Source organism: Pacificimonas flava, assembly GCF_000342165.1.
In the GTDB taxonomy this organism is placed as follows: domain Bacteria; phylum Pseudomonadota; class Alphaproteobacteria; order Sphingomonadales; family Sphingomonadaceae; genus Pacificimonas; species Pacificimonas flava.
Genome location: NZ_AMRV01000003.1, coordinates 168,379 through 282,144, shown reverse-complemented (window position 1 = coordinate 282,144; position 113,766 = coordinate 168,379). Strand labels below are relative to the sequence as shown.

Genomic DNA, 113,766 nt, shown 5'->3' with positions numbered 1-113,766 from the left:
GATACGCCTCGATCTTGCGCAGCTTCGCCGCGCCGTAGCAATTCTCACCGTCAAGACGGGCAAGAACGCAGCCGGGCGCACGCTGTGCCGCCGTCGCGACAATTTCGTCCACGCCCAGACGGGTCGCGAGCGGCCGGACATAGAAGTCGTAGCTCGCCGTCGCCCAGATTACCCGCCGGCCCTCTGCATGTTCGGCGGCGATTCTGCGGCGCGCGTCGGAATAGACCTGATCGGCGTCGAGAATTGCGGCGAACCGCTCCGCTTCTCGCTCCACATCCGCAGCACCCACGCGGCCGCCCATCAAAAGCCGATGGTTAAGCTGCTTTAGCCGTCCCCGGCCGTACAGGCCGACAAGAAAGCCCGCCCCCGTGACGGCGGTCAGCGGGACAAGCGCCGCCCGCGCCGGGGCGGCCGCCCGCATCCAGTGCCGCAGCCACTTCGCATAGGTGCCGCTCCGCGTGATGGTGCGGTCCATGTCGAAGATGCTCAGCCGGTGCGCCGGCCCTGTCCCGCCGCGCCTGTCGTCCGGGTTCACCTGCGTCAGACGGCCTTCAGCGCCTGCTCGAAGTCGGCGACGAGATCGTCCTCATGCTCGACGCCGATGGAGACGCGTACGAGATTGTCGCCGATCCCCAGCTCCGCCCGCCGCGCCTCCGGCACGCTGAGGTGCGTCATGGCGGCCGGGTGGCTGGCGAGCGACTCGGTGCCGCCCAGGCTGACCGCCAGCTTCACGGTCTTGAGGTTGTCGAGCAGGCGGAACGCTTCGGGCTCGCCGCCCTTAACGATGACGGAGAAGGTGGAGCCTGCGCCCGAACAATGCCGCTTGAAGATTTCGCCCTGGCTGGAGGAGGGGTCGAGGAAGCCGAGCCAGGACACGCGCTCCACCTTTGGATGATCCTTCAGGAAGGTGGCGACGGCGCGGGCGTTCGATTCCGCCTTCTCCATGCGCAGCTGTACCGTTTCCAGCGACCGCAGCAGCATCCAGGCGGTGTTCGGATCGGTGATGGTGCCGAGCGTGTTGCGCAGCGCCAGAATGGGCGCCAGCGCGTCGCGCGTACCCACCACCGCGCCGGCCACCAGATCGGAATGGCCGCCGACATATTTCGTCAGCGAATAAACCGACATGTCCGCGCCGTTCTGCGTCGGCGCCTGAAAACAGGGGCCGAGGAAGGTGTTGTCGCACATGATGACGGGGCGGTGCTCCGCATCCGCGAACATCCGGTCGCGGAGGGCCGACACAGCCTCGATATCGACAAGGTCGTTCGTGGGATTTGCCGGGCTTTCCAGATAGATCACCGAAACGCGGCCAAGACCCTTCGCCCGCTCGATGGTCTCCTCGATTTCTGCGGGGGAAGCATGCGCCGGAAAGTCGACCCACTTCACGCCGAACTTGCCGAACACGGCGTCGATCATCTTTTCCGTCGCGGCATAGAGTGGTGCGGAATGGACGATGACATCGCCCGGCTGAACGTGCGCCATCAGCGCCGTGCCAATGGCCGACATGCCGGAGGAGAAGCTCAGCGCCTCTTCCGCACGTTCCCATTGTGCCAGCCGGTCCTCCAGGATTTCCTGGTTCGGACCGTTGAAGCGGCCATAGACGAGGCCCTCGGACCCGCCCGGGCGCTTGCCGGTGATCCCCTCGAAGAACCGCTTGCCGTCCGCCGCGCTTTCGAAGGCGTAGGTGGAGGTCAGGAAGATCGGCGGCTTCAGCGCCCCCTCCGACAGGCGCGGCTCATAGCCATAGCCCATCATCAGGGTCGAAGGATGCATGACGTGGTCACCGATCTGGGTGACCTGCGGCGGAGTCGGCTGGCGGGAGGGGCGGCCCTCGTCCAGCTTGTCGTCTTTGATGTCTGTCATGACCGGTGCCTAGCAGAAGGCGCCGGCCGACAGAAGCGGGGGCGGGGATGCTCGTTCGCTCCCCAGCGTCATCCCGGCGAAAGCCGGGACCCACGCCATTGTTCTGCACCAAGCGACGAGGCGGGGCCTTATTGGAGTGGGTCCCGGCCTTCGCCGGGATGACGGCTTTCGGTGGAAAGCGTCAGCGTAGCTGAGCGTCCACCGCCTTCTCTGCGGCCGCCACCACCTTTTCGCCAAGCGCGGCGATCTCCTCGTCCGTAAAGCTTTTCTCCGCCGGCTGCATGGTGACGCGGACGGCGACGGATACCTTGCCCTCCGGCACGCCCTTGCCGCTGAAATAGTCGAACAGGCGCGCGCCGGTGATCGCCTTCTTGTCCGCCCCGGCGCAGGCGCGGACAAGGTTCGCCGTCACGGTATCCGGGTCCACCAGAAAGGCGAAATCGCGCGTCACGGCCTGAAGCGGCGGCGGTGTAAACGCCGGACGGCTGCGCTTCGCCTTGGACGGCGGCAGCGCATCCAGGAACAGTTCGCCTGCGCCCACGCGGCCGGAGAGGCCCAGCGCCGCCGCGACGCGGGGGTGCAGTTCCCCAAATTCGGCAAGGCAGGTTTTGGGGCCGAGCATGACGCGCGCCGACCGGCCGGGATGATACCATTCGGTTTCCGTGCGCTGCACCTGCACCTTGTCGATCGGCGCGCCTGCGGCGTCCAGCGCGGCCATGATTTCCGCCTTGGCATCGAACAGGTCAAAGCCACGCTCGCCGCCCCGGCGCCAATCCTTTTCCGAGGCGAGTCCGGCGAGGACAAAGCCCAGAACGGGCCGCTCGCCGTCCGCCAGATAGCGGCGCGCGATCTCGAACAGCCGGGCGGAGCCCGCGCCCCGGTCCAGATTGCGCTGCGCCGCCGACAGCAGGCTGGGCAGCGCCGACGGCTTCATCGCGACGAGGTCGCTGGAAATCGGATTGTCCAGCCTGTGCGCCGCCCCGCCGAAGGGCGCCGCCTCCGCATCGCTGATGAAGGCATAGGTGATGACCTCGTCGAGGCCGCGCGCGGCCATGGCGCGCCGCACGCGCCGTTCGGTCATCTGCGCCGGGGTGGCGGTCGGGCGGGCGACGCCCTCCGCGCGTGGCAGCGGGGTTGAGGGGATCTTGTCGAAGCCGTGGATGCGCACGACCTCCTCGACCAGATCGGGCGCGCCGTCCACGTCGCGGCGCCATGTCGGCACCGCCACCTGCCATGTCGCGGCTTCTTCAACCTCGAAGCCGAGGCGGGAGAGGATACGGGCCTGCTCCGCCGCCGGAATGTCGACGCCGGAGAGCGACGCGCAGAGGGCGGGATCGTAGGACACCAGGCGGCGGTCTTCCGGCGCGTGGCCGGCATGGACGACGCGGGATGCCTCGCCGCCGCAGATCTCGCCGATCATCTGCGTCGCGAGCGCCATGCCGCCATGCAGGAAGCCGGGATCGACGCCGCGCTCGAACCGGGCGCGGGCATCGGAGTTCAAATTGAGCGCGCGGCCGGTCTTCGCGATGGAGACGGGATCGAAATAGGCGCATTCGATCAGGATGTCGGTCGTCGTTTCCGTGACCGAGGAGTCCTCGCCGCCCATAATGCCGCCAATGTCGTGGACGCGCGCGTCGTCGGCGATCACGGTCATGAAGGGTTCCAGCGCGTAGGTCTTGCCGTTCAGCGCCTCGACGCTTTCGCCCGCCCGCGCCTTGCGTGCGGTCAGGCCGCCCTCAAGCTTTGCGAGGTCGTAGACGTGCAGCGGCCGGCCCCGGTCGAAGGTGATGTAGTTCGTGATGTCGACCAGCGCCGAAATCGGGCGCAGGCCGATGGCGCGCAGACGCCGCTGCATCCAGGCGGGCGAGGGGCCGTTGGTGACGCTGCGCATGACGCGGCCGAAAAAGGCCGGGCAGCCCTCCTCGTCCTCCGTGCGAATGTCGACCGGGCAGGGGAAGCTGCCGTCCTGCATCTCGACCGTGCCCGCCTTCAGCGTGCCGAGGCCGGCGGCGGCCAGGTCGCGCGCGATGCCGTGAACGCTAAGGCAGTCCTGCCGGTTCGGGGTAATGCCGACCTCGATGACGGGATCGTCGAGGCCCGCCCACGCGGCATAGGCCTCGCCGACCGGCGCGCCCGCGTCCAGGTCGATGATGCCGTCATGATCCTCCGACAGTTCCAGCTCGCGTTCCGACACCATCATGCCGTTGGAGGCGACGCCGCGGATCTTCGTCGGTTTCAGCGTGATGCCGGTGCCGGGAACATAGCTGCCCTCCGCCGCGAACACGCCCTTCATGCCGGCCCGCGCATTGGGCGCGCCGCAGACGACCTGCATGGGCGCGCCGCTGCCGGTGTCGACGCTGAGGACGCGCAGCTTGTCGGCGTCGGGGTGCGGCTCCGCCGTCAGCACCTCGGCAATGCGGAACGGGGCCAGCGTGTCGGCGGGGTTGTGGACGCCCTCGACCTCCAGGCCGATCGCGGTCAGCATCTCGACGATCCGGTCCAGCGGCGCATCGGTGTCGAGATGATCTTTCAGCCAGGACAGGGTGAATTTCATGCGCCGACTCCGCCGGACAGTGTTGGGACAGAGAAGGGCGAGAAGCCGTAATGCGCGCTCCACCGCCCATCGCCCTCAAAGAAGGGGCGCAGGTCGGTCATGCCGTATTTCAGCATGGCCAGGCGGTCGATGCCGGCGCCGAAGGCGAAGCCCTGCCACTCGTCCGCATCGAGGCCGCACATTTCGATGACGCGGCGATTGACCATGCCCGAGCCAAGAATTTCCAGCCAGTCGTCGCCGTCCGAACGGATGACGAGCTGTCCGTTCTCCCATGCGCAGCGCACATCCACCTCCGCTGAGGGTTCGGTGAAGGGGAAATAGCTGGGACGGAAGCGCAGCGCGACATCGTCCGTTTCGAAATAGGCCTTCACGAACGTCTCCAGCGTCCATTTCAGATGGCCCATGGTGATGCCCTTGTCGATCACCAGGCCCTCGACCTGGTGGAACATCGGTGTGTGCGTGGCGTCGGAATCGGAGCGGTAGACGCGGCCCGGCGCGATAATGCGGATGGGCGGCGCCTCCGTCGTCATGGTGCGGATCTGCACCGGGCTGGTGTGCGTGCGCAGCAGCTTCGGCGCGCCTGCGCCGGCCTCCGATCCGGGGTCTCCCTCCACCTTCGGGAAGTAGAAGGTGTCGTGCATGGCACGCGCCGGATGATGCGCGGGGATGTTGAGGGCGGTGAAATTGTGCCAGTCGTCTTCGATCTCCGGACCGGTCGCGACCTTGAAGCCGAGGTCCGCGAAGATTTCCGCCAGCTCGTCCATAGCCTGGCTGACGGGGTGGATCGTCCCGGTGCGGCCATGATCGACGGGCAGCGTCACGTCGACCGCCTCCGCCGCCAGCTTCGCATCGAGTTCCGCAGCCTCCAGCGCGCCCTTTCGCTCGCCAAGCGCGTCCTGAACTGTCTGGCGCATGCGATTGAGCGCGGCACCGGCGGTCTGCCGCTCTTCCGGGCTCATCTTGCCGAGTTGTTTCAATTGCTGCGTGATGGCGCCGGACTTGCCGAGCGCCTCGACGCGGATCGCCTCCACGCCCGCCGGCGTGGCGGCTTCGGCGATGCGGGCGAGCCAGCGTTCGGTTTCGCTGTCGATAGTGACGGTCATGGGGCGTGCTGTCCGGTCAAAGAAAAAGGCGCGGGGAGAGCCGGTCCCGAAGGACGGCCTCCCCGCGCCTCTTAAGAAAACTCAGCCTAGGGTCTAGACGGCTTGTCTAGGCGGCTTGTCTAGGCGGCTTTGTCGAGTGCGGCCTGGGCCTGCTTCACGATCGTCTTGAACGAGGCGGCCTCGTTCATGGCGAGATCGGCGAGCACCTTGCGGTCCAGCTCGACGCCGGCCAGCTTCAGGCCGTGCATGAAGCGGCCATAGGTGAGGCCCTCTTCGCGTACGGAGGCGTTGATGCGCTGGATCCACAGCGCGCGGAAATTGCGCTTGCGCTGCTTGCGGTCGCGGTAGGCGTACTGGCCGGCCTTGTCGACCGCCTGCATCGCCACGCGAATCGTGTTCTTGCGGCGACCCTGATAGCCTTTGGCCTGCTTCAGGACCTTCTTGTGACGTGCGTGCGTGGTTACGCCGCGTTTGATACGTGCCATGTGTCTATCTCCGCCTTAGAGCCCGTAGGGCGCCCATTTTTTTACCGTCTTGGTATCCGCGTCCGAAAGGACCTTGGTACCGCGGTTGGTGCGGATGTACTTGGCGTTGTGCGAGATCAGGCGGTGACGCTTGCCGACAACACCGTGCTTGATCTTGCCGGTGGCGGTAATCTTGAAGCGTTTTTTCACGCCGCTCTTCGTCTTGAGCTTGGGCATTTTCGTCTCCTGTATGTCTGTCGCATCGCAGATGCTCGGAACGATAAAAGACCGCCTCGGCAGCCCACACTGGCCGGACGGTCACGTCGAAGGCGCTGCATTTAGCGGCCACGCGCGGAAAAGCAAGCGGGCGCGGGGGCATCGACCCTCCCCCGACCCCTCCCTGTCCAGGGAGGGGAGAAAACGCGTTCCCCTCCCTGGGAAGGGAGGGGTTAGGGGAGGGTCGGCGAGGCGAGAAACGGCGCAGCTTAATGCTCGTGCCCGGGATGCCACTCATCCCCAAGCACCGCCAGAACATCCTCCAGCCGCGCCGGATCGCCCAGCGCCAGCACGTCGCCGCCGCTTTCCGCATGCAGCGGTTCGCCCGCCCAGTCGGTCATCATGCCGCCCGCGCCCTCGACGATCGGCACCAGTGCCGCGAAATCGTAAAGCTGCAGTCCGCTTTCGGCGACAAGGTCGAGATGCCCGCTCGCAAGCAGGCCGTAATTGTAGCAGTCGCCGCCATAGACCATACGCCGGTGTGCGGTCTGTCCGGCCAGGGCCATGAACTTGTGACCATCATCGTTAGAAAAATGATTGGGGCTGGTCGTGGCGAGCACGGCATCCTTCAGCTCTCGGCAGCGCCGGCTTTCCACCGGCTGGCCGTTGAAAATCGTCGGGCGGCCGGTGCGGCCCACCCAGCGTTCCCGCGCAATCGGCTGGTCGATAATACCGAGGACGGGCCAGCCATCCTCAAGCAGCGCGATCAGCGTGCCGAAAATGGGACGTCCCGCGGCGAAGCTGACGGTGCCGTCGATGGGATCGAGAACCCATTGCCGGCGCGCGCCCTCCCGCGCGGTGCCGAACTCCTCGCCGATGATGCCGTCCGCCGCCCGCTCGCGGTCGATGATTTCACGCATCGCCAGTTCGGCGGCGCGGTCGGCGGCCGTCACCGGACTTTCGTCGCCCTTGGCATCGATATCGAAGCTCTGACGGAAAAAGCGGCGGATTTCGGCGCCCGCCGCGTCGGCAAGCCTGCCGGCAAAGATCAGGTCGTCTTCGGTCACAGTCCAAGGTCCTTCAATATCTGTTCGCGGTGTTCGTCGAGGCGCGGTGCCTTTGGACGGCTGGCCGGGTCGTCGAAACCGCTGATCTTCACCGGATTGCCGGCGGCGGTCAGCGGCGTTCCGTCCTCGAACGCGGTTTCGATCGCCATGTTGCGTGCGCGGACCTGGGGGTGCCCCAGCGCTTCGCCCACATCGTGCAGCGGGCCGGCGGGAACGCCCGCGGCGTCCAGGCGCGCCAGCCAGTCGGCCGCATCGGCCTCGCCCAGGCGTGCGGACAGGATCTCCCCCAGCGCGTCCGCATGGTCGCTGCGCGTCTCGTTCGTCGCGAAACGGGGATCGTCCAGCAATTCGCGCAGGTCCATGGCCCGGCACAGGGCCGTGAACAGCGCATCATTGCCGGCGGCGATGACGACATGCGCGTCCCGGCAGGGGTAGGCGGCGAAAGGCGTGATCGACGGGTGACGCGCGCCGAGCGGACCGGGCGCCTTTCCCGTGACGGCATAGCGCGCGATGGCGTTTTCCAGAATGGCGATCTGGCCGTCCAGCATGGCGACGTCGACGAAGCGGCCCTCGCCCGTCTTCTGCCGGTCGTGCACGCCGGACAGGATGCCGATGACGGTGAACAGGCCGGCGGTGATGTCGCCGATGCTGGTTCCGACGCGCGTCGGCGGCCCGCCGGGATGGCCGGTGACGCTCATGATGCCGCCCATGGCCTGAACCACCATGTCATAGGAGGCCTTCTGCGAATCCGGGCCGGTATGACCGAAACCGCTCGCCGCCGCATAGATCAGCTGCGGGAAGCGTGCATGCAGGGCGGACCAGCCATAGCCCAGCTTCTTCATCGTGCCGGGCCGGAAATTTTCCACCAGTATGTCGGCACGCGCCAGCATCGCCTCGAAGATCTCTCGGTCCTCCGCGCGCTTCAGGTCCAGCGCGATCGACTGCTTGCCGCGATTAATGGAGGTGAAATAGGCGCTCTTGCCGTCCTTGAACGGACCGATGGCGCGGCTGTCGTCGCCTGTGCCGGGGCGCTCCACCTTGATGACCCGCGCGCCGAGGTCGGACAGCACCATCGTTGCGTAGGGGCCGGCAAGGACGCGCGACAGATCGACGACGACGAGGTCCGACAGTGGACCGGCGGATGAGCCTTCGGTAGTGGCGCCGAAACTGTTGAGGGAATCATCCATGAAGCTCTTCATGTCCTACACCTCGCCCTATTCGCGCAAGGTTCGTGTCCTTTTGCGCGAACTGGACCTGGAGGACAGTGTGGACGAAGTGCCCGTGGACCCGCTCAGCGACCCCGACGAGCTGATCTCCGTCAACCCGGCCTCGAAAATCCCGGCGCTGGAGACGGACGATGGCTTGAGCGTTCACGACAGCCGCGTCATTCTGGGCTATCTTGCCTCCCTGACGGATGCCGGCGACCTCTATCCTGCGCCGAACGATCCGAAACGATGGGCCGCGATGACGCTCGCCTCTCATATCGATGCGATCCTGGACGCCGCGCTCGCCTGGCGCATGGAAATGGTGCGCCAACCGGGGGAGCGATCGATCTTTTGGCAGAACCGCTGGAAGACGCAGATCGAGCGTGCTCTCGACGCCCTTCCCGACATGCTGAACGCTGCGCCCGCCTACCGCGCCTATGCGGAGATGCTGTCGGTCGTGGCGCTGGAATATCTCGATTTCCGGCATCAGGCTCTCGACTGGCGCCGCGGCCGCCCTGCGCTCAAGGACCTGCACGACAGATGGGCCGCGCGCAGCTCCATGGTCGAAACCCAGTTTCCGGCGGGCTAGCCCCCTCATGGCAGACCGTCGGCCCTTGCGCGTGCTTCTCGACCTGCGGCCTGCGCTCGAAGGGTTTTCAGGGATCCCGCAGGAGACGCGCCTTCTCTTCAAGCATCTGCACCGGCCCGGCCGTGTCGAAACCGACGGGCTGATACAGGCGCCGCATCTCGTTCTGGGGCGGGGCCTGCCTCTGGAGGAGGCCCGCCGCGCGCGCGTGGCCCCGCACAGGCAGGGGCGCCGGCTCGCACGGATCGTCATCGCTCTGACCGCGCGCGCGGAAACGCGCAGGGCGGTGCGTCAGCGGCGGCGGCGATATGTCTGGTCGGTGGCGAAAACGCGTTTGTCCGCGCTTTTCGGCAGGCCCGTGCGTCTGACTGCCTTTGCCGCGGAAAATTTCGCAGATTTCATCTGGCGCGGCCTGTTCTCGAAATCCCTCGTGTCGTCGGACCGGGCAGAGATGACCGCGCGCCGCTACCGCATCGCGTCCGCGCCTTGGCATGCGCTTTATTACGGGGCGGTGCGCTGGTTCGGGCTCAGAAGGCCGCGCTATCCGCTGCTGGACACTGGCGGGTACGACGTTTTCATCGCGCAAAAGCCCTATGCGGCCACCGTGCCGCGGGGGTGCCGCATGATCGTTCGCTATCACGACGCGGTGCCCGTGTTCATGGCGCACGTCATACCCGAAAAGTCGCTGCATCTTGCCACGCATATCGATCCGCTGACCGCCAATGTGCGCGCCGGCGCCTGGTTCGCCTGCGTGTCGGAGGCGACGCGGCAGGATCTGCTGCGCCTGTTTCCGGAGGTGGAGGCGCGGTCGGCGACGGTGCACAATATGGTGTCGCACGCCTATCACGACGCCCCGGCACCCGCGGCGCGGGTTCGCGGCATCGTCGAGAACCGCCTGTACGAAAGCTCCGGTTGGCTGCCGCCCTTTTCCGGGCCGAAGGCGCGGCGGCAATTCTACCGCGAGGCCCTTGGAAGTCCGAAAGATGGCGCGAGGGCAGAGGCGCCCCCCCTGCGCTATCTGCTGATGGTGTCCACCGTGGAGCCGCGCAAGAACCACCAGCGCCTCGTGGCGGCGTGGGAGGCGCTGCGCGCTGAGGGAAACGAGGATTTGAAGCTGATCGTGGTCGGTACGCTGGGATGGGACAACGCCGCCATCCAGGGGACATTTCGGCCGTGGCTGGACAAGGGCCAATTGTTCATGCTTTCGGCCGTGCCGGCGGGGGAACTGCGTATCCTCTATCAGCACGCGGCGGCGACCGTCTGCCCCAGCCTGGCTGAGGGGTTCGACTATTCCGGCGTGGAGGCGATGCGTTCCGGCGGACTCGTCGCGGCCAGCGACCTGCCTGTCCACCGGGAGGTCTATGACGGCGGCGCGGTCTATTTCGATCCCTACTCGACCGCCGCCACAGCGCGTGCCCTTGAATCCCTGCTCGCTCAGGATGCAGCGGCGGATCAGCGCCGTGCGGCGTTGCGGCAGGAGGGGCGTACGGTCGCCGCGCGCTATACGGCGGATGCGCTGCGTCCGCAGTGGGATGCGTTTCTGCAGAGGGTGACCGCGGCCTCGCCGGCAACACGCTGAAGACGGCGTCCGAACCGGCGGCGGCGCGCGCCAGATCGTTCGCTCAGCCCATCTGGCGCTTGATGGTCTTCCTCAGCTTGTCGCCATAGGGCGGCATCAGACCGGCCAGCTTCGCCACGTCGAGCTTCGGCTGCGTGTAAATGGACTTGGCGTGGCTGAACGTGCGGAAGCCGTCGCGGCCGTGATAATGGCCCATCCCGCTCGGACCGATGCCGCCGAAGGGCAGGTCCTCGACCGACACGTGCATGACAACGTCATTCACCGTCACGCCGCCGGAGATCGTCGTCGCCAGTACGCGCTCTTCCTCCTCGCTGTCGGTGCCGAAATAATAAAGGCCCAGCGGGCGGTCGCGGGCGTTCACATAGGCTGCGGCGTCCTCCACCCGGTCATAGGTCCGGATGGGAAGGACGGGGCCGAAGATCTCCTCCTGCATCACGGCCATGTCGTCGGTCGGTGAGCGTACGATGGTCAGAGGCATCTTGTTCGAATTCGCGCCGGTGAAATCCTCTCCTGCCGGGTTCACCTCGACGATGTCCGCGCCCTTCTCCCGCGCGTCGTCGACCAGCGCCTGCAGCCGCTCCCGGTGATGCCCGTTCACGATGGAGGTGTAGTCGTCGTTGGACAGGAGGGCGGGGTACATCTCGGCCGCCGCGCGCCGCAGCCCGTCCACGACGGCGGCCTCTTTCGCGCGCGGGACGAGCATATAGTCCGGCGCCAGGCAGATCTGGCCCGCGTTCAGCATCTTGCCCATGGCGACCCGCCTCGTGGTCAGTTCGACATCGGCGCTGCTTCCCATGATGACCGGCGACTTGCCGCCCAGTTCCAGCGTGACCGGGACCAGATTTTCGGCGGCCGCCCGCAGGATATGCTTCGCGATACCGGTCGCGCCGGTGAAGATCAGATGATCGAAGGGCAGGGCGGCGAAGGCCTTGCCCACGTCCGGACCGCCATTCACGAAGCTGAGTTCCGTCGGGTCGAAATACTTCGCCGCCAGACGGGCCATCAGGTCGGAGGTTTCCGGCGTGAATTCCGACGGCTTCACCATGGCGCGGTTGCCGGCGGCAAAGATCTGCGCCAGCGGCCCGAAGGTCAGGTTCACCGGAAAATTCCACGGGCTGATGACGCCCACCACGCCCTTTGGCTGGAATTCGACGCGCGCCTTCGCGCCCATCAGGTTCAGCGGGAAATCGACTGAGCGCTTCTCCGGCTTCATCCAGTCATCGACATGTTTCAGGGCATGGGAAAGCGGTCCGACCGATCCCGCAATGTCGGTAAACTGGCTTTGCATTTCGCTGCGATGGCCGAAATCCTCCGACAGAGCCGCCGTCAGCGATGCGGAATTGTCCTTCAAAAGCGCGATGGCCCGCTTTAGCCGGTCTTTTCGAATGGCCGCGCCGACGGGAAGTTCGCCCATGAAGGCGGCCCGCTGCCGCGCCAGAATATCGGTCATGGCGGAGGCTTCGGGATTCTCCGTCGGTGCAATCTGAGTTGCCATCGCTGCTTTTCCTCCCACGCCTGCATTTGGCAGGATTTGAGCGTCACTCTACATGCGAACGCGCTGAGCGGAAACGTCGAATCGGATAGGGTCTGGATCGAAGGCTTGCCCGTCGCCGGTGCCGCTGCCAATCATCCGGCATGCGGGAAAAGGAGCTTCGCCTTGCCCTGGTCTGCTATGGCGGCATCAGCCTGGCGGTCTACATGCACGGCATCACGCGGGAAATCTGGAAGCTGCTGCGTGCCTCGCGCCGGCTGGCGGCGGGGGAGCCGCGTCCAGCGGGCGATACGGAGGCGGTCTATCATGACATGCTGTCGCGCGTGCACGAGCATGTCCGGCTGCGCGTCCTTGCCGATATCGTTGCAGGAGCGTCAGCCGGCGGCATCAACGGCATCTTTCTGGCAGAGGCGATCTCAACGGGCGCCAGCCTGGACCCCTTGGTCGATCTGTGGCTGGAGCGGGCGGACGTCGACGAACTTCTCGATCCCGACGCCGCGCCCTCCTCGCGCTTCTCGAAAATCTATGCGGAGCCGTTCCTCTATTTCCTGCGGCAGACGCGCAGCGTCGATTTCACCGAGGAGGTCGTCGAAGGCGGCGCAAGGGACGAACTGAACGACAAGCTGTCGCGCTTCGTTCGCTCGCGCTGGTTCAAGCCGCCCTTTTCCGGCGTCCAGTTTTCGAACTTCCTGCTGGATGCGCTGTCGGCGATGCACGAAACCGCACCGGCGGACGCTGCGCCCTTACTGCCGGAGGGGCAGCCGCTCGACCTGTTCGTGACCGTGACGGATTTTTACGGCCACGAACAGCGATTGCGGCTGAACAGCCCGCCCTATGTAGAGGAAACCGAGCATCGCAAGATCATCGCTTTCCGGGACGAGGGGCGGCGAGGCACGCGGCGGCGGCTGGCCGATCCGGCAAGCCTGGCCTTCGCCGCGCGCGCGACGGCGAGCTTTCCCGGGGCCTTCCCGCCTTTTCAGGCGCGGGAGATGGATGCCGTCGTGAAGGCTCGCGGCGATGCCTGGCCGCAGCGTTCCGACTTCCTCGCCGCCGTTTTCCCCCTGCGCAAGGACGAGGATGCGCAGAGCGGTGCCGCGCTCCTCGACGGATCCATTCTCAACAACGCGCCCTTTCGGCCCGCGCTCGGCGCGCTGCGCAACCGCCCGGCCCAGCGGGAGATCGACCGGCGTTTCGTCTATATCGATCCGAAGCCCGGCATTCGTTCCATCGGCGGCAAGCGCGTGGGGCCGGGCGAACCGCCGGGCTTCTTTACCACCATTATCCAGTCGCTTTCGGATATTCCCCGCGAGCAGCCGATCCGGGACGATCTGGAGGCGCTGGAGGGCTTTTCCCGGCGGGTGAAGCGCACGCGGCACGTGCTGAGCGGCATTGCCGCATCGACCGATGCTGAGATCGAGGACGCGATCGGCGCACGTACGCTGGTCTCGCGCCCCTCCCTGGCAAAGCTGCAGAGCCTGCGCGCAGAGGCGAATGCGGCCGCCGTGGCGCGCGCGGGCTATGCCTATCCCGGCTATGCCCATCTGAAACTTGCCGACATCGTCGAATCCATGGCGCGTCTGTTTTCCGCGATTGGCGGCCATGACGACGTGGCCGCCGTCGACGATGTCCGGCGCAGTCTCTGGGCGTGGGTGGGCGCGGAGAATTTCGACGAGATCACACGCACGATAAAGCCCAAGCTGGCCGCGCAGGACAATTTCGTGGGATTCCTGCAACGCTACGATCTCGGCTTTCGCATCCGGCGCCTGCGCTACGTCGTGCGGCAACTCAACACACTTATCGACGAGAGCGGCGATGCGGAGGTGCGGGCCGCCGGCGAGCGAACGAAGGCCGCGATGTTCGAAGTGCTGGCACCCTTCATCGCGCGTCGCAGCGACAGCCATTTCGATGAGCGCCTTCACAGGGCGGCCGCGGCGCTGCCCAGCGAACCCGCCAAGGCGGCGGACCTTTACGGAGAGGCGCTGGATCTTTCGGCGCTGGATGAGGAGACGGAGCGGCGCCTCTCCGTCATCCTCAGGTCGTCATCGTCGCCGGAGGCCGTGCGGCGAACGCTGCTGGGTGCCTATCTGGGCTTCGCCTTTTACGACATCGCCACGTTTCCCATGCTGCAGGGGGAGGGGCTGGATGAATATGACGAGGTGAAGATTGACCGTATCTCGCCCGACGACGCCACATTCGTGCGCGACGGTGGGACCATGGCGACGCTGAAGGGCATACGGTTCAACAGTTTCGGCGCGTTCTTCAGCCGGGCGTACCGGGAGAACGACTATTTGTGGGGGCGGCTGCACGGCGCGGAACGGCTGATCGACATCGTGCTGTCGACCCTGCCCGCCGACGCCGCGCTGCCGGCGGAAGAGGTCGCGGGACTGAAGCGAGCCGCCTGCCGCGCCGTTCTGGATGCGGAGGAAGAGAGGCTGACTGCGATTCCCGACCTCCTCGCACAATTGCGGCAGGAGGTCGGCTGAGGAGGCGCGCAGCCCTTCAAACCCGGCGCCGCCGTCCCGATATCATGCCACTAGGATCAGGATGCGCACCCGCGCGCCCCGCGCTATGGGGCGTCGAAACCCGCCAGCGCCGCTACGCCCGATTCGCGCCAGCGCCGCCAGAAAGGAACCGTCATGACAGGCCCCAAGTCCGACCCGAAGATCGTGTCGATCCAGTCCGAGCTGAAGCCCGCCGTGCAGGCTGCGAAGGGACCGGCGCATCCCGCGCTCTCCTCCGTCGAGGAAATCATCGAGGAGGCGCGCAACGGGCGCATGTTCATCCTGGTCGACGATGAGGACCGCGAGAATGAGGGCGACCTCGTCATCCCCGCCCAGATGGCGACCCCCGACAAGATCGCCTTCATGGCCAAGAACGGACGCGGCCTCGTTTGCCTGTCGCTGACGCGCCAGCGCGTGAACGAGCTTGGCCTGCGCGCCATGACACCGCGCAACGAGACACCGCTCGAAACGGCCTTCACCGTCTCCATCGAGGCGAAGGAGGGCATCACGACCGGCATCAGCGCGCACGACCGCGCACGGACCATCTCCGTCGCCATCGATCCGCGCAACGGGCCGGAGGCCATCGGCTCGCCCGGCCACGTCTTCCCGCTCGCCGCGCGCGATGGCGGCGTGCTCGTCCGCGCCGGTCACACGGAGGCGGCGATCGACATTGCCCGCCTCGCCGGTCTCATTCCCGCCGGCGTGATCTGCGAAATCATGAAGGACGACGGCACCATGGCGCGCCTGGACGACCTCGTGTCCTTCGCGCAGCTCCACGGCATGAAAATCGGCACGATCCGCGACCTGATCGCCTATCGCCGCAAGCATGACAGCTTCGTCCGCCAGGTTGCCGAGGAACCGTTCGAGAGCGAGTGGGGCGGCCACTGGCGCGCCATTCGGTTCCAGGACACCATCGGCGGGTCGGAGAAACTGGCGCTGGTGAAGGGCGACCCTGGAGAGGACGGCGCCGTGCCGCTGATCCGGATGCATCATCTCAACCTCTTTGACGACGCCTTCGCCCACAAGTCCGAGCGGACGGGCACGCTGGAGCGGTCCATGAAGATGATCGCGGAGGCGGGCACCGGCGCCGTCGTTCTTATCAACCGTCCGGGCCAGAGCCCCATCGAGACGAGCATGGCGTCGCTGCAGCCGCGCCGCGCAGCGCCGGCGCCGGGCGGCGAGGAAACGGAAATCCGCGATTACGGCATCGGTGCGCAGATTCTCGCACTTCTTGGCGTGCACGACATGGTTTTGCTGACCAATTCGAAACAAAGCCTCGTCGGCCTCAGCGCCTATGGCCTCAACATCACTGAGCAGCGGCCTATCGACTGATGCGCCCTGCGCCCGGACCGCCCTTGCGGTTATCCTATGTAAATGTCTGGTCTTCGGCACCGGCCAACCCGACATGAAGGGATGGCCATGGCTCACAAATGGGAAACCTACACCGACAAGGCGGGCGAGACACGTATCCGGTTCAAGTAAATAGCCAAATCATCGTCTCCACGAAGGGGTATTCCTCCAAATCCGGCGCCCACCGGCTATCGAGTCCATCAGGAAATACGTTGCTGATGCGCCGACCGAAGACCTCGACTGACCGGATGCCCGGTCCCCCGCCCCCTCCCGGCCTCGCTAGCTTGTGAGGGCGGCGGCGTACTCCTAAGTTCTGCTCAAACCTTGGGAGGGTTTGAGCCAATGGAAACTTTCGACGTTCTGATCGTCGGCGCGGGCCTCAGTGGCATCGGCGCGGCGGTGCATCTTCGCAAGGACTGTCCGGACCTCAGCTTCGCCATTGTCGAGGCGCGCAGCGCCATTGGCGGGACATGGGACCTGTTCCGCTATCCCGGCATCCGCTCCGACAGCGACATGCACACGCTCGGCTACGTCTTCAAACCCTGGACGAAGGCAAAGGCCATCGCCGACGGCCCCTCGATCCGCGACTATGTGAACGAAACGGCGGACGAGCACGATCTGCGCCGCCACATCCGCTTCGACCGAAGGGTGGTGCGCAGCGAATGGTCGAGCACGGACGCGCTGTGGACGGTCACCATCGACCATGGGGGGCAGGAGGAGCGGCTGCGCTGCCGCTTCCTGTACATGAACTCTGGCTATTACGATTACGATCGGGGCTACCGGCCCGAATTTCCCGGTGAGGAAGAATTTGCCGGGCAGTTCGTGCATCCGCAGCACTGGCCGGAAGACCTCGATTATGCAGGGAAGCGGGTCGTCATCATCGGCTCCGGCGCGACGGCGGTGACGCTGGTGCCGGAACTCGCCAAAGAGGCTGCGCACGTCACCATGCTGCAGCGTTCGCCCACATGGATGGTCTCGCGCCCGGCGGAGGACCGGATCGCCAATCTCCTGCGCCGGTGGTTGCCGGAGATGCTCGCTTACCGCCTGACCCGCTTCAAGAATGTCCGGCTCGGCAGTTTCTTCTTCAAGCGCGCGCGGTCGCAGCCGAAGAAAGTGGGCGACCGGCTGCTGTCGATGGCCCGGGAACATCTGGGACCGGAGTTCGACATCGATACGCACCTGACGCCGCGCTACAATCCCTGGGAGCAGCGCCTTTGCCTGATCCCTGATGCCGACATGTTCCAGGCGCTGAAGCGCGGCGACGCGGAGATCGTCACCGACCATATCGAGCGTTTCACAGCCGGCGGTATCCTTCTGAAATCGGGCCGCGAACTGCCGGCGGACATCGTCGTCACCGCGACCGGGCTCAACCTGAAGATGCTGGGCGGCATGGAGATGGTGGTCGACGGGCGCACGATCGGGCCAAAGGACACCTATCCCTATAAGGGCGTCATGTACGCCGGTGTCCCGAACCTTGCGGCGACCTTTGGCTATACGAACGCCAGCTGGACGCTGAAGGCGGACATCACCGCCACCTATGTCTGCCGCCTCCTCAACCTGATGAAGGCGCGGGGGGTCGCGGTCGCAACGCCGCAAATGCCGCAGGGCGACTTCGAGGAGGCGCCCTTTTCCAACCTGTCTTCGGGTTATTTCGAACGCGCCGAGCATCTGGTCCCGAAATCGACGACGAAGGCGCCCTGGCAGCAGCCGCACGATTATCTGAACGACCGCAAGGACCTGATGAAGGGCGTGGTCGACGACGGTACGCTGTTGTTTTCCAATGCGGACGAGACGACGGGGGCGGACACCGCGGCGAAGGGTGCGGATTTCGCCGTCGCGGCGGAATAGCCGCGCCTGGAGCAAGTGCTTGGCGCACCCGGGGCGCCGGCGATAGGGTCGGCCGATGACCCAGACCGCCACGCTTCGCACCCCCTATCCGCCCATTGAACCCTATGAGACCGGCATGCTGGATGTCGGCGACGGACACCAGGTCTATTGGGAACGCTGCGGCACGCGCGGCGCGAAGCCGGCCATATTCGTGCATGGCGGTCCCGGCGGCGGCTGCTCGCCGGACCACCGCCGCCTGTTCGATCCCGCCCGCTACGACGTCATGCTGTTCGACCAGCGCGGCTGTGGCCGGTCGACGCCGCATGCGGAGCTGGAGGCGAACACGACTTGGCACCTCGTTGCGGACATGGAGCGCCTGCGCGCAATGATGGGCGCGGAGCGGTGGCAGGTGTTCGGCGGATCATGGGGCTCCACGCTCGGCCTCACCTATGCAGAAACGCATCCGGCGCGGGTCAGTGAACTGATCCTGCGCGGCATCTATCTCCTGACGAAGCGGGAGATGGACTGGTATTACCAGTTCGGCGTATCGGAGATGTTCCCGGAGAAGTGGCAGCGTTTCCTGGCACCCATTCCGCCGGGGGAGCGCGGCGACATGCTGGCGGCCTATCATCGCCGCCTGACATCGGATGACCGGTCGGTGCGGGAGGAGGCGGCAAAGGCCTGGGCGATCTGGGAGGGGGAGACGATCACCCTGCTGCCCGACCCGGCAACGAGCGCGCCCTTCGAGGACGGTCATTTCGCGCTCGCCTTCGCGCGCATCGAGAATCATTTCTTCATCAATGGCGGCTGGCTGGAGGAGGGACAGCTGCTGCGCGATGCACACAGGCTGGCTGGCATTCCGGGCCTGATCGTCCATGGCCGCTATGACATGCCGTGCCCGGCCCGCAGCGCCTTTGCCCTGGCTGAGGCGTGGCCGGATGCGGATTTCCACCTCATCGAGGGGGCGGGGCACGCCTATAACGAGCCCGGCATTCTCGATTGCCTGATCCGCACCACCGACCGGTTCGCCGGCGCTTAGCCCGCCGCGGGCCACGCTTCAGCAGCGTTCCATTGCGGCCTTGGCGAGCGCAGGGAAGTCGGAAAACAGCCCGTTGATGCCGATCTTGATCTGCGCGCAGATCTCCCCCGCCATGTCACCATGAGCAGCATCGCCCCCCTCCGTCCGGTACGCCGGCGCGAGGAAGGCGTTCTCCGCGCGAAACGTCCAGCTATGGACGGTCAGGCCCGCGCGTTGCGCGGCCTCGACGATGCCGGTTGGGGCGCCATTCTCGTCGATCACCATCTGTTTCGGCGGCCCCAGACCTGTCGCATAGGCTGCGACGGTGGCGAGACCCTCGGTCGTCAGCAGATCCGCGTAATGAAGACCGTCCCCGCCCGGAACAGCCTGGTCCGGCGCGCCGACGAGCTGGACGAGGCGCAGGTCCGTCATGCTCGAAAGCCGCTTCAGATTTTCCGTTTCGAAGGATTGAATGAAGACCGGATCGTCCACCGCGGTCCAGTTTGCCGCATTCAGTGCCGCGACGAGCGGCTCCTCGAGCGAGAGGCCGATATCTCGAAAATAGGCGGAGTGCTTCGTTTCCGGATAGAGACCGACACCGCGCCGCTTTGCGAGCGCGATGATGTCCTTGAGCGTGGGAATGCCGAAACGCCCGTCATACTCCGTCCCCCGCAATTCCGGCAGGCGCTTCCTGGCCTTCAGGGTTTGCAGTTCCGCGAGCGTGAAATCCTCGGTGAACCAGCCCCGGACCTGTTTGCCGTCGATGCTCTTCACCGTTCTGCGATTCGAGAATTCCGGGTGGTCCGCCACGTCGGTGGTGCCCGAAATCTCGTTCTCGTGCCGCGCGACGAGAACGCCGTCCTTCGTGGAGACGAGGTCGGGCTCGATGAAATCCGCGCCCTGGTCGATGGCGAGTTCATAGGCGGCCAGCGTGTGTTCGGGCCGTTCCCCGCTGGCACCCCGATGCGCGATCAGGATCGGCGCGTCCGTGGCGGCTGCGGCCGCCAGGGGCGCGATGGCGGCGAGGAGGAAAAGAGCGGCGGGGACAATCCGGTACATCATGCGTTCCTACAGCTTGAACGGGCACGCGCCCGCCACGACATCCGGTATCAAACGCTTTTCGATGAAGGGATTATGTCATGTCCACGGAAACCGCGATTCTTGCCGGCGGCTGCTTCTGGTGTCTGGAGGCGGTGTTCGACGATCTGAAGGGCGTCAGCCATGTGGAATCGGGCTATATCGGCGGTGACGTCGAAAATCCCACCTACGAGCAGGTTTGCGGCAAGGAGACCGGCCATGCGGAAGCGGTGAAGGTGGAGTTCGACCCCGCCGAACTGACGTACGAGGACCTGCTCGATATCTTCTTCCACATTCACGATCCGACGACCAAGGATCGGCAGGGGAACGATGTCGGCCCGCAATATCGCAGCGCCATCTTCCCCCTGTCCGACGGTCAGCGCGCCGAGGCGCAGGCTGCGATCGAGCGCGCCAATCTCTTGTGGGACGATCCGGTGGTCACGACCATCGAGGAGGGGAAATGGTGGCCCGGCGAGCGCGAGCATCAGGATTATTACGCCCGCACCGGCGATACGACACCCTATTGCAACTTCGTCGTCGGTCCGAAGGTGCGGAAATTCCGGGAAGAGTATCGTGAGAAATTGAAACCCGGCGTGGCGGACTAACTCTGTTTCGAGGCGTCAGAGTTCGCGGGCCATCACCACGTCGTCATAATGATTCTCGCCGACTTGAAACTGGCGGGTGCCGATGATCGTCATGCCGTTTTTCTGATAGAAACGGATGGCGCGGCCGTTGCGTCCATAGACGCCGAGCAATAGCCGGCGGCCGTTCATCTGTTTCGCCCGTTCGACCGCTGCCGCCATCAGCGCCCGCGCGACGCCGGTGCCGTGGAAGCGGGAGAGGACGTAGATTCGCTTGAGTTCGACATCGCCCTCTGCGGCTTCCACCGTCGGCAGGTCCGGGGGCGACAGCGCCGCGTAGCCGATGGGTGCGCCCTTCCGCAGCTCCGCCAGCCAAAGCGCATGGCCCTGACTGGCGAGCCGCTGACGATAGTCCGCCTCGGCATGCTGCCGCCGGCAGTGGAGAACGATGTCCTCTCCGGGCAGGATGTCCGCGAAGCTTTCGAGGAACGTCGCCTGACCGATGAGAGACAGGCGCTCTGCATCCTGCGGACCTGCCGTGCGCAAGGAAAAATCGAGGTCGTCCATGGCCTGTGCGGATGCCTGAGTGGCCTCTGCTTGGCAAGCATCGGAACGGGGCGCTGCGGCGCTACGTTGGCAGGGCAGTGACCAATGGAGGACAAGCCATGACAGACGAGAACCGCCGCACCGAAACGGCAAGGCGCCACGACGACAAGCCGCTGACCGAAGGCCCGGCCACCCCTGACGAGCAGGGCCGCGCCGGCGGCGATCTGCAGACCGATGTGGCAACGCAGGCCAGCGAGGAGCGCGTGCGCGACCCCGAAGCGCAGGAGGGTGTCACCAAGGAGGACAAGCAGCAATTCGAAGATCGGAAGGGCAGTGCGCGCGACGGTCAGGCCGACCGTTCATGAGCCTGACGCTGTACTACTCACCCGGCGCCTGCAGCCTTGCCGATCATATCGCGCTGAAGGAAGCGGGACTGCCGCATGAGCTTGTGCATGTCGACCTGAAGGCAAAGACCACCGAGGACGGCCGCGACTACCGCGAGATCAATCCGAAAGGAGCGGTCCCGGCGCTTGAGGAGAACGGACAGGTCTTCACCGAAAATGCGGCGCTTCTGATCATGATCGCCGAAAGGGCCGGGCAGTTGCTGCCGAAGGAGTGCGCGGCACGCTACCGCGTCCTGGAGGCCGTCGCTTTCATCACGACGGAGGTGCACAAGGGCTTCGCGCCGCTGTTCAAGGGCGCGTCCGACGCCGACAAGGAGAAGGCGAAGGAGACGCTTTCGGACAAGTTCAGTCACCTGTCGCAGATGCTGGGCGAGGATGAATATGTTGCCGGACCGAGCTTCTCCATCGCCGACTGCTACGCGATCGTGATGCTGCTCTGGGCCGACAAGATGGGCATTGCCGTGTCGGACCGCCTAGGCTTCTATCGCGGGCGTATCCTGTCGCGTCCCGCCGTCGAGCAGGCCATGGAAGCGGAGGGGTTGGCCTGATCCGCGGCAGATACCGAAGCCGATTCGCGAAGTGAGGGCGCGGCCGCCGAAGCGGACGTGCTCTCACTCCGATCCGTCGCCCAGATAAGCTGCCATTAACCGGTCCGCGCCGAGCGTCCTTAGAGATTCCTTCTGGCTGTCCGTCAGGGCGGTGATCGTGCGCCCCGTCGCCTGGCGGCATTTCTCCGTGAAGCCGCGTGTTCGCATATGCTTGCCAGCCCAGGTGGCTCCGGTCTCATTGGCAGCGAGCGCGCGAGCGTTGGCGGCAAGGAAATCGGCGAAATCGTCACCCGCGATCCGCACCAACGCCGCCAGCGTGGGCGGTGCGGTGTCCGCCGTATCGAAAACGCCCTCTCCCGCTTCTACGCCCTCGACGCGGCGCTTGAAGGCGCGCAGGGCAGGCCACCGCGGTTCTACATATGCGCGCGCCGCCGGTTCCCAGAGCAAACCGGCCTCCAGCATGCCGTAAAGTGCGAAGTCGGGAAGCGAAATCCGCGTTCCGAGTAGGAAGGGCCGCATCTCGAAATGCGCACTCAGCGCGTCGGCGGCGCGCGTCAGAAGGTCGAGAACCTCATTCTCATAGTCGGCGCCGACCCGGTTGACGGCCCCCGCGCCGGCGAAGAACGTCATCGCATAGCCGACGCCCGGATGGTCGTAGGCGGGGCCGGAATCCTCGCCCGGGTCCGGTTCGCCGTTCATGCCGGCGACCGCATGCCGTGCAGTCCAGCGGCGATTGTCCTCGTCCGTCACGCGCCAGTGCAGCACCGGGCGGATCAGCCATTCGTCGATCCAGTCGTCCAGCATCAGCGCGGCGGCGCGCATGGCAGGGTCGTCGGGCAGGATCGACCTGTCCGGATGCGCTGCGTCCAGCGCCAGGCCGATGTCCGTCGAATCCTTCAGCCAGTCGCCCTCCGGAGTCTCGACGACGGGAAACTTGCGGTATCCGTCCACCGCCGCCTCGATCTCGGCGGCGATGTCCGCGCTTTTCAGAAGATCCTCGTGCGGCAGGCGCATGGCCGTCAGCATGGCCGCGACCTTGCGGGTGTAGAAGGACGGGCGAAGGCCGTAGAGTCGGTACATGGGATGGAAACTATACCTCTCGCCGCGGCCCATCACCCTGGTGCTTTACATGAGTGTGTTATAGAAATAAAACAGCGTTCGTTTCTTGGGGGGGGAGGGCGGCCATCATGGATCCTGATCAGTTCAATGTCGCGGCAGAGGTGCAGCGCTACCTCGCCACCGTCAGCGGCGCCGCGCGCGCGAATTCCGATGCGTACTTTGAGGGCGGGTACTGGCTTCTTCTCTGGGGCGCCCTCCTGTCCGTGGCGGTCAATTGGGCGATCCTTCATTTCGGATGGGCAAAGCGGGTGTCCGCTGCGGTTCAGCGGCGGACGAAGCGCGTCTGGCTGGCGGACATCGTCTTTGCGGCGATCTACATGCTTGCGATTTCGCTCATCCTGCTTCCCTGGACGATCTACACCGGTTTCGTACGAGAGCATCGATACGGACTGTCCACACAGGATTTCGGTGCCTGGATTGGCGAGTGGGGCCTCTCGCTCCTGCTCGGCGCGGTGGTTTTCGCGCTGGTCGCGGCCGGTATCCTGGCGGTGATCCGCCGCGCGCCGCGTACATGGTGGGCCTGGGGAACGGGCCTGATGATCGCCGTGATGACGTTCATGATCCTCGTGTCGCCCGTCCTCGTCGCGCCCCTGTTCAACGATTATCGGCCCATGCAGGAAAGTCCGCTGAAGGAGGACATATTGTCCATGGCCCGCGCGAACGGCGTGCCGGCGGACAATGTCTATGTCGTCGATGCCTCTCGCCAGTCGAACCGCATCAGCGCGAACGTGCAGGGTCTCGGCCCGACCGTCCGCATCAGCCTCAATGACAATCTGCTGCGACAGGGCTCTCCGGCAGAGGTGAAGGCGGTGATGGGGCACGAGCTCGGCCATTATGTCCTCAATCACATTCCGAAGATGATACCTGTCTTCGCGCTCATCATCCTCGTCCTGTTCGGCATCCTGGCCTGGGCCGGCCATGCGGCTGTTCGGCGCAGGGGCGCGGCCTGGAGCATATCCTCCCTCGGTGACCGCACCATCATCCCCGTTGCCGCCATCGTCCTGTCCCTGTTCTTTCTGGCGCTGACGCCGGTGACAAACACGATGGTCCGGACAAGCGAGCAGGAGGCTGATGTCTTCGGCCTGAACGCGGCACGGGAACCGGATGGTTTCGCCGCCATCGCCATGAAGCTGTCCACCTACAGAAAGCTGGAACCGGGTCTGTGGGAGGAGCGCATCTTCTTTGACCACCCGTCCGGCCGCACGCGCGCGACCACCGCCATGCAGTGGAAGGCTGAACATCTGGAGGAGGCGGAATAACGGCATCGGGGTGGCATCGGGCGCCGGTCCCTCTCATATGGTGGGCATGACCACGACCGACCCGCAGGTGCAGCTCTATGGCGGCACCGAACTCGACCCCGCCCGTATTCCCGCCATCGTCGCCGACGTGCTGCGCGGCACCGACGACGGGGAGCTCTATGTCCAGAACGCCGTGACCGAGAGCTTCTCCTTCGACGATGGACGATTGAAGAGCGCCAATTACGATCATATGCGCGGCTTCGGCCTGCGCGGTCTCGCGGGCGAGAAGACCGCTTTTGCCCATTCGAACGTCATGACCGAAGCAGCCATCCGCCGCGCCGGGGAGACGGTGGGCCTGGCGGCGAAGGGGCACGACGCGATTCAGGTGCAGCCGCCGGTGCGCACCAATCAGCGCCTCTATGGAGATGCGAACCCCCTCGACGCGACGCCGTTCGCCGACAAGGTGGCGCTGCTCGGCCGCATCGACGCAGCCGCGCGTGCCCGTGATCCGCGTGTGCGTCAGGTTTCCATCTCCATGGTGTCGAGCCATTCGGCGGTCGAGATCGTCCGCGCCGACGGGTTCACGGTACGCGACATCCGCCCGCTCGTCCGCCTGAACGTCGAGATCGTGGCAGAGTCGAACGGCCGGCGCGAACGCGGTTATCACGGCCTTGGCGGTCGCTATGACCTGGAGCGATTGATGAACGAGGAGAGTTGGCAGCGGTCCATCGACATGGCGCTGGCCCAGGCGCTGACCAACCTCGACAGCGTGGATGCGCCGGCGGGACAGATGAATGTCGTCCTCGGCTCCGGCTGGTGCGGCGTGCTGCTGCACGAAGCCGTCGGCCACGGGCTGGAGGGCGATTTCAACCGCAAGGGCCAGTCGACCTTCTCCGGCCGCATCGGCGAACAGGTCGCGGCGAAGGGCGTGACCGTCGTCGATCAGGGCGATCTCGACGAGCGGCGGGGTTCGCTGACCATCGATGATGAGGGCACGCCGACGCAGGAGAATGTGCTGATCGAGGACGGCGTGCTGAAGGGCTATATGCAGGATCGGCTGAACGCACGCCTGATGGGCGTAGCGCCCACTGGCAATGGTCGCCGCGAAAGCTACGCGCACGCGCCGATGCCGCGCATGACGAATACCTTCATGCGCGCGGGTAATGACGATCCGGAGGAGATCGTCAAACGCGCCGGCAACGGCATCTACACGAAAAGCTTCGGCGGCGGGCAGGTGGATATCACCAGCGGCAAGTTTGTCTTTTCGTGCACCGAGGCCTATCTGATCGAGAACGGTAAGATCACGCGGCCGATCAAGGGCGCGACGCTGATCGGATCGGGGCCGGAGGTGATGAACCGCGTAAAGGCGATCGGCACCGACTTCGCTCTCGACGAGGGGATCGGCGTTTGCGGCAAGGGCGGCCAGTCCGTCCCGGCTGGCGTCGGGCAGCCGACTCTGCTGGCCGAGGGGCTGACCGTCGGCGGCACGGCGTCGGCCTGACCGCCACCCCGGGGCGCCCCCTGCGACCGGGCGGCGAGACAACGACTCTTCGGTAACGCGCGCACCTCTCGCCAGCGGCGCGCGAACCCCCTATCATGCTGTGCATGGCCGAATTCTCCGATGCGCTGAGCGAGAAGCATATCGCCTTTATCAGGCGGCAACCGGTGTTCTTCACCGCCACCGCAGCGGCAAGCGGCCGGATCAATCTCAGTCCGAAGGGGCTGGATACGTTTCGCGTGCTAACGCCTGATCATGTCGGCTATCTCGACCTGGGCGGCTCCGGCAATGAGACGCACGCGCATCTGGCGGCGGACGGACGCATCACGATCATGTTTTGCGGCTTCGAAAACCCGGCCAACATCCTGCGAATCTATGGCCGCGGCCGCGCCGTGCTGCCACAGGACGCGGACTGGGATGCGCTGGCGCCGCAGTTCGAGATATTGACCGGCACACGGCAGATTTTTTCTATCGCCGTTGAAAGCGTGCAGACGAGTTGCGGCTGGGGCGTACCCGTCATGCATGTGGAGCGCCCGCGCGACACGCTGACGAAGGCGCATGCCGGTGCCGACGGTGACGCCTGGGTTGAAGTCGTGCAATCGCGAACCCGCTCGATCGACGGACTCCCGATCCGGCCGACCGACCGCTATTTCGGCCCCGCCGGCGGGAAGGGTGCGAAGTCGCTCTAGCCCCATGATCGAAATCGCCGTCTTCTATGCGCCGGTGGAGGCGGACCTTGCCCGCGCCCGTCTCGCCTCCGCCGGAATCGAGTCGCTGCTCCTCGACCACAATCTTTCCGGGCTGCTCGGCGGCGCGCTCATGCCGTCCCGCCTGATGGTGCATCCGGACGACGAAGCGGATGCCAAGGCTGTGCTGGAAATTTAGGCAATAGCTGCGTGATGCCCGTGAATTGGGCGGATCGTTACGCCTTCTGACGTGTCAGGTCTTCCGCTCCTGCGCTGCAACTCCAAGAGAGCAGCGTTTGGCATAGTTCCTGCCTTTGGCATAGTTCCTGCCATAGAGTGACCTGCGGGGGCCGTATTCGGCCGCGTGGAGAAGGGGGCATGCGCCGGGTGAAGCTGATCATTGCCATCATCAAGCCGTACACGCTGAAGGAGGTTCGCCACGCCCTCGGGGCGACCGCCGATCTGGCCTCGCGCATCGTGCAAACAATCCGCGATGCCGCAAATACCGGTGCTCTCGGGCGTGGCAAGATCTTCACGCTGGGGATCGGGGACGCGCTGCGCATGCGTACGGGCAAAACCGCGGAAACGGCGCTGTGAGACAAGAGGAACCGACCGGAATGAGGGCGACTAAGGCAATGGGTAGGAGGCTCGGTTTCCGAACGCTGGCCGCCGGGGGCGGCGCGCTGCTGTTTAGCGCAGCCGCCCGGGCGCAGGAGGTGCTGGCGGAAGGTGGTGCGGCAGCGGCGCCTGTGCCCGATCCGGGGAACAATGCGTGGATGATGACCGCGACGGTCCTCGTCCTCCTGATGATCCTGCCCGGCCTCGCCCTGTTCTATGGTGGTCTCACCCGCACGAAGAACATGCTCTCCACCATGACGCAGGTGGGCGCGGTGGCTGCTCTCGCCATGCTGATCTGGGTCATGTGGGGCTATGGGCAGGCGTTCGGTCCGGAGGGGAACGCGTTCGTGTCGTGGGGCAAGTTCTTCCTTGCCGGCGTGACGACGGACAGTACGGCGGCGACCTTCTCGGACGCGGTCATTTCCGAATATGTCTTCATATCGTTCCAGATGACCTTCGCAGCCATCACCGCTGCCCTCGTACTCGGCGGGATCGTCGAGCGGACGAAGTTCTCGGCCGTCATGCTGTTCACGGCGATCTGGCTGACCATCGTCTATTTTCCAATCGCGCATATGGTCTGGGCAGAAGGCGGGCTGCTGCTGGAGATGGGTGCACTCGATTTCGCCGGCGGTACGGTCGTCCACATCAATGCGGGCATTTCCGCGCTGGTGGCCGCCATGATCTTCGGCAGGCGGACAGGATATCCCGGGGAGATGATGCCGCCGCATTCCCTGACGCTGACCATGGTCGGAACCGGCCTTCTCTGGGTCGGCTGGTTCGGCTTCAACGCCGGCTCGGAGCTGGAGGCGGACGGTACGGCCGGTCTTGCCATGATCAACACCTTCGTCGCCACGGCGGCGGGCGGTCTGTTCTGGATGCTGACGGAAACGGCGATGGGCAAGAAATCGTCAGCTCTCGGCCTTTCCTCCGGCATCATCGCGGGCCTTGTCGCCGTCACGCCGGCGGCCGGCAATTCCGGGCCGTTCGGCGCCATCCTGCTCGGCGCGGTATCGGCCGTAATCTGCTATTTCTCCGTCGCCGCGATGAAGCCGCGCCTCGGCTATGACGACACGCTCGATGCGTTCGGCATTCACGGCGTCGGGGGCATCGTCGGTGCGGTCGGCACGGCCATCGTCTATCAGCCTTTCCTCGGCGGGCCGGGAGACGGTTCGGTGGCGACCGGCGCGCAGCTGTGGATCCAGATCGTCGCGGTTCTCGTGGCCATCGTCTGGGCCGCCATCGGCACCGGCATCGCCGCCTTCATCGCCAGGCTGGTGACCGGCGGCCGGGTCGATGTGGATGCGGAGCGGCAGGGTCTCGATCTCGCCGAGCATGGAGAGCGCGCCTACAATTATTGACGGAAATTCGCTTTCCCCGTGGAGGGACGGGGCCGGGGCCGGGCGCGCGGGGACCGCGTCCGGCCCCAACTCCACCATCGGCGGTGGGGCGCGAAACGCTAGTCGCGGTCCGGCCGCCCGCGCAGCGCTTTCACTTGCCCCCGCTTGACCTTCTGATCGGTCCGCTTGCGCCGCGCCGACTTGCTGGGCTTGGTCTTCACCCGCCGCTGCGGCGGGACGGCGGCCTTTCGCATCAGCGCGATCAGGCGCGCCTCGGCATCCTCCCGGTTCGCGGCAAGCGTCCTGTATGTCTCCGCACGGATCAGGATTTCGCCGTCCTTCGTCAGCCGCTGCCCCGCAAGCTCCGCCGCACGGCGCTTGACGGCAAGAGGCAGGCGGGCGGCGCGGAGATCGAACCGCAGCTGCACCGCCGTCGAAACCTTGTTCACATTCTGCCCGCCCGGCCCTCCAGCGCGCAGGAACGTCTCCGACAGGTCGGCCGGGTCCAGAAACAGGCCGCGACCGATCCCGAGACGCGGCCCTGTCGTTTCGGTCATGCCGGGCGCAGCGGAGGGGCGGTGTCACGGTCGGCGCGCGCCTCGGCCCGGTTCGGTGCCACGCCGGCGCGGATCTCTTCCGAGGTCAGGCGTGAACCGTCATGACTCCATCCCGGCGGCTGCGCGATATAGTTCCAGCGCGCGCGCCAGTCCGGCGCATGCCAGACATCCTGCGCGATGCCCGTCCACTCGTGCGCCGCCACCCAAAGCGGATTGAAGCTGCCCAGATTCCTTACGATGCCATAGCGCAGCGGTTCGTTCGCCGGCTCCGGCTCGAACGTGCCGAACATCCGGTCCCAGATGATCAGCATGCCCGCATAGTTGCGGTCCAGGCAGCGCGGGTTCGTCGCGTGATGCACGCGGTGGTGCGACGGCGTGTTGAAGATGAATTCGAACCAGCGCGGCATTGTCTTCACGCTCTCGGTGTGGATCCAGAATTGGTAAACCAGGTTCACGCCGGAGCAGAAGAATACCATGGCGGGGTCGAAAACCAGAAACAGCGGCAGGGAAAAGACGAAGCTGAGCGACAGCGTCCCGGTCCAGGTCTGCCGCAGCGCCGTCGACAGATTATAGTGCTGGCTGGAATGGTGAACGACATGGCTGGCCCAGAACCAGCGGACCCGATGCGCGGCCCGGTGGAAGGCGTAATAGGCCAGATCGTCCGCCAGAAAGCAGAGCAGGAACACCCACCAGCCCCAACCGAGGTCCACCAGCCGAAACTGCGACACGAACAGCGCCGATCCGACCAGCATGCCGGCGAACAGCAGCCCGGCAATGGTGCTGCCGAAGCCCATCAGCAGGCTGGTCAGCGTATCGCGCCATTCATAATGGCCCGCCGTTCTGCCGCGTCGCCAGATCCACGCCATTTCCGCCGCCATCAACAGGATGAAGGCGGGTATCGCCAGAGCCACGGGATCGGGCAGGTCCATCAGCGCGCTTCCTCGATCATGGCGAGCCACTCCGGTGCGGCCTCTCCCAGATCCAGCCGCACGGCACCGAACATGCGCTCCTTCGTCTCGACGATCAAGCGACCATCCTCCATGCGGACGGGGGTGCCGGGCGCGAGCAGGCGCGCGCTGAAATGACTGCCATGGGGCTTCATGATCGCCACCCGCCCCTGCGCATCCACGGCCAATCCGCCGCGCCCGTCGCGCCCGCAGACGGCCCGAACCGGCCGGTAGAGGGGCAGGGCGGCGCGGGCTGCGTCCATCACGTCGCGCTCACCCGGCGGCTCACTTGGCGCGCGCCCGAACAACAGCCAGGCCAGCGTCACGATCAGCGCGATGCCGCCAACGGACAGAAGCGCCTGCGTCAGCATGGCGGGACGTCAGCGCGAGGCGAGCGATGCCATCAATTCGGCATAGGGCGACAAATCGTATCCAGCCTCTGCCGCCATGTCCGTCAGCGCGGCGGGGTCAGCGCCATTCGCCGCGCTGGCGAGCGCCCAAAGCACGGTCGAGCGCGTGCCCGACCGGCAGTAGAGGAGTGCCGGCCGTTCGGCCGCCTCCAAAGCGGCATGCATCGCCTCGATATGGGCAGCGGAAATCGGCTCGCGACCAAGCGGGACATGTGCATAGCTCAAACCGGCAGCGTGCGCCGCGGCCTCGATCTCGGCGCCGCTCGGCTGCCCGGGCTCCTCGGCGTCCGGCCGGTTGTTGACGATGCTGCGAAAGCCGCGCGCCCGCGCCTGGGCCACCTCCTCCACCGTGATCTGCGGCGCGGCCGCAACCGACCCGTCCAGCTCTCGTACGTCCATAACTGCGCTCCCTCTCGCTTGCGGTTCGCATAGAAGGCCGTGCGCCACTCGGCAATGTCGTGGCGAGCGCGAGGCGCGTACGCTCTGCCTGTCCCTTTTGGAAGGCAATCTGTCGTGAGCGGCGCTGCATCGCGCAACCGAACTGCAACCATCCACGTAGCGCCTCGTTCTGCCTCGACATGGGCGCCGTATCGAAGCGCCGGGACTCCCCCGGGGAGGGTCCGAACCGCATTTTTGGAGATTGGGGATGGCGGGACTCCGCAATATCGATCACCGCGAACTGGCCACGGGGCACGCCCAGGCAATGGAGGCGATCGCCTTCGGTCGCCGGGCCGACGATCATGAAATGCCGGAAGCGGAACTTTGGGCGCTGGCCGACACCATGTTGCATCATTTCGCAGAGGACGCCGTTTTCCAGGCGTCGCTGGAGGCAAATCGGATGCTCGCGCGGGACGACCATCGCGGCCGCGCCGCTTGGCTCGCCGTTGCCGAACGGATCGACCAGTTGCAGAGCCTCCCGGGCGCGGAATAGCCTGTTGGGCGATGGGGCGTTTGCTGGGGATCGTTCCACTGGCACGGCATGGTGGGAAGACCCTGCGACGAACGACCCCGTCGCAGGATCCCGGACCCCGTGGGTGCACATGGCAATGCGGACGAGCCGGATCGCCGCAGTCCGTGTGGCCGATCTTCGGTTAAAGAGTCGTCAACGAACGCCTGAGAGCGCGGGCCGGATGTCAGCGCTGCAAAGTCAGGGCAGGACTGGCTGCGACCAGATAGCCTGATCATAATCCTCGTCGCCCGGGAAAAGTCCGTCCGGGTCGGACCAGAGGATCTGGAACGCGCGCGCCGGACCGCGCTTGCCCCGCGATTCAGCCCAGCGGCGCGCAAAGGTCAGATGAACGGAACGGTTCGGATCGGCGAGTGCCCGCAGCTTGACGGGTTGGCGGAACGCACCGGTCAGGACCATCCCATCTTCCGGCGCCAATTCATTGTCCGCCAGCCATTCGGCGGTGCCCTCGATGAACATCGAGAGTTCGCTTTCGCTCATGGCGCCCGCCACCAGCAGTTCATATCCACCGGTCTGGCTGAGGCCGACGGAATAGGCGAGCGGCATATCCCCGGTTCGCTCGTCCGCCATGACATGCAAAAAGGTGTATCCGCGCGCACGGACCTGCCGGTCCAGCTCGCGAATGATGTCGCTGTCGTCGTCGCGCTTCATCCTGCGCCCCCTACTGCCTAACGGGGCGGGAAACCAGCGCTCCCGCATCCGGATGCGCCGCGCGGGTCAGCCGCCGACCGCCTCCTCCAGCATGTCCAGGGCTGCGCGAAGCGTCTCTGTTCGTATCGCCGCGCGGCCGATATCGCCAAAGCGATGGTGTTGATGGGCCGCCGGTCTGCCGCGCCTCTGGCAGGCGAGATGGACGAGGCCGGGTTCTTCATCCTTGCTGCCGCCGGCATAGCCCGTGATGGAGAGGGCGATGTCGCCGTGGGATTGTTTCAGTGCGCCCGCCGCCATGGCGCGCGCGACCTCCTCGCTGACCAGGCCGCAGCGGTCCGCCAGATCCTCCGGCACGCAGAGGAGTTCGCATTTCGACGGCTTGCTGTACGTGACGAATCCGCGTTCGAACACGCCGCTGACGCCCTCCACATCGGTCAGGAGGGCGGCGAGCAGCCCCCCCGTGCAGCTTTCCGCCGTGACCAGGGACAGACCCTGATCTTGCGCGCGGGAAAGAATGCGTTCGGCCCATCGTTCCAGATCGGCAGGAACCGTAAGTGCTGTTGCACCGGACATGATCTGTTCTCTTTCAATCCTGAAACGCTGCCGACCCTGAACGATCCGCGCGGGCGGTGGGTCCGTGCTCCTGTTCCGGCCCACAGGGATGCACCCCGCGGGGCCGGGGGGCGCATGATCGAAGCGAGCAAGTCAGGCAGGGCTATTGCCGAACTCCGCGACCAGATCGAACCGATCCCCGGGAAACAGCTGCCGGACATGCGTGATCGAACGGCCTGAGCGCCACGTGTCGCGTTCCAGCTCCAGGCATGCCGTTCCGGCGGCGACCTGCAGCGCCCTGGCCTCGGCGCTCTTCGCGCCGACGGCCCGGATGGCATGGCGCGCCTCTGTCCAGGGCAGTTGGGCCAGCAGCCAGGTTCCGGGCGCCTGCCGCTTGAAATCGACATCCGCGGCGGACGGCACCTCCGACAGTTCGATGATGCGGTCTTCCAGCGCGAAGGGGTCGTCGCCGCCGAAATGCACCCCCTCGATCCGCAACACCGGAGGGGACTCGCGGTCTTTCGCGTCGCCCAGCGTACGCACCGAGCGGCCCTCCCACCGATAGGTCTCCCCGCGCGCTTCGATCAATTCGGCCAGGTCCGGCACGGTCATGACGGCGGAATGCACCGGCGGATGCGCGACGAAGGAGCCGGCCTTGCGCCGCCGCTCGATCAGGCCGGCCGCCGTCAATTCGCCCAGCGCCTTGCTGACCGTCGCGCGGGCGCAGCCATATTGTCCAGCCAGGTCCTGTTCGATCGGGATACGGTCGCCGGGTCGCAGCCGTCCTGACCGGATGTCCGCCTCAAGGTCGCTCTGGATGCGGCGTGCGGGATTGACGCGCTTCAAGCGGTGATCCTCGCGATGCAGCGGCGATATCGCTCGGCGATCTCAGGCGCGTGGTGGTGGTGACCGCCCTCTACGCAGCGAACGCCGCCGCGCCAGACCCTGTCGATTGCGCCCGCACCGGCGGCGAAGATCCAGCAGTCGAGGCGGGTTTCGTCGCTGGCGGCGGCGAAGGCGGGGTGCGCCATGTTCAGGGACATGAAATCGGCCGGCCGTCCTGGCGCCAGTCCCGTTCCCCAGTTCAGCGCCTGCGCTCCCCCCATCGCGGCACCAGCATAGAGGGAGGCGCCAACGGACGGCGATGCACCTTGGCTTGTCAGCAGCGCCCGCGCACGCTGCGCCAGACGCTGCGAATATTCCAGCGCGCGAAGCTCGCCCGCCGCATCGATCTGGATGTTGCTGTCGGTTCCGATGGCGAAGCGTCCGCCATCTTGCAGATAATCGGTGGCCGGAAAGATCCCGTCGCCCAGATTGGCCTCCGTGATCGGGCACAGGCCGGCGACGGCGCCTGTCGCGGACAGGCGGCGGCGTTCCCCCTCATCGATATGCGTGGCGTGGATCAGGCACCAGCGCTCGTCCACAGGCGCATTGTCCAGCAGCCATTCCACCGGCCGCGCGCCGCTCCAGGCCAAGCAGTCGTCCACCTCCTGCACCTGCTCGGCCACATGAATGTGGATGGGGCCATCCGGGCAAAGCTGCAGCAGGCACTCGATTTCTTCCGGCGTGGCGGCGCGCAGCGAATGGGGTGCCACACCTATATTCGCGCCGGCGGGGAGCGTCCCGCGAGAGGCCTCCATCAGACGCGCGAAGCTGTCCGGATCGTTCAGGAAACGCCTCTGCCCGTAGCTCGGTTCGCTGCCGCCGAAACTCCCGTGCGCGTAGAAGACGGGCAGCAGCGTCAGGCCGATGCCGGTAGCCCTGGCGGCCTCGGCCACGGCGCCTGCCATCTCGGCCGGGTTGGCATAGGAGGCGCCGGCGGGATCATTGTGCAGATAGTGAAACTCGCCGACGCGGGTGAAGCCCGCCTCCAGCATTTCCGCATAGGCCTGTGCGGTGATCGCGGCGACATCCTCCGGCGTCAGCCGGTCGAGAAAGCGGTACATGATGTCCCGCCAGCTCCAGAAATTGTCGTCCGGCCGGCTGCGGCGCTCCGACAGGCCGGCCATGCCGCGCTGGAAGCCGTGGCTGTGCACGTTGCAAAGGCCGGGCAGGCCCGCCGCGTGCCGCTCGTCGCCTTCCTTTGGCACGGCCCCCGTCTCGACGGTTCGGAACCGTCCGTCGCCGACGGTCAGCCGCACACCGGCCCGCCAGCCGCCGTCCACCCACGCACGCTCGAACCAGTAGCCGGTCATCCGCATCCTTCGATATTATGTCTAGACATAATGGGGTGATCGCGGAATTGTGTCCAGATGGATCATCTTTGGACGAACGCGCGACTCGCAACGATGGCGGAGAATGGTCTCGGCCTGATCGAGCGCGGTGCGGTTGCGGCATCAGGCGGCCGGATCGTCTTCGCCGGCCCGATGGAGGAGGCGCCTGCACCCGCCGGGGATTCGGACGTCACGGATTGCGGCGGCCGACTGGTGACGCCGGGCCTGATCGATTGTCATACCCATCTCGTCCATGGCGGCAGCCGCGCGAATGAGTGGGCGATGCGCCTGGAGGGCGCGAGTTACGAGGAGATCGCGAGGGCAGGGGGCGGTATTCTCTCCACCATGCGCGCGACTCGCGCCGCCAGCGAGGAGGCGTTGACGGACGCAGCGCTCCCCCGTCTCGACGCGCTGATCGCCGAGGGGGTGACGACGGTCGAGATCAAGTCCGGCTACGGCCTTTCCACCGAGGACGAGTTGAAGATGCTGCGCGCCGCGCGTGCGCTTGCCGACCGGCGGGACGTGCGCATCGAGACGACCTTCCTCGGCGCGCACGCGCTGCCGCCGGAATTCGCGAACCGGCGAGACGCGTATGTCGACCTCGTCTGCAACGAGATGATCCCGGCGGCGGCGGGGCATGCCTCGGCGGTGGATGCCTTCTGTGAGGGGATCGGCTTCTCCCCGGCGGACTGTGAACGCGTCTTTCGCGCCGCGCGGGACCACGGCCTCTCGGTGAAACTGCACGCCGAGCAATTGTCGGCGCTCAGCGGCAGCGCGCTCGCGGCACGGCACGGCGCCCTGTCCGCGGATCATCTGGAACATGCCAGTGAAGGGGATGTGCGGGAGATGGCGGCCGCCGGGACCGTCGCCGTGCTCCTGCCCGGCGCCTATTATTTCATGCGGGAAACGCAGGCCCCGCCGGTTGCGGCATTGCGCCGCCACGGCGCGCGCATCGCGCTGGCGACGGACTGCAATCCCGGCACCTCGCCGACCACCTCATTGCTCCTGATGCTGAATATGGGCGCGACGCTGTTCGGCCTGACGGTGGAGGAGGCGCTGCGGGGCGTCACCGTGAACGCGGCTGCGGCGCTCGGCCTGGCGGACAGGGTCGGCACGCTTCAGGCCGGAAAGGTCTGCGATCTCGCCATATGGGACGTGGAGGACCCGTCCGAGCTCGTCTACCGCATCGGCTTCAATCCCCTTCACCTGCGCATCAGGAACGGAGGTGCACCATGCTGATCGAACCCGGCAGGATGACCCTTGCGCAGTGGCGGGACGTGCGGGACGGTACCCCCGTCGAACTCGATCCGAAGACGGCACCGCAGATCGCGGAGAGCGCGCAGGCCGTGGAGCGCATCCTTGCGGCGAAGGAGCCTGTCTACGGCATCAATACAGGCTTCGGTAAGCTTGCGACCGTCCGCATCGCCGATGACGACCTGGCGGCGCTTCAGCGCAACATCGTGCTCAGCCATGCCGCGGGCGTCGGCGATCCCATGCCGGTTCCTGTCGCGCGGCTGATGATGGGGCTGAAACTTGCCAGCCTGGCGCGGGGCGCGTCCGGGGTGCGGCCCGAAACGGTCGCCCTGCTGCTGGCGATGCTGCAGCGGAATCTCGTTCCGGTCGTGCCGGCGCAGGGGTCGGTCGGCGCATCCGGGGATCTGGCCCCGCTCGCGCACATGACGGCCGCCATGCTGGGCGTGGGTGAGGTTTTCGTGGGCGGCAATCGTGTTCCCGCCGAGAAGGCCCTGTCCGCCGCCGGTCTCGAACCGCTCGAACTCGGCCCGAAGGAGGGGCTGGCGCTTCTGAACGGCACGCAGTTTTCGGCCGCCTATGCGCTGCATGCCTTAATCGAGGCGGAGCGCCTCTACCGGACCGCCCTTCTCAGCGGCATTCTGTCGACGGAGGCGGCCAAGGGCTCCGATGTGCCCTTCGACCAGCGTATCCACGCGCTGCGCGGTCATGCCGGGCAGATCGAGACCGCCGCCGCCCTGCGCATGCTGATGCAAGGGTCGGAAATTCGCGCATCGCACCGGACCGGCGATATTCGCGTGCAGGATCCCTACTGCCTGCGCTGTCAGCCACAGGTCATGGGCGCGGTGCTCGACCTTCTCAGGCAGGCGGCGGCGACGGTGACGGCGGAGGCGAACGGCGTATCCGACAATCCGCTGATCTTTGCGGACACGGATGAGGCGCTGTCGGGCGGGAACTTTCACGCGCAGCCGGTTGCCTTCGCGGCCGACATGATCGCGCTGGCGCTGTGCGAGATCGGCAATCTGTCGGAGCGGCGCATCGCCATGCTGGTCGATCCGGCGCTGTCGGGCCTGCCCGCCTTTCTGACGCCGAAACCGGGCCTCAATTCGGGCTTCATGATTCCGCAGGTGACGGCGGCCGCACTGGTGGCGGAAAACCGGCAGCGGGCGACCCCGGCCAGCGTCGATTCCATTCCCACCTCCGCCAATCAGGAGGATCATGTCAGCATGGCCGCACACGGCGCGCGCCGGCTGGCGGCGATGGCTGCGAATGTCGATGCCATTCTCGGCATAGAATTGCTGGCCGGCGCTCAGGGGTGCGATTTTCATGAGGGGCTTGCGGCCAGCGCCCCGGTGGATGCGGCACGCGCCGCCCTGCGCGCGGCCGTGCCGATGCTGCAGGACGACCGGCACATGGCGCCCGACATCGAGACCGCCATCTCCATCGTTCGTTCCGGGGCGCTGATCGCGTCGCTGGATCTGCCCGGGCTCGCCGAGTGACCTGGCTGCACGTCGACCCCGGCGACAGTCCGCTCATCCTAGCCTTCCCGCATGGCGGCACGGATATACCGGCGGAACTGCAGCCCGAGTTCCGCTCGCTGTGGCTCGCCCGCCGCGATGCGGACTGGCACATTCGCAGCCTGTATGAAGGGCTCGCCGATGCGACGATGGTGTGGACCGACATGTCGCGCAGCGTCATCGACTGCAACCGGCCGCCTTCGGACGAGTCGCTCTATCCCGGCCAGGCGACGACGGGCCTGTGCCCGGCAGAGACGTTCGACGGAGAGCCGCTTTACTGGCCCGGCCACGCCCCGGAGGTCGCCGCCCGCCGGCAGGCCTGGTTTCATCCCTATCACGACGCTCTGTCGGGGGAGGTGGAGCGACTTCGCGCAATGCACGACCGGATCGTCGTCTATGACTGCCATTCGATCCGCAGCCGGGTTCCGCGCCTGTTCGAGGGAGAGCTGCCGGAACTCAACATCGGCACCGATGGCGGCCGCACCTGCGATGGCGCGCTCAGCGATGCGGTCGTGAATGCGGCATCGGTTCGGCCGCATGTCCTGAACGGGCGTTTTCGCGGCGGCTGGACGACGCGCCACTATGGCCGACCGGAAGAGGGCATTCACGCCGTGCAGATGGAAATCGCCATGCGCGCCTATCTGGCGGAGCCGGAGGCTGTGCCGGACGAAAGAAACTGGCCGCCCACCTATGATCCGGAACGCGCCGCGCCGCTTCGCGCGGTGCTTGGCGACGTCCTCGCCGCCGCCCTCGATTTTGCAAAAGGACGATCATGACCCGCACGGACAATCAGCGTCGCATCGCCGCGCCCACCGGAACCACGCTGAATGCCAAATCCTGGCTCGCCGAAGCGCCGCTGCGCATGCTGATGAACAATCTCGACCCGCGCGTGGCGGAGGCGCCGAACGAACTGGTCGTCTATGGCGGCATCGGCCGCGCCGCGCGCGACTGGGAAAGCTTCGACCGCATCGTCGACGTGCTGAAGCGGCTGGCGGACGACGAGACGCTGCTGGTTCAGTCCGGCAAGCCCGTGGGCGTGTTTCGCACGCACGCCATGGCACCCCGCGTCCTCATCGCCAATTCCAACCTCGTTCCCAAGTGGGCGACTTGGGAGCATTTCCACGAACTCGATCGCAAGGGCCTGATGATGTACGGCCAGATGACGGCCGGAAGCTGGATCTACATCGGCAGCCAGGGCATCGTTCAGGGCACGTACGAAACCTTCGTGGAGGCCGGCCGCCAGCATTATGGCGGCGACCTGTCGGGCCGCTGGATCCTGACCGCCGGCCTTGGCGGCATGGGCGGGGCGCAGCCGCTCGCCGCGACGATGGCCGGGGCCTCCTGTCTTGCCGTCGAATGCCAGCCCAGCCGCATCGCCATGCGTCTGGAAACCGGCTATCTGGATGTGGAAGCCAAGACCTTGGACGAGGCGCTGGACCTCGTCACGAACGCGCGCGAACCGCTGTCCGTGGGGCTCTGCGCCAACGCCGCCGATATCTATCCGGAGCTTGTGCGCCGCGGCGTGCAACCGGACCTGGTGACCGACCAGACGTCGGCGCACGATCCCGTGAACGGTTATCTGCCGCAGGGATGGAGCCTCGATCGCTGGTTCGCGGAGCGCCAGAACGACCCCGCGGCCGTGGACCGTGCTGCGCGCGCTTCCATGGCCGTGCACGTCCGCGCGATGCTGGACTTTTGGAAGGCGGGCGTTCCCACCGTGGACTACGGTAACAATATCAGGCAGATGGCGCTCGACGAGGGGGTTTTGGACGCTTTCGATTTCCCCGGTTTCGTGCCGGCCTACATCCGCCCTCTCTTCTGCCGCGGCATCGGTCCGTTTCGCTGGGCGGCGCTCTCCGGCGATCCGGAAGACATCTACCGAACTGATGCGAAGGTGAAGGAATTGATGCCGGACGACCAGCACCTCCACAACTGGCTCGACATGGCGCGCGAGAAGATCCGCTTTCAGGGTTTGCCCGCGCGTATCTGCTGGGTGGGCCTTGGGGACCGTCACCGGCTTGGCCTCGCCTTCAACGAGATGGTTCGAACGGGCGAGCTGAAGGCGCCCATCGTTATCGGCCGCGATCACCTCGATTCCGGTTCCGTCGCCAGTCCCAATCGGGAAACGGAGGCGATGCGCGACGGCACCGACGCCGTCTCGGACTGGCCGCTCCTCAATGCGCTTCTCAACACCGCGTCAGGCGCGACCTGGGTGTCCCTGCATCATGGCGGCGGCGTCGGCATGGGCTATTCGCAGCACGCCGGCATGGTCATCGTCGCAGACGGAACGGAGGACGCCGCAACGCGTCTGCAACGGGTCCTGTGGAACGACCCGGCCACCGGCGTCATGCGCCATGCCGACGCCGGCTACGACCTCGCCATCGAATGCGCGAAGACAGCGGGCCTCGACCTGCCAAGCGTCGCCAGGTCGTAGGAAGGACAAACCTCTCGGTGCCGCCCGTAACGGGGGCATCCAAAGCTTTCGTAAACAGGCGTGCAGATTGGGCTGCCCGCCCTTCCCATGGTTCCGGCTATGAAGCGCGGAGGCTCGGAAGAATGGTGACCCCTACGGGAGGGGGCGATCATAAAAAGTTACCATCAAAATCAAATTCTTATGAATGACGGAGCGGGCCTTGTAAGGGCTTATGTGGATCACTCTTATGTACCACTGCGAAGCTGAGCTTTAGCTAGCAGTTTTGTCTGCGTGGTCTGCCATTATCGGAACGACAACCATTGGACTGATTGCAGCAAGTCCTATGTTAGCGGATGAGGTGGTGAAAGCGGGCTGATCGCTAATGAGCAATTACGTATGGTTATCGACAGCGTTCCCGGGAGAACTCTCGATCTGCAGCATGTCAGTTATTCGAGCGGCTGTACTGCCTTGAATTCGGGAATCGCGACATTTTCTCAGGGTCGCCTCTACCTAAACATTCTGTAGAATGTCTTGGGCATGGTCCACCATATCAGAAGGATGAGGCAATGGCCGCTGATCTGAAGAATGGCTGCCAGCTTGGAGCTTCGGGAAATGCCGGCGACCGAAGTGACGTTGCGTCGCGTGGGGCGGTGCCCAATGAGGGAGCACATTGTGAGGAAGGGGGTGCAAACAAAACACTTTCAGAGAGAGGAAAACTCGCTGGCACTGGAATGACGCATTACTTTGACGAGGCCGGCCTAATCGATCTTGATCGAGTGACAGATGGGTTCCACGTTACCAAGGGCCAGTTGGCGAAGATAACTGGCCTCAACTTCGTAGCAGTCAGCAAGGCCGATCAACAAACTGCTCCCCGTACCCAGTCGAGAGTTAGAGAGATGTTGGAGATCATATCGCGAGTAATAGAGTGGACAGGCGGTACCAATCAGGCTTTGGCTTGGTACCGATCCGAACCAATACCTCCGCTTGGAAGAACCGCTGAGGCGTTGGTCAAGAACGGAAAAGCGGACGCCGTTTGTAGGTATTTGGACCGCGTCGCTGTTGGCGGCTACGCTTGAGTAGGCATGACTTAGCCTAAACACTTTGACGGCCGAAGCGGGGCGATTGCGGACTGACCGCTTTAATTCTCACCGAAAGTGTTTCTGATAAACCGGCCTTTCTCTTCGCGATAACGCTTCATCGATTTACCGTGAAAATTAAATTTTAGGTTCTCGTAAGAGTTCCTGAGCGGGGTACTCCCCCGCAGTTTCTCAACGAATATCAAAAAGCGTCGGCTAATTCGTTCGTCTGGCGTGCATTGCAAAGAAGTATCTAGGGGCGAGGGCAGCCGAAAGGCTCTGTAGTGTGCACTTTGTGTTGGTAGCAAAATGGCGGGATCTACGGGTCTAATTATTCAAGCTGGACGGTCCGTTCGCGGCCCACCTTTAACAATCTGAGCGGTTTCGCAATCTGTAGCGGTTGAGACTATGGCGTTCTGTTGCATTTTCTGGAGTCTATGACGTAACACCAAATTAGGTCGTAGCAGCGGCTGGATCACCAACCACTCGAGATCCGTCAAATCAAAGCGCGCCATCAGTGTTTCCCTTCCGGGAAACACTAAATCAGAAATCAAGGCCCTCGAGAATCCTGCTTATGGGTATGTGACCTAGCCTGCGGCGGGTATGGGGGTCGTTATGCCACATGATGATTATTAACGGACTCTATGAATGGTAGATATTGCCCCTTCCACGGTGCTAAACGCTTCGGCAACGCCGCTAAATGCGTCTTCGGCAATTTTGCGCCCGGCGATGCCCTGACGTCGCACCTTAACTTCCGTATACGGGTCCACGAAGATTGCAGGGTGCTGAGAATTAAATGGTTTATACCGAGGGGAGCAGAGGAACGCCGCGTTACGCTGCCATAAAACAGTCGATACTTGAGTCTATTGACAGCGGGCGTCTTGTTCCCGGTGATCGTTTGCCATCGGAATCGGAGTTGGTGCAGGCTTTCGACGTGTCACGCATGACAGCCAATCGCGCACTCCGAGAATTGCAGGCTGCGGGCCGCATTATCAGGCGCAGTGGCATCGGATCGTTTGTGGCTGAACCGGCCCCGGTGGGTCACATGATCGAAATCCGCAATATTGCTGAGGAGATAAGGGGGCGCGGCCACAAATATTCGGCTCAGGTGCTAAAAAACAAGGGCGGTAAGGCAAACGTGACGAACGCTGCACTTCTGGGAGTGCCGCTATCCACGAAAGTCTTTCATTCGATTATCGTCCACCATGAGGGCGGCGTGCCTATCCAGCTTGAAGATCGCCTTGTTCTCGCGGCGATTGCGCCCGAATATGGGAAAATAGATTTTGCGCAGACGACGCCGAACGAGTATCTTACCCGTGTCGCACCACTGGAGCGAGTTGAGCATGTTGTGCGGGCGCGTATGCCCGATAAACTCACCTGTGAACGGCTTGAGCTCGATTCATGCGAGCCAGTTCTAATCATGATCCGAAAAACCTGGAGCGGGGGGCGGCTTGCCTCTTTCGCAAGACTCACTCATCCTGCGCCGCGTTTTGAGCTTTCTGCTACGTTCACGGTTAATGGGAGCGCAAACGCTTCCCGCTGACGACGCGGCATTCCAGCAGCGATTGTCCCACCCAGTAGGAAAGTTCGGCCGGACGGGCCGCATTCCAAATGGCTAGGTCCGCCCGCATGTCTGGCGCGATGACGCCAATTTCACGCTCGAGGCCCAGCGCCCGTGCCGCCACTCGCGTGGTGCCCGCAAGCGCCTCTTCGGGCGTAAGCCTGAACATCGTGCACGCCATGTTCATGGCCAGAAGCAGTGATGTCAGCGGCGACGTTCCGGGGTTGCAATCGGTGGCGACGGCCATTCCAATTCCGTGCCGGCGCAGTGCCTCGACCGGCGGCGCTTGCTCTTCCCTCAACGTGTAAAAGGCCCCGGGCAGCAGCACTGCCACGATCCCGCGTGCAGCCATTTCCAGTAGATCACCGGAATTCGCATATTCCAGATGGTCGGCGGATAAGCAGCCGCTTCTTGAAGCGAGACGCACGCCGCCTGCGTCGCTCAGCTGATCTGCATGCAGCTTCGCAGGTAGTCCCAGGCGCCTCGCAGCGTCGAAGAAGCGGCCGGCGTCGTCGGCGGAAAATGCAATATGTTCGACATAGGCGTCGACGGCATCGGCAAGTCCCTCCTTGGCAATCTCCGGCAGGATATCATTGATGACAAGGTCCACATAGTCGCCCGCGTTTTCTCGGTAAGTTGCCGGGACTGTGTGCAGACCGAGAAAGGTGGTCCGCACATGGACATCTCCGCGTTCGCCCAGCAGCCGCGCTCCCCGCAGCATTTCCCGTTCAGAATCCAAATCCAGGCCGTAGCCGCTCTTGATTTCGACCGTAGTCACGCCGTCCTTTAGAAGGGCCTCCAGCCGGCTGGAGGCAGCCCTTGCCAGCTCTGCTGCTGACAAACCGCGTGTGGCAGCGACAGTCGACGCGATGCCTCCTCCGGCCTTTGAAATCTGTTCGTAAGTTTGTCCGTTCAGGCGCGCTTCGAACTCGGCCGATCGTTCGCCGCCAAAAACGAGGTGCGTATGGCAATCGATCAGTCCAGGCGTCACTAGGCGCCCCCCCAAATCCTGCCGCTCTCCTTCTGCGCTTGGCGCGGCATCTCTGGGACCGACCCAGGCAATGCGGTCGCCACTCAGTATGAGAACGGCATCTTCGATCAGGCCGTAAGGTGCCGCATTTTCCGCCATCGTTGCGATGCAACAGTTGGTCAAAATCAAGTCGCCGGCCATAGTCGAGAACCTTCTTGTGATCGCAAAACCGATTGGATAAGCGAAGCTGTATATACAGGATTGCGGGGTTAGGCAAAATGTCGGTTAAAGGGTGCATCCGGCTTACGGAGGGGTGGAAAAATTGCCGCCTGTCGTGGTCAGATGACGGCAGGCTGAGTCGTATCGGCACGGGCAATCCTGGCCCCCAAGCGACCGATCGTATCTATGTGCCAGCTCCCGCGAACATGCACAGTCATGCCTTCCAGCGTGCTCTGGCCGGACTGGCTGAAGGCCGCGCTGCGCAGGAGAGCGACTTCTGGAGCTGGCGTGAAATCATGTACAAGTTTCTGCAGTTTCTAGGCCCCGAGGACATGTTCCGGATTACGTGCCAGCTTTACGTGGAACTGGTTCGCGCCGGTTACGCCCATGTTTGCGAGTTCCATTATCTACACAATGATCCAGACGGCCGGCCCTATTCCAACCGAAGCGAGATGGCTAATGCGGTGATCGAAGCGGCCAAGGTGGCAGGCATTGGCCTTACTCTCATACCTGTTCTCTACCGTTTTGGCGGGTTTGGCGGAATGCCGCCCGAGCCGGGGCAGCGCCGTTTTATCATGGAAGAGGACGCATATTTCAGGCTGCTGAATGATCTTAGGGTGCGCGGCGACCGGGAAGGCTTTCGTGTTGGGGCGGCCCTTCACAGCCTGCGCGCGGTTTCTGCAAAGAATGTTGAGCGCTTCTCCGATGATCTGCGCTGTCCGGTACATATTCACATTGCCGAACAGGAAAAGGAAGTCGCTGCCAGCCTGGAATGGTCGGGGTCGCGGCCGGTCGCGTGGCTTTTGGATCACGCCAATGTTGATGAACGATGGACGCTGGTCCACGCCACTCACATGACAGATGGCGAAGCGCGCCGGTTGGCCGCGACGGGGGCGACGGTCGCCCTTTGTCCGACAACGGAGGGCAATCTTGGCGATGGCTTGTTCAACGCCGAGCCATTCATCCGCGCAGGGGGCCGTTTCGGTATTGGGTCGGACAGTAACGTCTGCACCGACCCGTGCGAGGAATTGCGGCTGTTCGATTATGGGCAGCGCCTGCGTACCCAACGACGTCTTGTGCTGAACACGGAAGACATGCCGAATGCGGGTGCATTTCTCTGGTTACGAGCGGCTGAGGCGGGAGCCGCGGCGACCGGCTCTCCTACCGGTACGCTGGCGGAAGGGATGTCCGCGGATTTTATTCGCCTCGATGAGGAGCATTCCAGCCTGTCAGGGAAGGGGGGCGACACGCTCCTGGACTCGCTAATCTTTGCGCCGGGATCGGGCATGGTTTGCGAGACCTGGGTCGGGGGCCGCCAGATTACGGCGAACGGGCACCATCCCCGGCAAGAAGCTGTCGCTTCGGAATTCAAGAAAACGACAAGATCGCTTAAGGAGCTTATCTGATGGGGAGAGAAGACGTGGCGCAGCAAAATGCGCGCGTGGTGAGAGCGCCGCGTGGCACGGCATTGACCGCAAAAAGCTGGAGTACCGAAGCGCCGCTCCGCATGCTGATGAACAATTTGGATCCCGAGGTTGCGGAGCGGCCTGAAGACCTCGTCGTCTATGGCGGAATCGGAAAGGCAGCGCGGAACTGGGATGCCTTCAATGCCATCGTGGCGGCACTGCGCGTGCTGGAAGATGACGAAACGCTGCTGGTGCAGTCGGGCAAGCCGGTTGGCGTTTTTCGCACCCACCGCGATGCGCCGCGCGTCCTGATTGCCAATTCCAATCTCGTACCGCGCTGGGCAACTTGGGAACATTTCCAGGACCTCGATCGCGCTGGTCTGATGATGTACGGCCAGATGACCGCTGGTTCATGGATTTATATCGGCAGCCAGGGCATCGTGCAGGGCACCTACGAAACGTTCGTCGAAATCGGTCGCCGCCACTTCGGCGGTGATTTGGCTGGACGCTGGATCCTGAGTGCCGGTCTGGGCGGCATGGGCGGGGCCCAGCCGCTCGCAGCGAGCCTCGCCGGCGCGGCATCGCTGACCATCGAGTGTCAGGCCTCGCGTATAAGGAAGCGGCTCGACACGCATTATCTCGACACATCAACGGAAAGCCTCGATGAAGCGCTGGCGCTGATCGAGCAAGCCGTCGCGGAGAAGCGCGCCCTTTCCGTTGGTCTTCTCGGCAATGCGGCCGAAATCTTACCGGAGATGCGCCGCCGCGGCGTGCGTCCCGACGTCGTCACAGACCAGACGAGTGCTCATGATGTCACGAACGGCTATTTGCCTGCCGGGTGGACGGTCGAGGAATGGGAACGACTGCGCATTGCCGATCCGAAACAGGTCGAGGCGGCCGCACGGAAATCCATCGTCCAGCATGTCGGCGCCATGCTCGAGTGGTGGCGTGAGGACGTGCCCGTTGTGGATTACGGCAACAATATCCGGCAGGTGGCCAAGGAGGAGGGAATGGCGGACGCTTTCGCCTTTCCCGGTTTTGTACCGGCTTACATCCGTCCACTATTCTGCCGCGGCATAGGACCTTTTCGCTGGGTTGCCCTTTCGGGCGACCCGGAGGACATTTACAAGACCGACGAGGCTGTGAAGGCGCTACTGCCGGATGATGCGCACCTCCACAATTGGTTGGAGCAGGCGCGCGAGCGGATCGCGTTTCAGGGTTTACCCGCGCGCATTTGCTGGGTTGGCCTTGGCGACCGACACCGGATTGGACTGAAATTCAACCAGATGGTTGCCTCAGGCGAGTTGAAGGCACCGGTCGTCATCGGCCGTGACCATCTCGATTCCGGATCGGTCGCCAGTCCGAACCGCGAAACGGAATCGATGAAGGACGGCTCTGATGCCGTATCCGACTGGCCGCTGCTCAACGCGCTCCTCAACACTGCCAGCGGCGCAACCTGGGTGTCGCTTCACCATGGCGGCGGTGTCGGCATGGGGTTTTCGCAGCACGCCGGCATGGTGGTCCTTTGCGACGGCACCGAAGATGCGGCCGCCCGTGTAGAGCGCGTGCTTTGGAACGACCCAGCCACAGGCGTCATGCGCCATGCCGATGCCGGCTATGAGGATGCCGAGGCATGTGCCCGCGAACACGGCCTTGTACTTCCCTCATTACGAAAAGCGATCTGATGACGAAGATTTTCATTGGGGACGGGCCGGTTGACCTTAGCGATCTGAAGGCGGCGCTGGCAGGACCGATCACGGTAGAATTGTCGCCTGTACGTTGGAATGCCGTCGAGCGCAGCGCCGAAATCGTCGGCAGCCTGATTTCCTCGGGTGGCACCGCCTATGGTATCAATACCGGTTTTGGCCTTCTCGCCGGAACGCGTATTTGCGCTGACGAGTTAGACAGTTTGCAGGAAAATCTGGTGCTGAGCCACGCAGCTGGCATTGGCGATCCGCTATCGGATCCAGTAGTCAGGTTGATGATCCTGTTGAAGATCGTCGGATTGTCGCGCGGTGCATCTGGCGTTCGGCGCGGCGTCGTGCAGGCGCTCATGGACCTTCTCGAATGGGATATCCTGCCTGTCATTCCTGCAAAAGGTTCGGTCGGCGCATCTGGCGACCTGGCGCCGCTTGCGCACCTCGCGGCCACCCTCATCGGTGTCGGCAATGCCAAGGTGGACGGTGAAAAGGGGCCTGCCAAGGATGCGCTTGCGGTGAAGGGCCTCGCGCCTATCGCCCTCGGGCCCAAGGAGGGGCTCGCCCTTCTGAATGGCACGCAGGCGTCGACGGCACTCGCGGTTGCCGGCCTCGCCGCCGCGCAGCGCGTTTTCGCGGCCGGTCTCGCGGCCGGCGGGCTTTCGGTCGATGCGCTGAAGGGGTCCGACCTCCCCTTCGACGCGCGCATTCACATACTGCGCGGTCATGCCGGGCAGATCGACGCTGCGTGCGCGCTACGGGAAATATTGTCCGGCAGCGAGATCCGGCAGAGTCACTTGTCCGGCGATCCGCGTGTACAGGATCCCTACTCGCTACGGTGCCAGCCACAGGTGATGGGTGCCTGCCTGGGCCTGATCCGGACTGCTGCGAATACGCTGATCATGGAAGCGAATGCCGTGACCGACAATCCGCTCGTCTTCGCAGATTCCGGAGAAATCCTTTCCGGGGGCAATTTTCATGCCGAGCCTGTCGCGTTTGCTGCGGACCAGCTGGCACTGGCGATTGCGGAAATCGGTTCGATTTCCGAGCGGCGGACGGCACTGCTCGTCGATCCCAAGATGAGCGGGCTGCCGGCCTTTCTCGTCGAACATAGCGGTGTCAATTCCGGTTTCATGATCGCGCAGGTAACGGCGGCCGCGCTGGTTTCTGAAAACAAGCTCCTGGCGAGCCCTGCCAGCGTCGATTCCATACCAACCTCGGCCAATCAGGAAGACCATGTATCGATGGCGACGCACGGCGCCCGGCGACTGGGCGAAATGGCCGCCAATGCGGCCGCTATAGTCGGCATCGAGCTGCTTGCGGCGTCGCAGGGCATTGATTTTCACAGACCGCTGAAATCTTCGCCCGTACTGGAACAGCTGCATGCGGATGTACGGCGCTACGCCGCACACTGGCACTGTGACCGCTTTATGGCGCCCGACATCGAGGCGGCCGCTCAGCATGTGATGAATGGCCCGCTTCCTGCCTCATGTCTTGTCGTCGGTGGGACGGTCTGATGGCAGAGGATGGCCCGCCTCCCTTTGATGTGACCGAGGGCCGCGGGGCGCTCGTCGTCAGCATTCCGCATACCGGTAACTTTATGCCCCGTGCGCTGAATGACAGGTTGGCGGTCGACGCGTCCGTGGAAAGCGACGCTGATCACCACGTGGACCGCCTGTACGATTTTCTGGTCAGTACGGGCGCCAGCGTTATAAAGGCTAACTGGTCCCGCTGGTATATCGATCTTAACCGCCCGGCGGACGACAGCCCGCTTTATCCTGGCCAATCGACGACAGGCCTGTGCCCTCTGCAGACCTTTGCGGGAAAAGCACTCTACCCCGGTGGTGATGTTCCCAGCCCCCTTGAGGTTTCTGACCGCATCGCAGCGTGCTGGCGGCCCTATCACGACCGGCTCCAGGCTCTGATACGCCGCGCCCGTGCCCGACATGGCCGCGTAACCCTACTCGACGCGCATTCCATCGTCAGTATCTGCCCGCGCCTGTTCGAGGGCCGACTGCCGGATATCAATCTTGGCACCAATGGCGGCCGCAGCTGCTCAGCCGAACTGCGCGAGCGTATCATCGTTCTGCTCAAGGCGCAGAACCGCTTTTCCTGGGTTGCCGACGACCGTTTCAAAGGCGGCTACATCACACGGCACTATGGCCGCCCTCAAGACGGTATAGACGTTGTACAGATCGAACTGGCGCAGTGCGCGTATATGGACGAATCCGTGCCAGACAAATGGAGCGACGCACGAGCGGCTGACCTCCGCGCTCTTCTACGCCAGGTGTCAGTGATCCTCAGCGGGTGACAATACGCTTCCGGTCGTCCTTCATAAACGGAACCCAGCGAAACTCGCGCCGGCGGAAACTTTTGAACAGCAGGTAAAATCCTGTGGTCGAAACGAACAGAACACCGAATCCCGCCGCTATGATGAGCGGATGATTGAAGCTTGCCCGCTCGGCATAATCCATATTGTGGAGCATCCAGAAAAAGTCCCAAATCCGCCAAGTGTCGCCCCTTGATACAAGCAGCTCTCCGGTAATCGCAGAAATGTAGACGGAGGAATTCACCTCATCCGAAAAGTTCACCCGCCAGACTGGACCGGAAAAGTCGCGGGATTCCAGATTTGGTTCGGCCATTCGGGTGACGGAAGTGATTTCGGAACCGTTAGCCGTTCTGGCGACAGATCTTGCTAGGATTGCATTCACAGTAACATCAGCGCCGGTCGCGGCATCGAGCAGGCGAACACTCCCCTTTGAACGGACTTCGTACACGGCCTTTCCAGCCAGCATGCGCAGCTGGAGAGCATCGGTGCCGGTGCCGATACCCAGTCGCGCAGGTGGCAAAAGCGTCTCTGCAGCGTTGCCGATTACTTGTGGAGAAGGAGCGGCGCGGCCGGCAACCTCGGCGCTGTCCAGTAGCGCCATGGCGGTGCCGCTTACGGCCCAAAGGATGAACTGGATGCCGATGACAAGACCAGCCCACTTATGGACGCGCCGAAACAGTAACGGTGTGAAGCGGAGCTTTTTCATGCTGTCTTCCGCTTCTTTTTTTTGCGTTTCAGCGGCAGCGACCACCAGAGTAACCAGGCACCGGTAGTGAGCATCAGCACGGCGCTCCACGTCGCGACACGAAGCAGGGGATTGTTAACGTCCGTACGTTCATCATAGTCCATGATGTGCAGCATCCAGGCAAAATCGAAGACCCGCCAAAGCAGATGCCGCTTGGTTACTAGTTCTCCAGTATATGGCGAAAGGTAAAGCGTTGGCCTTGCCCAGCCCTGGAACTCGACCTGCCATAGCGGCCCGCCATATGCCTGAACCTCTTGCGGCAGCGAATTAAGCAGGGTGGTCCGCACAATCGGTCCACTTCCCGCATAATAAGCTTTGGCTGCATCCCGGATCGCGGAATCGTCGAGCGGTTTCCACAATTCTCCGCTTGCAGGGTCCGCCAGCCTGACACCCTGAGGAAGCTGCACCCGCCAGGCAGTACGCCCTGCAACTTCGACCGCGCTCATGGCTGTGATGCCTGGGTTTCTTTCGAGTACAGCCTGCGGCGGACCGAACTGCCGGAGGTCGAGAGGCCCCGCTTTTGCCTCAGCGACCAGATGATCGCCATGAATAATGTCGATGTGGACGACGACCATATAAAAGCCGGTCATCGTCCACAAAAGCACCTGTAATCCCACAAATAGCCCTAGCCATTTATGGAAACGCCGTACGGTGAGGGGCCAGCGAATTCCTGTCATGGTCAGAATTCTGTCTGCACGCCTACATAGAAGCGGCGCCACATCAGATCATAGGTCATCGTGTCCGTGTTGCCGTCCGTAAAGCTTGGAATGTAAGGCGCCTTACGATCAAATAGATTGTCGACGCCAAAATTCACGCGGAAGCGGTCGTCGACGCGGTAGGCGAGTTGAATGTTGTGGTAGAAGACATTCGGCGTTCTGTATCCGATTTGATCGGCGTCGGCATTGAAGTCGGTTGCTTTGCCGATCCACTGCGTCGACCAGGTCGCGCTGAACTGTTCCACCTCTGCGGTCAGAATGCCGTATCCCCGCCATTTCGGATACCCGCCATTGCCGCCGCCGATGAAACCGTCGAACTCAATGGCATCGCCGCCTGGGAAGGGTGAGATGACATATTCGTTGAGATAACTGATGTTCACATCCGCGCTCAGGCTAAAGTCGCCGAAGTCACGGCGATAGGCGGCGCCGATGTCGAGACCGCTGATCTCCTCCTTGCCGGTATTGATCGGCTGGGCAGACAGAAATGTGACCTCGCCCGTCAGCGAGCTTCGTGTGAAGTCGTCGCAAAATGCGCTCGAGAGGTTTTCGCTGGCATAACAGACGGCCAGCTTCGTTGAACCCGGAATGGCCCTGATCGCATCGTCGATCTCGATATCGTACCAATCTACGGTCAGCGACAAGCCCGGTGCGAAGGCCGGTTCAAGCACGGTTCCAACGGTCCAGCTTTTCGAGCTTTCGGGCTGTAGATCCTCATTGCCGCCGACAGTTGTCAGGATCGACGTGCCCAGCTGAACGTAGTCGGCCGGTACGCCTGAAGCCTGGCAGTTGGCGATCAGGGTCGCATTGCCGCTACTGCTATATTGGCTGCAGGGATCAGTCGTCGTCAGGTTGCCTTCGGATACACCGCCGAACAGTTCTGGAACATTTGGAATGCGGAAGCCGGTGCCATAGGTGCCCCTCAGGCGTACGCCGGTAAAGGGCTGCCAGTCGACGCTGCCTTTATAATTCCAGTCAGAGCCAAATAGATCGTAGTCGGAGTACCGCACGGCCCCATCGAGGGTCAGCGACTGCGCAAAGGGAACGTCTGCTAGTATCGGAAGCGAAAGTTCAAGATAAGCCTCTCTGGCTTCGCTCGTACCCGAGATGGGTTCCTGTTGATTGGTGTTGGCGACGCCCATCACCGTTAGTGGGTCGGGATTTCGGAAGCCCTTTTCGCGGCGGTAAACCAGGCCGGTCGCAAAGGCAGCGTCGCCGCCGGGTAACGCAAAAAGCGATCCATTAAGGTCGGCTGTGACAGTCGCCAGCTCGTTCCCGCCTGTATCGCGCGAGGTGAAGAGAATATAATTCAGCACGTCGGCACTCAGATCTCCGGCGCCGAGATAGTCGCCGCAAGGAATTGCCGCACTGGCCTGAGTGCCGCAAACTTCGCGGTCGAGAGTGTTTCCGACCCTCTCAAGGTTGGCTATGTTGGTTGATCCGTCGATCGCGGTGTTTCTACCGAAGGCGCCTGCCAGCTCCCAGCGCCAGCCATTCGCGATATCGCCGCGAACACCGAGCGTGCCTTGCCAAGTATCCGTTTCCTGAAAAAATTGTCTCGGTCCTGGTTCTGCGAGGCGCCGCTGGGCCAGCACGATATCTTGACCGGTTGGATTCGTCGGGTTTTCCGCTGAAATCGAAAGGTTCCGAAGCGTCCCGGGGGTGGCGATCTGATCACTCTCCCGGTGCGTATAAAGAAATTCACCAAATGCGGTCACGGAATCGGTCAGGTCGTAATGCCCGAAGAAGGCCGTGCTAACCCGTTCGATGGGGCTGACCGCATTAAGGAACGGTGCAGAGTTGAAATTGTGCTTGGCAGGGCTGTAGGGCTCGAAGAAGTCCCCGTCACCGTTCGGATCATTGTTGAAATTGATGAGATCGCCGTTCGGTAGCACCGCTCGGCCGCCGACGGTGGAGGCGCTGTTGACGCAGCTCAGCTCGCCGGGCGTGACTTCGGCGAGTGAACAGGGAGCCCGGGAGGCAAGATTTATCGCGGACGTATTCTGATAGGTTGCCGCCGCCGTAAAACCGCCACGTTCATTCTGAACGCCCCAGAGCAGGTTGGCAGTAAGGTCAGAGCCGTCGCCGCGATCGGTGATGCCGTACCGCCCGCTAGCCTTGAAACCTTCAAAGTCAGTCTGGGTGATGATGTTCACCACGCCTGCAACGGCATCGGCGCCGTAAATAGCCGATGCACCGTCTTTCAGAACTTCGATACGGCCAATGGCGGCAACCGGGATCATATTGAGGTCAGGCGATGAATTTGCACCTGTGCCGCCGGCCACAAGTCTGCGGCCATTCAGAAGGACGAGCGTTCGCTTGATCCCAAGTCCGCGCAGATTAACCTGCGCAGTACCGTACCCATTGCCGGTCCAATAGGCCGAGGTCTGATTTCCTGCGAAGCCTGCATTCGCTGGCAGACGTTGAAGCGCAGTTTCGGCATTCACAATGCCAGTATTTGCAAGTTCCGCGGAACTGACGACCGTCGTCGGTGCAACATTATCAATATCTGCCCGCGGGATGCGAGAGCCAGTCACGACGATGACGTTTTCTTCTTCAGCTGGCGAATCGCTTGCAATGCCGCGCTCTGCGTTGCTTTCAGGCAGACTCTGCGCAGCGCCTGACGCACTGCTGAGTGCGATCGCACTGACGCCGATGGCGAATATTGATCTGTGCATGTCGTTCCCCCTCTGTCTCCAATCACCTCGAAATACAATGCTGTATATACAGGTCAACACATTTATTCGTTGAGGAGGATTGTCGGGCTAGAAAGACACATTAAATTACAATCTGGCCACTTTTGTATGCTGATTAGGACTCGAGACTGTGCGAGGATATTTCTACGCAGTGAAAATTCTCGTTACCTATTTGCCTATAACCGGCTCAAAGGAAGCTCTTGCGAGGGCGAAAAACATTTAGGAAATACATGCCGATATCTTCGTTGGCATGGGGGTTTCCCTAAAACCAGAAGCGCAGCCCGACGACGAAATTTGTGACACTAGGATCCTCACCCCCCGCGCGTGCGTAATCGGCGCTTTTATCCAATTTCCATTCTTGCTCGACGCCAATGTACGGCGCAAATTCGCGGGCGATCTCGTAGCGTAGCCGCAGACCGAGTTCGGCAGTATCGATACCGGCGCCAATAGCCAGTTCAGGAATGTCCTGCGCGGCGAGGTTTATCTCGGCGCGCGGCTGCAGGATAAGACGCTGGGTGATGCGCTGATCGATTTCGCCCTCCAGACGCGCGGTCAGATCGCCCCTGTCAGACAGGAACGCGGCGACATCCAGTTCGAACAAATAGGGGGCAAGGCCTTGCACCCCCACGGCCGCATAGGTGCGGTCACGCGGAGCGAAATCCTGCCGCACGCCGGCTTGAAAATCGAACCACGGACCGATAGCACGGCTCCAAAGCGCCTGAACTTCAGCGGCCTCGATCTCTTCACCGAAACTGCCTTCCCCTTCGGACTTGAACCAGAATTTGTCGATGTCGCCGCCATAAAAGCCCTGAATATCCCAGAGATAGCCGTTCTTCCCTTCGCGGATTCGGTATTCGGCGCGTTCACCCTGAATCCAGAAAAATGTCTGGCCTCCCTGTTCGCTACGAAGCTTGTCACGCGCGCCGCGCATCGCTTCGGCGCCCCAGACGGCATCGGCTGCGCGTGCAGGTCCGGAGCCGGCCGCGGGCGGCGGCGGCGCATCAGGGATCGGCATGGACATATCGCCCTGACCCATCTGACTATGATCCATCTGGCCCATGCCTTCCATCGCGCTGTCGCCCATTTGGGAATGGTCCATGACATCACGGTCCATCTCGTCATGATCCATCGCGGGTATCGTATCACGGTCCATCGGCGCATCGCCCATGGCGCTGTGGTCCATGTTCAAGTGATCCGTCGCGTTGTCGCCAGTGTTTTTCGGTGCCGCGGCCGCACCGGGTGTGGCTTCATCATTGTCTTCTGGTTCGGCGTTCGTCTGTTCGGTTTCCGTTAGCCCGGTGTGTCCGCCGGCATGTTGCGCAAGGGCAGGGGCCGCGGCGCCCATAAGGATTAGCGCGAACAATGTCTTCATGCCGCTTCTCCCGGCTGCGCAACCGTGACGACCTGAAACATTCCCGAGTGCATGTGATAAAGGAGATGGCAATGAAACGCCCAGTCGCCGACTTCGTCGGCTGTTAGATCGAAGGTTGCGCTGCCGCCGGGCTGAACAATGACGGTGTGCTTGAGCGGCTGGTTGCCATCATGACCGTTGACAAGTTCGAAGAAATGGCCGTGCAGATGGATCGGGTGCGCCATCATCGTATCGTTGACCAGCTTGACCCGTACCCGTTCATTATAGGCGAACCGGATCGGCTGATCGCTGACGGCCGAGAATTTCTGCCCGTCGAACGACCACATATAGCGTTCCATGTTCCCCGTCAGATGAATTTCCATCTTCCGGGACGGAGCGCGCTTGTCCCGGTTCGGTGTGAGCGCGGCCAGATCCTTATAATTGAGCACTCTGTGCGGGACCTTGTCCAGCCCGATGCCAGGGTCACCCATGCGGTCCACGGGGTTCATCGACACCATGTCGATGCCGGGGCCAACCTTGACATCTGCTGGCAGCTTCGAGGTGTCGCGCATATTCATGCCGCCCATTGCCATGCTCTCCATTGTCATGGCCCCGGCATCGATGTTTGCGCCGGGCGAAGCGCTGCCGCTCACATCGCCGCCGCCGTGGCCCATTGCGGCGTGGTCCATTTCGGTCATACCGCCTCCGCCATGATCCATGCCGCTCATGCCCATATCGGCCATTGTCAGAAGCGGCGGTTCCCGAAGCGCAGGGAGGTCGGCCCGCGCGCCTGGACGGCTGGCTAGCGTCGCCGCGGCCATTCCGGATCGATCCATCGATTCTGCAACGATCGTATGCGCTTCGCCGCGCGGTTCCACGACGATGTCATATGTTTCCGCAGTGCCGATCTGGAATTCCTCCACCTCGACCGGCTTCACATTCTGGCCGTCGGCGCCGACGACCCAGAATTTCACACCGGGAATGCGGAAATTGAAGAACGTCATCGCGCTGCCATTAATGATCCGCAACCGCACACGCTCGCCCTGTCTGAAAAGAAATTCGAGGCCTTCGTCCGGTCCGTAGCCGTTGGCCAGATAAGTGTACGTTGCTCCGGTCACATCCATGATGTCGGTCGGCATCATGCGCATTTCGGCCCACATACGCCGTTCCTTGCCGGACAACTGGTAATCGTCCGTCAGGGTACGCTGCTGATAATTGAAGTAGCCTTCACCCTTTTTAAGCTTCGCCATGATCGTGTGAGGATGCAGAGGCGTGAACTCGCTTAGCAGCAGCACATAATCGCGGTCCGCCTGCACCGGATCGGTGCCCGCAGGTTCGACGACGATCGGACCATAATGACCCGCCTGCTCCTGTAGGCTGGAGTGGCTGTGCCACCAATAGGTGCCGGACTGGCGAAAGGCGGGCATATCGTATGTGAACGTCTGCCCCGGTCTGATGCCAGGAAAGCTGACGCCGGGCACCCCGTCGAACTGAAACGGCACCAACAGCCCGTGCCAATGGATCGAACTGTCCTCGCTCAGTGTGTTGGTGACGTTGAGCTTCACTGGCTGGCCTTCCTTCAGCCGCACCAGCGGGCCTGGAACGCTCCCATTGACCGCGATGCTATGGCCGCGGCGCCCTTGCACGGAACGCATGCCCTCGCCGATGGTCAGGTCGATGCCAGCACCGGATACCTCGTCGAAACCTTTGCGGATCGATCCGCCGCCGCCGACATCGCTGCCGCGCGCCCAGGCAGGCATCAATGATTGGAGCGCAAGTCCGCCGCCAAGCTGCGCCGCACCGCGCATGAGGCCGCGGCGGTCTGTCAAAATTGTCATGAAAAAAATCCCGGTAGGCTTTGCTTGCCCTCCTTACGCGGGGCGGGGGGGTTACCCTCAAATTTCCTGAAGCGCGGTCTTCAGGCGTTTTCGGGCATGATATGTCCGCATTTCGATGGTTTTGGGGCTTACCTTCAAAATGGAGGCCGCATCTGCGTAGCTGAAGCCGTCTATGGTTGTCAGAAGTAGCGCGTCCCGCAGCTTTCTGGGAAGCGCTTCAATCTCTGCTTCAACCCTTTTCAGCTGAGCCCGGTCGCTCGCTGTTTGTTCTGGGTCGGGGCTTTCATCGGGAACAGTCGGATCGTCATACGTCTTCTGCATCCAGAAGAGATTTCTAACGGCGTTGCGGCGTTGAATATCCCGGCACTTGTTTAGAGTGATCCTGGTAATCCACGCTCCAAATGGGCGTGACACGTCGAACCGCCGCCTGGCAATCCAGGCAGAGGCAAAGGCGTCCTGCACGGCGTCTTCTGCGAGTTCCCGGTTGTGCAGGGCGCGCGTTGCAATGGCCAATTGCCGGGTGCCCTCGATCTTTACGAGTTCGTCGAAGGCCCGCCGGTCGCCCTCGCGGACAAGCAGCTTTAACTCTTCGGGCCCTGTCGCGGTCACCCGTTCAATCTTCGGCTCTGGTCAGCGCCTCGTTCACTCGCCGGTCGAACTCCACTCGCTGTTCCGCCGAGAGAAGCTCTCTCATCGCAAAGACATGATCGACTGTCGTCTTTTGCATATCGCCCAGGATCTGATGGACGTTTTCGATCGCAAGGGAAACGCGCGGTCCATAGCGATGTTCGCTCTTGATAGCTGCAGCCAGCTTGCGGTTTGCGGCCGCAAGTTTTTTCTCAAGGCTCGAGCGCTCGGGAGCATATCTCAATTCGAGCGCGTCGAGTTGCCTTTCCTGCGCCTCTGTAAGATCAAGTTCTTCGTGAACGAATTCATGTAGACCGCTGGCCTGATCTGCCATTCCGTAGCGATCATGCAGGAAAGCCCCCAGGGCTCCGGCCGCCAAAGCCAAAAACACAATGGCGAGAATCGACCATTTCCCCAGCCTCACGAAAGGCTGCCCAGTAATACGGCAGGCGTCCGGTCGTGCCCTGCATATAATATATCGCGCGGCGTCTGCGGCGGCCCGTAAAAACTGGACGTCAGCATGCCCGTAACGAAGGCAGCCATCAAAAGGACGCCTCCTAGTGCTGCCCCGCGCCTTTCTCCTGATTTTCGTTCAATCAACTCGACGCGGGACCATAGCCGCTCATGGAAACCGGCAGGCAGATCATCGTGATGGCCTGACCCGGCTAGGTAGCTGTTCAAGTCCACCGTCGCGTCCTTCCGTATCTGGAACAATGCTGTGTTTACGCATTTAATGCGGTTCGCACTCAAATATCATTGTTCCTTTTGCTTATTGGCCTCGGTCTATCCGCGTCAGGCAGCGCCGGTCATCAAGAGCAACTTCTCTGTTTGGGGCTTCTGTATTGCCAGGGGCGGACCGACGTCTGGAGCGAAAGCCGATACGCGTTTTGAGGGACATGGCCTTGGCCGCCGTAAGGCGAGAATAGGTACAAGCTGGAAGAGGTTCGATGAAGAAAGCTGGGGTCACGTTCTTATGGGGATTCGGATTGGCGCTGACGATTGCTGCGTTTCCGGCAAGTGCCCACGAAGCGCATCGCCAAAACCAAACCGAACCGACCAAGGAGGAAGCTTCCGCACAGGCTGAGGGCGCGCCACTCGAGGCTATTGAGATAGCGCATAGTGAGAGCGCGGCATCGCCACATGAGACGCACGAACATGGCGCTGAAGAAAATACGCCATTCATTGTGAAGTTTCTGGGAGCCCTTCACCCTGCCTTCGTACATTTCCCGATCGCGTTCCTTCTTGCTGCCGCACTTGCGGAGGGACTTCTGTTCCTGAACCCTTCTACCGGTTTGGGCACGACAGTTCGATTTCTGACATGGACAGGAGCAGGCGGCGGCGTTCTCGCCGCGTTCCTCGGATGGTTCGCCGGAGGCTTTCGGCTCAGCGACCGCTCGGATCTTCTCGGCATGCATCGCTGGAACGGTACGGGTATTGCCATTGGCGGTCTCATTCTGGTGGCCCAGCTTCCCAAGGGGCAGAATATCACAGCGAGCCGTAAGTGGTTCAGACTGCTCCTCGCACTGATCGCAGGATTGCTGCTTTGGCAGGGGTATATGGGCGGGGAGCTTGCGATGGGTCCCGACCATCTCGGTTTGAAAGGATAATTATGCCCAAACGGAAACACTTTCTCAGCGCCTTGGCAATGTCCCTTGGGGCCATGGCAATTGCCGGTCCCGCTCTTGCTGGCAAGATGACTATGCACCGTGATCCGAATTGCGGTTGCTGTCTTGCGTGGGCGAAATCGATCAAGGCAGATTTGGGCCGCGACGTGCACGTTCTCAACGAGCCCAATATGCCAGCGCTTAAGGGCCGTTTGGCCGTTCCAGCGAAATTGGCCTCATGCCACACGGCCGTGATCGACGGCTATATTGTGGAGGGGCATGTCCCGGCCGCCGACATTGCGCGGCTGCTTGCCGCGAAGCCGAAACAGGTTCGCGGTCTCGCCGTGCCGGGCATGCCGCTTGGGTCGCCGGGAATGGAGGCCGGGGGAACGGCGGCCCCCTACAATGTCATTGCGTTCGGCGTCGGCACAACCATGATTTTTGCCCGCCACAATTAACCCCAGGAAGGATAATTCACGTGAATAAGACAATATTTGCTGCCACCGCTTTCGCAGCCCTTTCGATCTCGGTAGCGGTTCTTGCTCAAGAACCGACCAAGGCTGCGCCTGAAAACACAAAAGCGGAACACTGCATGAAGGACGCCAATGGGAAGATGACGTGCATGGCAATGGACGGGAAAACCATGGACCATTCCCAGATGAAGGGCATGAGCGATAGCGACATGAGCCATGAGGAGATGGACCATGGCGAAATGAAGCACGATGAGGCGGCGTCCTCCTCCGAGCCGAAGTAGCTTGCCGTAGAGAATAAGCAAGAATTGCACATCCTTTGTGCCGAAATCCATCCGGTTCGGCATAAAGGATGTGCGGGGCCGGCCGGTAAATTCCCCCTGATCCCGCCGTCCGGCCCCAATAAGGAGCCGCTCATGAAACCGGCACTTCTATGTTGTTCCATATTAAGTGAGGTCTGACATTCAATATTTTTCTCTCAGTCAGCCTGCTGGCTTGTGTGCTTTATGGTTTGTTCGCGCCTTCTAGGCTCGAAATGCACGGGGCGTGGTCACCCTGGCTTCCGGGCTTTGAATGGCTGACAGTCAGCGGTGTGCTGAGCGTATTATTCTGGTGCTTCGCTTACGGGTTCTGGGCGGCTCTAATCGGCGTTCCCGCCAGAAGGCTTGCCGTACAGCTCACCGGCAAAAAGATATGAGTATCTCGAACCGGAATGTTAGGAGCCGCTTTGATGACTGAACCGTCCACACAGCAAATGGCAACTGACCCCGTCTGCGGTATGAGTGTGAAGATCGAAGGCGCTGAACATGTGACCCAACGCGGCGACGCCTCTCATTATTTCTGTTCTTCCCGGTGCCTGCAGAAATTCGTGTCCGATCCGGACCTCTATCTTTCGAAAGCTCATCTGAACGCTGCAGAGAATGCGACGCCGGGTACGATCTTCACCTGTCCGATGCATCCAGAAATCCGGCAAGACGGCCCGGGTTCCTGTCCGGTTTGCGGCATGGCTCTCGAGCCTGAGACTGTCAGCCTCGACGACGGCCCAGATCCAGAGCTCGTGGATATGCGCCGCCGTTTCTGGGTCAGCGCGGCGCTGACTGTACCGCTATTCATTTATGCGATGGGCGATCTCATTCCCGGGCAGCCATTCTCGCGTCTGATCGAACCGGCATGGGCGCAGTGGCTGCAGCTCGGATTGGCTTCGCCGGTGGTGTTCTTCGGAGCGTGGCCATTCTTCGTTCGCGGTCTTCAATCCCTCAAGACCATGAATCTGAACATGTTCACTCTGATTGGGCTCGGTGTTTCCATCGCCTACCTCTTCAGCATCTTTGCCACGATATTTCCCACGCTGTTTCCGCCGGGATTCAGGGATGCCGAAGGCAGGGTAGCTGTCTATTTCGAAGCCGCCGCAGTCATTACGACGCTCGTTCTACTCGGCCAGGTTTTGGAGCTGCGGGCTCGCGGCGCTACCTCTGGCGCGCTACGCGCCCTTCTGGAGCTAGCGCCGCCGACCGCACTCAAAATTTTGCCGGATGGTACCGAAAACGAGGTTAGCGTCGAGGACGTCAAGGCAGGGGACCGGCTGCGTGTACGGCCGGGCGACAAAATCGCCGTCGATGGCAGCGTCGCCGAAGGTTCGAGCGCCGTCGATGAATCGATGATCTCGGGCGAACCGTTACCCGTCACCAAGCGCGAGGGCGATACTGTCACGGGGGGCACGGTCAACGGCACGGGCGGTTTTGTGATGGTTGTTAACCGCGTCGGTCAGGACACGATGCTTGCACAGATTGTGCAGATGGTAGCCGCGGCTCAGCGCAGCCGCGCGCCGATCCAGCGCTTGGCCGACCAGGTTGCCGGTTGGTTCGTCCCTCTCGTCGTCGGAATTTCATTCCTGACGTTTCTGACCTGGGCGATTTGGGGGCCGGAGCCATCGCTGGCTTACGGCCTCGTGAATGCAGTCGCAGTTCTTATCATAGCCTGCCCATGCGCTCTTGGCCTCGCCACGCCCATGTCAATCGTGACAGGTACCGGGAAGGGCGCGCAAAACGGGATCCTGATCAAGAATGCCGAAGCGCTCGAGCGTTTTGAGAAAATCGATACACTTGTTGTCGACAAGACAGGAACGCTCACTGAAGGAAAACCAGAGCTTGTGTATATGCTTGCATCTGGCGGTGTCAGCGAGAACGAGCTCCTAACCCTCGCAGCCTCCGCCGAAGTGGGCAGCGAGCATCCGCTGGCTGAGGCCATCGTCGCGGGTGCGCAGAAAAGAAATCTTGATTTGCGCCCGGTGACGGAATTCACATCGACGACTGGCGAAGGCATCTCTGCTAGAGTTGAAGGCCGCCGACTCAGTATCGGTAACGGCAAGTTGATGAGACGTATCGCCGCCTGGAGCGATGAGCTTGCTGGCGAGGCGGAAACCCGCAGAGTTCAGGGGCAGACGGTCATGTTCGTGGCTATCGATGGGCAGGCTTCGGGCATTCTGGCGGTTGCAGACCCGATCAAACCTACAAGCCAAAATGCCATCCGTGCTCTGCATGATCGCAGGATACGCGTGGTCATGCTAACCGGAGACAGTGAAGGCACCGCCCGCGCCGTCGGGGAACAGGTTAGCATCGATGAAATTCACGCCGATGTTTCGCCCGAAGACAAGCACCGTATTGTCGGCGAACTGAAGGCTGAGGGCCGTGTTGTCGCAATGGCGGGGGACGGCATCAACGACGCGCCGGCTTTGGCCCTGGCGGATGTTGGCATCGCGATGGGTACGGGAACAGACGTCGCCATCGAAAGCGCGGGCATCACCCTGATTAAAGGTGATCTGCAGGGTCTTGCACAGGCGCATTCACTCTCGAGCGCGACCATGCGTAACATTCGCCAGAATCTGTTTTTCGCCTTTGCCTATAACAGTTTAGGTATACCTATTGCGGCCGGCTTGCTCTATCCGCTGTTCGGGCTTTTGCTCAGCCCCATGATCGCTGCGGCGGCTATGAGCCTGTCGTCTGTTTCCGTGATTGGAAATGCACTGAGACTTCGGGGATTAAAGCTGTCCGGATCGAGCAGCTAGTGGCGATGTTATTGGCAATCGTCCTTGCGTTGGTTCTATTTCTGCTGACGTGCCTTTTTCATATTACTGCTCTGAACCGTGCGATCGCGCCGTTCGGAAACTACCCGGAACCTTCAATATATGCGGTGCTGCTATTCCTCTTCGCGGTACTCGTTTCACATCTCATAGTTGCCGGAATTTTCGCGGCTGGCTTCGTGATGGGTCAGGGGCTCGGACTAGGCTCGTTGGATAAGGAGCCGTCCATGCAAGCGATGGATTTTTTCTATTTCTCTCTCATCAATATCACGACCCTCGGCCTTGGCGACATTTACCCGACACAGCATCTGCGTTTCGTGGCGGGCGTAGAGTCACTGACCGGATTCTTGCTGATCAGCTGTTCGGCTTCGTATGTTTTCAAGCTCCTGAGGCCCAAACAGCCGTCTCGAGATAATGCTAATCTTAAAGAAGGGATGGGCTCATGAACAATCATGATCACCGCAAATCAGAAAGCGGCAGCGGTATGGGCTACGGTATCTTCATGGCCATGATCGCGACGTCGACGACCGTCATGTATGGCCTCATGTACCTAAACACCTACACCCTGGATCATGTCTTCTTCAGCGAAACCCGCTTTTGGATGGCGTTCGTCATGGGCGCGGCCATGGCCGTCATCATGCTCGGATTTATGTGGAAGATGTATGGCAATGTTTCGAAGAACCTGATCATCATCGGTGCGGCAGCGGTGGTTTTCTCTGGCGCGCTCTGGCTCGTGCGCAGTCAAGAGTCGGTTGGCGATACCAACTATATGAAGGCGATGATCCCGCATCACTCGATTGCCATCATGACCAGCGAGCGTGCTCATCTACGCGATCCGCGCGTTCGGCAGCTCGCCAAGGACATTATTGTCGCTCAGCGGCGCGAAATTGCGGAAATGAAATATCTTATCGAAGCAATAGAAAGAGATGGCCCTCGGCCGACACCCATCATGAAGGAGGTAGGACGATGAACCTCGCAGTTCTGATCGGCCTTGGGGCGATCCTGGCCTTGGCGGCCTGCAACAAAAACACGGCAGCCGGCAACGATCAAGAAGCAGGGCTGGAAGAGCCTGCCAAGCCCGCTCCTAGAGTGCCAGCGGCAAGTGCACTGGCGAATGTCGACCCGGCCGTGCTCTACCCCGGTACAATGACCCCGGCGGACATAAAGAGTTTGGGAGGAAGGGAAACCCGATGCCTCTTCAGTATGACTGAGGTGGGGTTTCCATCGCTTCTCTTCAGCGGCTCTCGGCGAGACGCAACGATTAAGCTGAACGGCAAGTTGATCACGTTACCGGAATCGTCCGATGGTAATTACGGCCAAGCAGGCCTTCAGATTCGAATTTATCCGGTTGATCGTCAGAGCCGTAGAGGCGGCCTGCGTGAGTCAGAGATGGTGGTTTACCTGCCAGGTGCCCCTGACGAATTGGGTTTTAGGGGTTTTCAGCGCTGCAATAGCTGACAGTGTGGCGCGATTGAAAGAGTGCTATCCGCGCCGCACGAAAGGGAATTTCGGAACTCCGCGTTGTATCGCTTTCTCGTCGTCTTCATTTCCCGTCCATTCCTCAGGTCGGGATCAGCTTAGCACCCTGTCCAATTTGCGGGACCATCGCAGTCTTAAATGACGACGGGCTTATCAGGCCACGGCTTATCCCATGGCCTGATCATTGAATCAGCGGCCTACATTTATTGCGAGAATAGCCTCGCTAGCCATTAGAAAGCGTAACAGATTAGGTCTAATACCCCTCTCACCCTAGCTTTTTGCGAAGCCCTGCAAGACCGATCATGCCTAGGCCGAGCAGGCCGAGAGCGCCCGGTTCTGGCACCGGAACTTCACCGACGAACTCGAACTCGCCCGAGGCGGCGGGCAGCAGCATGACATATTCGTTGCTGATATCATCTGTCACCTCGAACATGTCGCCGCTGCCGTCCTGCACGAAGACACCGTGAATGACGAATTCGCGGAGAGAGAGAGGCAAAAGATCCTCAGGCTCGTGGTCGACCATGAACAGGCTGTCGAACAGCAGCTCGGTCGATGCGAGATCGTAGGTATAATCAAAGGACAGATCGCCGTCCGCATTGCTTGTCGGAAAAATCGGCGATCCTTCCGCATCAAGTCCGGTCGCGCCGTTCAGAATTATCGGCCCATAGGTAACCGCACCCTCCAGCGTTTCTACGAAGCCGTCGCCGTCAATATCCTGGGCGATCGTTGGCGACTGGGCGTCGAGATTGGTCGAACTGTCGATGCAGACGCCGCCCAAAAAGGAGCCGGCTGGCGCCCGCGCTTCACAGTCCACATCTGCAAACGGCCCATGAATATGCTGCGGATGCACGAAATTCGGGTAAAGCCCGCTTGCATCGACGACCAACCGCAGCGACCCTGCGGTATCGTCGTAAAAGACGCTGGCCGTTCCCGACACGCCCGATCCGTTCAAGGCGGTCAGATTGGCATCATATTGCATGATAGACGCTGCGGCAGGCGCCGCTATCAACGCTGTACCCATGGCAATGGGGGCAAGAAAACGCTTACTCATACTTCCTCCTCTAAGCGTCCCCACGCTCACGGCATCAACCAAGCAAGTAAAGTGCCAAACCCAATTTTCCGGGCTTTTTATCTATTGGCTTCACGGGGCTGTAAAGCCTGCCGACAATGTTTGCGTGATCTGCTCCTACATCTCTGCTGCAGGATCGTATCGCATAGCGTTTGCGCTGCCATAGTGAACGCTAGGGTCCTGGCGCCGCAACGCGGTTCGGAAGCGACTGGCGGCTCAAGCGGGCTGCGGGCATTTGGCTTGCTACAGAGCGGCCATGCCGGAACGGATATGGGGCAAGGAAGCTGCAACGAGCAACTCCGGGCAGGGCAAGAAGCACCTCGGCTGTCCTGAACAGACACGTTCTGCCAAAGGGCGGGGCCGCCTGCAAAGAAACCAGGGTGGAGAAATGAATTTTATTTCCAACCTCGCCAATGTGGCGGCTGCCAAGCAGAAGTTCGCCCGGGCATGACCGGGTAGATATGCCAGCGGTACGAACGCCTCGCTTGCGCGCGCTCTTGATTCGGACATAATTCTTTGCCGCCGCATAGCCCGGTGGTACCGAGAACCGGCCCATTTTCGCCGCTGTCTCGCGGCTCAGACCGAAAACAATTGTTGCCTCGCGGCGGCTGTGACCCTTGACGAACACGAAGCGCCGAATGCGATAACGCTCTGCGGCAAACATCATCGGCCGCTTCCAAAAGGAGCAGCCTAACTTTGGATGGGTTACTTCGCCTGGTTCCGCGCTCCGGCGGCTTTCCAGCCTGTGTTATCACCGCCCAGCACATAAAAAGGGAAATTCTGCGCGTGAAGCGCCAGTTGCGTTTTCAGATATTTACGCAAGAAACTAAAATTAGGCCGCAAGTACGTCAGTCTCGATAAATATAGGTCTCCATCAGACGATGAAGCGGTCCCATGTTCCGTAATGCTCCCCGCTTCGCTGCCCGCGCGGTAGACTCAGGGCGATCACAAGCAAGCCAGTGATACTTCCGGCAAGGATATTGGCGAGCGCGCCGCCCTCCATTATCCAAGGCGCCGCAACGAGCCAGAGACCGAAAAAGCAGTTGAGAAACCGTATCGGTCTTGCGACTTCGGCGGTAGCAATGACGGCGATTGTAAGGATCATGGCGCCAACAAAATGATCGCTGTCTGCCAGCGGCGGCGCGGTATCGAGAATTACCCGTGAGAACATGAGAAGAATGCCGAGGATTGCGCTGCAGACAAGCGTCCAGGGCACAGTGACGCCTCGGGCCGCATTGAGAAAGGTGCGCGCTACCGGCGCTTCAAATCCGGGACGGTGATCCTTTGTCCCGCCAGGGAGGGCATCACCCCTGAAAAACGCTCTCCAGAATGGCCGGCCCCTGCGGGTATTCCACGCCAGAAACTGACCCATTGCGACAAGTTCGTCGAGCGAATATGGAATCATGACCAGCATGGCTGCGGCTGCCAAAAGACAGATCGTGCAATAGGTGCCGATCACAATCGGCTGAATGATGATGAAGTAAATGCTGATCACGCCTAGCGGAACGACGACGATTCCAAACAGCGTGACCATCCAGGGCATTGTCCGCCAACGCGCCCGGCTCCCCATCACGCCCATCAGGATTTCGAACATGTAGCTCATTGCGCCGAGACCGCCGTCGGCGACCGGCCATGCCTTTGAGACCTCCGAGGTGATGATATATTCGGTGCCGTTGAGGCTTCCCGGGGACGCGAAGAACGGCTCCCAGACCATGTCGATATGACCGAGTTGGTAGGCCGTCAGTATACGCGAAAGAAAGAACCCCACGGCTCCCAATATGATGATGGGGATACGCTGGACATAGGTCGACGGCGAATAGCTCCACCCGGGTGGAACATCGGTATCGTCCATCATTCCTTCGGGCGCCATACCAGGCATCATCGGTATGAGAATGGTGAGCGCGATAACGAGCGCGCCGATGAGCGTATCGTTTGCATACACACCCGCGTTGGGAGTCCAGAATAGCAGCGGTGCACCCAGCAGCCAAATGCTCAAAAGGGCGTTCGCCCATTGTGCCCATCCGCCCCGGGCGGACAGGGAACATCCGGCAAAGACCATGATGAGCAGCCCGGTCGCAAGGTCGTTCCAGGCCGTAAGCTCACTGCGAAATTGGGGTGCCCAGAGATTTCTGTCCTGCGTTACGGCCAGGACGCTAGATGTGAACTCGGTCTGACCGAAAGTGCCATAGACGAACGGCGTGGTAGCCAACCAGAGTCCAAGCGCCATGGTAAGCCAGTGCACCCAGAGATTGCCGAAATGCATGCGCCGCATGGAATTTGCGTGCTCGTCCATCATCTCGGCACGCGCAGCGACGTCCTGCTGCCCGGGTTCTGCGCCCAAGACCTTGGTGTCGGCGACGCGGGCGGCATTCAGCTTGTTTTTTCGGTACCAGCGATAGGGGTCGTTCTTGAGCCCCTCGACGATGACCGGCAGCGCGGTGCGGATGTTGCGGGTTGCCGTCCAGCCGAGCTTTTCTTCGGCATCTGCAAGATTGAGCTCATAATGGTCGTTGGAAATATCGACCATCCATGGCCTTATGAATGCATCTTCCTCGAAGATCTCGTTCTCCGCCCATGCGCCGGCTTTGGCGGCCGCCGCGGGCACGGACAGCGTCTTCCAGTCTTCGTCGTGAATGAGACGTCCGAGCGTCTTTTGCATTTCTCCGAATGACATGACCTGTTTTTCGCCGAGCAGAACTGGCCATTCGGCAGGCAGAGAAGCACGGCGTTCTACGATACGCTCGACAGCGTCCAATAAATCATCGAGATGCAGATAAGGCTGTCCCGCGCCAAGGTCCCCCGGATAGACGCGCGAAGTGGCGCGCTTTTCGTAAATGCGCGCGATCTGCTGTGTGAGGAACGCCGAGCTTCCGGTGTCATCGTATATGCCGGCTGGACGCATGAAAACGGCCTTGATGTCGCCGCGTTCTTCCCGAACCACCTGTTCGGTTCTTAACTTCGATTCCCGGTACGGCAAGCTGGCGTCCAAAGGCGCGGTCTCGTCGATAGGACAGCCGCGCTGTGTGGGCGCGTGTACGAGCATCGTACTGGTAAATACGAATTGATCGACGTCGAAAGACTGCAAACCTTTTAAGAGGCGGCGCGTGCCCTCCACCGTGACCTCGTCATACTTCGGACTGGGCTCTCCGCTCAGGTCGAAATAGGCGGCAAGGTGTACCACCGAAGCAATGTGATCGCCGTAGGCGGTTCTAACCCGCCGCATGGCCGCCTCGATACTGCTCTGGTCCGTGATATCGAAGCAAACGCACTCGGCTTCTGCCGGCGGGTGCGGCGGGGTGTCTCGGTCGAAAGCGACGACTTGGTAGTGCGCAGACAGCGTCTTCACTACAGCAGAGCCGATAAAACCACTCGAGCCGGTAACGATTACGACTGGCTTATCGTCCGGCTCTGCCACTACGGTGCCCTTTCACAGCAAATTCCGAATAGCCATTCCAATGAACCGCAATTCGTCCGGTTCCGAGATGATGCTGACCTGTTTACAGTCTTCGAGAATTTACAGTCTTTGAGGGACATTGCAGATGTTCCGGTGATTAGGTACGACTTCAGACGGCGCGGCATTGCAGCGCTCCTCTTGCGCTGCAATGCCGCGCCGTCTATGTCCCGCCGATGCTCGCCAGGCTCTTTCTTCTTTTTGCCGTCGCTTTTTCGCTCGGCACGTTGCCGGTTGCGGCGGCTGCGGCAGCGCCCGCAATGGACTGCGCGCAGATGGAAGTTACCGCCTCTGCCTCGTCCGATTGCTGCGAAGAGAGTGGTTCTGGCGACAAGATGGTCTGCTCGGTCGATTGTGCCAGTTTTTGTACCGCCATTGCAGCACCGTTTTCATCGAACGCAATTCGCCTTCGGCGTGCTGCGCCGCGTATCGCTGCCGACGTAGCCGGCGATCTGAGCGGCGTCCGTTCGCGGCGCGCCGATCCGCCCCCCCGAGTCCTTCTGGCTTAAGGTTTCCGTGCGCAGCAGCTGCGACTTCATCGTCGCTGCCGCTGCCCTGGCTTCGCCGCCCCGCTAAGAAAGCGCGACGTGCGAGCCGACCTTTTCCGAAGGATAAATTCATGTATTGCAATATTTTTGTCGTGGCCGGAACTCTGGCCGTGGCGGCCTGCGGCCAGAATGACGGCGGCGCCAACGCTGAACCGGCATCTGGGAACTCATCGGCCGCCGCCGGGCCGCAGGCGGTTCAAGCCGCTGGCTACGAGGGGCGCGGAACGGTTACGGCCGTCGATGCGGAGGGGATTACCATATCCCACGATCCTATAGAGAAGCTCGGCTGGCCCTCCATGACGATGAAGTTTCCAGTTCCGGACAATCTGGAAATTGGAAAACTGGCGCTTGGCAGCGACGTTTGTTTCACTTTCACGGATGCAGATGGCGGGTCTTATCCATTGACCTCGATCGAGGCCCGGTAAGCCGTCATGAAAAAGATGCACGAATGGACCGTCAGGTTTCTCCTGAGCGCGGCGGCGGTAACAATGCCCGCGGCTGCGGCTGCGGCTGCGGCTGCGGCTGCGGCTGCGCAGCCGCTTTCACTGAACGGCGCGGTGGATCTGGCGCTCACCAGGCAGCCCGCACTGACCGCCTATGAACGGACTGCGGATGCAGCAGCGGAGGCTGCCGTGGCGGCGCGGCAACTGCCCGATCCCGAACTCGTTCTGGCAGTGCGAAATCTACCGGTGACCGGCGGCGGCGCTTTCTCTTTCGATACGGCGATGATGACGATGAAGTCGATCGGTATAGAAAGGCGGCAGGTGCGCGGCGAAAAGCGAAACGCTGCCGCTGCCCGCCTGCGAGCCGAGGGCGCGGTATCGCTGGCGGAACAGGAGCTTCTTGCCCGGCGTATCCGCCGCGAGGTCATGTTATCCTGGGCTTCGATCATCGAGGCCCAGCAATCGCGAAGGCTCTACGAAGACCTGACGGACAAGCTGAATGCGCGCCGCCAGGCTATCGAGGCGCGTATTGCCACCGGCGGCGCGGCTGCTGCCGATGCGATCGCGATCAGAGCAGAGATTTCCTCAATTCGCGGGCAAAGTCTTGCGGAACAATCGAAGGAAGAAGCGGCGCGGGCCGAGCTCGCCAGATGGATCGGCGCAGCGGCCGGTCGAGAACTCGAACCCGCTCTGCCGGTTTGCCGGCCCGCATCGCGCCAGGAGGCGGAGGCGGAACTGCCGGATCATCCTCTTCTTGGCGTGGAAGACGCCCGCATCACGGTCGCCGACCGCGCTACCGATGTTGCCCGCGCAGACCGGCTGCCGGACTGGGGCTGGTCGGCCATGTACGGTCAGCGGAACAATCTTGGCGACCTGTTCACCCTACAGGTTTCCATCGAGCTGCCGTTCAACAAGGATAAACTGCAAAACCGGCGCATTGCCGAGGCGTCATTTCTGGCCGCGGCTGCACAGGACCGCAGGCAGGATACCCGGCGTATGCTGGAGGCAGCTTTCTCGCAAAGCTGGGCCGAATGGGATGCCGCCGAGGCCAGATTGACGGCAACGGTCCGTGAGACCCTGCCAGCGCTGCGCGGCGCGGAGCAGGCTCTGGAGGCGCGGTTTGCCGCGGGTGGCGGCAACCTGGAAAATGTTCAGGTCGCCAGTGAGCGCACCACCGACGCGGCAGTCCAGGCCGTCGCAGAGCGTGCGGCCCTGTCCCGCGCTACCGCAGAGCTACTCTACTACACAGGGGAGTGCACGGCATGACGAAGCGGCATGGAATTCTGCTTGCGGCTGGAGCAGCGTTTGCTCTCGCCGCCGGGGGCGCCGGCTTCCTCCTCGGGGCCGCGTTCGATTCTGAAGATGCGTCCGACATGGCCGCCGAAGCCGCCGCGCCAGGCGGTGCCGATGACGGGCGCGAGGTTCTGTACTGGTACGATCCGATGGTGCCGGGCCAGCGTTTCGATAAGCCGGGCAAGTCGCCCTTCATGGATATGCAGCTAGTTCCGAAATATGCCGATGAGGCGGCTGGCGGCGTCCGCGTATCACCGGCGATGGTCCAGAGTCTTGGCATTCGAACCGGGCAGGCGGAGCGCACCGATTTTGCCGCGGAGGTCGAAGCCGTCGGCAGGATCGAGATCGACGAACGCCGCATTGCCGAGGTGCAGACCCTGACACCGGGCTATGTCGAAGGGCTTTCCGTAAGGGCTGCCGGCGAGCCGGTACGGCGAGGGCAGAATTTGGCGACTATCTACGCGCCCGAACTGCTCGAGGCACAGGCGGAATATGCCGCCCTGATGCAAATGTCTGCAGAGGTTGCGCCGGCGAGTCTAAAGGGCGCCGCGCGCAGCAGATTGCGGCTTCTCGGGCTACCCGACCGGGCGATCGGCGCACTTGCAAAGGGCGGAACGCCGCAGCGAACCTATGCCGTGTTTGCGCCGGTTTCCGGGGTTGTGACTGAAATAGGTGCCTTACCCGGAGCGCGGGTGTCCGCGGGACAGTCGATCATGACCGTTGCCGATCTTTCGCAGGTCTGGGCCATCGCCGATGTGCCGGAAGCAGCGCTAGGACAGATCAAGACCGGCCTGCCGGTCGAATTGACCTTTCCGGCTTATCCCGGCGAAAGCCGCACGGGGCAGGTGGATTACATCTATCCTACGCTGGATGCCCAGGCGCGCACCGCCCGCGTGCGGGTCACCCTGTCCAATCCCGGTCTCAAGCTGAAGGCGGGGATGTTCGCCAACATGACGATCGGCGGCACAGGAGGATCGGCGCTGACCGTGCCCAGTGAGGCCGTCATTCGGACGGGTGAGCGCGATATTGTCATCGTAGAGAAAGACGGCGCCTTCCGGCCAGTGCTGGTAGAAGTGGGGCGCGAAGCGGGCGAAAGGACGGAAATCCTTGCCGGTTTGGAAGAGGGCCAGGAAATCGTCCTGTCTGGCCAGTTCCTTATCGATTCCGAGGCGCAGCTCTCGGGTCTGGTGGCAAGACTGGAATCCGCACCCGCTCCTGACGAAACGGCTGTCTTCCAGACGAGCGGCAAGGTCACGGCGCTCGATCCTGGAGACAGGCAGATAACCATCTCGCACGGACCCGTGCCAGAGCTTCGCTGGCCGGCAATGACCATGGCGTTCGGCGTCAGAGATGACGTGCAGCTGCGCGGATTGCAGCGTGGAGGCAAGGTGCGCTTTACCTTTGCCGAAGGTCCGGAAGATGGGACCTACGTCATCCAGGCTATCGAAGAGGGAGACGGCTCTTGATTGCCTCTCTCATCCGCTGGTCGGCGAATAACCGTTTCATGGTGCTGCTGGCCTGCGCCTTTATTGCGGCTGCCGGTCTTTTCGCGGTTTCCCGCACGCCTCTCGATGCCATTCCCGATCTCTCGGACGTTCAGGTCATCGTCCGCACACCCTATGCCGGCCAGGCCCCGCAGATCGTCGAAGAGCAGGTGACATACCCGCTGGCGACGACGATGCTCTCGGTGCCCAAGGTGAAGGCTGTCAGGGGATTTTCCTTTTTTGGCGATTCCTACGTCACCGTGCTCTTCGAGGACGGAACGGATCTGTACTGGGCGCGGTCGCGAACGCTGGAATATCTCAGCCAGGCGTCGGACCGGCTGCCGAAAGGGGTTTCGCCGGCGCTGGGGCCCGACGCCACGGGTGTTGGCTGGGCCTTTCAATATGCGCTGGTCGACCGAACGGGCCAGCATGACCTTGGTCAGCTTCGCGCTATTCAGGACTGGTTCCTGAAGTTCAAGCTGCAGGAAGTGCAGGGCGTTGCTGAAGTGCCGACTCTGGGCGGCATGGTGCAGGCTTTTCAGGTGCAGATCGACCCGGAGCGTATGCAGCTCTACCGGGTCTCCGCGCAGCAGATTGTCGACGCCGTCGAAGAAGCGAACGATGAAACCGGCGGCGCAATCATCGAAAGCGGCGAAGCCGAATATATGGTTCGCGTCGGCGGATATCTGGAAACGCTCGAAGATTTTCGCCGTATTCCGCTCGCCGTGAGTTCAGGCGGTACGCCCGTTACGGTAGGGGATGTTGCGCGCGTACAGATCGTTCCCGGTTTTCGCCGTGGTATTGCGGAACTGAACGGCCAGGGTGAGGTGGTCGGCGGCATCATCGTCGTGCGGCCCGGCGCCAATACCCTCGAAGTGATTGCCAATGTGAAGGCCAGGCTCGAGACGCTGAAAACCAGTCTGCCGGAGGGCGTGGAGATCGTCACGGTCTATGATCGTACCGAACTCATCAACAACGCCGTTGAGAATTTGTGGGAGAAGCTGGCTGAGGAATTCATCGTCGTAGCGGTGGTGACGGCGCTGTTTCTGATGCATCTTCGCTCTTCGCTTGTGGCGATCCTGACACTGCCGCTGGGTATTCTCGCGGCCTTCATCGTCATGCGGTTCCAGGGTGTTAATGCGAATATCATGTCGCTTGGCGGCATCGCCATCGCCATCGGCGCGATGGTCGATGCGGCCATCGTCATGATTGAGAATGCTCACAAGAAGCTCGAACATGCGCGGGCGGCGGAAGGAGAGCTTAGCGAACGCCGCCGCCGCGCCGTTCTCGTCGATGCGGCCGTCGAAGTCGGGCCAGCCCTGTTCTTCTCGCTCCTCATCATCACATTGTCGTTCATCCCGATTTTTACACTGGAAGGTCAGGAGGGGCGACTGTTCAAGCCGCTGGCGTTTACGAAGACCTACGCGATGGCAGCGGCCGCCGGTTTGTCCGTGACGCTCGTTCCGGTCCTCATGACCTATTTCATCAAGGGCAAAATACGTCCCGAAAATGAGAACCCCGTCAACCGCTGGCTCATCCGCATGTACCGGCCGGCGCTCAGCACGGTACTGCGGTTTCCCAAACTGACACTCGGAATAGCGTTGGCCGCGCTCCTCGCTACGGCCTTTCCGGCCAGCCAGCTTGGCGGCGAGTTCATGCCGCCGCTGGATGAAGGCGACCTTCTCTATATGCCGACGGCACTGCCAGGGCTTCCGGCCTCGAAGGCTTCGGAACTGCTCCAGATAAGCGACCGGATCATCAAGACGGTCCCCGAGGTGGATACTGTTTTCGGCAAAGCGGGCCGCGCCGATACTGCGACCGATCCCGCGCCGCTCGCCATGTTCGAGACGACGATCCAGTTCAAGCCCAAGGATGAGTGGCGCCCGGGCATGACCAAGGACAAGATTATCGACGAGCTCGACCGGAAACTGAAAATCCCGGGACTGGCCAATGTCTGGGTCGAACCCATCCGCAATCGTATCGACATGCTGGCCACGGGGATCAAGACACCTGTCGGCGTGAAGATTTCCGGACCGGACCTCAATACTCTACAGCGCCTGGGGACCGAGATCGAAAGCGCCTTGAAGCCGGTAGCGGGCACTGCGTCCGCGATCTCCGACCGCATCGCGGGGGGGCGGTACATCGATATCGACATCGACCGGCTGGCCGCCGCCCGCTACGGCCTCTCGGTCGAGGACGTGCAGACCACAGCCGCGCTTGCGGTGGGCGGTGCGAAAATCGGTGAGAAGGTGGACGGTCTGGCCCGGTTCCCCATCAATGTTCGCTTTCCGCGGGAACTGCGCGACAGTCCGGGGGCGCTGCGTGATCTGCCGATCGTAGCGCCGTCCGGCGCCATCGTGACGCTGGACACAGTGGCGGATGTCAACATTCAGGACGGCCCCGCGATGATCAAGAGCGAGGGCGGACAGCCCTCGGTATGGGTTTATGTGGATGTTCGCGGCCGCGATGTCGTCGGCTATGTCGGCGAGGCAAAAGAGGCGGTCGCCGCTGCCGTCGACCTGCCGCCCGGATATGCGGTCGCCTGGTCTGGGCAGTTCGAATACGCCCAGCGCGCGGCTGAGCGCATGAAGTGGGTCGTGCCGGCGACGATCGCGATCATCTTCCTGCTGCTTTTCCTGGCCTTCAAGCGTGTCCGGCAGCCGGCCATCGTGCTTCTGACCCTGCCATTCGCGCTCGTTGGCGGGGTATGGCTCGTCTACCTGCTCGGTCACGCCGTGTCGGTGGCGACGACAGTCGGGTTCATTGCGCTTGCCGGCTTGGCCGCGGAGTTCGGGGTCGTGATGCTCGTCTACCTCGACCGCGCCATAGAGGAGAGAGCCGCAAAAAACCGTTTCTCGGAACCGGAAGATCTCGACGAAGCGCTCATGGACGGCGCGGTTCTGCGCGTCCGGCCCAAGGCTATGACGGTGGCGGTCATACTCGCGGGGCTGTTCCCGCTGCTGATCGGTACCGGCACCGGGGCGGAAGTCATGCAGCGGCTCGCCGCGCCGATGATCGGCGGCATGCTGACAGCGCCGTTCCTTTCGCTGCTCGTCATGCCCGCCATTTACAAACTGATCGGCGTCAAGCGGCTGAGGCCCGCCGAGGGAAAGGTGCCTGACGCGGAAATGGTTCCGGCAGGATCATAGAAGGAGAACGAAGATGATGGACGGCGGCATGGCTATGGGCGGCGGTATGATGATCGGCATGGGGCTTGTCTGGTTGTTAACCGTGGTATTCCTCGTGCTCGGGATTGCGGCCTTTATAAGATATCTGCGATCGAAATGACGGGCGGATGTCGCCTTGTCTCGCCGCCCTGGACGCGCCGCGGAGCGTTGCGACTTCTCGGCGCTGCGGGCGCAAGCCTTGCTACCGGCAGCCTTGCCGCGTGCGAGCGGCAAACGGAAAGCCCGCGGCGACCGGAAGACCGTAAGGCGCTGTCGGTGCCCCCGCTTTATAGCGGCGCGCGCGAAAACGGCGTGCGAGTATACGATCTCACACTTCAGCGCGGCGGCGCCAGTTTCTTCGAAGGCGTTACCACGCCAACGATCGATATCAACCAGTAATTTCTGGGCCCGACGCTCGAAATGAGGCGAGGTGACAAGGTGCGGATGAACGTTCGCAGCGAGCTTGTCGAGATTGCAACGCTTCACTGGCACGGTTTCCATCTGCCCGCTGCCGCCGACGGCGGACCTCATCAGCCTGTGGCCCCTGGCGAGACCTGGTCGCCGGCGTTCGAAGTGCGTCAACGCGCTTCGCTATTCTGGTACCATTCACATGCCCACCAGCGTGCCGGTCCGCAGGTGTATGCCGGTTTGGCCGGCGCCATCTATGTGCGGGATGACGAGAGCGAGCGGCTCGATCTGCCGAATGAATACGGCGTCGACGATATCCCCCTTGTGGTGCAGGATCGCGCCTTTTCGTCTGACGGCAGCTTCGTCTATTCGGCATCAATGCATAGCCGAATGATGGGAGCGCGGGGCGACACGCTGCTCGTGAACGGCACCGTCGATTCCGTGTTCGAGGCCGCCAGCGACCGTCTGCGCCTGCGGGTCCTCAACGGCTCGAACGCCCGCTTCTATAGCTTCTCTTTCAGCGATGCGCGCAGCTTCCATTTGATCGCCAGCGATGGCGGTCTGCTGGAGCGCCCGTTGCACTCGAAGAGCGTACTTCTGGCACCCGGTGAGCGGGCACAAATAGTCGTCGACCTGAGCGATGGCCGGGCAGCCGAACTGCGAGCCCGTAGTGCCGGAAATATGGGCATGGGCGGCGGAATGATGGGAAGGGGGATGATGGGACGTGAGCGCCTGGATGGCGGCATGGGCGGCGGCAGCGATTTTGGCGTGCTGGATATCCTGCCAGGCATCTCACGGCGCCGGGGCGCATCGCTGCCGCGGCAACTGGTCAGCCTGCCTGCTGCCGACGCTTCGGTGGCCGTTCGTCAGCGCCGCTTCGTGCTCGACATGGGCATGGGCATGATGGGCGGCTTTACGATCAACGGGAAATCCATGGACATGCAGCGGATCGACGAGCGCGTGCCCATGAACGAATGGGAGATATGGCAAATCGAAAACGCTTCGATGATGGCGCACCCGTTCCACATCCATGATGTGCAGTTCCGCATCCTCGACAGGGACGGAAAGCCCCCGCCGGCGGGTGAGCAGGGGCTGAAAGACACTGTGGTTGTCAATTCGCGCGAAAGCGTCCGGCTGCTGCTGCGCTTCGAGGACTATGCCGACCCCGACCTTCCCTACATGTATCATTGCCACATTTTGGAGCATGAAGACGCCGGCATGATGGGGCAGTTCGTTGTAACGCGCTGAACGGACGAACGCGTTCTTCATTGAAGACGAGCGAATAAGAATTCTCGGGGGCGACTGTCTCTCATACCAGGTACAGAAAGGCTGTCTTCGGTTGGCGTAGACACAGATTGCCGAAATCGGACTGACCGCGAACATTCTGGCCGATGTATCAGAAGGGCTATCAGGTAGATGAAAGCATCCGACCTCCTTGTCGCCGCGCTGGAGTCCGAAGGCGTCGAGTATATCTTCGCCGTACCGGGAGAGGAAAATCTCGACCTTCTCGAATCGCTGCGGACTTCATCGATCAAACTGATACTGACGCGCCACGAACAGGGCGCGGGGTTTATGGCGGCTACTTATGGACGCCTCACAGGCAAGGCCGGTGTCTGTATGGCAACGCTGGGCCCGGGCGCAAGCAACCTCGCCACACCGGCGGCCTATGCCGCTCTCGGAGCTTTCCCGCTCGTGATCATTACCGGACAGAAACCGATCAAGTCATCGAAACAGGCACAGTTCCAGATTGTCGATGTGGTGTCGTTGTTCCGGCCGCTTTGCAAAGCCGCCACGCAGATCGTCAACGGTAACCGGATCCCTTCCCTGGTGCGTGAAGCCTTCCGATCCGCCGAGGAGGAGCGACCGGGCGCCGTTCTGCTGGAACTGCCTGAGGATATTGCCGGCGAAGATACCAGCGAGGCAGTGATTCCTCCGCACGCGCGCCGCTATGCCGTTGCCGGAGATACGGCGCTTGATGAAGCGGCTCGCCGCATCGCCGCTGCCGAACGTCCACTCCTGTTGATTGGCGCCGGAGCCAACCGCCGCCGTGCTTCGCGTGCGCTGCGCAGATTCGTCGAGCAGACGCAATTTCCTTTCTTCGTTACGCAAATGGGCAAGGGCGTCGTCGACGAGAGCGCGGATCTCTATCTCGGCACGGCGGCGCTTTCCTCGGGCGATTATGTACACTGCGCCATCAAGCGTGCCGATCTCATCGTCAATATTGGCCATGACGTAGTCGAAAAACCGCCGTTTTTCATGGAACCGGATGGAAAAACGGTCATCCACGTCAACTACAAGGCCGCCGAAGTCGACCAGGTTTATTTCCCGCAGCTGGAGGTGATCGGCGACATCGCGCAATCCGTCGAGAGACTGGGACAGCGGCTTGAAGGCAAACTCGATTGCGACCGCACTTATTATTACACTTTGCACGAGGAAATTGCGGTACATGTCCAGAAGGGAAGTCATGACACCCGGTTTCCGATGGTACCGCAGCGCGTCGTTGCGGATGTAAGACGGGTCCTGGCCCCAAAGGATATCATCGCGCTCGATAATGGCATCTACAAAATCTGGTTTGCGCGAAACTACATCGCTCATGAACCCAATACCGTTCTTGTCGACAACGCGCTGGCCACGATGGGAGCAGGCCTGCCCTCAGCGATGATGGCGGCCATGCTGTCTCCCGGACGGCGCGTGCTCGCCATTTGCGGCGATGGCGGTTTCATGATGAATTCGCAGGAACTGGAAACCGCGGTGCGGCTCAATCTCGATCTTGTGGTGCTCATCCTCAATGATGCCGCATACGGCATGATTCGCTGGAAGCAGGATCAGCTCGGCTTTCCCGATTATGGACTCACCTTCGGCAATCCGGACTTCGTTGCCTATGCTCAAAGCTACGGCGCGGCGGGCCACCGTATTGAGCGCAGCGACGATCTCGTCCCTATTCTCAATATAGCATTCGAAAGCGGCGGCGTGCATGTGATCGACCTCCCCGTCGACTATTCGGAGAACAAAAAAGTGCTGATCGACGAACTCGGGGCAAGGGTCTGCACCTTCTAAAGCTGACACTAATCAATGCGTGCTACCGGCAACCCATCAGCAAAGTATCCTTGGCCAGCGGCCGCGCAGTAGCCATTTGGCGGCGGCATGGGAGAATAGATGGAACCATAATTCCAGCGCTTCATTGGCCTTTTACTGAGCCCGTCACGACTGGCTGAACAGAGTACCTGCTAGGGTCGGGCCGGCTCCTATCCCCCTAGACCGGCCGCACCCAAGCGCTCAATCCTCAGAAGTTACAGCACGCACGAGAGCGTGCTCGTGGCGGGTTCAGCGCTTGAACCGCCGACGGCTCAGCACTAGCTCATGACCATGTCCGATTGCTGTTCCGCCAAGAGCGGCGAACTTGAAATACTGGCGCAGAACGCTCGCCAAAGGCGTGTGCTCATCATCGTTCTGGTCCTAAACGCCGCGATGTTCCTCGCCGAATTCGGCGCCGGGCTTGCTGCAGACTCCACCGCGCTCATGGCCGATTCCGTGGATATGCTCGGGGATGCTCTCGTTTACGGTCTCAGCCTCTACGCCATGGCGCGCAGCGCACGTTGGAAAGCCGGCGCGGCGGTTGCCAAAGGCAGCTTTATCCTGATCTTCGGCGGCCTCATAATACTGGAAGCGATCAGCAAGGTGAGTTCCGGGGCAACTCCCACCGGCTCCCTAATGCTCATGTTTGGCGGCTTGGCACTGGCGGTCAATCTCGCGTGCTTCGGCCTTCTGTGGCGCTACCGATCTCAAGACGTGAATATGTCGAGTTCCTTTGAATGCTCGCGCAATGATCTCATCGCCAACGGCGGCGTCCTTCTCGCCGGCGGCGCGGTCATGATAACCGCGTTGCCGTGGCCTGATCTGGTTATCGGTCTTCTCATTGCGGCCGTATTCCTGCGGTCCGCATGGCGTGTTCTAGCAGAGGCCTGGCCGATGCTGATGAACCGGCAGACTGCGATCCCCCGTGAGGAAAACTCCGCTTAGTTTTCATGGAGATCCTCCGGCCATGTCGCTGTGATACATAATAACATATTGTTATTGACTAGTTTTTTGTCGTGACAAAGCTTTTGTGAGCGACTACACGCCGCGCTCGATGATCTCTCAGGTAACATCTGGTTCGAAATCTCGGCTTGCGGCGCTGCTTTGCCTCGCTGTGCTGTTTTCGCTCATCTGGGGTTCCCTCGCGGAGGCTGCAGAGTGCGTTCAGGAACCGGTCGTCGCTGCCGCGGGATCCAGCCATGCCGATGCCCCTGCAGACGGTAGCGGTGATTCCCGGTCCGCTGACAAAGCCTGCATTCACGGACATTGCCATCACACCGCCCCGGCTGTCTCGCAAGGCCGGTCGGTAAGCGAATATACGGTTCCGGCGCGCATCTTCGCGGTGAGTAGCCCCGCGTTCCCTCATAGCCGGGACGATGACGGTCTGAAACGCCCCCCTCGCATCTGACGTCCCCGACATGTGCCGCGTGCGCGGCGCCTCAGGACGTCATGCGAGGAGTTAGATTTACATGCAAATATCAGCCATGGGGCTGCGCGCTGCTTGCGGCGTGCTGCTTGCGGCGGCGTGCGTACCGGCTGCCGCGCAGGAGAGCGCCCCGCTGGGGCTAGCCGGCGCGCTAAGCCGGGCCGGCGCGCTGGCACCTGCCCTCGAGGAGGCGCAGGCCAATGTCGATGCCGCTGCCGGCGCCGCCGTACAGGCGGGCCTGGCCCCCAATCCCGAATTGTCAGCCGAACTGGAAAACGTCGCGGGGTCGGGCGCGTTCTCAGGTCTGCGGTCCGTCGAGGCGACATTGGCCGTCAGTCAGCGGCTCGAACTGGGCGGTAAGCGCGGTGCCCGCCGGCGTGCCGCCCGCGAGCAGCTTGGCGCCGTCCGGCTCGAGGCGCTGATGACCCGCGCGGATCTGGCACTGGCGGTGAGGAGCCGCTTTATCGAGGCCGCAGCGGCGACCGCGCGCGCCGCGCTTGCCGAATCCGTCGTGGAGAGAGCCCAGGAACTGGCGCGTATCGCCGGCGCTCTGGTCGATGCGGGCCGCGAGCCGCCCCTACGGTCCTTGCGCGCCGAGGCCGCCCTCGGCGAGGCGGAGGCCGCTCTCGCCGAAGCGCGCGCTGTAGCAATATCTGCGCGCTATGCCCTTGCGAGCCTATGGGGCGAGACCACGGCGCCGCCGATGCTCAGCGCCGAGATTCCGGAACTGCGGGCACCCTCGAACATCGACTCCTCTTCGGCTCTTGCTATCCAGACGGCAGCAGCGCAGCGCGGCGCGGCCGAGGCGGCCGTGTCGAGGGAACGGGCCTATGCCGTCCCCGACATGACGGTGAGCGCAGGGGTCCGCCGGCTGGAAGGCGCGAACGCTGAAGCAGCGGTCGTCAGCGCATCGATCGGCCTTCCGTTCCGTAACCGAAATCAGGGGAACATCCTGACGGCGCAGGCGCGGGTTCGAGGGGCGGCCGCACAGGAACAGCTGGTTCGCGCCGAATTCTACCGTGATACTGCCCGTGCCCGTGCTGAACTGCGCGCCGCGGAGGCGCGCTCCGAAACACTGGCAGAGCGCTCGGTGCCCCAGGCCGAGGACGCGCTTCGCTTGGCGCGTATCGGCTACCGCAATGGCCGTTTCACCCTGATCGACGTTCTCGACGCCGCCGCAACGCGCGATGCCGTGCGGCGCTCACTCATTGCCGCCCGCGCCGAGCGCGAACAGGCGGCCGCCCGGCTCATAAGGCTCGCGGCCACCGAGGAGACATATTGATGACTAGTAAAAACAAATGGCTCACGATTCTCGGTTTGGGGGTCGTGATCGCCCTTGCCATTTTCCTGTACCTGCGCAGTGCCGGCGATGCGCCGGAAGAGGCGCATGCCGAAGCGCCGCAAGAAGATAAGGCCCAACGCGCTGAAGGCGGCGCTGCCGAGGGCGAACTGCTGATGACGCCGGAACAGATCGAAGCCGCGTCCATTGGCCTCGCGGAAGCGCGGGCTGGCAGTGCTGCCGAAATCGTCGTTCCGGCTACGATCGAGGCGCCGCCCAGCGGCAGCGCCAGGGTCGATGCGCGCGCCGGCGGGATCATCCGCTCAATAAGGCAGCGCCTCGGCGACGTCGTCGGCCGCGGCGAAACCCTCGCCACGATCGAAAGTCCCGAAGCGGCGTCGCTCGCTGCCGGCCGGGCATCGGCCGCGGCGCGCCTGGAACAGATCCGCGCCGCGTTCACCCGCGAGAAGCAATTGTTCGAAGCCGATGTCACGGCGCGGCAGGATTACGAGGCGGCCAAGGCCGACCTCGGCGTCGCGCAGGCGGAACTCGAACGGGCAGAAGCGGCGGCGGCAGCGGCAGGCGTTACCGGAAACGGGCGTCTTATCGCCGTCTCGGCGCCGCTGGCCGGACGCATTACAGCCGCCGCTGCCGTGCTCGGTTCCTATGTCGCGGCGGGCGATGAGCTGTTCCGGATCGTCGATCCGTCGGAGTTGCAGGTGAACGTCTCGCTCTCGACTGCCGCCGCGGGACGCATTGGGCCCGGCGACGAGGCTAGTGTTGCTCTTCCTTCGGGAGGGCGGGCCGCCGCAAGGGTGCGCTCGGTCACGCCGTCGCTCGATCCCGAAACCCGAACGGCCGTTGCGGTCCTCGAACTGTCTAGCGCCATGGACGAATTACAGCCGGGCGCCTTCGTGCAGGTCCGGATCCGCCCCTCCGGCGAAACCAGCGCGGGCGGCGCCACCGTTCCAGAAGACGCGGTGCAGATACTGGGCGGCGAAGCGCACGTCTTCGTGCGGACAAAAGGCGGCTTTACCGCGCGCCCGGTGGTCATCGGCCAGCGCAGCGGCGGCGGCGTGGCGATCCTTTCCGGTCTTTCTCCCGGCGACGAGGTTGCCGCTGAAAATGCCTTCCTGCTGAAGGCCGAGAGCGAGAAGGGAGAGACCGGCGATGCCCACTGATCCCGCCATGCCCGCAGAGTCCCCGCGTCCCGCGGCGCACCATCACGGCGGCCTGATCGGCGCCATTCTCGATGCCGCGGTCCGCTTCCGCTGGGCCGTCATCGTACTCACCTTGCTCGTCGCCGGCTACGGCGCGCTCAACCTGACGCGTTTGCCGATCGACGCCGTCCCGGACATCACCAATGTTCAGGTTCAGATCAACACGGTGGCGCCGGCGCTTTCACCTTCACAGGTGGAAACACAGGTTACCTATCCCATCGAAACCGGCCTTGCTGGCATCGAGGGTCTGGACTTCACCCGCTCGATATCCCGAAACGGGTTCAGCCAGGTGACCGCCATCTTCGATGAGGGCACCGACATCTATTTCGCGCGCCAGCAGGTGAATGAGCGGCTCGCGCCTATCGGTTCAGCGCTTCCGGACGGCGCCGAACCGGTCATGGGGCCAATCTCCACCGGCCTTGGCGAAGTGTTCATGTACACGGTGGAATATCTGAACCCGGACGGGGAAGGCGCCGAGACTACGCCAGGGAGAGCGGGCTGGCAGCCAGACGGCAGCTTTCTCACAGAAAGCGGCGAGCAGCTGACCACCGACGTGGCGAGGGCGGCTTACCTGCGCTCCGTGCAGGACTGGATCGTTGCCCCGCTCATGCGCTCCGTAAGGGGCGCGGCGGGCGTCGACTCCATTGGCGGCTATGAAAAGCAGTTTCTCGTGCAGCCCGATCCCGCAGCGCTTTCCGGTTACGGGCTTTCATTTCAGGAACTCATCGACGCGCTCGGGCGGGCGAACCTCGCCGAGGGCGCCAATTTCGTCGATCGCGGCGGCGAAGCTCTTCTCGTGCTCGTGGACGCGCGTCTCGGCGGCGTCGAGGATATAGAAAACGCGGTTATCGCGACGCGCGAGAACGTGCCCATCCGTGTCTCCGATGTCGCGGCTGTCGGCATCGGCGGTGATCTTCGCACTGGTGCGGGCTCTCTGAACGGCGAGGAAGCGGTCATCGGTACCGTCCTCATGCGCGCCGGGGAAAACACGCGGGCGGTCGCTGCGAACGCGGCGGAGCGCCTGGCGGAGATCAAGAAATCCTTGCCTGCCGGTGTAAGGGTGGAAACGGTCTACGACCGCTCGTCGCTCGTCGATGCCACCATTGGAACGGTCGAGAAGAACCTTACCGAGGGCGCGCTGCTCGTCATCGTCGTCCTCTTTCTGATGCTCGGCAATTTCCGGGCGGCGATCATTGCCGCCCTTGTCATTCCGCTTTCGATGCTAATGGCAGCGATCGGCATGAACCGGCTGGGCGTGTCGGGAAATCTCATGAGCCTCGGCGCACTCGACTTCGGGCTCATCGTCGACGGCGCGGTCATCATCGTGGAAAACAGCGTGGCGCGTCTGGCCTCGCGCCAACACAGTGAGGGCCGGCTATTGTCTATAGGAGAGCGGCTGACCGAGACGCGGCTCGCGGCGCAGGAAATGATCAAGCCGACCGTTTACGGTCAGGCTATCATTCTTCTCGTGTATGCGCCGCTTCTGACGTTCAGCGGCGTGGAGGGTAAAACCTTTTCGCCCATGGCGATCACCGTCATGCTCGCTCTTGCTTCTGCTTTCGTCCTGTCGCTCACTTTTGTCCCGGCCATGGTTGCCGTTCTTTTGCGGAAGCGTCTTTCGGAGACCGAGGTAAAGCCCATCCGGGCCGCCAAGGCATGGTACGGTCCCGCCGTCCGGAGGGCGGTCAAGCGTCCCTGGCCTGTCATTGCTATCGGTACGGCGCTGTTCGTGGCCGCCGCGTTCCTGTTCGGAACGCTGGGCAGCGAGTTCACGCCGCAGCTCGACGAACGCGATGTGGCCGTACAGGCGCTGCGGATTCCCTCTACCCCGCTTGAGCGCTCTCTCGACATGCAGAGACGCGTCGAATCGGCGCTGCTCGAAGTACCCGAGGTCGAACTGGTCTTCTCACGCACTGGCACAGCCGAGGTGGCAAGCGACCCGATGCCGCCCAATTCCTCGGATGCCTACGTCATTCTGAAACCCAGAGAAGAATGGCCTGACCCCGGTCTGGCGAAGGATGAGCTCGTTGGCCGTATGGAGGAGCGCCTGACGGGGCTCGTCGGGAACGTCTACGAATTCAGCCAGCCAATCCAGCTCCGCTTCAACGAGCTGATCTCGGGCGTTCGCGGCGATCTGGCTGTGAAAGTCTACGGCGATGATTTGGACGAACTGCGCGTCAAGGCAAACGAGGTGGCGGGTGTGCTGCGCGGCATCGACGGTTCTGCAGACGTCAAGGTCCAGCAGACGACCGGCTTTCCAACCCTCGATATCCAGTTCGACCGGCCCGCGATCTCGCGTTACGGTCTGACGGCAGAAGATGTTGCCCGTTCGGTGGCGATCGCGCTCGGCGGCCGCCCGGCAGGCCTTGTCTTTCAGGGCGACCGCCGATTCGATGTCGTGGTCCGACTGGAAGACGGAACGCGCAACGATTTCGACCAGCTAGGGTCTTTACCGATCCTGCTCCCCGGCGGCAGTACCGTTCCGCTTCGGGAACTCGCTGATTTCGAGGTCGTGGACGGCCTGGCTGAAGTCCGCCGCGAGGAAGGCCGGCGGCTCGTCATCGTGTCCTCGAACGTGCGTGAACGCGATCTCGGTTCTTTCGTCGAGGAGGCTCAGCAGAAAGTGGGGCAGCAGGTCAAACTTCCCGGCGGTGTCTTCCTCGACTGGGGCGGGCAGTTCGAGAATCTGCAGGCGGCCAAGCAGCGGCTCGCGGTCGTGGTGCCGATCTGCTTCGCACTCGTTCTGCTGCTCCTGTTCATGGCGCTGGGCGGCTGGGTGCCGGCGCTCGCCGTTTTCAGTGCCATTCCCATGGCCCTGGCAGGCGGTGTCTTCGCTCTGGCGCTGCGGGGTCTGCCGTTTTCGGTGTCGGCGGCAGTCGGGTTCATCGCGCTTTCCGGCGTGGCAGTACTCAACGGCCTCGTCATGATGACGGCGATCCGGCAGCGGCTGGACGACGGATTGCCGCTGGTCGAGGCCATTGCGGACGGCGCACTTGCCCGTTTGAGGCCCGTTCTCATGACGGCGCTGGTCGCCTCTCTGGGCTTCGTGCCGATGGCGATTGCAACCGGGACGGGCGCCGAGGTCCAGCGGCCTCTTGCCACGGTCGTGATTGGCGGTCTCATAACGGCCACCGGGCTTACTCTCTTCGTACTGCCGGCAATCGCCCGCCTGGTACTCGCCTCTGCGGGCGACGAGCGGAGTTGGCGGCAGAAGTGGCGGGATCGTCTGCGCCGAAACGCATCGCCGGACGAACAGGCCGAACTTGGCGAGATCATGTAAGGGAAGGAAACTGGAATGCTCGACGTCTTTGAGAAGGAGGATTACCTCCATTTGCAGGTGTCCGGGACGCTTTCGTCCGGTGATTACGATATTCTCGAACGGGCCTTCGAAAACCTGTGTGTGCGGGAGGATGGCCGTATCGCCATGCTCATCGAACTGGCACCCGATTTCTCGGGCTGGGATCCGGCAGCGGCCGCCCGCGACCTGAAATTCGATATCGAACATCACGCCGAGTTCGGACGGATCGCGATTATCGGTGACAAGACGTGGGAAGAATGGGGCGTGAAGCTCACAAACCCCTTTTTCCCGGCAGCAGAAATGCGGTTCTTCGAAGTGCACCAGCACGAGGCCGCACGCGTCTGGGTCGGGCTGTGACCACGGCGCCGGCGCAAGCAGGAGAAAGCGGTCCGCAGACGCGAAAAACGCTATGGATCGTCCTCATTCTCAATGTCGCGATTGCAGCGGGATTTTTCGCCACGGGTGTGGTCGCGGACTCCAATGCCCTTATAGCCAATGGCCTCGACAATAGCTCCGATGCCATCGTCTACGGCCTCAGTCTCGTGGCGCTCAGCCGGCCCCGAAAATGGAAACGCGGCGCAGCGCGTTTTTCCGGCATTATGCTGCTGATATTCTCCGCAGGTGTCGTCGCCGACGCCGTCAGACGCTTCATTGTGGGTTCCGAGCCCGGCGGCGACCTGATGATGGTGATGGCGGCGATTGCCGCGGTCATCAACCTCGCATCCCTTTTCCTCTTGAAGCGGCTGAAGGGCAAGGATGTAAACCTGCGCGCCGCCACAACCTTCAGCTTCAACGATTTCGTATCGAATGGCGGCATCATCATCGCCGGTTTCGTCGTCATGAATACCGGCTGGAACTGGCCTGACCTTGCCGTGGGAATCGCGGTCGCCTGCATCGCGCTCTACGGCGGAATCGAGATCCTGCGCGACGCCCACGACGACGTGCACGATGAGCGGGGAGACGAACATTGAGTGCCGGTCACAGCCACGGCGAAGAGAACCTCAGCGACCGGGCGCTTATTGGTGCGGTCGCCCTCAACGGGCTGCTGACGGTCGCGCAGATCGTAGGCGGTATATTATCCGGCTCGCTCGCCCTCATCGCCGACGCCCTTCATAATTTTAGTGATGCCGCGTCGCTCGGGCTCGCCCTCGTTGCCAGACGAATTGGCCGGCGGCCCGCCGACAAGCTGATGACCTTCGGCTACGCGCGTGCAGAGATCGTTGCGGCGCTCATCAATCTGACCACGCTTCTGATTATCGGCTTTTATCTGCTCGTCGAAGCGGTCAACCGTTACGCAGATCCGCAGCCGATCGAAGGCGGGACGGTAATCTGGGTGGCTGGGATCGCGCTCGTGATCGACGTCCTGACCGCGGTGATCGTCTACCGCGGCACCAAGGGCAGCCTGAACATGAAGGCCGCCTTCCTGCACAATGTATCGGATGCTCTGGCGTCCGTGGGTGTCATCGCCGCCGGTGCCCTCATCCTGCTCTACGATCTTTATATCGCCGACCTGATCATCACGGTGATCATCGCCGCCTATGTGATCTATCAGGGCATAAGCCTGCTGCCGAAAACGGTTCGTTTGCTGATGGGCGCTGTGCCTGACGAAATCGAGTTCGACCGGATTGTCGACGCGCTTCGATCGGCCGACGGCGTGAAGGACGTTCACCACGTTCACATCTGGAGCATCAGCGAACACGAACGCGCGCTGGAAACCCACATCGTTCCTGTCAGCCAGTCGCTGGAGGCCTTCGAGGATCTGAAGCGGCGCGCAAGGACGATGCTCCTGGAGACACATCGGATTTCTCACGCGACCTTCGAAGCCTGTATGGAAACGGACTGCGAACCGGAAGTGATCGCGCCGCCGCATGGTCAAGATGACCATGACCACTAACGGTAACTTCCCCGCTGAACCGGAGGTTCGACTATGGCAATTCTGAGCAAGAGTGAGGCGCGGACGCTCTACGACGGCAACGCCGGCAGGTACGACGCGATGCTGATCCTGTACCGTCTCGCGGGACTGACGCATCACCGAAAGATGCTGGTACAAAGCCTTCAGTTGCAGCCGGGCGCTGTGGTCGTCGATCTGTGCTGCGGAACTGGCGCCAACCTCTCTTACCTGTCGCGGGCGGTCGGACCTGCCGGGAAGGTTCTGGCGGTCGATTGGTCGGCGGGGATGCTGGAGCGTGCGCGGCAAAAGATTGCCGCCGAAAGCTTGCAAAATGTGGAACTCATATGCGGTGACGTGGAAGAGTATCAGTTTCCCGGCCGTTTGCAGGCTGTTGTCTCGACCTTCGGATTGGAGATGGTGCCGGCCTATGGCGCCGTTGTTCAGCGAATAGCTGCCGCGCTGCCAGAAGGGGGGCGCCTGGGACTATTGGGCCTGCAATATCCAGAAAATTGGCCGGGCTGGTGCGTCGATCTTGGCATGCGGCTGAACCGGCCCTTTGGCGTCAGCCGTGAATATCGGGACTTCAAACCTTGGCAGGAAGCTGAACTTCAGTTCGACATTGAGGTCTTCCGGAATCTGCTTTTCGGCGCAGCCTACTTTTGCCTGGCAACACGTAAGACGGCGACAAGGGGGAGGTTTAACTCTCGCGGAACGTCGCATGAAACGACCCGCCTCACGGCGCCATAGTTCAATTCGTCGGAATTCGATGCACCCCAGCATTGCACTGCTCTGCAGATATAGGATAGGGGGCTATGTTATATGGCACACCTCCAAAAAAATCAGAAGCAGCTGTTGGCGCGTATTTCCCGCATCAGCGGGCAGCTACGAACCGCCGAGAAAAAAATTGAAGATGGTGTATCTTGCGAGGACATACTTCATCTTGCAGCCTCCATTCGCGGAGCGGTGAACGGCCTGGTTGAAGAATTGATTGCCGAGCATTTGGCTGAACACGTAGTAGATGAAAGGCTCAGCTTTGCCGAAAGGCAGGCCGGCGCCGCCGAGCTGTTGGCTGTCATCCGCCGCTACTCCAAATGAGCGGCGCTGAGATGCACATTCCCGCGGAAAACCGGAAGGATTCTGCGGCAACCGATCACAGGAAGCTCCACGATCATAACTTTCTAGGCTCCGATCATGAGAAAAATGCCAGCCGTACGCTCTGGGTTGTCGGGCTGACCGCCATCATGATGGTCGGCGAGATCGCCGCGGGTATTGTGACCGGCTCTATGGCGCTGCTTGCAGACGGTATTCACATGGCAACCCATGCCGGCGCGCTTGGCGTTGCCGCCTTTGCTTACTCCTACGCCAAGCGACACGTAGCAAATCCACGGTTTACCTTCGGCACCGGGAAGGTCGGTGATCTGGCCGGATTCGCATCAGCGCTTGTGCTCGGCATCTTTGCAGTTGGCATCGCTGTCGAATCCACATCGCGTTTTTTTGAACCGATCAATGTGGCGTTCGGTGATGCAACCGTCGTCGCTGTGCTTGGCCTTATCGTCAATCTGGTAAGCGCGGCGCTACTCTCAGGTGGACATCATCACCATCATCATCACGGCGATCACGATCACGGTCACGCACATGGGCACGACAATAATCTGCGCTCGGCGTACCTGCATGTGCTTGCCGATGCGCTGACCTCGGTTCTGGCAATTGTTGCGCTTCTGGCCGGAAACTATCTCGGTATAATCTGGCTAGATCCCGTGATGGGGCTAGTTGGGGCCTTGGTGATCGCGCGCTGGTCTTGGAGCTTGATGAGAGACACTGCCGCGGTTTTGCTGGACAGTTCGAACGGAGACCTGGCCAATCGTGTCGCTGACGCTGTGGAAGCGCCGGGCGGTGCGGAAATAGTTGACTTGCATGTCTGGCGCGTCGGTCCCGAATCGCATGCTGGAATCGTCAGTGTACAGACAGACGAACGGACTGGCGTCGACGAAATTCGTGACCGGATCGCTCAAGTTCATGCGTTCGGACATTTGAGTATTGAATTGGGAACGCGGAATTCCGCAGCAAAGTGAAAATCTTTTGATCTCCATCTATATTGTAAAAGTGGAGTAGGTCGGCCGTGAGCAAGCCATTCGCGCTCTCCTGATCGATTGCCTATCACTTCCTTGAGGATTGGGCGCCAACGCTCTCAGTCATTTGCCGCTGCGCCAGCGACCGGATCGTCGTTGACGGCGTAACGCCAGACCGCATTGCTGGTGATGGCCAGCCGTCAACGATACTCGTCAGCCCTGCGCAGGAGCGAAGCTCCGTTATTGCTCGCGCTGCGCAGAATTGCCCGTCCGCTGTTCATCATTTGGGTCGACCGGCGCTGTATGAACGAATTTCGACGGAATTGACGTTGACGTAAGACAAATATTGGGCGGCAAAGCTGCGGATGATGGATAGCTGAACAAACGGCAGCGTTTCAGATTGCGCCGATATACCTCGACCTACCGGGTTCAGGGCGTTGTCGACTGGCAGGTCTGAGCAGAAGCAGCCCGGTGGCTTTTGGGCCGTAAGCCGTCAGGCCGCTTTAGTCCCATAGCGCGGCATCTCTCAAATAAGCCGTCTGGTAAGTTCGCCTCGGGGGGCAAGTCTTTGGATAGGACTAAGAATTTCTCAATAAGATATGCTCAATGGTAGTAATCTTCGTCGCCACCAAGGTTCTGCAGACCGCGTTCGATCGTTTGCATGCCTACCTTGTTGCCGGTCCGCAGGAAAAGCGATCGGTAGTCGTCGATCGTCGCTTCGCTTGGCAAGGCAGGGCCGACGTCTTCCTGCATCATGTATTGACGAAATCGCTGTCGCATCGCGACGTCTAAACGACGCTGATGGCGACCTGCGAGAAGCTCTGCGGCGGAGGCAGGGGCCGCCATTGCCAACTCGAGCGGCGCGAAAGCGGGCCTGCCACGTTCGGCGAGCCGCGCGATGAGAATCGTGCGGATACACCAGACCATGCGCCGAACGACTACATCGGAGGTGAGCGCACCGCCGTGGCGATCAAGGAACCAACCGAGGTCACGGGCGTGCGTGATTTCACGGGCATAACTCGTCCGCAGCCTGAATTGAGACCGTAGCTGATCAAGCTGGCTTAGCGGATCGAACACCGGCTTGGCTTCGCGCACGATGTGACAGACGAAGAGATCTCCATCACGCGCATCGGCCTGCAGCTTTTCCCACGGATAGAAGAACATCGAGAGGTGGCCGATCGACTTGTGCTTTGTCGTGTCGGGCGGGCTGATGAGCAGGAGATCGGTATCCGAACCCCGGCTATTGTCCTCGCGCGCACGACTGCCGAAGAGCAGGATCGCAGAAACCCCTTCATCACCGACGCTCATGTTCAACGAGAGGCTCGCTCGATCGCGTCGATCGAAAGTTTGCGTGCCGTGGTTCGGGCATTGACCACTTCGTCGCGATTGAGGAGCACAAGCTGCTGCTTACCCGGCGGCAGTGTATCGGGCGCGACGTCGAAATTGTGCTCAGTCATCAGGTAGAATGTCTGGCTCAGGCGCTTGGTTACAACGAGCCTCCCCTCCGTCATGTCGTACTCGGCGTGAAGCGCTGCTTGTTGGCTTTCGGATAGCGCCGGGTTGGGTGCGAGAATGAGGTCGATCTCGTGCATCCACTCGAAATCAAGCGTGTGGTCGATCGCGGCCGCGGTGATGTCGCCGGCCTGATCGATCCGAAACAAATTATAGTCACGAAAATCCGAATGTTCAGTCGACCAAGCCCGAACATACCACCGGCCCACGGCATGAAAGAGCGCATGGGGCGCGATGACGCGGCGCGGTTCGGGCGAACCCGTGATCGACTTGTACTGGATTTCCAGCTGGCCGCGCTGGTTGATGGCGTCGAGGAGGTGGAGCAAGATTCGCGCATCCGTGCGCTTACGCAATAGCGAGACATTCTCGATGGGCGGCGTGTTGTCGAACCAGGTGTCCTCCTGGCGCATCCACCGATTCTCGATCGCGACGAGTTGCAGCAGATAGCGTTCGGCCGAGGCGTGCATCAGCTTGGGCTCGTAGGTCGGCGCGCGCTGATAGGCCTTCAGGGTCTGGTCGTAGACGAGGTTCCCGGGCGCTAGGGCGGTGTATTGGGCGATGTCGGATGAGGCTTGCTGCGCCGAGATACCGAAGGTCTCCGCCAAATCGCGACGATTAAAGCGCCCGTCCCAGAAGAGCCGGAAATCGATGAATTCGAGGCGCCGTTGCACGCCCCAGCGTACCGTTTCGCCTATCTCTTCCGTCACCGCACCCTCCAACAACTCGATTCGAAAAAAAATAGCCCGTCGTGTTTCTTGACGGGCAACAATGTGATTCCCATATTCAATGGACGCGATGATCACAGGGATCAACGACGAAGGACGGCGAGCAGACGCAAAGGGCAGAAAACATGGCTAAAAATACTGGTGATGGGTTTCGCCGCGGTGCGGTGACGGGTCGCACCCAGTTTCAGCGGCCTGATGGCCACTGGCAGAAGCGCGATGAGCGCACCGGCCACCTGATGAGTGTCAAGGACGACGGCAAGCCGTTCAAGGGCGTCGCTCGCGAGCCGGACGGCCGCGACACTCCTAACGCATGAGTGTCGATGCCGGGCGCCGTCAGATTGCTGCGCGCTGCCCGGCTGACGCCGTTTGACCAAAAGGGATTACGATGACTGCCTCGATCACATTTTTCCCCGTCGGCAACGGCGATATGACGCTGATCACGTTCGACAACGACCAGAAACTTCTCGTCGACCTGCATGTGCGCAAGGCGGCAGACAACGATGACGACGATACGCCGGATGTCATGGCTGATCTGCGCGGCCGGCTGACCCGCGACGAAAAGGGTCGGCTGTTTGTCGATGGCTTTCTGCTCAGCCATCCGGACAAGGATCATATCTGCGGCTTGGCAACCCATTTTCACCTCGGCCCGCCCGACGATTGGAAGAAGGGTGACGACAAGATTCTGATCCGGGAAATGTGGTCGTCGCCTGTGGTCTTCCGCCGCGCCTCCAAGGATCACGTGCTGTGCGACGATGCCAAGGCATGGGCGAAGGAGGCACGGCGGCGGGTCGCTCTCTACCGCGAGAAGGGCACCGCCACGGTCGAGGGAGACCGCATCCAGATCATGGGCGAGGACGAGGACGGCAAGACCGACGATATCCTCGCGATCGTCGTCAAGGCCGATGGCGTCGTCACCAAGCTCAACCGGGTCGCGTCCGGCACTTTCGAGGGACGGTTGCTCGCGCCGATCCCGCATAGCGACGATGAAGAGCTGGACGAGCTTCTCGGCAAAAATCATTCCTCGGTCGTCTTGCGCTTCTCGATTCGCGGCGGCGGCATCCTCGACAAATGTCGGTTCCTAACCGGCGGTGACGCCGAGGTCGCCATCTGGGAGCGCCTGTGGGGCAAGCACGGGACCTATCAGGCTGACTGGCTCAGCTACGACATTCTCCAGGCGCCGCATCACTGCTCGTGGCACAGCCTCAGCTACGACAGTTATTCGACCTATGGCGAAGATGCGGAGGTCTGCGACGCTGCGCGCAGCGCACTGGCGCAAATCCGAAAAGGCGCGATCGTCGTCGCCAGCTCGAAGGCTATCGACCCTGACGAGGCCGACCCGCCTAGCGATCGTGCCAAGCGCGAATATATCTCGATCGTCGATGGCAAGAGCGATCGGTTCATCTGCGTCGCCGACGTCTGGGAGGACGAGGAGCGCGCGCTGCAGTATGAGATCACCTCCAGCGGCATCACGAAGGTTGTGAAGAGCGCCGCCAAGGCAGCGGTTGCCGCTCTGGGGATCGGTGCCACGGCCGCCCAGGCGCGTCCGCACGGCTGAACCAGTGGCAACCGAGGCGGGCACCGATCCCGCAGAGCATCTTCTGCGCGTCGCGCTGACCCATCCCGAATGTGTCGGCGGCGCGGTGCTTGACCCGGAAGGCGGCAGGCCGAGCATCCGGATCGACATGAATGTCGAGATGCCGCTCGACATGAAGGCGGACGGCATCAGCTCGAGCGGCGTCAGAACCTGCGAGCCGGTCGTGCTCAAGCTTCCGGCAGCCTATCCTTGGCAGTCCCCCCGCTTCTACCTGCGCGAGGATTTTCCGCGCAACTTTCCCCATCTCATGCCCTTCGCCGTGACGCCCCGACCGTGCCTGGTCGAGGGGAATCAGGACGAATATTTCCTACAGTTCGGTCTGGTCGAATATGGAATCTTCCATCTGGTCGAACAGCTCGCGCTCTGGCTTCGCAAGGCTGCAATCAGCGACCTGATCAGCTCCGAACAGGGTTGGGAGCCCATGCTCCGCCGCGATTTTCGCGATATTCTCGAAATCGACGCCGATGCCGCGCGCAATGCCGTCACCAAGAACGGCGGATGGGTCGTATGGCAGGGCAGGTTCTTCCGTCGCGGCACGCCCGAGGCTTGCCTCAACGACGTCACCGAGACGTGGATCTCGAGCAAGGGCGTGCAGACGCCGCTTACGCAGAAAGCGGACGACAAGACATTCACCTCGCGCCGGGCGGATCTCGCCGCGAGCCTGGGCAATACGTTGGTCGGCGTGGTCTGGCCCGACAAAAATCCCGACGGCGCACCGCGTATCAGCGCGACCTATTTGCCGGAGAGCGTCGCAACATTGCGCGACCTGCGTGCACGGGCCGCCGAAGTCGGATGCGGGCGCGGCCTGCAAGCTTTCCTCGCCAACGTCGAACGCAGCTTTACGGGTATGTCACTGCTCGCACCGATCCCGATCGGCATCGTTCTGTGCGTACGGCGCCCGATCCATCTGATCGACAGCACTTCCGACATCGAGCTGCTACCCTATGTCGTCGAGATACGCGCCAACCAGAACCGCACCTCGCTGTTCGCGCTGGGTGACGACGAGCCGGTCGCGCCGACGATGCACTACCAGTCGCTTACCGCCGCGCTCCTGCAGGGGCTGTCCGGCGCTCCGGCACGCGCCGGACTTGCCATGCTAGGCTGCGGCAGCGTCGGATCGAAGCTCGCCATGCACGCGGTACGCGGGGGCCAAGACATCGTGACGGTGAGCGACGAGTCGTCGCTGAGGCCGCACAATTTGGCGCGACATGCTCTTGGCGCGGAGCACGTCTCTAGCAACAAGGCGGAAGCGCTCGCCATGGAACTCGTCGGCTTCGGCAAGGCGCCGACAGTACACAAAGGCGATCTCAGCCACGATCTCCGCGACCCCGAGCACGTCAAGCAGATCATACCCAAAACCGCAGGCGCAGCGATCAATTCGACCGCTTCGCTGTCGGTTCGCGAGGCATTGGTGTCTGCTGCAACGCCTCGCCTCCGTGCACGGTTGTTCGAGGCAGCACTCTTCGGCCGCGGTCGCGGCGCGTTTCTGCTCGCCGATGGCAAGGGCCATAATCCGAGCCATTGCGACCTGATCGCCGAACTCTACGCAACCATCGACGGTGGCCGCGCCGCCGAGCTGCTTTTCGACCCTGCGGGCGGCCTAACCGAGATCCAGATCGGACAGGGTTGTGGTTCGTTGACGATGACGATGGAAGATGCGCGCCTGTCGGGCATGACGGCGTCGCTCTCGCAGGAGGTTTCCAGAGCGCTCGATACGCCGGTCCAGCAGGGGCTGATCGTCATCGGCACAGCAGATGAGGACAGTCCCTCGACATGTTGGACTCGATATAACGTTCCCGCGTTCGAGACGGTCAGCATCGCCGGCAGCGACGGGTGGCAATTGCGACTGTCCCGGCGAGTGGCGGACAGGATTAGGGCCGAAGCCAAAGCCTGTCCGTCGGTTGAGACCGGCGGGGTGATGATCGGTTTGACCAGCGCCCGGCTGAAGACCGTGACCGTCGTCGATCTGCTCGAAGCGCCTGCCGACAGCCGCCGAACACCTGCATTGTTCGTGCTCGGGACTGACGGCCTGCAATCGGCCATCCGCAATCGGCATGAGCAAAGCGGGCGAACCCTGTTCGACGTGGGAACCTGGCACAGCCACCTTGGGGATGAGGGTCCGTCTTCGACCGACTGGAAGACTGCGGCCGACCTTGCCGCCGAACGCACGCCGCCATCGATTTTGCTGATAACGACGCCTGCGCGATTTCATGCGCTGGTTTCACCGCGAAAGGACGGCGATGGCTGACGGCAAATCGCTCAAGGAACAGAATGCCGGGCTGATCCGCGCCGCGATGATCGGACATATCGTGGCCTTCGCATGGATCGCGGCCGAGCCGCTGCGCCTTCTTTCGATGAACGGCCGCATGCTCGCGGCGCGTCTTGAGGCGGCAGCGGCGCCGGGCACTGCGGCATTCGGGCTCATAGTTGTCGCGTCACTCTTGCTGCTCGGTTTGATCAATCCAAACTGGCGCGATCGGATCATGCATTGGCGCTGGCATGATCCGCTTCCGGGCTGCCGGGCCTTCACCCGCGTCGGGCCGCTCAGCAGCCACGTCAGTATGCCAGTCCTCCAAGCACAATATGGACCCCTGCCTCTGGCGGGCAGGGAGCAGAACCAGCTCTTCTACAGAATCTATCGTGAGTTCAGAGAGGACGTCGGGGTGCTGGACGCACACGGACGCTATCTTGCCGCCCGTGACATTGGAACCATCAACGCCTTGGTGATGATACCATTGCCATGGCTCGCCTGGTGGGCCTCCGGCAATGGCGTGCGCGCGCTAGTCTATGGCATCGTGTTGTTCCTAATCTATTCGCTCTGCGTGATTGCTGCCAAGAATTATAGCTGGCGCATGGTTCAGCATGTACTGGCTATGGCTTCCTCCAAGACCAGCGTATCCAGTGGCTAGTGCCGGCCGCAAGCAGCGAAAGACTGTCTAAATATGGATCAACGCGGATTTCGCCAAATTGGCGCTTTTTTCGAACAACTTTCGCGGAAGCCAACCCGGGATACACTCTATCGTGGACATGCTGACGTAAGCTGGTCCTTGCAGCCATCCGCGTATCGGCCTGGGAAGAGGGGCATTACCGATCGTGAAGCTCTCCATCGCTGGACCCGCGTCGCTGCTCGGTTCGCTACTCCTGCCCCGCGGAACGACATCGAATGGCTGGTGCTTGCCCAACACTACGGCGTACCAACTACGCTGCTGGATTGGACCGAAAGCCCACTAATCGCCCTGTTTTTCGCCTGCTACGGCGAAGATCAGTCAGATGGGTGTGTGTGTGGCAAGTCCGGACCGGAAGCGCCTTCACACACTTTCATTATCACGAAACAGTCGATCCTTTTCGACGCAAAAGAGAACGTCCCGGCTTGATCTGGGCCACGGCAATGAATGCTCGAACGCTAGCACAGGACAGCGCAATGTCACTGCACTGTAGTCCGACGGATAGCATCGCCAGCGCCTTAATGCGGCAGGTCTACGTCGTGCCAAAGTCCGAGAAGGCCGATACGCTTAGTGCTCTGAAGGTTCTCGGCTTTACGCGCGAGCGGCTGTTCTCAGACATATCAATGGCGGTCGATACGTTCCTCGAAGATATTGCCACCTGAAGGCAATTGATTTCGAAAGCGCCTGTCGAATCTGACAAAACGATCGGAAGCTTTTAGGAGATGGCCATCCACATCCGAATGGCAATGACCGGGGCGCGTTGCCGATCATCCGCTTTGACCAGCGCAAACGGCAGCTTCGGTTAAGACCAGACGTTCAGCTCGGACGGAGTGAAAGACCGGCATTGGTCGCTAGCGGCCGGACAGCAATGCGCCCTATAATCGGCCGTTCAGGCATCATGCCTCTCGTCCCGGAAGCGGCCATTGCGTTATCGCGGCGGTGATATCACTCTGATGCCAACGTGGCGCCTCGGGGAGGCAGACTGTGCTGATCAACTGGTGCTACAAGGGGATCGCGGAGTCCGCGGACTTCGACGATGCCATGGCCGAGCGCGTCGTCATGGAAACTGGCCTGATGAGCAAATGGATCACCGCGCATAGCGGTCTCTCGCTCACGTCGGTGCAGGGCCCGCAACAAACTGCCTTGTCGGCCTTCGCGCTCGATGACCACGTCAACGATTATGACGCGGTAAAAGACTTCACTCCCTATATCTCGCTCGGCGCAGGGTGCATGGAATATCAGGGTCCGGGCGTTCCGCCGGTGCCGTTCCCGGCGCTCGCGACCGCAGCGGAGTTCGCCACAACCTGGGGTACGACCTCGGGCTACGTCTTCAGCCTTTGGGTGGTGACCTCGCCGCAGGAAGCCTCGGATCTTCCCGGCCTGGCCGAGGAAGTGCGCAACCTCCGCCTGTTCTCGCACTTCCATTATTATCATCACGAGGGCGAGATCGCCGCCAAGCTCTATGTGCCGCGTCGTCAGGTCGAATGCGTTTTCAAGGTGGACGCGCTCGGCAATCCGATTGCCGCCAGCTGGACCGGCGGCGGGTCAGTACTCGACAACCCCGAGTTTGTCGGACCCAATGCCATCTCGAATGTGATCGCTGCGCTATGAGGCTCGCCGGCACTGAGGCATGGGGCGAGGACCGTATCGACGCGGCGCTGGCGTTCAGCGCCAATCTTGCATCGTCTGGTGCTGCGATCCGCAGGTTGCTCGCCGAACGGCCGCGTCGCGCGCGTCGCGATGGCGAGGGGTCCCCAGACCCGACGGACATGCCTTATAAGCGCGGCGATGCCGCAGCCCTCGCCTTCGCGACGGGCCGCATATCGGCCGGTCTTGCAATTGCCGGCGCGCTGTTCGAGCCTCAGGCAAGGCTGACGATGATGCTGCGCATCTTCACGGCCACGTTGGGTGCGATCGCCGGCACCGTTGCGGTTCAGATGAGGGGCGAAGGGCTGGTCATAGCGGCTTATGAAGGTCAGGGGCATCTGCTCGTGTCGCTTGGCCAGCACACCTTGGTCGAACGGCGCCGGCTGGCCGATCTCGCGATACCGGCCGCCTATGCCTCGCTTCAGCTTCGCACGAAGATCGGGCGGCTTCCCGACGACGGGTTCACGCAGGCTTTTCGCTTCGGCGTTCGCGACCCCTTCACCCGTTATTCGCTGTTCGGTCAGGCGGTCCAGGGGGCTGAGCAGGCGCCAAACCTGGTTCCAATCGTGCTGATTGGCCGCTTCCTCGAATATGAGACGTATATCGGGATGCTGCAGTCCAGTCAGAAAAGCTGGGCGAGGCTGGAGTTCCGGGGGCCGCTGATCGACTGGCCGCTTCTGGCGATGCTCGTCGGGCTTCACCGCGCGCAGGAGATGCCAGAGGATAGTGATTTCGCGCTCGGGCCCGGGACCCGATTCCTCCAGAGTCTCGCCCGGGAGATCGCCGGCGCGGCACGCGCTGAGGCATGAGGCGCCTATGAGCGAGCTGTTCCAGGCGGTGGAGTTTCCACCCCTCAAGGTGACCGGCGACCGTCGTACGCCAAAGCGATGCTATGTCTATGCGCATCTCGGGCCCGGGCGGGTTCCCTTCTACATCGGCAAGGGGACCGGCACGCGCGCTTGGTCGATCGACCGCGATGCGCATTGGCACCGGTTCGTGCGTACGCGCTGCGACAGTGCCTATGAGATTGTGATCCTGGTCGAGGATCTAGATGAGGAAGACGCGCTCGACCTGGAAGAGGCGCTGATCGCGGAGCATGGTAAGACCCTCACCAACTGGATCAACCCGGGCCGCCAGTTCGACTATGCCGCGCTCGACCGTTTCCATAAACTGCGCGACGCAAACACCAGCTTCATTTCCGCCACCCGTCCGCTCGAGACGAGCGACCCCGAAGCTGCGATCACGCGCTACCGGCAAGCGATCGAGCAGATGCATCAATATTGCGCGATCACTTATGAGACCGGGCTGGTCGCGGAGCTGCGTAACGAGATCGGCCATCCGGCGCATGGCGACATAGCCGCGCTTGACCGCCTCACGCAGGTACTCCGAAAGCTCGGGAGGTACGCCGAGATCGCTGAAGCGGTCGACGCCTATTTCGAGCGTTATCCCTCCTGGGTATCCCCCAATCATACCGTCGTGAAGCGCCGCGCCGAGGCGGGCGCGATCCTCGCCGGCGAGCGCAACGCCCCGCGTCTATCCGTGCCCAAGGCACGCGCCCGCAAGACTGGGAAGGTGCCAGAGGAAGAACTCGCGCTGGTCCTGGTGAAGGCGCGCCGCGGCCGTGCGCCGTGGGACTGGATGGTCGCGGCCAAGCTCTGCCGTGCGCACCATGATCATGATCGCGAGATCGCGTTGCTCGAAGAATTCCTGAGCGGCCCGCGCGTCCCGGGGCGCTCCTGGCTGGATGTGGAGGAGCGGCTGTTCAAACTCAGGGCGATGCTGTCCGCCTGATCGAGCGCGGCGCGATAGCGCCGCGACACAGGAAGCGCCCTTGGCCGGCGACGCCCGGGCGGGCGGCATGCGCCCGGGCCATGGGGGCCAGCCGCCCGCACACCCGGTGCCGGCAAGTGCGCCCGTGAGGAGGAGCCTCCGTGTATGGCTGAACGAAGGTGCGCGTAGGCGAAGGCAAACGGCTCCAGGGGCCGCGGTCAGCCCTTCGGTTGTCCGCGACTAGCGCGGATATCTGCGCCAAGTACCTGAGCGCAGTCGAACTAAATGCGTTTCAGGTTCCGACAACATGTTCTCGTCGGCGGTAGGATGCGCCATCAACCACTATAGGACTAAGAATGGCGACACTTCAGGACTAAGAATGGCGACACTTCTAATGCCCGACCCGACCCAGGTTTGTGAGGATGCCCTGCGCGCCGACAAGGCATACAATGTCGAGAATGCAATCCTGCCCAGCGAAAACAAGATCATCGACCGCTTGCTGGCCCGGCGTGTCGAGCTGGTTTCGGCCTATGCCGAGATCTACGAGAAGCTGCACGACCGGGAGCATGGGATCGCGACGATCCTGGGCATCGTCACTAACGTGGCGGCGTTCTGGAACCCGCAGAAGGTTGCGGATGCGCGTGACGCGCGTGTCAGGCTCCAGAAGGTCAATCACGAGATTGCGGAGCTGGCAATGGACCTTGCCGGTCTGCTCGAGGAGCGCTCGGAGATCGGCAATAGCTCGGGCTTTGCCAGCGACACCCATTAACACATCGCAGAAGTGATCGATGCGGCTTCGAGCGATAACGGCTTCTACCGTTTCCACCTGCGGGACGAGTTAAAACCGTTGAAGTCGCAATATGATCTCAAATATTGGCCGAGCCTTGCCGAGGTTGTTCGGGTGATCGGCCAAGACGCGGGTGACGCGGACACGAAGGCGACGGACACGCTGACCCGGGCGGCAACGACGGGATCGCGCGGATCGCGTGCCGACTTTTTCAAGGCGTTTTTCCAGCTGATCCGGGAAAATGGAGACGCCAATCCCGGTCATCTTCCGAGGAATTTCAGGCTCAGCGATGAGACCCTTGCCTCGCTGGCGAATTGCGCGCTCCATCTGGGGCCTGATGATCTGGTCGATGGAGCCTATGTAAAACGGCTGCGCCAGCGGGCACGCGAGCGCCGCCGGTGATATGAACTGAGGTAGATGCAAAGGCAACAGCTCGGGCCCTTGCCGACGGGGTGTCCGAGCTTAATTCTTCATCATGACCGACTTGCCGAAGCGACATCATTGGCTTCCGATGTGCCATTCCGAATTATGGGTGGACGGCGAAGGGTGCGTCACGGCCATCACCGGAAAAGGGGAAGTTCGGCGGACCCAGCCGATCAACACGGCTGTGATTGACCATTATAATTCGATCCGTCTGCCTGATGGCACAAAGGACCCGTCGCTCGAGCGCTTCTTCGCCAATGAAATCGAAGGACCGGTTGCCCCTGTCCTGGCGCGAGTGGGAGGCCAGAAGCGGCGGGACCTGGCCCTGGAAAGCCGGTTCGATCAGACGGTCCTGGCTCGGGACAAGCGCCTGATCGAGCGTGACGGCTTCTTCGCCGATCGAAAGGCGTATTCTGTCGCCTTTTCGGCGGCCGATCAACGGGCGCTCACCCGCTATATCGCATCGCTGATCGTGCGCGTGCCCAGCTACAAGGATGAGCTCAAGTCGAGTCAGATGCTAGAGAATGTGGCAGCGGTGCTGGGGCTCGCGCCGGAAGCAGCCCGCTTCCAGACCGACTTGGTGCATGTCGATATCGTCCATCGGCATTTGAAAGACTATGCCGAGCGGCTCGAGCATTGCGGGTTCGTGTTCTTCGATGCACCTGAGGGGACCGAATTCATCATCGGCGATACACCTGTGATCCCGGCAGCGCTTGGCTTTGGCGACGCTGAGGCAATGTGCCCGATCACACCCAAACGGGCGTTGATCATCGTGAGCAACTATCGGGCACCCTTCGACGATCGCATCGGCGTCTTTCGGGCGCGCCCGCCCTCGGTCCGAGCATTCAACAAGACCATGATCCAGAATGCCGAGCGCGAGATCTTTTGCCGGTCGCCATTCCCGATCGACGTGGTGACCAAGCATCTCGGTTCGAGCCAGATCCGGCTCGCCCCTAATATCAAGACAGCGGCGGGCGAGCATTCCGCCAAGGGGCCGATGCTCGATCGCCCCGTCGCCGCGCCAGAAAGCCAAAACAGGACCAACAGGAAGCATGACGATAATGAGCGACGAACCGGTTTGGGCGCCTGAGCAGGTCAGCCTGTGCGCGGCCTGCGCCAAGCATCCCGAGGTGAAGGCGCTGGTTGAGAGCGACATAACCGAGGGCGTGTGCGGCGCTTGCGCGTCATCCGACAAGGGCGTGTTCAACCCCGCGCGATTTGAGCCGCTGCGCAATCTCATCCGCGCGTTGATCCGGCTCCACTTCAATGAGGAGGACTATAACGGCCATTGGGGCGGCACCTCGATCGACGACATCCTGCTCAACCAGGAGAACCCGATCATCGCTGTCGCAACGTCGCCCGACTATAATGACGACCTGATTCACCGGATCACCTGGGAAGGCGAGATTTATCCGGACCCCGACAAGGGCATCTGGCTTTACGCTGGCAACGACGATCGTGCCGGCCGGCTGATCCAATTTTCGATTCCCGAGACGATCAACAGCGAACTGCGTGACATCGAGTTGCGGCTTAGCCGGGAGAATTTTCACAGGGTAGAGCCGGCGATGGAGGCGCTCGTCGGGAAGATCGAGGGCGACATCGCTGCCACCGTCGCCGCGGGCTCTCTCTGGTATCGCGGGCGCATCGGCGTGACGGAGCATGCCACCCATATTGGCGACCGCGAGATCGTCCGGGTCGCGACGCCCTACAAGGGTGTGGAGATCAGCGCCCTGCCGCCGCCGCGAGCCTCCGCCGGTCGAACCAACCGGCAAGGCGTTTCCGTCCTGTATATCGCATCCGAGATCGAGACCGCGCTTGCCGAGATCCGGCCGCATCCAAGTCATCTAATATCGGTGGGCGGGTTTCGCACCACGAAGGACCTGCGTGTGGCACGGTTCGACCTCCCAATCGCCGCGTTCTCGTCTTCCGACACGCGCCTGGACCTGTTCGCGGTGATCTATCACATCGACTCTTTGCTGAGCGCGCCGGTGATCCCGGAGGAACGGCATCGCTACGCCGCGACACAGCTCCTGGCCGACGTCCTCATTCGGCACGGCTTCGAGGGCGTCATTTACCGGAGTTCGGTGGGCAACGGCATCAATCTGTGCGCTTTCGATCCCTGGGCATTCGAGTATGATGAGAGCACGTCAGCGGTGAAGCAGGTCGACCGGCTGCATTATGAATTCTCCGACGTCGCGACCGCGATACCAACTCGCGGCAGCTAGGGCACCCTCACCGATCATTCGCTGGCAATCGCCGCACCAGCCAGGCGGGCAGCGGCTCGATGCGATGCAGCGCCATCGTCGGCCCGTCATAGGTTTTGCAGAGGTGCCGCCAGAGCGTGCGCATGGCCGCCTGAAACCTGCCAGTCTGCAACCAGCCCAGGTTCGTCTTTTCGCGATGCCGGACGGTCGAACATTGAACGTCGGCTTCTGACACGAGCTGCCGTTCGGCATGTCGCGAGCGAGTGGCGGGAAAGTCCCAGTCTCAGTCATTCGCTAGCTGTGTGAACGGACGGCAGCTTTCAGGATCGACATAGCCCGTTCGAAATGACCGGGATCAGGGCGCATTTTGGCCGACGATGCGCTTCGTCGCGGTGAAGAGCCCTGAACAGCAGAGCCTGATGATGCTGCACCGGTTGCGGCTAATGCTGAACCGCCAGCGCACGCAGATATCGAACGCGATCCGCGCGCACATCTCGGAGTTCGGAGTGGTGGCACCGGTCGGCCGGCTCGGGGTCGAACGGCTGCTCGAGGTGGTTGCCGACGCTGGCGACGATCGCGTGCCGGGAGATGCACGCCTGTGCCTGCAGATGCTGGCGGCCCAGCTCGAAGTGGTGAAGCGTCAGATTCTCGAGAATGACCGCCGCGTGCTCGCCAGCGCGCGTCGAACCGAACTCGGGCGCAGGCTGATGGATATCCCCGGCGTCGGCTCGCTCCTGGCGAGTGCGTTCGTCGCCTTGGTCGCCGATCCGACCGTGTTCAAGACTGGGCGCGACCTGGCCGCCTGGATCGGGCTCGTGCCCAAGCAGAACTCGTCGGGCGGCAAAGATCGGCTCGGCAGCATCACGCGCGCCGGCAACCGCTACCTGCGGCAGATGCTGGTCGTCGGGGCGATGGCGGTGATCCGCTATGCCGAGCGGCATGGCACTAAGCGACCCTGGCTGGTTCAGCTGCTCGCGCGGCGCCCGGCCAAGGTTGCCGCGGTAGCGCTGGCGAACAAAAATGCGCGCATGGTCTGAGCGCTGATGACCGGCGGTGAGCGCTACCGAGAACCGCTGCCCATGGCGGCATAAAAGGCTGGTTACGGGTTCGAAGACATTTTCTCGTCAACAACGGGAGAATGAAAATAACTAATGAGCATGATCCCTAGCACCGCATCGATTCTACCAACAGCGAGATCGCCGCCGTGATCACGGCGCACCGAGGCAGGATCCGTTTCGGCTGCTACGTGCCGACGCGAGATGAGGTCGCCACCCAGTCAGCGGAATGGCTTCAGACCATCATCATCGACTGGTGGTGGGAATCGCCGCCCGATCCCATTCCAGTGAGGAACAGATCGACGGTGTGATTTAGGTCCTGCGCGACCGTGCGGACGCGGACAGCCCGGCGATCCAGAGGCTGATTGCCAAGGCCCTGCCGAAGGAAGGGTGAAGTTGCGCGCCCGGCACGCGCTCAAGGAGCTGGAGAGAGAGAGAGAGAGAGGTGGCTGAACGTCGAAAGACGAAAATTTACCCTGCGCCGGGGCCAGCGGCCGGACCCCGGCGCCTCTTACAGAGGCTCTTTTACATGAAGTATCCAACACCCGCAGACCGCGCCAAGCTGGCGCGCATCGAAGCGTGCGCCGAGCGCCTGGCCGAACATTTAGCCTGGAAACCGATCGCACGTCCCGAGCTGCTGCCGCCGCCACTGCGCAGCTACCGTTATGAGCCCTCTGCGGACCTCATCCTGATCCCGTCGGTGGACGAACGCATCCCGCGCGTCCTGGCGGGGATCCGGTCGTTGCGCTGCACTGCGCTGATGGTGGAATGCGGCAGCCGGACCGATGGCCGGGCCACGCTCTACTGCGTCCTCATCTGCTGCGTGCGCGGGAGAGAATATACGCACGCAGAGCTTCGGCTATGGGCAAGCGAGACCGGCGACCTGTTCCTTGTCGCCGACCCGGACGGCACGGAACCGGACGGCGCCAGCTATGCGCTGCGCCGCTGCCGGATCGAGCCGGCTGACGTGCCGTTCGCGAACGCGCGCGACCTCGAGCGCGGGCTCGCCCGGGCCGAGGCGCTGTTGCTGACCGAGCGGCCGCAGGCCGTGCGCTGACGGCGCGAGCGCAGCTGTCCCCAGAAATGAACGGTGCTTGGCCGGTGGCTGAGCACGATAACTGAAAAAGAGGGTGTGACACGCGGCCCCGCTCCGCCGCCGCGTGCCCCCGAACCTAAAGGCAAATCCGATGACCATTACCTTATTAGACCGCCCGGCGACGGGCGAACCCTTGATGCCGCCCGCGCGGCGCAGCGTAGCAGCCCGCGTGCATGCGTTTGCAACCGAAATCGACGATCTGGTCGACACACGCATATCGCGTGACGATCCAGTCCTCGCAGGCTGCGTTGTGATGCACTACGCCGGGATCATTCTGGCTGGCACGTCCTGCCGGCGGCCGCTGCTGTTTCCGGAGGGTGAGGCGCTTGCACGCCGCTCGGGGCTCGACCTCATCCTTCTGCGCTTCGATGCGCAGCGGCGCGGCGTGACGTTCGACATCCGGATCGAAATGGATGGCACCTGGCTCACCAATTACGTGTTGTGGCGCAGCCAGGGTGAGATGTGGCTTGTGCCTGAGGCCAGCGCGGAGGGCTGCATTCAGGTCACGCCGTTCGGTCTCGATGTGGGCCTTCCGGCGCCGTTTTCGTCGTTCTCAGAGCGCGAGAAGGGAATGGTCCGTGCACTCACCTTCCCAAGTTTCAAGGAAGGGTTCTGATCTTATGGCAAAGACAGCAAAAGCTGCCCCAGGTAAAGGTGCTGCAGCAGAACTAAAGAGTTTTACCGACGGCGCCGGTGCGCATCCGAACTTTTCGTTCACCCGTTACTGGTGGGACGGCGATGGGGCGCGTGAAGGGATTAGAAACTGGGTCGAGAAGAAGCTCGCGCCCGGCGACGACCCGGTGTTCGGCAAGGCCGCGAAGGCGGAGGTGCTCATTCCCGACAGAGCGTCGCCCGACTATGCAGCGGCTGGTTTTCTTCTGGATCAGTTCGATGCGAAACTGCCAGCCTTCGAAAGGCATGCGTTTGTTCAGGTGAAAATCATCTTAGACGAGAACATCTCGTGGGCAGCGGGTTACGAGCGGGCCCGCGCGTATGCGCGGGACCACTTTGTCAGGAACGACCATCCGGTTGTCATTGTCGCGCACGTCCCAGGCGCGGCCGGGTCGTCGAACGCAAACCATGTCCATGTTATCGTGCTGAGCCGAACGCTTGGAATCAACGGCTTCGGAGAAACGGATTATATACTCTGCTCGGACCGGGGTCACAGCGAGGCGTGGGATTCATGGCAGCAATACACGTCGTAAATGACATGATCAGGGTAGGGCCGGCAGGAATGTCGGCCCTCACATAAATCAATTAGCGTTTGACTTTACTACTTCCGGCACGGGCCCAATGCGAAAGATCGAGCATCTCGAAGGTATCGCGAGTTTGTTGCGAAACAGGTTCATTCTGGAATTTAACAAGAAACGCCAACGCGTTCGATTCCGCGTCTTTCATGCTAGAATTTGAGTATTGCCCAAACGTACTCGCGTTCACATCTGATAATACAGCGGGCCTGTACGCTTCTACCAGGTTTCGCATATCTGCCTGATGCGCTTTAAACGAATGAGGGGCCTTTGGTCTCGCTGATACAAAAACGTCGCTGTCGGTAGAAGGATCGTTGATGATAGCAATCATCCTACTCCTCTCCTCGGCAAAGCGATAAGAGGTTATATGCAGAGCTGCAGTGGCGTAAATACCAAAATACCTAGAAAATAAATCCTCTTGATCGTTGCGTTTTGGGTCAAGTCGCACCTGTTCGGTCTTATCAGCAATTTGCTTCGACCTTTTGCGAATATGAGGTATACTTCTTTCAATGGCAATTTTAGCACTATCAGAAAACACATTTTCAATATGCAACGCAATTGTTTTGGCAAACTTCAAATGGAATGGCAAAGGGCCTTTAAGATCTGGCGCTTTTCTTCCATATTTTTTTCCTATACCATAATTATCGAAAATCCTTTCGATATGCCCGTTTAGTGTTTTTACTAGGTTTGCTAATTCATTAGAAGTGCCAGTTTTTAGTAATTTATACGCGAACCAAGGTTTGAAATCCTTGATCGTTGCGAAACCTAGTGCCGCAACGCGGTGAATATCGAAGGCACTCCATATGATACGCTGCCGCGCAAGGATGGTAATCACCTTGCGGCGCTGAGTCTGATCACAGATTTCGTCTACCCAAGCCTTTGCGCTCGGGAAATCCCCTATAACCGCTGAAACATACAACGGTACTGACCATTGGCGAAGAGCGAAAAGTTCTCGAGCGTGATCACTCAAGCTTAAATCGCCCCACCCGTCCAAGGCAACAGTTCGTGCCGTTTCTACATCTTGGAAACGACCCGGAAGTTCTGATCTGGCTACAAGAAATTCCAGAAAAATTGTCAGAGCATGAAAATCCTCCGGCGCGTCGTCCTGCGTAAGGACGCTATACTTCGGGTGCAGCAAGCCCATTGCTTTGTTTCGGAGTAAGCCACTTCGGATGGCAAAACCAGGCCGCCTGCTTTACTTGACTCGACCGTTCAAATGATGGTCGCGCCACAGCAAAACACGTTTCAGAAAACCATCATAATCGGTGGTAATTAATTTTGCAGCATCTAAAATCAATCTCTTCTTGTTACCAAGGTCAGAATTAAACCGATTTCTTTCTGTCTTTCTCTTCATTAGGTTGTCCCTTTTCCATCTCAGTTTCGATATTGGCTATAAGCTCCGCAATTTCGTTCTGGATGCTCGTCCATTCGTGCTCGAGGGTATCGCTAAGGGCTGCATCAAACTCGCCCCGCTCTGCGTTTGCGCTCATGGTGCTCAATTGCCTTTCGAGGTCGTCCAGCCTGCTTGGAATTGCAGCTGAGCGAGCCACGAGCAGGTTGATCTCGCGCCAGTTTCGATCATCACCCATAATGTTCAAATCCTTTCAAAAAATTCAAAGTGAGGCCGCGAAGGCTGGTGCCAGAAGACGGGATTTCCACCGAAATCGCGGATAAAGTCGTGGGCATCGCCTCGCTTCTCGAGGGGCGGGGCGCGGAAGTCCGGATGCAGCGCGGTAAGGCACTCAATAATAAGGTCGACGAGATAACGTTGCCGTAATGTCACCGAACGGCGGCGCCATCTTGCGTTTGGATCCTGGGCGATCGCCTTGCGACTCCACGTCAGCAGTTCGCGTTGGTAGACTGATCGCTTCCACTGAAATCGGTGCCAGCATCCGAGGGCAGTGCAGAATCTTCGAATCTCTGCATTCTCAAGCGCGATACGCATGTGGTCGCAGTAGGTGCCACCCGGCATTTCCGCTGCCGCGTCGAGTAGCCATGGGTAGGTCAGTGCGCCGGCAGACTTGAACCCGAGGGCGGCAATGGGGCATAAATCAAGCGCGCCCAGGGCCTGCTCTGCCGAGCCATGTGCGTATACCCGATTGTCTACCGAACCCTGCACCGCCGATCGGCGCAGGTGCCAGCTCTCGGCCAGATGCAGTTCTCGGTGGGCATCGCCGACCATTGCCTGCCTCTTTCCCTTGATGGCCAAAGCACGGGTGGAGAGGCGCTGAGCGCGTTCCAATAACATAGATGCGTTTGTTGTAATTATGGCGTTCACGGAGATCCTTTTTTCTAAGCTTGGGTGATATCGCATTGCCTGAATTAGCCGTGCTTGGTTGGCGTTCGGCCCTGGCCGGCTGGCAGTTTCCTGCGCCTCCGACTTTTCGAGAGTGCTTCGTGATCTTTGTCATGCAGACTGATTACAAAGGCGGCAGTGGCCACGCAGGGGTCGCACCCCCCCTGAGTAAGCGAGAATTGCTTTTTTACTGCAGGGCACTCGGCGGGGGTGCGACCCCTGCGATCTCAAAAAAGTACATTATGAGGAAGTGAAGAGGGGGTGGTGCGCGGTAACCGCGAAACCCGCCCCGGATGAATCCGGCCGAAGTTCGCGTCTGCTCCACCCCCTCCTGGCTTAGTGACAGGGATTAAGATGCGCGCGGTTTACTTCATTGTTGACGGAGAGGACGCCAGTTCCGAGGCGCTCCGCAAAATATGTAAACAGGGAAGCCAGTCAGTCGGACGGCAAACGCGCCGTATGAACGCGACCTCTGCAAAGCTCCGGAGGGGCCAGCACAAAGCGCTTTCGGCGGAGGAAAAGGCGCGCCGCAAGGCAGATCGTCGACGACGCGCCGAGGAGAGGAAGGCCAAGGCCGAGGAGCTCGTCGATGTAGCGCGTATGCGAAAGGCACGGCGCCGCGCAGAGCTCGAAGAAGAAAGTCTCTTTAGACGCAGAATTAGGGTTCGGACTGACCCCGACAAGCGCTCGAAAGTCACGGCTGCGGGTGGACGTAGCCTCGCACGAAGTTATGAACGCTTCGAACGTGTTACGCTTCCGGTAGTTCGTAGGTCGTCGGCGGCCAGGACCTCGCCGCTTGTCTTCCGTATAAAAGCTCGCTCGCTCGGCGGTTCCGGCCGGTCGCGGTGGCGGCGCGGCGAGTTGCAGCGGTTCGGCCGCTATTTGGTCCGGCTGACCGCACTTGAAGGTAAGCCGGACGAGTCCGTGTTTACAAATATCTCAGACGAAAGAGCGGGCTCGGATATGTTTGTTCGAGAGCTGAGCGATTTCCTGAATGCATACGAAGCGCTGGAAACTGCGGCCGACCCCAAGGGTCAGGTTTATAAGTCCGTCATTCTTCCGCTTCCGCATGATGTCGGCTTTGAAGCGCGACGAGCAATTGCGGCGAATTACAGCGCTGCGCTGAGCGCGCGAAAACTGCCGCATGTGGTGGTGCTTCATTCCCCCGATCAGAACGGTGATGACCGAAATTATCACCTTCACGCTCTGGTGCTGATGCGCGAATTCGAGCGCTGCAATGACCTCGAGTGGGCGTTTGCCCCGACTAAGTCGCGCGACGTCTTCCATCCGGCCATGTTGAAGGCTTGGCGCCGCTATACGGTTGCCCTTTTCAATCGTGAGCTTGCGATTGCTCGCTCCGAACGGAGGTATACACTTGCTCCCTCTGAAAATCCGATAGCCGCCAGAGGCCGCATGGAGACGCAGCGGGCGAGGGACCAACTTGCCGAAAAGAAATGTCGACTGGAACAGTACCAGGCGCAGGCAAGGGCTGCATCTGCGATTTCTGATTTTGCTGGGATGCTCGTGCCGATGGCAGCAAAGCTCGCTAGCGCTGCCGACCGCTTGTCTTTCGTTCGTCGCCGGGAACGCCTCCAAAAGCGTCGTGAGATAAAGGCTACGCTGCAACAAGCGCAGAAGCGCCTTACCAAAATCCACGGCAGAACAACTCAGGTTCGCACAGCGCTGCTCATCTCGGCGAAAACTCGTCTTGAGAAAACGGAAGCAAGACATGCAGGAATCTGGCGCGCCGCGCTTGTGCGTACTTATGCGCAGGTGCAGGTGATGAAGTCGAAGACAAGCGCGCTTGAAAAAAACCACTCTTTTTGACCTGCGGTACCGCACCGAGCTGCATTCGGTTTGCGCATCGATTCTTGCGCTGCGAGACCGCGCTAGGTTGGTTCAGTCGCCCCGCGCGCGGGTCCGTAGCGTCTTGCTGACGCAGACGCTGCAAACCCTCCAGAGCCAGCAGCTTCAGGCGAAACGAGTTGGAGAAGAGTTGGTTTGGGTGTCTGAGGACGTAGATCGCAACCTGTGGAACGATGCCTTGCGTACGCTTTCAGTGAGATCGACTTCGATGGCAGGCCGCGCGTCTTCGATAGGCGAACATATGCAGAATCTGCGTAGCGCAAGGTCTGAAGCTCAGTTCGTGACCGCAGCGGCGCCAAACGGGGCTAATTCCAGTAGCACAAAGGCAACCTTCCAGGAGGCTGCCGATCCATTACTTTCAGGGCTTAGTAAAGTGCCGGACACGTCGGACAGCCTGTGTTCTCAAAACGGTCCCATCAAGAAGGATTTTGCGAAGGCCAAGCCAATGGTTTCGCAGCAGCGGTACCCGGACCGAAATAATGATGTGGCGCTTACGCCGCCAAACGGGCGTCTGCAGCAGACGGAGTTTAAACGGACTCGACACATTGGAGAGCAGATTCGCCGCCGTTTTACACGCACTGCAGCCGGGGTGGCGGGAGTAGGCAAGGAGATCGTTGGCGTTCTTGAAAACGCTCACGATGTACTTTTGCCTACAATCGCCAAAAGTTTCGTCAGAGTTCGGCGTTGGGTGTTTGCACATCAGACGATGTCCACCATACCGGACGACCGCGGGATCTTGGAGGCGCCGCCGGAACAAACCTCTGACCAGGGCGAACAGCCAAAGGTCACTGCTGAGGTGAGCTTCTCCAAAGCCAGGCTGGCAGCGTTCGACCGGGCCGTAAGAAGGTTACCTGAGAGGGCGGTTGAAGATCTCAATCCGAATCTCGCGCACGTGCGCATCGCTCTGCGAGAAGATCGGATCCTGTCGAAGCGGAGCGGCGCCGAGATCATATTGGCAGCGGAGGATCAAACTGCTTTCAACCTTGTGGCGTCGCTTTCCTGCCGGCCTGCTGGCATGATTCTCTTGGGCCAAATTGCATCGAGCGATGATATACCCAAGAACTGGCAGCGATTAAGCGGCGTTATTCCGGAATCCAAAGAATTTTCAACACGCTTCCACCAGGCGGTTCTATCGATGAACGACGCGACGCTCGAACACTCCGTATCACTGCGAAACGAACTCTGCAGGCAAACAGTCGCGGGCGCGCGTTCCGGGCTCGAGACGTTTGATCTCGATCGCATCTTGAGAGCGCTGGAGGACGAACGGATGACAATGGCAGTGGCGTACAGGGTCACACCAAGCGGCGGAGAATTTGAGTTGGCCGCAGCGAATGACTTGGTTCTCTCAGAACTTCGCATGCTAACCAACTCTTCTGCTGGTCGCCGCCTCCTGCGGGCTCTTGCGCGGCCCGACATCTTATCGGGCTATTCCGGATCTCCGACCTGGGCGCAGTGGCGCGAACGCCACCCCGATTGGCTGCCCCCTGCTGACCACCAAGTTTCGAAAGCACATCCTGTGGTCGGAACTCCGGCAACCGCCGGCGTGGCGGAGCCGAGCAAGGTGCAGCAGGTTGATCGGGTTCAAGCTGCCAAACCGCTGTCAGGTCCAGCCCAACAAGAGACCCTGGACTTCGACCTGGCTCAGTGGAAACGAATGCAGGCGAAGGGTTTCGATCGAAGCTAAGATGGATCGCCATTTTTAGTCGGAGGCCATGCTATAATGCCGTGATCATTGGGCGCTGGAATGCGCAGCGTCAGGCAAGACTAGGAGATAGTTGTTTTGCCTGCCGCTGCTTTGCTGCCGAAATGACCCGATCCCAGCAGACGGTGTCATACTCGATCATGTTTACACACTCATGAAGAACATCAAGAGCAGCGCCGGCGCCGTACTTCCGGCCGACACTTACTGGTGCGTGACCGGTCAGCAAATCCGCAATCTCCTCCTTCATGCTGGTATGCCGACATGCGCGCTTCATTGAATGGCGAAAGGAATGGAAAACCTTTTCCTCATCTTCAATGCCTAACTTTCGAATGCGCCGAATGAGGCGGCGTGAAACCGCCTTGCTGCGATTGCCATATTGATCGGCGACGAGGTCATTGAAAAGCCACTCGCGCTCCCTTTTTCGCTGATTCTCTACAAACGTGACGAAGCCAGCCTCGACTAAAATCCAGTGGATCGGAACGTCGCGGTAAGCGGCGCGAGTTTTCGAGCGCTTGCTCGCTTCACCGGCATCGGTCTGCTCTCGGCGCTTTCGCCGCGAGTCGCGTTCGATGCGCACGTACCAAATGCCTCGTTCACAGCGGATGTTGTGCGGTCGTAATTTCGCCATTTCCTCAATGCGGAATCCTGTCAACGGCGCCAGCACGAGGAGCCAGAATTCCGTATCGCTGAGCTTGCTCTCCGGGTCTGTAATAAGGCTTGAGCTATAGATGGATGCAAGCTCGTCCGGTTCGAAAGCTAGGCGGGCGTCCGTGTCGCTCGTCGCGTCCGTAACCGACACTGCGGCTGCCGGATTGGTGCTAATAAGACGCAGCGGATCGCACGCATAGGCGAGGGTAACGCGGATACCACTGACCAGCTTGCCAACGGTCGCTCCCGAAAGGCAACGTAGGCCATCGCGACGAGCCACATCGATCTGTTCAAGAAGTGGAAGTTGCCCGACCGC

Annotated in this window: 110 protein-coding genes and 1 pseudogene (2 of these 111 cut by a window edge); 72 read left to right on the top strand and 39 right to left on the bottom strand. The window is 62.0% G+C overall.

Features of this window, described 5'->3' with window-relative positions; genetic code table 11:
* The 8 genes from C725_RS06435 to C725_RS06400 all read right to left on the bottom strand — a co-directional run.
* On the bottom strand, positions 1-535 hold the 5' portion of the coding sequence (locus tag C725_RS06435; protein ID WP_008601136.1) for an HAD family hydrolase. Its footprint begins 170 nt before the window's first position; the window shows 535 of its 705 coding nt (coding positions 1-535); it begins with the start codon at positions 533-535; its stop codon lies off the left edge, out of view.
* A gap of 5 nt (positions 536-540) precedes the next feature.
* Positions 541-1,860 carry a cystathionine gamma-synthase family protein gene (locus tag C725_RS06430; protein WP_051051244.1) on the bottom strand — a complete coding sequence of 440 codons (1,320 nt, stop codon included), beginning with the start codon at positions 1,858-1,860 and terminating at the stop codon, positions 541-543.
* Between the two features lie 181 nt (positions 1,861-2,041).
* Positions 2,042-4,414 (bottom strand): phenylalanine--tRNA ligase subunit beta, encoded by a 2,373-nt coding sequence (gene pheT, locus C725_RS06425; protein WP_008601130.1) that lies wholly within the window; start codon positions 4,412-4,414, stop codon positions 2,042-2,044.
* Complete coding sequence (pheS, locus tag C725_RS06420) at positions 4,411-5,517, bottom strand: phenylalanine--tRNA ligase subunit alpha (RefSeq protein ID WP_008601128.1); 1,107 nt, start codon at positions 5,515-5,517, stop codon at positions 4,411-4,413. Before pheS ends, pheT begins: the two co-directional genes overlap by 4 nt.
* A 119-nt stretch (positions 5,518-5,636) precedes the next feature.
* Positions 5,637-6,002, bottom strand: coding sequence for a 50S ribosomal protein L20 (gene rplT / locus C725_RS06415; protein WP_008601126.1), 366 nt, complete (start codon positions 6,000-6,002; stop codon positions 5,637-5,639).
* 15 nt (positions 6,003-6,017) lie between these two features.
* On the bottom strand, positions 6,018-6,218 hold the full coding sequence (gene rpmI / locus C725_RS06410; protein ID WP_008601124.1) for a 50S ribosomal protein L35: 201 nt from the start codon (positions 6,216-6,218) through the stop codon (positions 6,018-6,020).
* Between the two features lie 248 nt (positions 6,219-6,466).
* The gene (gene hisN / locus C725_RS06405; RefSeq protein WP_008601122.1) at positions 6,467-7,264 is read right to left on the bottom strand and encodes a histidinol-phosphatase; all 798 of its coding nucleotides are present in this window, start codon (positions 7,262-7,264) and stop codon (positions 6,467-6,469) included.
* A complete protein-coding gene (locus C725_RS06400) occupies positions 7,261-8,451 on the bottom strand; it encodes a CaiB/BaiF CoA transferase family protein (RefSeq protein WP_051051243.1) in 1,191 nt (396 codons plus the stop codon). The genes hisN and C725_RS06400 overlap by 4 nt, the downstream gene beginning before the upstream one ends.
* On the opposite strand from C725_RS06400, the gene C725_RS06395 reads away from it, so the two are divergent.
* On the top strand, positions 8,450-9,058 hold the full coding sequence (locus tag C725_RS06395; RefSeq protein ID WP_008601118.1) for a glutathione S-transferase: 609 nt from the start codon (positions 8,450-8,452) through the stop codon (positions 9,056-9,058). The genes C725_RS06400 and C725_RS06395 overlap by 2 nt on opposite strands.
* 7 nt (positions 9,059-9,065) lie before the next feature.
* Positions 9,066-10,634, top strand: coding sequence for a glycosyltransferase family 4 protein (locus C725_RS06390; protein ID WP_038282003.1), 1,569 nt, complete (start codon positions 9,066-9,068; stop codon positions 10,632-10,634).
* 43 nt (positions 10,635-10,677) lie between these two features.
* Here the strand turns inward: C725_RS06390 and C725_RS06385 are convergent, their stop codons facing one another.
* Positions 10,678-12,129 carry a coniferyl aldehyde dehydrogenase gene (locus C725_RS06385; protein WP_008601114.1) on the bottom strand — a complete coding sequence of 484 codons (1,452 nt, stop codon included), beginning with the start codon at positions 12,127-12,129 and terminating at the stop codon, positions 10,678-10,680.
* A 140-nt stretch (positions 12,130-12,269) separates the two neighbouring features.
* Here C725_RS06385 and C725_RS06380 point away from each other — a divergent pair, with 140 nt between their 5' ends.
* The 5 genes and pseudogenes from C725_RS06380 to pip all read left to right on the top strand — a co-directional run bounded on the left by C725_RS06380 (position 12,270) and on the right by pip (position 18,843).
* Entirely contained in the window at positions 12,270-14,609 is a 2,340-nt protein-coding gene (locus C725_RS06380) for a patatin-like protein (RefSeq protein ID WP_008601111.1), read from the top strand.
* 153 nt (positions 14,610-14,762) lie between these two features.
* Entirely contained in the window at positions 14,763-15,959 is a 1,197-nt protein-coding gene (gene ribB / locus C725_RS06375; protein ID WP_008601108.1) for a 3,4-dihydroxy-2-butanone-4-phosphate synthase, read from the top strand.
* An 87-nt stretch (positions 15,960-16,046) separates the two neighbouring features.
* Positions 16,047-16,221, top strand: a pseudogene (locus C725_RS16505) (YegP family protein).
* 98 nt (positions 16,222-16,319) lie between these two features.
* Complete coding sequence (locus C725_RS06370; RefSeq protein ID WP_008601106.1) at positions 16,320-17,825, top strand: flavin-containing monooxygenase; 1,506 nt, start codon at positions 16,320-16,322, stop codon at positions 17,823-17,825.
* 55 nt (positions 17,826-17,880) lie between these two features.
* Positions 17,881-18,843 (top strand): prolyl aminopeptidase, encoded by a 963-nt coding sequence (gene pip / locus C725_RS06365; RefSeq protein ID WP_008601104.1) that lies wholly within the window; start codon positions 17,881-17,883, stop codon positions 18,841-18,843.
* 18 nt (positions 18,844-18,861) lie between these two features.
* Here pip and C725_RS06360 read toward each other — a convergent pair whose 3' ends face one another.
* Complete coding sequence (locus tag C725_RS06360; protein WP_008601102.1) at positions 18,862-19,881, bottom strand: glycerophosphodiester phosphodiesterase; 1,020 nt, start codon at positions 19,879-19,881, stop codon at positions 18,862-18,864.
* An 80-nt stretch (positions 19,882-19,961) separates the two neighbouring features.
* Here C725_RS06360 and msrA point away from each other — a divergent pair, with 80 nt between their 5' ends.
* On the top strand, positions 19,962-20,504 hold the full coding sequence (gene msrA, locus C725_RS06355) for a peptide-methionine (S)-S-oxide reductase MsrA (protein ID WP_008601101.1): 543 nt from the start codon (positions 19,962-19,964) through the stop codon (positions 20,502-20,504).
* Positions 20,505-20,519: 15 nt separating this feature from the next.
* On the opposite strand, the gene C725_RS06350 is transcribed toward msrA, so the two are convergent.
* Positions 20,520-21,047: a GNAT family N-acetyltransferase gene (locus C725_RS06350; RefSeq protein ID WP_008601100.1), complete on the bottom strand. Its 528-nt coding sequence runs from the start codon at positions 21,045-21,047 to the stop codon at positions 20,520-20,522.
* Positions 21,048-21,145: 98 nt separating this feature from the next.
* Here C725_RS06350 and C725_RS06345 point away from each other — a divergent pair, with 98 nt between their 5' ends.
* Positions 21,146-21,391 (top strand): hypothetical protein, encoded by a 246-nt coding sequence (locus tag C725_RS06345; RefSeq protein ID WP_008601099.1) that lies wholly within the window; start codon positions 21,146-21,148, stop codon positions 21,389-21,391.
* On the top strand, positions 21,388-21,978 hold the full coding sequence (locus tag C725_RS06340) for a glutathione S-transferase N-terminal domain-containing protein (protein ID WP_008601098.1): 591 nt from the start codon (positions 21,388-21,390) through the stop codon (positions 21,976-21,978). Before C725_RS06345 ends, C725_RS06340 begins: the two co-directional genes overlap by 4 nt.
* 63 nt (positions 21,979-22,041) lie before the next feature.
* Here C725_RS06340 and C725_RS06335 read toward each other — a convergent pair whose 3' ends face one another.
* Positions 22,042-23,058: a glutathione S-transferase family protein gene (locus tag C725_RS06335; protein ID WP_008601097.1), complete on the bottom strand. Its 1,017-nt coding sequence runs from the start codon at positions 23,056-23,058 to the stop codon at positions 22,042-22,044.
* A 107-nt stretch (positions 23,059-23,165) separates the two neighbouring features.
* On the opposite strand from C725_RS06335, the gene C725_RS06330 reads away from it, so the two are divergent.
* The 6 genes from C725_RS06330 (at position 23,166) to C725_RS06305 (ending at position 28,495) form a co-directional block, all read left to right on the top strand.
* The gene (locus tag C725_RS06330) at positions 23,166-24,356 is read left to right on the top strand and encodes a M48 family metallopeptidase (RefSeq protein ID WP_008601095.1); all 1,191 of its coding nucleotides are present in this window, start codon (positions 23,166-23,168) and stop codon (positions 24,354-24,356) included.
* 46 nt (positions 24,357-24,402) lie between these two features.
* Entirely contained in the window at positions 24,403-25,836 is a 1,434-nt protein-coding gene (gene tldD / locus C725_RS06325; protein WP_038282158.1) for a metalloprotease TldD, read from the top strand.
* A gap of 104 nt (positions 25,837-25,940) precedes the next feature.
* The gene (locus C725_RS06320; protein WP_038282156.1) at positions 25,941-26,522 is read left to right on the top strand and encodes a pyridoxamine 5'-phosphate oxidase family protein; all 582 of its coding nucleotides are present in this window, start codon (positions 25,941-25,943) and stop codon (positions 26,520-26,522) included.
* A gap of 4 nt (positions 26,523-26,526) precedes the next feature.
* Positions 26,527-26,718 carry a putative signal transducing protein gene (locus C725_RS16395; RefSeq protein WP_008601091.1) on the top strand — a complete coding sequence of 64 codons (192 nt, stop codon included), beginning with the start codon at positions 26,527-26,529 and terminating at the stop codon, positions 26,716-26,718.
* Positions 26,719-26,897: 179 nt separating this feature from the next.
* A complete protein-coding gene (locus C725_RS06310; protein WP_051051242.1) occupies positions 26,898-27,116 on the top strand; it encodes a P-II family nitrogen regulator in 219 nt (72 codons plus the stop codon).
* Positions 27,117-27,154: 38 nt separating this feature from the next.
* Positions 27,155-28,495, top strand: coding sequence for an ammonium transporter (locus C725_RS06305; RefSeq protein ID WP_008601087.1), 1,341 nt, complete (start codon positions 27,155-27,157; stop codon positions 28,493-28,495).
* A 98-nt stretch (positions 28,496-28,593) separates the two neighbouring features.
* Here the strand turns inward: C725_RS06305 and arfB are convergent, their stop codons facing one another.
* From arfB to C725_RS06285, 4 genes are read right to left on the bottom strand one after another with little or no spacing between them, the layout of a single operon-like run.
* Entirely contained in the window at positions 28,594-29,031 is a 438-nt protein-coding gene (arfB, locus tag C725_RS06300) for an alternative ribosome rescue aminoacyl-tRNA hydrolase ArfB (RefSeq protein ID WP_008601085.1), read from the bottom strand.
* Positions 29,028-29,960: a sterol desaturase family protein gene (locus C725_RS06295; RefSeq protein WP_008601082.1), complete on the bottom strand. Its 933-nt coding sequence runs from the start codon at positions 29,958-29,960 to the stop codon at positions 29,028-29,030. The genes arfB and C725_RS06295 overlap by 4 nt, the downstream gene beginning before the upstream one ends.
* The gene (locus C725_RS15290; RefSeq protein WP_008601080.1) at positions 29,960-30,349 is read right to left on the bottom strand and encodes a hypothetical protein; all 390 of its coding nucleotides are present in this window, start codon (positions 30,347-30,349) and stop codon (positions 29,960-29,962) included. Before C725_RS15290 ends, C725_RS06295 begins: the two co-directional genes overlap by 1 nt.
* Before the next feature lie 9 nt (positions 30,350-30,358).
* A complete protein-coding gene (locus C725_RS06285; RefSeq protein WP_008601079.1) occupies positions 30,359-30,787 on the bottom strand; it encodes a protein tyrosine phosphatase family protein in 429 nt (142 codons plus the stop codon).
* A gap of 247 nt (positions 30,788-31,034) precedes the next feature.
* Between C725_RS06285 and C725_RS06280 the strand changes: the two genes are divergently transcribed.
* Positions 31,035-31,319, top strand: coding sequence for a hypothetical protein (locus tag C725_RS06280; RefSeq protein WP_008601078.1), 285 nt, complete (start codon positions 31,035-31,037; stop codon positions 31,317-31,319).
* Positions 31,320-31,535: 216 nt separating this feature from the next.
* On the opposite strand, the gene C725_RS06275 is transcribed toward C725_RS06280, so the two are convergent.
* From C725_RS06275 to C725_RS06260, 4 genes are all read right to left on the bottom strand, one after another.
* Complete coding sequence (locus C725_RS06275; protein WP_008601076.1) at positions 31,536-32,006, bottom strand: DUF4262 domain-containing protein; 471 nt, start codon at positions 32,004-32,006, stop codon at positions 31,536-31,538.
* A 66-nt stretch (positions 32,007-32,072) separates the two neighbouring features.
* Positions 32,073-32,579, bottom strand: a complete 507-nt coding sequence (locus tag C725_RS06270) for a CinA family protein (protein ID WP_008601074.1) — start codon at positions 32,577-32,579, stop codon at positions 32,073-32,075.
* Positions 32,580-32,711: 132 nt separating this feature from the next.
* On the bottom strand, positions 32,712-33,404 hold the full coding sequence (locus tag C725_RS06265) for a UTRA domain-containing protein (protein WP_008601071.1): 693 nt from the start codon (positions 33,402-33,404) through the stop codon (positions 32,712-32,714).
* Positions 33,401-34,753, bottom strand: coding sequence for a formimidoylglutamate deiminase (locus C725_RS06260; RefSeq protein ID WP_008601069.1), 1,353 nt, complete (start codon positions 34,751-34,753; stop codon positions 33,401-33,403). Before C725_RS06260 ends, C725_RS06265 begins: the two co-directional genes overlap by 4 nt.
* 57 nt (positions 34,754-34,810) lie before the next feature.
* On the opposite strand from C725_RS06260, the gene hutI (C725_RS06255) reads away from it, so the two are divergent.
* From hutI (C725_RS06255) to hutC, 6 genes are all read left to right on the top strand, one after another.
* Positions 34,811-36,010, top strand: coding sequence for an imidazolonepropionase (gene hutI / locus C725_RS06255; protein ID WP_008601067.1), 1,200 nt, complete (start codon positions 34,811-34,813; stop codon positions 36,008-36,010).
* Positions 36,004-37,521, top strand: coding sequence for a histidine ammonia-lyase (hutH, locus tag C725_RS06250; RefSeq protein WP_008601065.1), 1,518 nt, complete (start codon positions 36,004-36,006; stop codon positions 37,519-37,521). Before hutI (C725_RS06255) ends, hutH (C725_RS06250) begins: the two co-directional genes overlap by 7 nt.
* Positions 37,518-38,315 (top strand): N-formylglutamate deformylase, encoded by a 798-nt coding sequence (hutG, locus tag C725_RS06245; RefSeq protein WP_008601063.1) that lies wholly within the window; start codon positions 37,518-37,520, stop codon positions 38,313-38,315. Before hutH (C725_RS06250) ends, hutG (C725_RS06245) begins: the two co-directional genes overlap by 4 nt.
* Entirely contained in the window at positions 38,312-39,973 is a 1,662-nt protein-coding gene (gene hutU, locus C725_RS06240; RefSeq protein ID WP_008601062.1) for a urocanate hydratase, read from the top strand. The genes hutG (C725_RS06245) and hutU (C725_RS06240) overlap by 4 nt, the downstream gene beginning before the upstream one ends.
* 545 nt (positions 39,974-40,518) lie before the next feature.
* Complete coding sequence (locus tag C725_RS16655) at positions 40,519-41,028, top strand: XRE family transcriptional regulator (protein WP_243442709.1); 510 nt, start codon at positions 40,519-40,521, stop codon at positions 41,026-41,028.
* 796 nt (positions 41,029-41,824) lie between these two features.
* The gene (gene hutC, locus C725_RS15720) at positions 41,825-42,571 is read left to right on the top strand and encodes a histidine utilization repressor (RefSeq protein ID WP_078056172.1); all 747 of its coding nucleotides are present in this window, start codon (positions 41,825-41,827) and stop codon (positions 42,569-42,571) included.
* Here the strand turns inward: hutC and hutI (C725_RS06230) are convergent.
* On the bottom strand, positions 42,543-43,760 hold the full coding sequence (gene hutI, locus C725_RS06230) for an imidazolonepropionase (protein ID WP_008601059.1): 1,218 nt from the start codon (positions 43,758-43,760) through the stop codon (positions 42,543-42,545). The genes hutC and hutI (C725_RS06230) overlap by 29 nt on opposite strands.
* Before the next feature lie 77 nt (positions 43,761-43,837).
* Here hutI (C725_RS06230) and C725_RS06225 point away from each other — a divergent pair, with 77 nt between their 5' ends.
* From C725_RS06225 to hutG (C725_RS06210), 4 genes are read left to right on the top strand one after another with little or no spacing between them, the layout of a single operon-like run.
* Positions 43,838-45,184, top strand: coding sequence for a formimidoylglutamate deiminase (locus C725_RS06225; protein WP_038281996.1), 1,347 nt, complete (start codon positions 43,838-43,840; stop codon positions 45,182-45,184).
* Positions 45,184-46,869 (top strand): urocanate hydratase, encoded by a 1,686-nt coding sequence (hutU, locus tag C725_RS06220; protein ID WP_038281993.1) that lies wholly within the window; start codon positions 45,184-45,186, stop codon positions 46,867-46,869. Before C725_RS06225 ends, hutU (C725_RS06220) begins: the two co-directional genes overlap by 1 nt.
* Positions 46,869-48,398 (top strand): histidine ammonia-lyase, encoded by a 1,530-nt coding sequence (gene hutH / locus C725_RS06215; RefSeq protein WP_008601053.1) that lies wholly within the window; start codon positions 46,869-46,871, stop codon positions 48,396-48,398. Before hutU (C725_RS06220) ends, hutH (C725_RS06215) begins: the two co-directional genes overlap by 1 nt.
* Positions 48,398-49,192 (top strand): N-formylglutamate deformylase, encoded by a 795-nt coding sequence (gene hutG / locus C725_RS06210; RefSeq protein WP_008601051.1) that lies wholly within the window; start codon positions 48,398-48,400, stop codon positions 49,190-49,192. Before hutH (C725_RS06215) ends, hutG (C725_RS06210) begins: the two co-directional genes overlap by 1 nt.
* On the opposite strand, the gene C725_RS06205 is transcribed toward hutG (C725_RS06210), so the two are convergent.
* The 7 genes from C725_RS06205 to C725_RS06175 all read right to left on the bottom strand — a co-directional run bounded on the left by C725_RS06205 (position 49,182) and on the right by C725_RS06175 (position 57,604).
* Positions 49,182-49,916, bottom strand: a complete 735-nt coding sequence (locus C725_RS06205; protein ID WP_008601048.1) for a PepSY domain-containing protein — start codon at positions 49,914-49,916, stop codon at positions 49,182-49,184. The genes hutG (C725_RS06210) and C725_RS06205 overlap by 11 nt on opposite strands.
* Entirely contained in the window at positions 49,913-50,632 is a 720-nt protein-coding gene (locus C725_RS06200; RefSeq protein WP_038281990.1) for a PepSY domain-containing protein, read from the bottom strand. The genes C725_RS06205 and C725_RS06200 overlap by 4 nt, the downstream gene beginning before the upstream one ends.
* 2 nt (positions 50,633-50,634) lie before the next feature.
* Entirely contained in the window at positions 50,635-53,346 is a 2,712-nt protein-coding gene (locus C725_RS06195; protein WP_008601045.1) for a TonB-dependent receptor domain-containing protein, read from the bottom strand.
* A gap of 280 nt (positions 53,347-53,626) precedes the next feature.
* The gene (locus tag C725_RS06190) at positions 53,627-54,736 is read right to left on the bottom strand and encodes a copper resistance protein B (RefSeq protein WP_008601044.1); all 1,110 of its coding nucleotides are present in this window, start codon (positions 54,734-54,736) and stop codon (positions 53,627-53,629) included.
* Entirely contained in the window at positions 54,733-56,553 is a 1,821-nt protein-coding gene (locus C725_RS06185; protein WP_038281985.1) for a copper resistance system multicopper oxidase, read from the bottom strand. The genes C725_RS06190 and C725_RS06185 overlap by 4 nt, the downstream gene beginning before the upstream one ends.
* Before the next feature lie 57 nt (positions 56,554-56,610).
* Positions 56,611-57,162, bottom strand: a complete 552-nt coding sequence (locus C725_RS06180; protein WP_008601039.1) for an RNA polymerase sigma factor — start codon at positions 57,160-57,162, stop codon at positions 56,611-56,613.
* A 4-nt stretch (positions 57,163-57,166) separates the two neighbouring features.
* Positions 57,167-57,604, bottom strand: a complete 438-nt coding sequence (locus C725_RS06175; RefSeq protein WP_243442707.1) for a periplasmic heavy metal sensor — start codon at positions 57,602-57,604, stop codon at positions 57,167-57,169.
* A 562-nt stretch (positions 57,605-58,166) separates the two neighbouring features.
* On the opposite strand from C725_RS06175, the gene C725_RS06170 reads away from it, so the two are divergent.
* The 7 genes from C725_RS06170 (at position 58,167) to C725_RS06140 (ending at position 63,791) form a co-directional block, all read left to right on the top strand.
* Complete coding sequence (locus tag C725_RS06170; protein WP_051051240.1) at positions 58,167-58,787, top strand: DUF2231 domain-containing protein; 621 nt, start codon at positions 58,167-58,169, stop codon at positions 58,785-58,787.
* A gap of 2 nt (positions 58,788-58,789) precedes the next feature.
* Entirely contained in the window at positions 58,790-59,242 is a 453-nt protein-coding gene (locus C725_RS06165) for a DUF411 domain-containing protein (protein ID WP_008601030.1), read from the top strand.
* Positions 59,243-59,376: 134 nt separating this feature from the next.
* Entirely contained in the window at positions 59,377-59,538 is a 162-nt protein-coding gene (locus C725_RS16390) for a hypothetical protein (RefSeq protein WP_008601028.1), read from the top strand.
* Positions 59,539-59,984: 446 nt separating this feature from the next.
* The gene (locus C725_RS06155; protein ID WP_008601026.1) at positions 59,985-62,318 is read left to right on the top strand and encodes a heavy metal translocating P-type ATPase; all 2,334 of its coding nucleotides are present in this window, start codon (positions 59,985-59,987) and stop codon (positions 62,316-62,318) included.
* A gap of 5 nt (positions 62,319-62,323) precedes the next feature.
* A complete protein-coding gene (locus C725_RS15710) occupies positions 62,324-62,779 on the top strand; it encodes a potassium channel family protein (protein WP_038282146.1) in 456 nt (151 codons plus the stop codon).
* Positions 62,776-63,303, top strand: coding sequence for a DUF305 domain-containing protein (locus tag C725_RS06145; RefSeq protein WP_008601025.1), 528 nt, complete (start codon positions 62,776-62,778; stop codon positions 63,301-63,303). The genes C725_RS15710 and C725_RS06145 overlap by 4 nt, the downstream gene beginning before the upstream one ends.
* On the top strand, positions 63,300-63,791 hold the full coding sequence (locus tag C725_RS06140; RefSeq protein WP_038281976.1) for a DUF6692 family protein: 492 nt from the start codon (positions 63,300-63,302) through the stop codon (positions 63,789-63,791). Before C725_RS06145 ends, C725_RS06140 begins: the two co-directional genes overlap by 4 nt.
* Positions 63,792-64,077: 286 nt before the next feature.
* Here the strand turns inward: C725_RS06140 and C725_RS06135 are convergent, their stop codons facing one another.
* Positions 64,078-64,863: a PEP-CTERM sorting domain-containing protein gene (locus C725_RS06135; RefSeq protein WP_078056170.1), complete on the bottom strand. Its 786-nt coding sequence runs from the start codon at positions 64,861-64,863 to the stop codon at positions 64,078-64,080.
* A 274-nt stretch (positions 64,864-65,137) separates the two neighbouring features.
* Between C725_RS06135 and C725_RS16155 the strand changes: the two genes are divergently transcribed.
* Positions 65,138-65,332, top strand: a complete 195-nt coding sequence (locus C725_RS16155) for a hypothetical protein (protein ID WP_008601022.1) — start codon at positions 65,138-65,140, stop codon at positions 65,330-65,332.
* A gap of 423 nt (positions 65,333-65,755) precedes the next feature.
* Here C725_RS16155 and C725_RS06130 read toward each other — a convergent pair whose 3' ends face one another.
* The 3 genes from C725_RS06130 to C725_RS16380 form a co-directional block, all read right to left on the bottom strand.
* On the bottom strand, positions 65,756-68,296 hold the full coding sequence (locus tag C725_RS06130; protein ID WP_008601018.1) for an NAD-dependent epimerase/dehydratase family protein: 2,541 nt from the start codon (positions 68,294-68,296) through the stop codon (positions 65,756-65,758).
* Positions 68,297-68,495: 199 nt separating this feature from the next.
* Positions 68,496-68,708: a hypothetical protein gene (locus tag C725_RS16385; RefSeq protein ID WP_160165716.1), complete on the bottom strand. Its 213-nt coding sequence runs from the start codon at positions 68,706-68,708 to the stop codon at positions 68,496-68,498.
* Between the two features lie 13 nt (positions 68,709-68,721).
* Positions 68,722-68,871, bottom strand: a complete 150-nt coding sequence (locus tag C725_RS16380; protein ID WP_008601016.1) for a hypothetical protein — start codon at positions 68,869-68,871, stop codon at positions 68,722-68,724.
* An 80-nt stretch (positions 68,872-68,951) separates the two neighbouring features.
* Between C725_RS16380 and C725_RS16375 the strand changes: the two genes are divergently transcribed.
* The 18 genes from C725_RS16375 (at position 68,952) to dmeF (ending at position 89,936) form a co-directional block, all read left to right on the top strand.
* Positions 68,952-69,305, top strand: coding sequence for a copper-binding protein (locus C725_RS16375; protein WP_008601015.1), 354 nt, complete (start codon positions 68,952-68,954; stop codon positions 69,303-69,305).
* A 6-nt stretch (positions 69,306-69,311) separates the two neighbouring features.
* Positions 69,312-70,589 (top strand): TolC family protein, encoded by a 1,278-nt coding sequence (locus C725_RS06120; protein WP_008601012.1) that lies wholly within the window; start codon positions 69,312-69,314, stop codon positions 70,587-70,589.
* On the top strand, positions 70,586-72,082 hold the full coding sequence (locus C725_RS06115; RefSeq protein ID WP_008601011.1) for an efflux RND transporter periplasmic adaptor subunit: 1,497 nt from the start codon (positions 70,586-70,588) through the stop codon (positions 72,080-72,082). The genes C725_RS06120 and C725_RS06115 overlap by 4 nt, the downstream gene beginning before the upstream one ends.
* Positions 72,079-75,249, top strand: coding sequence for an efflux RND transporter permease subunit (locus tag C725_RS06110; protein ID WP_008601009.1), 3,171 nt, complete (start codon positions 72,079-72,081; stop codon positions 75,247-75,249). Before C725_RS06115 ends, C725_RS06110 begins: the two co-directional genes overlap by 4 nt.
* 13 nt (positions 75,250-75,262) lie before the next feature.
* Complete coding sequence (locus C725_RS16815) at positions 75,263-75,388, top strand: hypothetical protein (protein ID WP_008601007.1); 126 nt, start codon at positions 75,263-75,265, stop codon at positions 75,386-75,388.
* A complete protein-coding gene (locus tag C725_RS16645; RefSeq protein WP_243442706.1) occupies positions 75,385-75,666 on the top strand; it encodes a twin-arginine translocation signal domain-containing protein in 282 nt (93 codons plus the stop codon). The genes C725_RS16815 and C725_RS16645 overlap by 4 nt, the downstream gene beginning before the upstream one ends.
* A gap of 3 nt (positions 75,667-75,669) precedes the next feature.
* Positions 75,670-76,923, top strand: a complete 1,254-nt coding sequence (locus tag C725_RS06105; protein ID WP_276324525.1) for a multicopper oxidase family protein — start codon at positions 75,670-75,672, stop codon at positions 76,921-76,923.
* A 168-nt stretch (positions 76,924-77,091) separates the two neighbouring features.
* A complete protein-coding gene (locus tag C725_RS06100) occupies positions 77,092-78,732 on the top strand; it encodes an acetolactate synthase large subunit (RefSeq protein ID WP_008601001.1) in 1,641 nt (546 codons plus the stop codon).
* A gap of 309 nt (positions 78,733-79,041) precedes the next feature.
* A complete protein-coding gene (locus C725_RS06095) occupies positions 79,042-79,695 on the top strand; it encodes a cation diffusion facilitator family transporter (RefSeq protein ID WP_038282144.1) in 654 nt (217 codons plus the stop codon).
* 524 nt (positions 79,696-80,219) lie between these two features.
* On the top strand, positions 80,220-81,458 hold the full coding sequence (locus tag C725_RS06090) for a TolC family protein (RefSeq protein WP_008600997.1): 1,239 nt from the start codon (positions 80,220-80,222) through the stop codon (positions 81,456-81,458).
* Positions 81,458-82,636, top strand: a complete 1,179-nt coding sequence (locus C725_RS06085) for an efflux RND transporter periplasmic adaptor subunit (RefSeq protein ID WP_008600996.1) — start codon at positions 81,458-81,460, stop codon at positions 82,634-82,636. The genes C725_RS06090 and C725_RS06085 overlap by 1 nt, the downstream gene beginning before the upstream one ends.
* Before the next feature lie 52 nt (positions 82,637-82,688).
* The gene (locus C725_RS06080) at positions 82,689-85,955 is read left to right on the top strand and encodes an efflux RND transporter permease subunit (RefSeq protein ID WP_149864583.1); all 3,267 of its coding nucleotides are present in this window, start codon (positions 82,689-82,691) and stop codon (positions 85,953-85,955) included.
* A gap of 15 nt (positions 85,956-85,970) precedes the next feature.
* The gene (locus C725_RS06075; RefSeq protein WP_008600991.1) at positions 85,971-86,330 is read left to right on the top strand and encodes a SpoIIAA family protein; all 360 of its coding nucleotides are present in this window, start codon (positions 85,971-85,973) and stop codon (positions 86,328-86,330) included.
* Entirely contained in the window at positions 86,327-86,944 is a 618-nt protein-coding gene (locus tag C725_RS06070; protein WP_008600989.1) for a cation diffusion facilitator family transporter, read from the top strand. The genes C725_RS06075 and C725_RS06070 overlap by 4 nt, the downstream gene beginning before the upstream one ends.
* The gene (locus tag C725_RS06065) at positions 86,941-87,867 is read left to right on the top strand and encodes a cation diffusion facilitator family transporter (protein ID WP_008600987.1); all 927 of its coding nucleotides are present in this window, start codon (positions 86,941-86,943) and stop codon (positions 87,865-87,867) included. Before C725_RS06070 ends, C725_RS06065 begins: the two co-directional genes overlap by 4 nt.
* 33 nt (positions 87,868-87,900) lie before the next feature.
* Positions 87,901-88,611 (top strand): class I SAM-dependent methyltransferase, encoded by a 711-nt coding sequence (locus C725_RS06060; RefSeq protein ID WP_008600985.1) that lies wholly within the window; start codon positions 87,901-87,903, stop codon positions 88,609-88,611.
* A 72-nt stretch (positions 88,612-88,683) separates the two neighbouring features.
* On the top strand, positions 88,684-88,959 hold the full coding sequence (locus tag C725_RS15695) for a metal/formaldehyde-sensitive transcriptional repressor (RefSeq protein ID WP_078056166.1): 276 nt from the start codon (positions 88,684-88,686) through the stop codon (positions 88,957-88,959).
* Positions 88,960-88,970: 11 nt separating this feature from the next.
* Entirely contained in the window at positions 88,971-89,936 is a 966-nt protein-coding gene (gene dmeF / locus C725_RS06055; RefSeq protein ID WP_008600981.1) for a CDF family Co(II)/Ni(II) efflux transporter DmeF, read from the top strand.
* Between the two features lie 600 nt (positions 89,937-90,536).
* Here the strand turns inward: dmeF and C725_RS06050 are convergent.
* On the bottom strand, positions 90,537-91,241 hold the full coding sequence (locus C725_RS06050; protein ID WP_038281966.1) for a nucleotidyltransferase domain-containing protein: 705 nt from the start codon (positions 91,239-91,241) through the stop codon (positions 90,537-90,539).
* 2 nt (positions 91,242-91,243) lie between these two features.
* On the bottom strand, positions 91,244-92,248 hold the full coding sequence (locus C725_RS06045) for a WYL domain-containing protein (RefSeq protein ID WP_200858590.1): 1,005 nt from the start codon (positions 92,246-92,248) through the stop codon (positions 91,244-91,246).
* 47 nt (positions 92,249-92,295) lie between these two features.
* On the opposite strand from C725_RS06045, the gene C725_RS06040 reads away from it, so the two are divergent.
* From C725_RS06040 to C725_RS15275, 13 genes are all read left to right on the top strand, one after another.
* Positions 92,296-92,484 (top strand): hypothetical protein, encoded by a 189-nt coding sequence (locus C725_RS06040; protein WP_008600975.1) that lies wholly within the window; start codon positions 92,296-92,298, stop codon positions 92,482-92,484.
* Between the two features lie 71 nt (positions 92,485-92,555).
* Entirely contained in the window at positions 92,556-93,725 is a 1,170-nt protein-coding gene (locus C725_RS06035) for a ComEC/Rec2 family competence protein (protein ID WP_008600973.1), read from the top strand.
* Positions 93,673-96,012 (top strand): Mov34/MPN/PAD-1 family protein, encoded by a 2,340-nt coding sequence (locus C725_RS06030; RefSeq protein ID WP_038281962.1) that lies wholly within the window; start codon positions 93,673-93,675, stop codon positions 96,010-96,012. Before C725_RS06035 ends, C725_RS06030 begins: the two co-directional genes overlap by 53 nt.
* On the top strand, positions 96,005-96,673 hold the full coding sequence (locus C725_RS06025) for a hypothetical protein (protein WP_008600969.1): 669 nt from the start codon (positions 96,005-96,007) through the stop codon (positions 96,671-96,673). The genes C725_RS06030 and C725_RS06025 overlap by 8 nt, the downstream gene beginning before the upstream one ends.
* 33 nt (positions 96,674-96,706) lie before the next feature.
* The gene (locus tag C725_RS16930; protein ID WP_078056165.1) at positions 96,707-97,138 is read left to right on the top strand and encodes an FRG domain-containing protein; all 432 of its coding nucleotides are present in this window, start codon (positions 96,707-96,709) and stop codon (positions 97,136-97,138) included.
* A gap of 47 nt (positions 97,139-97,185) precedes the next feature.
* Positions 97,186-97,371: a hypothetical protein gene (locus C725_RS15685; protein ID WP_149864569.1), complete on the top strand. Its 186-nt coding sequence runs from the start codon at positions 97,186-97,188 to the stop codon at positions 97,369-97,371.
* A 322-nt stretch (positions 97,372-97,693) separates the two neighbouring features.
* The gene (locus C725_RS06020) at positions 97,694-98,320 is read left to right on the top strand and encodes a hypothetical protein (RefSeq protein ID WP_008600964.1); all 627 of its coding nucleotides are present in this window, start codon (positions 97,694-97,696) and stop codon (positions 98,318-98,320) included.
* A complete protein-coding gene (locus C725_RS06015; protein ID WP_038281959.1) occupies positions 98,317-99,165 on the top strand; it encodes a hypothetical protein in 849 nt (282 codons plus the stop codon). The genes C725_RS06020 and C725_RS06015 overlap by 4 nt, the downstream gene beginning before the upstream one ends.
* A gap of 7 nt (positions 99,166-99,172) precedes the next feature.
* A complete protein-coding gene (locus C725_RS15280; protein ID WP_008600960.1) occupies positions 99,173-100,147 on the top strand; it encodes a GIY-YIG nuclease family protein in 975 nt (324 codons plus the stop codon).
* Between the two features lie 358 nt (positions 100,148-100,505).
* Positions 100,506-100,895 (top strand): hypothetical protein, encoded by a 390-nt coding sequence (locus C725_RS16495; RefSeq protein WP_200858589.1) that lies wholly within the window; start codon positions 100,506-100,508, stop codon positions 100,893-100,895.
* A 12-nt stretch (positions 100,896-100,907) separates the two neighbouring features.
* Positions 100,908-101,315, top strand: a complete 408-nt coding sequence (locus C725_RS16490) for a hypothetical protein (RefSeq protein ID WP_008600956.1) — start codon at positions 100,908-100,910, stop codon at positions 101,313-101,315.
* A 73-nt stretch (positions 101,316-101,388) separates the two neighbouring features.
* Positions 101,389-102,426, top strand: a complete 1,038-nt coding sequence (locus tag C725_RS06000) for a DUF4238 domain-containing protein (RefSeq protein ID WP_038281956.1) — start codon at positions 101,389-101,391, stop codon at positions 102,424-102,426.
* A complete protein-coding gene (locus C725_RS15275; RefSeq protein ID WP_008600952.1) occupies positions 102,398-103,561 on the top strand; it encodes an RES family NAD+ phosphorylase in 1,164 nt (387 codons plus the stop codon). Before C725_RS06000 ends, C725_RS15275 begins: the two co-directional genes overlap by 29 nt.
* Before the next feature lie 7 nt (positions 103,562-103,568).
* On the opposite strand, the gene C725_RS05985 is transcribed toward C725_RS15275, so the two are convergent.
* A complete protein-coding gene (locus tag C725_RS05985; RefSeq protein ID WP_008600951.1) occupies positions 103,569-103,775 on the bottom strand; it encodes a hypothetical protein in 207 nt (68 codons plus the stop codon).
* Between the two features lie 142 nt (positions 103,776-103,917).
* Between C725_RS05985 and C725_RS05980 the strand changes: the two genes are divergently transcribed.
* From C725_RS05980 to C725_RS05965, 4 genes are all read left to right on the top strand, one after another.
* Positions 103,918-104,577 carry an IS110 family RNA-guided transposase gene (locus tag C725_RS05980; RefSeq protein WP_008600950.1) on the top strand — a complete coding sequence of 220 codons (660 nt, stop codon included), beginning with the start codon at positions 103,918-103,920 and terminating at the stop codon, positions 104,575-104,577.
* Positions 104,578-105,124: 547 nt separating this feature from the next.
* Positions 105,125-105,652 carry a hypothetical protein gene (locus C725_RS05975; protein ID WP_008600946.1) on the top strand — a complete coding sequence of 176 codons (528 nt, stop codon included), beginning with the start codon at positions 105,125-105,127 and terminating at the stop codon, positions 105,650-105,652.
* Positions 105,653-105,782: 130 nt separating this feature from the next.
* Entirely contained in the window at positions 105,783-106,307 is a 525-nt protein-coding gene (locus C725_RS05970) for a hypothetical protein (RefSeq protein ID WP_243442704.1), read from the top strand.
* Between the two features lie 4 nt (positions 106,308-106,311).
* The gene (locus C725_RS05965) at positions 106,312-106,896 is read left to right on the top strand and encodes a hypothetical protein (RefSeq protein WP_038281943.1); all 585 of its coding nucleotides are present in this window, start codon (positions 106,312-106,314) and stop codon (positions 106,894-106,896) included.
* Positions 106,897-106,948: 52 nt separating this feature from the next.
* On the opposite strand, the gene C725_RS16150 is transcribed toward C725_RS05965, so the two are convergent.
* The 3 genes from C725_RS16150 to C725_RS05955 form a co-directional block, all read right to left on the bottom strand.
* Entirely contained in the window at positions 106,949-108,082 is a 1,134-nt protein-coding gene (locus C725_RS16150; RefSeq protein ID WP_149864568.1) for a hypothetical protein, read from the bottom strand.
* Positions 108,083-108,260: 178 nt separating this feature from the next.
* Positions 108,261-108,527, bottom strand: coding sequence for a hypothetical protein (locus C725_RS05960; protein ID WP_008600938.1), 267 nt, complete (start codon positions 108,525-108,527; stop codon positions 108,261-108,263).
* Positions 108,528-108,532: 5 nt separating this feature from the next.
* Complete coding sequence (locus tag C725_RS05955; protein ID WP_149864567.1) at positions 108,533-109,186, bottom strand: hypothetical protein; 654 nt, start codon at positions 109,184-109,186, stop codon at positions 108,533-108,535.
* Between the two features lie 402 nt (positions 109,187-109,588).
* On the opposite strand from C725_RS05955, the gene C725_RS16145 reads away from it, so the two are divergent.
* Positions 109,589-111,061, top strand: coding sequence for a hypothetical protein (locus C725_RS16145; protein ID WP_008600934.1), 1,473 nt, complete (start codon positions 109,589-109,591; stop codon positions 111,059-111,061).
* Complete coding sequence (locus C725_RS05945) at positions 111,039-112,784, top strand: hypothetical protein (protein ID WP_008600933.1); 1,746 nt, start codon at positions 111,039-111,041, stop codon at positions 112,782-112,784. Before C725_RS16145 ends, C725_RS05945 begins: the two co-directional genes overlap by 23 nt.
* 70 nt (positions 112,785-112,854) lie before the next feature.
* On the opposite strand, the gene C725_RS05940 is transcribed toward C725_RS05945, so the two are convergent.
* Positions 112,855-113,766 carry the 3' portion of a site-specific integrase gene (locus C725_RS05940; RefSeq protein WP_008600932.1) on the bottom strand. 1,032 nt of this gene lie beyond the right edge of the window, so the window shows 912 of its 1,944 coding nt (coding positions 1,033-1,944); its start codon lies off the right edge, out of view — the gene reads right to left on this strand; it ends in the stop codon at positions 112,855-112,857.

What these genes read in the sequence shown, in the direction of transcription:
- C725_RS15275 (WP_008600952.1), top strand. Translation starts at nt 102,398, where the DNA reads ATGAGCGACGAACCGGTTTGGGCGCCTGAGCAGGTCAGCCTGTGCGCG.
- hutU (WP_008601062.1), top strand. Translation starts at nt 38,312, where the DNA reads ATGACCCGCACGGACAATCAGCGTCGCATCGCCGCGCCCACCGGAACC.
- hutU (WP_038281993.1), top strand. Translation starts at nt 45,184, where the DNA reads ATGGGGAGAGAAGACGTGGCGCAGCAAAATGCGCGCGTGGTGAGAGCG.
- C725_RS06165 (WP_008601030.1), top strand. Translation starts at nt 58,790, where the DNA reads ATGCCCAAACGGAAACACTTTCTCAGCGCCTTGGCAATGTCCCTTGGG.
- hutC (WP_078056172.1), top strand. Translation starts at nt 41,825, where the DNA reads ATGGTTTATACCGAGGGGAGCAGAGGAACGCCGCGTTACGCTGCCATA.
- C725_RS06195 (WP_008601045.1), bottom strand. Translation starts at nt 53,346, where the DNA reads ATGCACAGATCAATATTCGCCATCGGCGTCAGTGCGATCGCACTCAGC.
- C725_RS16495 (WP_200858589.1), top strand. Translation starts at nt 100,506, where the DNA reads ATGGCGACACTTCTAATGCCCGACCCGACCCAGGTTTGTGAGGATGCC.
- C725_RS16655 (WP_243442709.1), top strand. Translation starts at nt 40,519, where the DNA reads ATGGCCGCTGATCTGAAGAATGGCTGCCAGCTTGGAGCTTCGGGAAAT.
- C725_RS06395 (WP_008601118.1), top strand. Translation starts at nt 8,450, where the DNA reads ATGAAGCTCTTCATGTCCTACACCTCGCCCTATTCGCGCAAGGTTCGT.
- C725_RS05965 (WP_038281943.1), top strand. Translation starts at nt 106,312, where the DNA reads ATGGCAAAGACAGCAAAAGCTGCCCCAGGTAAAGGTGCTGCAGCAGAA.
- hutH (WP_008601053.1), top strand. Translation starts at nt 46,869, where the DNA reads ATGACGAAGATTTTCATTGGGGACGGGCCGGTTGACCTTAGCGATCTG.
- C725_RS06115 (WP_008601011.1), top strand. Translation starts at nt 70,586, where the DNA reads ATGACGAAGCGGCATGGAATTCTGCTTGCGGCTGGAGCAGCGTTTGCT.
- C725_RS06320 (WP_038282156.1), top strand. Translation starts at nt 25,941, where the DNA reads ATGGCCGAATTCTCCGATGCGCTGAGCGAGAAGCATATCGCCTTTATC.
- C725_RS06000 (WP_038281956.1), top strand. Translation starts at nt 101,389, where the DNA reads ATGACCGACTTGCCGAAGCGACATCATTGGCTTCCGATGTGCCATTCC.
- C725_RS06145 (WP_008601025.1), top strand. Translation starts at nt 62,776, where the DNA reads ATGAACAATCATGATCACCGCAAATCAGAAAGCGGCAGCGGTATGGGC.
- C725_RS06035 (WP_008600973.1), top strand. Translation starts at nt 92,556, where the DNA reads ATGACTGCCTCGATCACATTTTTCCCCGTCGGCAACGGCGATATGACG.
- C725_RS06085 (WP_008600996.1), top strand. Translation starts at nt 81,458, where the DNA reads ATGACTAGTAAAAACAAATGGCTCACGATTCTCGGTTTGGGGGTCGTG.
- C725_RS06305 (WP_008601087.1), top strand. Translation starts at nt 27,155, where the DNA reads ATGGGTAGGAGGCTCGGTTTCCGAACGCTGGCCGCCGGGGGCGGCGCG.
- hutH (WP_008601065.1), top strand. Translation starts at nt 36,004, where the DNA reads ATGCTGATCGAACCCGGCAGGATGACCCTTGCGCAGTGGCGGGACGTG.
- C725_RS06135 (WP_078056170.1), bottom strand. Translation starts at nt 64,863, where the DNA reads ATGAGTAAGCGTTTTCTTGCCCCCATTGCCATGGGTACAGCGTTGATA.
- C725_RS06350 (WP_008601100.1), bottom strand. Translation starts at nt 21,047, where the DNA reads ATGGACGACCTCGATTTTTCCTTGCGCACGGCAGGTCCGCAGGATGCA.
- C725_RS16385 (WP_160165716.1), bottom strand. Translation starts at nt 68,708, where the DNA reads ATGGCGGTACAAAAACTGGCACAATCGACCGAGCAGACCATCTTGTCG.
- C725_RS06075 (WP_008600991.1), top strand. Translation starts at nt 85,971, where the DNA reads ATGCTCGACGTCTTTGAGAAGGAGGATTACCTCCATTTGCAGGTGTCC.
- C725_RS06285 (WP_008601079.1), bottom strand. Translation starts at nt 30,787, where the DNA reads ATGGACGTACGAGAGCTGGACGGGTCGGTTGCGGCCGCGCCGCAGATC.
- C725_RS05975 (WP_008600946.1), top strand. Translation starts at nt 105,125, where the DNA reads ATGAAGTATCCAACACCCGCAGACCGCGCCAAGCTGGCGCGCATCGAA.
- C725_RS06340 (WP_008601098.1), top strand. Translation starts at nt 21,388, where the DNA reads ATGAGCCTGACGCTGTACTACTCACCCGGCGCCTGCAGCCTTGCCGAT.
- C725_RS06015 (WP_038281959.1), top strand. Translation starts at nt 98,317, where the DNA reads ATGAGGCTCGCCGGCACTGAGGCATGGGGCGAGGACCGTATCGACGCG.
- C725_RS16815 (WP_008601007.1), top strand. Translation starts at nt 75,263, where the DNA reads ATGATGGACGGCGGCATGGCTATGGGCGGCGGTATGATGATCGGCATG.
- C725_RS15695 (WP_078056166.1), top strand. Translation starts at nt 88,684, where the DNA reads ATGGCACACCTCCAAAAAAATCAGAAGCAGCTGTTGGCGCGTATTTCC.
- C725_RS15290 (WP_008601080.1), bottom strand. Translation starts at nt 30,349, where the DNA reads ATGCTGACGCAGGCGCTTCTGTCCGTTGGCGGCATCGCGCTGATCGTG.
- pheS (WP_008601128.1), bottom strand. Translation starts at nt 5,517, where the DNA reads ATGACCGTCACTATCGACAGCGAAACCGAACGCTGGCTCGCCCGCATC.
- C725_RS06205 (WP_008601048.1), bottom strand. Translation starts at nt 49,916, where the DNA reads ATGAAAAAGCTCCGCTTCACACCGTTACTGTTTCGGCGCGTCCATAAG.
- C725_RS06270 (WP_008601074.1), bottom strand. Translation starts at nt 32,579, where the DNA reads ATGTCCGGTGCAACAGCACTTACGGTTCCTGCCGATCTGGAACGATGG.
- C725_RS16930 (WP_078056165.1), top strand. Translation starts at nt 96,707, where the DNA reads ATGGATCAACGCGGATTTCGCCAAATTGGCGCTTTTTTCGAACAACTT.
- ribB (WP_008601108.1), top strand. Translation starts at nt 14,763, where the DNA reads ATGACAGGCCCCAAGTCCGACCCGAAGATCGTGTCGATCCAGTCCGAG.
- C725_RS15710 (WP_038282146.1), top strand. Translation starts at nt 62,324, where the DNA reads ATGTTATTGGCAATCGTCCTTGCGTTGGTTCTATTTCTGCTGACGTGC.
- C725_RS16390 (WP_008601028.1), top strand. Translation starts at nt 59,377, where the DNA reads ATGAAGGACGCCAATGGGAAGATGACGTGCATGGCAATGGACGGGAAA.
- C725_RS06390 (WP_038282003.1), top strand. Translation starts at nt 9,066, where the DNA reads ATGGCAGACCGTCGGCCCTTGCGCGTGCTTCTCGACCTGCGGCCTGCG.
- hutI (WP_008601067.1), top strand. Translation starts at nt 34,811, where the DNA reads ATGGATCATCTTTGGACGAACGCGCGACTCGCAACGATGGCGGAGAAT.
- pip (WP_008601104.1), top strand. Translation starts at nt 17,881, where the DNA reads ATGACCCAGACCGCCACGCTTCGCACCCCCTATCCGCCCATTGAACCC.
- C725_RS06095 (WP_038282144.1), top strand. Translation starts at nt 79,042, where the DNA reads ATGTCCGATTGCTGTTCCGCCAAGAGCGGCGAACTTGAAATACTGGCG.
- C725_RS06280 (WP_008601078.1), top strand. Translation starts at nt 31,035, where the DNA reads ATGGCGGGACTCCGCAATATCGATCACCGCGAACTGGCCACGGGGCAC.
- C725_RS06330 (WP_008601095.1), top strand. Translation starts at nt 23,166, where the DNA reads ATGGATCCTGATCAGTTCAATGTCGCGGCAGAGGTGCAGCGCTACCTC.
- C725_RS06345 (WP_008601099.1), top strand. Translation starts at nt 21,146, where the DNA reads ATGACAGACGAGAACCGCCGCACCGAAACGGCAAGGCGCCACGACGAC.
- C725_RS06100 (WP_008601001.1), top strand. Translation starts at nt 77,092, where the DNA reads ATGAAAGCATCCGACCTCCTTGTCGCCGCGCTGGAGTCCGAAGGCGTC.
- C725_RS06275 (WP_008601076.1), bottom strand. Translation starts at nt 32,006, where the DNA reads ATGAAGCGCGACGACGACAGCGACATCATTCGCGAGCTGGACCGGCAG.
- C725_RS06140 (WP_038281976.1), top strand. Translation starts at nt 63,300, where the DNA reads ATGAACCTCGCAGTTCTGATCGGCCTTGGGGCGATCCTGGCCTTGGCG.
- C725_RS06430 (WP_051051244.1), bottom strand. Translation starts at nt 1,860, where the DNA reads ATGACAGACATCAAAGACGACAAGCTGGACGAGGGCCGCCCCTCCCGC.
- C725_RS06120 (WP_008601012.1), top strand. Translation starts at nt 69,312, where the DNA reads ATGAAAAAGATGCACGAATGGACCGTCAGGTTTCTCCTGAGCGCGGCG.
- msrA (WP_008601101.1), top strand. Translation starts at nt 19,962, where the DNA reads ATGTCCACGGAAACCGCGATTCTTGCCGGCGGCTGCTTCTGGTGTCTG.
- C725_RS06185 (WP_038281985.1), bottom strand. Translation starts at nt 56,553, where the DNA reads ATGACAATTTTGACAGACCGCCGCGGCCTCATGCGCGGTGCGGCGCAG.
- C725_RS16155 (WP_008601022.1), top strand. Translation starts at nt 65,138, where the DNA reads ATGCCGGAACGGATATGGGGCAAGGAAGCTGCAACGAGCAACTCCGGG.
- C725_RS16150 (WP_149864568.1), bottom strand. Translation starts at nt 108,082, where the DNA reads ATGGGCTTGCTGCACCCGAAGTATAGCGTCCTTACGCAGGACGACGCG.
- C725_RS06200 (WP_038281990.1), bottom strand. Translation starts at nt 50,632, where the DNA reads ATGACAGGAATTCGCTGGCCCCTCACCGTACGGCGTTTCCATAAATGG.
- C725_RS16380 (WP_008601016.1), bottom strand. Translation starts at nt 68,871, where the DNA reads ATGAAGTCGCAGCTGCTGCGCACGGAAACCTTAAGCCAGAAGGACTCG.
- C725_RS05970 (WP_243442704.1), top strand. Translation starts at nt 105,783, where the DNA reads ATGACCATTACCTTATTAGACCGCCCGGCGACGGGCGAACCCTTGATG.
- C725_RS06335 (WP_008601097.1), bottom strand. Translation starts at nt 23,058, where the DNA reads ATGTACCGACTCTACGGCCTTCGCCCGTCCTTCTACACCCGCAAGGTC.
- C725_RS06360 (WP_008601102.1), bottom strand. Translation starts at nt 19,881, where the DNA reads ATGTACCGGATTGTCCCCGCCGCTCTTTTCCTCCTCGCCGCCATCGCG.
- hutI (WP_008601059.1), bottom strand. Translation starts at nt 43,760, where the DNA reads ATGGCCGGCGACTTGATTTTGACCAACTGTTGCATCGCAACGATGGCG.
- C725_RS06295 (WP_008601082.1), bottom strand. Translation starts at nt 29,960, where the DNA reads ATGGACCTGCCCGATCCCGTGGCTCTGGCGATACCCGCCTTCATCCTG.
- C725_RS15280 (WP_008600960.1), top strand. Translation starts at nt 99,173, where the DNA reads ATGAGCGAGCTGTTCCAGGCGGTGGAGTTTCCACCCCTCAAGGTGACC.
- C725_RS16375 (WP_008601015.1), top strand. Translation starts at nt 68,952, where the DNA reads ATGTATTGCAATATTTTTGTCGTGGCCGGAACTCTGGCCGTGGCGGCC.
- C725_RS06260 (WP_008601069.1), bottom strand. Translation starts at nt 34,753, where the DNA reads ATGACCGGCTACTGGTTCGAGCGTGCGTGGGTGGACGGCGGCTGGCGG.
- C725_RS06225 (WP_038281996.1), top strand. Translation starts at nt 43,838, where the DNA reads ATGTCGGTTAAAGGGTGCATCCGGCTTACGGAGGGGTGGAAAAATTGC.
- C725_RS06385 (WP_008601114.1), bottom strand. Translation starts at nt 12,129, where the DNA reads ATGGCAACTCAGATTGCACCGACGGAGAATCCCGAAGCCTCCGCCATG.
- C725_RS06400 (WP_051051243.1), bottom strand. Translation starts at nt 8,451, where the DNA reads ATGGATGATTCCCTCAACAGTTTCGGCGCCACTACCGAAGGCTCATCC.
- C725_RS06155 (WP_008601026.1), top strand. Translation starts at nt 59,985, where the DNA reads ATGACTGAACCGTCCACACAGCAAATGGCAACTGACCCCGTCTGCGGT.
- C725_RS06380 (WP_008601111.1), top strand. Translation starts at nt 12,270, where the DNA reads ATGCGGGAAAAGGAGCTTCGCCTTGCCCTGGTCTGCTATGGCGGCATC.
- C725_RS06310 (WP_051051242.1), top strand. Translation starts at nt 26,898, where the DNA reads ATGCGCCGGGTGAAGCTGATCATTGCCATCATCAAGCCGTACACGCTG.
- pheT (WP_008601130.1), bottom strand. Translation starts at nt 4,414, where the DNA reads ATGAAATTCACCCTGTCCTGGCTGAAAGATCATCTCGACACCGATGCG.
- C725_RS06090 (WP_008600997.1), top strand. Translation starts at nt 80,220, where the DNA reads ATGCAAATATCAGCCATGGGGCTGCGCGCTGCTTGCGGCGTGCTGCTT.
- C725_RS16645 (WP_243442706.1), top strand. Translation starts at nt 75,385, where the DNA reads ATGACGGGCGGATGTCGCCTTGTCTCGCCGCCCTGGACGCGCCGCGGA.
- C725_RS05960 (WP_008600938.1), bottom strand. Translation starts at nt 108,527, where the DNA reads ATGGGTGATGATCGAAACTGGCGCGAGATCAACCTGCTCGTGGCTCGC.
- arfB (WP_008601085.1), bottom strand. Translation starts at nt 29,031, where the DNA reads ATGACCGAAACGACAGGGCCGCGTCTCGGGATCGGTCGCGGCCTGTTT.
- C725_RS06025 (WP_008600969.1), top strand. Translation starts at nt 96,005, where the DNA reads ATGGCTGACGGCAAATCGCTCAAGGAACAGAATGCCGGGCTGATCCGC.
- hutG (WP_008601051.1), top strand. Translation starts at nt 48,398, where the DNA reads ATGGCAGAGGATGGCCCGCCTCCCTTTGATGTGACCGAGGGCCGCGGG.
- C725_RS06040 (WP_008600975.1), top strand. Translation starts at nt 92,296, where the DNA reads ATGGCTAAAAATACTGGTGATGGGTTTCGCCGCGGTGCGGTGACGGGT.
- C725_RS15685 (WP_149864569.1), top strand. Translation starts at nt 97,186, where the DNA reads ATGTCACTGCACTGTAGTCCGACGGATAGCATCGCCAGCGCCTTAATG.
- dmeF (WP_008600981.1), top strand. Translation starts at nt 88,971, where the DNA reads ATGCACATTCCCGCGGAAAACCGGAAGGATTCTGCGGCAACCGATCAC.
- C725_RS05955 (WP_149864567.1), bottom strand. Translation starts at nt 109,186, where the DNA reads ATGTTATTGGAACGCGCTCAGCGCCTCTCCACCCGTGCTTTGGCCATC.
- rplT (WP_008601126.1), bottom strand. Translation starts at nt 6,002, where the DNA reads ATGGCACGTATCAAACGCGGCGTAACCACGCACGCACGTCACAAGAAG.
- rpmI (WP_008601124.1), bottom strand. Translation starts at nt 6,218, where the DNA reads ATGCCCAAGCTCAAGACGAAGAGCGGCGTGAAAAAACGCTTCAAGATT.
- tldD (WP_038282158.1), top strand. Translation starts at nt 24,403, where the DNA reads ATGACCACGACCGACCCGCAGGTGCAGCTCTATGGCGGCACCGAACTC.
- C725_RS06050 (WP_038281966.1), bottom strand. Translation starts at nt 91,241, where the DNA reads ATGAGCGTCGGTGATGAAGGGGTTTCTGCGATCCTGCTCTTCGGCAGT.
- C725_RS06190 (WP_008601044.1), bottom strand. Translation starts at nt 54,736, where the DNA reads ATGAAGACATTGTTCGCGCTAATCCTTATGGGCGCCGCGGCCCCTGCC.
- C725_RS06370 (WP_008601106.1), top strand. Translation starts at nt 16,320, where the DNA reads ATGGAAACTTTCGACGTTCTGATCGTCGGCGCGGGCCTCAGTGGCATC.
- C725_RS16145 (WP_008600934.1), top strand. Translation starts at nt 109,589, where the DNA reads ATGCGCGCGGTTTACTTCATTGTTGACGGAGAGGACGCCAGTTCCGAG.
- C725_RS05980 (WP_008600950.1), top strand. Translation starts at nt 103,918, where the DNA reads ATGCGCTTCGTCGCGGTGAAGAGCCCTGAACAGCAGAGCCTGATGATG.
- C725_RS16395 (WP_008601091.1), top strand. Translation starts at nt 26,527, where the DNA reads ATGATCGAAATCGCCGTCTTCTATGCGCCGGTGGAGGCGGACCTTGCC.
- C725_RS06060 (WP_008600985.1), top strand. Translation starts at nt 87,901, where the DNA reads ATGGCAATTCTGAGCAAGAGTGAGGCGCGGACGCTCTACGACGGCAAC.